At 66.2% G+C, this 111594-nt stretch carries 105 protein-coding genes (1 of these 105 only partly in view); 59 read left to right on the top strand and 46 right to left on the bottom strand.

The genetic code is table 11. From position 1 onward, the window contains the following. The first annotated feature begins 211 nt into the window (after positions 1 to 211). The 3 genes from AC1DYK_RS14285 to AC1DYK_RS14295 are packed head-to-tail and all read left to right on the top strand — an operon-like array spanning position 212 to position 4075. Positions 212 to 985, top strand: coding sequence for an ABC transporter ATP-binding protein (locus AC1DYK_RS14285; RefSeq protein WP_478166923.1), 774 nt, complete (start codon positions 212 to 214; stop codon positions 983 to 985). Beyond that, positions 982 to 2865 (top strand): AMP-dependent synthetase/ligase, encoded by a 1884-nt coding sequence (locus AC1DYK_RS14290; protein WP_478166924.1) that lies wholly within the window; start codon positions 982 to 984, stop codon positions 2863 to 2865. Before AC1DYK_RS14285 ends, AC1DYK_RS14290 begins: the two co-directional genes overlap by 4 nt. A 37-nt stretch (positions 2866 to 2902) precedes the next feature. Beyond that, on the top strand, positions 2903 to 4075 hold the full coding sequence (locus AC1DYK_RS14295; RefSeq protein WP_478166925.1) for an ABC transporter substrate-binding protein: 1173 nt from the start codon (positions 2903 to 2905) through the stop codon (positions 4073 to 4075). Between the two features lie 72 nt (positions 4076 to 4147). Here AC1DYK_RS14295 and AC1DYK_RS14300 read toward each other — a convergent pair whose 3' ends face one another. Next, positions 4148 to 4816 carry a TetR/AcrR family transcriptional regulator gene (locus AC1DYK_RS14300; RefSeq protein WP_478166926.1) on the bottom strand — a complete coding sequence of 223 codons (669 nt, stop codon included), beginning with the start codon at positions 4814 to 4816 and terminating at the stop codon, positions 4148 to 4150. Between the two features lie 164 nt (positions 4817 to 4980). On the opposite strand from AC1DYK_RS14300, the gene AC1DYK_RS14305 reads away from it, so the two are divergent. Genes AC1DYK_RS14305 through AC1DYK_RS14325 form a run of 5 tightly spaced genes read left to right on the top strand, consistent with a single transcriptional unit; the run spans position 4981 to position 10732 of the window. Continuing rightward, positions 4981 to 6225 carry a branched-chain amino acid ABC transporter substrate-binding protein gene (locus tag AC1DYK_RS14305; protein ID WP_478166927.1) on the top strand — a complete coding sequence of 415 codons (1245 nt, stop codon included), beginning with the start codon at positions 4981 to 4983 and terminating at the stop codon, positions 6223 to 6225. Between the two features lie 7 nt (positions 6226 to 6232). Beyond that, positions 6233 to 7012 (top strand): SDR family NAD(P)-dependent oxidoreductase, encoded by a 780-nt coding sequence (locus AC1DYK_RS14310; protein ID WP_478166928.1) that lies wholly within the window; start codon positions 6233 to 6235, stop codon positions 7010 to 7012. Positions 7013 to 7035: 23 nt separating this feature from the next. Beyond that, entirely contained in the window at positions 7036 to 7845 is an 810-nt protein-coding gene (locus AC1DYK_RS14315) for an SDR family NAD(P)-dependent oxidoreductase (RefSeq protein ID WP_478166929.1), read from the top strand. Beyond that, a complete protein-coding gene (locus tag AC1DYK_RS14320) occupies positions 7842 to 9497 on the top strand; it encodes a class I adenylate-forming enzyme family protein (RefSeq protein WP_478166930.1) in 1656 nt (551 codons plus the stop codon). Before AC1DYK_RS14315 ends, AC1DYK_RS14320 begins: the two co-directional genes overlap by 4 nt. Continuing rightward, positions 9494 to 10732, top strand: a complete 1239-nt coding sequence (locus AC1DYK_RS14325; protein WP_478166931.1) for an acetyl-CoA acetyltransferase — start codon at positions 9494 to 9496, stop codon at positions 10730 to 10732. Before AC1DYK_RS14320 ends, AC1DYK_RS14325 begins: the two co-directional genes overlap by 4 nt. 44 nt (positions 10733 to 10776) lie before the next feature. Here AC1DYK_RS14325 and AC1DYK_RS14330 read toward each other — a convergent pair whose 3' ends face one another. The 4 genes from AC1DYK_RS14330 to AC1DYK_RS14345 all read right to left on the bottom strand — a co-directional run bounded on the left by AC1DYK_RS14330 (position 10777) and on the right by AC1DYK_RS14345 (position 13793). Then, complete coding sequence (locus AC1DYK_RS14330) at positions 10777 to 12288, bottom strand: tripartite tricarboxylate transporter permease (RefSeq protein ID WP_478166932.1); 1512 nt, start codon at positions 12286 to 12288, stop codon at positions 10777 to 10779. 10 nt (positions 12289 to 12298) lie between these two features. Further along, positions 12299 to 12787, bottom strand: coding sequence for a tripartite tricarboxylate transporter TctB family protein (locus tag AC1DYK_RS14335; protein WP_478166933.1), 489 nt, complete (start codon positions 12785 to 12787; stop codon positions 12299 to 12301). Positions 12788 to 12938: 151 nt separating this feature from the next. Then, positions 12939 to 13349: an RNA recognition motif domain-containing protein gene (locus AC1DYK_RS14340; protein ID WP_478166934.1), complete on the bottom strand. Its 411-nt coding sequence runs from the start codon at positions 13347 to 13349 to the stop codon at positions 12939 to 12941. A gap of 222 nt (positions 13350 to 13571) precedes the next feature. Then, complete coding sequence (locus tag AC1DYK_RS14345; RefSeq protein ID WP_478090482.1) at positions 13572 to 13793, bottom strand: DUF3820 family protein; 222 nt, start codon at positions 13791 to 13793, stop codon at positions 13572 to 13574. 70 nt (positions 13794 to 13863) lie between these two features. Between AC1DYK_RS14345 and AC1DYK_RS14350 the strand changes: the two genes are divergently transcribed. Next, a complete protein-coding gene (locus tag AC1DYK_RS14350; RefSeq protein WP_478166935.1) occupies positions 13864 to 15117 on the top strand; it encodes a DEAD/DEAH box helicase in 1254 nt (417 codons plus the stop codon). Positions 15118 to 15135: 18 nt separating this feature from the next. Here AC1DYK_RS14350 and AC1DYK_RS14355 read toward each other — a convergent pair whose 3' ends face one another. Both AC1DYK_RS14355 and AC1DYK_RS14360 read right to left on the bottom strand, forming a co-directional pair. Beyond that, on the bottom strand, positions 15136 to 16296 hold the full coding sequence (locus AC1DYK_RS14355; protein WP_478166936.1) for an acyl-CoA dehydrogenase family protein: 1161 nt from the start codon (positions 16294 to 16296) through the stop codon (positions 15136 to 15138). Positions 16297 to 16335: 39 nt separating this feature from the next. After that, entirely contained in the window at positions 16336 to 17361 is a 1026-nt protein-coding gene (locus tag AC1DYK_RS14360) for an NAD-dependent epimerase/dehydratase family protein (RefSeq protein ID WP_478166937.1), read from the bottom strand. 90 nt (positions 17362 to 17451) lie between these two features. Between AC1DYK_RS14360 and AC1DYK_RS14365 the strand changes: the two genes are divergently transcribed. After that, the gene (locus AC1DYK_RS14365) at positions 17452 to 18345 is read left to right on the top strand and encodes a LysR family transcriptional regulator (protein WP_478166938.1); all 894 of its coding nucleotides are present in this window, start codon (positions 17452 to 17454) and stop codon (positions 18343 to 18345) included. 7 nt (positions 18346 to 18352) lie between these two features. Here AC1DYK_RS14365 and AC1DYK_RS14370 read toward each other — a convergent pair whose 3' ends face one another. The 4 genes from AC1DYK_RS14370 to AC1DYK_RS14385 all read right to left on the bottom strand — a co-directional run bounded on the left by AC1DYK_RS14370 (position 18353) and on the right by AC1DYK_RS14385 (position 22771). After that, the gene (locus AC1DYK_RS14370) at positions 18353 to 19987 is read right to left on the bottom strand and encodes a Vgb family protein (RefSeq protein WP_478166939.1); all 1635 of its coding nucleotides are present in this window, start codon (positions 19985 to 19987) and stop codon (positions 18353 to 18355) included. Positions 19988 to 20065: 78 nt separating this feature from the next. After that, on the bottom strand, positions 20066 to 20911 hold the full coding sequence (locus AC1DYK_RS14375) for an ABC transporter permease (RefSeq protein WP_478166940.1): 846 nt from the start codon (positions 20909 to 20911) through the stop codon (positions 20066 to 20068). 5 nt (positions 20912 to 20916) lie between these two features. Further along, positions 20917 to 21843, bottom strand: coding sequence for an ATP-binding cassette domain-containing protein (locus tag AC1DYK_RS14380; protein ID WP_442282107.1), 927 nt, complete (start codon positions 21841 to 21843; stop codon positions 20917 to 20919). A gap of 37 nt (positions 21844 to 21880) precedes the next feature. Next, complete coding sequence (locus AC1DYK_RS14385) at positions 21881 to 22771, bottom strand: LysR family transcriptional regulator (RefSeq protein WP_478166941.1); 891 nt, start codon at positions 22769 to 22771, stop codon at positions 21881 to 21883. Between the two features lie 109 nt (positions 22772 to 22880). On the opposite strand from AC1DYK_RS14385, the gene AC1DYK_RS14390 reads away from it, so the two are divergent. Together AC1DYK_RS14390 and AC1DYK_RS14395 are read left to right on the top strand one after the other, a co-directional pair. After that, entirely contained in the window at positions 22881 to 23525 is a 645-nt protein-coding gene (locus AC1DYK_RS14390; RefSeq protein ID WP_478166942.1) for a glutathione S-transferase family protein, read from the top strand. Beyond that, positions 23453 to 24487 carry a flavin-nucleotide-binding protein gene (locus AC1DYK_RS14395; protein WP_478166943.1) on the top strand — a complete coding sequence of 345 codons (1035 nt, stop codon included), beginning with the start codon at positions 23453 to 23455 and terminating at the stop codon, positions 24485 to 24487. Before AC1DYK_RS14390 ends, AC1DYK_RS14395 begins: the two co-directional genes overlap by 73 nt. A gap of 9 nt (positions 24488 to 24496) precedes the next feature. Here AC1DYK_RS14395 and AC1DYK_RS14400 read toward each other — a convergent pair whose 3' ends face one another. Then, complete coding sequence (locus tag AC1DYK_RS14400; protein ID WP_478166944.1) at positions 24497 to 25648, bottom strand: cytochrome P450; 1152 nt, start codon at positions 25646 to 25648, stop codon at positions 24497 to 24499. 50 nt (positions 25649 to 25698) lie between these two features. Between AC1DYK_RS14400 and AC1DYK_RS14405 the strand changes: the two genes are divergently transcribed. Then, a complete protein-coding gene (locus AC1DYK_RS14405; RefSeq protein WP_478166945.1) occupies positions 25699 to 26391 on the top strand; it encodes an ArsR/SmtB family transcription factor in 693 nt (230 codons plus the stop codon). A 6-nt stretch (positions 26392 to 26397) separates the two neighbouring features. Here AC1DYK_RS14405 and AC1DYK_RS14410 read toward each other — a convergent pair whose 3' ends face one another. The 8 genes from AC1DYK_RS14410 to AC1DYK_RS14445 form a co-directional block, all read right to left on the bottom strand. After that, the gene (locus AC1DYK_RS14410) at positions 26398 to 27915 is read right to left on the bottom strand and encodes an AMP nucleosidase (protein ID WP_478166946.1); all 1518 of its coding nucleotides are present in this window, start codon (positions 27913 to 27915) and stop codon (positions 26398 to 26400) included. A 48-nt stretch (positions 27916 to 27963) separates the two neighbouring features. Beyond that, positions 27964 to 29319, bottom strand: coding sequence for a glutathione-disulfide reductase (gorA, locus tag AC1DYK_RS14415; protein ID WP_478166947.1), 1356 nt, complete (start codon positions 29317 to 29319; stop codon positions 27964 to 27966). A gap of 56 nt (positions 29320 to 29375) precedes the next feature. Beyond that, entirely contained in the window at positions 29376 to 31205 is a 1830-nt protein-coding gene (locus AC1DYK_RS14420; protein ID WP_478166948.1) for a DUF6600 domain-containing protein, read from the bottom strand. 147 nt (positions 31206 to 31352) lie between these two features. Then, complete coding sequence (locus tag AC1DYK_RS14425) at positions 31353 to 32456, bottom strand: extracellular catalytic domain type 1 short-chain-length polyhydroxyalkanoate depolymerase (protein ID WP_478166949.1); 1104 nt, start codon at positions 32454 to 32456, stop codon at positions 31353 to 31355. 32 nt (positions 32457 to 32488) lie between these two features. Continuing rightward, positions 32489 to 32914 (bottom strand): CopG family transcriptional regulator, encoded by a 426-nt coding sequence (locus AC1DYK_RS14430; protein ID WP_478088351.1) that lies wholly within the window; start codon positions 32912 to 32914, stop codon positions 32489 to 32491. 56 nt (positions 32915 to 32970) lie between these two features. Further along, complete coding sequence (locus AC1DYK_RS14435; RefSeq protein ID WP_478166950.1) at positions 32971 to 34848, bottom strand: TRAP transporter large permease; 1878 nt, start codon at positions 34846 to 34848, stop codon at positions 32971 to 32973. 10 nt (positions 34849 to 34858) lie between these two features. Then, the gene (locus AC1DYK_RS14440; protein ID WP_478166951.1) at positions 34859 to 35515 is read right to left on the bottom strand and encodes a TRAP transporter small permease subunit; all 657 of its coding nucleotides are present in this window, start codon (positions 35513 to 35515) and stop codon (positions 34859 to 34861) included. Positions 35516 to 35606: 91 nt separating this feature from the next. After that, entirely contained in the window at positions 35607 to 36722 is a 1116-nt protein-coding gene (locus AC1DYK_RS14445) for a TRAP transporter substrate-binding protein (protein ID WP_478166952.1), read from the bottom strand. Between the two features lie 172 nt (positions 36723 to 36894). Between AC1DYK_RS14445 and AC1DYK_RS14450 the strand changes: the two genes are divergently transcribed. Then, a complete protein-coding gene (locus AC1DYK_RS14450; RefSeq protein ID WP_478166953.1) occupies positions 36895 to 37347 on the top strand; it encodes a rhodanese-like domain-containing protein in 453 nt (150 codons plus the stop codon). A gap of 377 nt (positions 37348 to 37724) precedes the next feature. Here the strand turns inward: AC1DYK_RS14450 and lysM are convergent, their stop codons facing one another. Beyond that, positions 37725 to 38186 carry a peptidoglycan-binding protein LysM gene (lysM, locus tag AC1DYK_RS14455; protein ID WP_478166954.1) on the bottom strand — a complete coding sequence of 154 codons (462 nt, stop codon included), beginning with the start codon at positions 38184 to 38186 and terminating at the stop codon, positions 37725 to 37727. 122 nt (positions 38187 to 38308) lie between these two features. Between lysM and AC1DYK_RS14460 the strand changes: the two genes are divergently transcribed. Continuing rightward, positions 38309 to 39082, top strand: a complete 774-nt coding sequence (locus tag AC1DYK_RS14460) for a type III pantothenate kinase (RefSeq protein WP_478166955.1) — start codon at positions 38309 to 38311, stop codon at positions 39080 to 39082. Positions 39083 to 39223: 141 nt separating this feature from the next. On the opposite strand, the gene AC1DYK_RS14465 is transcribed toward AC1DYK_RS14460, so the two are convergent. Further along, entirely contained in the window at positions 39224 to 40354 is a 1131-nt protein-coding gene (locus AC1DYK_RS14465; RefSeq protein ID WP_478166956.1) for a DUF445 domain-containing protein, read from the bottom strand. An 89-nt stretch (positions 40355 to 40443) separates the two neighbouring features. Next, a complete protein-coding gene (gene argE, locus AC1DYK_RS14470) occupies positions 40444 to 41652 on the bottom strand; it encodes an acetylornithine deacetylase (RefSeq protein ID WP_478166957.1) in 1209 nt (402 codons plus the stop codon). A gap of 85 nt (positions 41653 to 41737) precedes the next feature. Between argE and AC1DYK_RS14475 the strand changes: the two genes are divergently transcribed. Together AC1DYK_RS14475 and AC1DYK_RS14480 are read left to right on the top strand one after the other, a co-directional pair. Next, positions 41738 to 42952: a M20 aminoacylase family protein gene (locus AC1DYK_RS14475; RefSeq protein WP_478166958.1), complete on the top strand. Its 1215-nt coding sequence runs from the start codon at positions 41738 to 41740 to the stop codon at positions 42950 to 42952. Further along, positions 42949 to 44061: a M14 family metallopeptidase gene (locus AC1DYK_RS14480; protein ID WP_478166959.1), complete on the top strand. Its 1113-nt coding sequence runs from the start codon at positions 42949 to 42951 to the stop codon at positions 44059 to 44061. The genes AC1DYK_RS14475 and AC1DYK_RS14480 overlap by 4 nt, the downstream gene beginning before the upstream one ends. A gap of 332 nt (positions 44062 to 44393) precedes the next feature. Here AC1DYK_RS14480 and AC1DYK_RS14485 read toward each other — a convergent pair whose 3' ends face one another. Beyond that, positions 44394 to 45518, bottom strand: a complete 1125-nt coding sequence (locus AC1DYK_RS14485) for an ABC transporter substrate-binding protein (RefSeq protein ID WP_478166960.1) — start codon at positions 45516 to 45518, stop codon at positions 44394 to 44396. 73 nt (positions 45519 to 45591) lie between these two features. On the opposite strand from AC1DYK_RS14485, the gene AC1DYK_RS14490 reads away from it, so the two are divergent. Both AC1DYK_RS14490 and AC1DYK_RS14495 read left to right on the top strand, forming a co-directional pair. Next, positions 45592 to 47652: a molybdopterin-containing oxidoreductase family protein gene (locus AC1DYK_RS14490; RefSeq protein ID WP_478166961.1), complete on the top strand. Its 2061-nt coding sequence runs from the start codon at positions 45592 to 45594 to the stop codon at positions 47650 to 47652. After that, positions 47649 to 48752, top strand: coding sequence for an aminopeptidase (locus AC1DYK_RS14495; RefSeq protein WP_478166962.1), 1104 nt, complete (start codon positions 47649 to 47651; stop codon positions 48750 to 48752). Before AC1DYK_RS14490 ends, AC1DYK_RS14495 begins: the two co-directional genes overlap by 4 nt. Positions 48753 to 48886: 134 nt before the next feature. Here the strand turns inward: AC1DYK_RS14495 and AC1DYK_RS14500 are convergent, their stop codons facing one another. The 4 genes from AC1DYK_RS14500 to AC1DYK_RS14515 all read right to left on the bottom strand — a co-directional run bounded on the left by AC1DYK_RS14500 (position 48887) and on the right by AC1DYK_RS14515 (position 51298). Continuing rightward, on the bottom strand, positions 48887 to 49141 hold the full coding sequence (locus AC1DYK_RS14500; RefSeq protein ID WP_478166963.1) for an acyl-CoA-binding protein: 255 nt from the start codon (positions 49139 to 49141) through the stop codon (positions 48887 to 48889). Between the two features lie 69 nt (positions 49142 to 49210). Continuing rightward, positions 49211 to 50047 (bottom strand): hypothetical protein, encoded by an 837-nt coding sequence (locus AC1DYK_RS14505; protein ID WP_478166964.1) that lies wholly within the window; start codon positions 50045 to 50047, stop codon positions 49211 to 49213. Positions 50048 to 50063: 16 nt separating this feature from the next. Next, positions 50064 to 50738, bottom strand: coding sequence for a TetR/AcrR family transcriptional regulator (locus tag AC1DYK_RS14510; RefSeq protein WP_478166965.1), 675 nt, complete (start codon positions 50736 to 50738; stop codon positions 50064 to 50066). A 104-nt stretch (positions 50739 to 50842) separates the two neighbouring features. Beyond that, positions 50843 to 51298, bottom strand: a complete 456-nt coding sequence (locus AC1DYK_RS14515; protein WP_478090783.1) for a phasin family protein — start codon at positions 51296 to 51298, stop codon at positions 50843 to 50845. 159 nt (positions 51299 to 51457) lie between these two features. Between AC1DYK_RS14515 and rfbB the strand changes: the two genes are divergently transcribed. The 21 genes from rfbB (at position 51458) to AC1DYK_RS14620 (ending at position 71809) form a co-directional block, all read left to right on the top strand. Then, positions 51458 to 52537, top strand: a complete 1080-nt coding sequence (gene rfbB / locus AC1DYK_RS14520; protein WP_478166966.1) for a dTDP-glucose 4,6-dehydratase — start codon at positions 51458 to 51460, stop codon at positions 52535 to 52537. Further along, the gene (gene rfbD / locus AC1DYK_RS14525; RefSeq protein WP_478166967.1) at positions 52534 to 53424 is read left to right on the top strand and encodes a dTDP-4-dehydrorhamnose reductase; all 891 of its coding nucleotides are present in this window, start codon (positions 52534 to 52536) and stop codon (positions 53422 to 53424) included. Before rfbB ends, rfbD begins: the two co-directional genes overlap by 4 nt. Before the next feature lie 21 nt (positions 53425 to 53445). Further along, the gene (gene rfbA, locus AC1DYK_RS14530) at positions 53446 to 54333 is read left to right on the top strand and encodes a glucose-1-phosphate thymidylyltransferase RfbA (protein WP_478166968.1); all 888 of its coding nucleotides are present in this window, start codon (positions 53446 to 53448) and stop codon (positions 54331 to 54333) included. Next, positions 54330 to 54878 carry a dTDP-4-dehydrorhamnose 3,5-epimerase gene (gene rfbC / locus AC1DYK_RS14535; RefSeq protein ID WP_478166969.1) on the top strand — a complete coding sequence of 183 codons (549 nt, stop codon included), beginning with the start codon at positions 54330 to 54332 and terminating at the stop codon, positions 54876 to 54878. The genes rfbA and rfbC overlap by 4 nt, the downstream gene beginning before the upstream one ends. Positions 54879 to 55009: 131 nt before the next feature. Further along, the gene (locus AC1DYK_RS14540; RefSeq protein WP_478166970.1) at positions 55010 to 55732 is read left to right on the top strand and encodes a DapH/DapD/GlmU-related protein; all 723 of its coding nucleotides are present in this window, start codon (positions 55010 to 55012) and stop codon (positions 55730 to 55732) included. Between the two features lie 108 nt (positions 55733 to 55840). Further along, positions 55841 to 58102 carry a glycosyltransferase family 61 protein gene (locus AC1DYK_RS14545; RefSeq protein ID WP_478166971.1) on the top strand — a complete coding sequence of 754 codons (2262 nt, stop codon included), beginning with the start codon at positions 55841 to 55843 and terminating at the stop codon, positions 58100 to 58102. Beyond that, on the top strand, positions 58102 to 58560 hold the full coding sequence (locus AC1DYK_RS14550; protein ID WP_478166972.1) for a sugar 3,4-ketoisomerase: 459 nt from the start codon (positions 58102 to 58104) through the stop codon (positions 58558 to 58560). The genes AC1DYK_RS14545 and AC1DYK_RS14550 overlap by 1 nt, the downstream gene beginning before the upstream one ends. Then, positions 58557 to 59657, top strand: a complete 1101-nt coding sequence (locus AC1DYK_RS14555) for a DegT/DnrJ/EryC1/StrS family aminotransferase (protein WP_478166973.1) — start codon at positions 58557 to 58559, stop codon at positions 59655 to 59657. The genes AC1DYK_RS14550 and AC1DYK_RS14555 overlap by 4 nt, the downstream gene beginning before the upstream one ends. A 15-nt stretch (positions 59658 to 59672) precedes the next feature. Further along, entirely contained in the window at positions 59673 to 60638 is a 966-nt protein-coding gene (locus AC1DYK_RS14560) for a glycosyltransferase (protein WP_478166974.1), read from the top strand. A gap of 65 nt (positions 60639 to 60703) precedes the next feature. After that, positions 60704 to 62104, top strand: a complete 1401-nt coding sequence (locus tag AC1DYK_RS14565; protein ID WP_478166975.1) for a hypothetical protein — start codon at positions 60704 to 60706, stop codon at positions 62102 to 62104. Continuing rightward, a complete protein-coding gene (gene rfbF, locus AC1DYK_RS14570; RefSeq protein ID WP_478166976.1) occupies positions 62101 to 62874 on the top strand; it encodes a glucose-1-phosphate cytidylyltransferase in 774 nt (257 codons plus the stop codon). The genes AC1DYK_RS14565 and rfbF overlap by 4 nt, the downstream gene beginning before the upstream one ends. Continuing rightward, entirely contained in the window at positions 62871 to 63956 is a 1086-nt protein-coding gene (gene rfbG, locus AC1DYK_RS14575; protein ID WP_478166977.1) for a CDP-glucose 4,6-dehydratase, read from the top strand. Before rfbF ends, rfbG begins: the two co-directional genes overlap by 4 nt. Continuing rightward, positions 63949 to 65280, top strand: a complete 1332-nt coding sequence (gene rfbH, locus AC1DYK_RS14580; protein WP_478166978.1) for a lipopolysaccharide biosynthesis protein RfbH — start codon at positions 63949 to 63951, stop codon at positions 65278 to 65280. Before rfbG ends, rfbH begins: the two co-directional genes overlap by 8 nt. Continuing rightward, positions 65273 to 66316 (top strand): NAD-dependent epimerase/dehydratase family protein, encoded by a 1044-nt coding sequence (locus AC1DYK_RS14585; RefSeq protein ID WP_478166979.1) that lies wholly within the window; start codon positions 65273 to 65275, stop codon positions 66314 to 66316. The genes rfbH and AC1DYK_RS14585 overlap by 8 nt, the downstream gene beginning before the upstream one ends. Positions 66317 to 66329: 13 nt before the next feature. After that, entirely contained in the window at positions 66330 to 67142 is an 813-nt protein-coding gene (locus AC1DYK_RS14590) for a transketolase (protein WP_478166980.1), read from the top strand. Continuing rightward, positions 67139 to 68056 (top strand): transketolase family protein, encoded by a 918-nt coding sequence (locus AC1DYK_RS14595; protein WP_478166981.1) that lies wholly within the window; start codon positions 67139 to 67141, stop codon positions 68054 to 68056. Before AC1DYK_RS14590 ends, AC1DYK_RS14595 begins: the two co-directional genes overlap by 4 nt. A gap of 1 nt (position 68057) precedes the next feature. Continuing rightward, on the top strand, positions 68058 to 68423 hold the full coding sequence (locus AC1DYK_RS14600; protein ID WP_478166982.1) for a GtrA family protein: 366 nt from the start codon (positions 68058 to 68060) through the stop codon (positions 68421 to 68423). Continuing rightward, positions 68420 to 69355: a glycosyltransferase family 2 protein gene (locus tag AC1DYK_RS14605; protein ID WP_478166983.1), complete on the top strand. Its 936-nt coding sequence runs from the start codon at positions 68420 to 68422 to the stop codon at positions 69353 to 69355. Before AC1DYK_RS14600 ends, AC1DYK_RS14605 begins: the two co-directional genes overlap by 4 nt. Continuing rightward, positions 69355 to 70308, top strand: coding sequence for a class I SAM-dependent methyltransferase (locus AC1DYK_RS14610; protein ID WP_478166984.1), 954 nt, complete (start codon positions 69355 to 69357; stop codon positions 70306 to 70308). Before AC1DYK_RS14605 ends, AC1DYK_RS14610 begins: the two co-directional genes overlap by 1 nt. Positions 70309 to 70407: 99 nt before the next feature. Next, positions 70408 to 71049: an adenylyl-sulfate kinase gene (cysC, locus tag AC1DYK_RS14615; protein ID WP_478166985.1), complete on the top strand. Its 642-nt coding sequence runs from the start codon at positions 70408 to 70410 to the stop codon at positions 71047 to 71049. Further along, the gene (locus tag AC1DYK_RS14620; protein ID WP_478166986.1) at positions 71033 to 71809 is read left to right on the top strand and encodes a sulfotransferase family protein; all 777 of its coding nucleotides are present in this window, start codon (positions 71033 to 71035) and stop codon (positions 71807 to 71809) included. Before cysC ends, AC1DYK_RS14620 begins: the two co-directional genes overlap by 17 nt. Positions 71810 to 71846: 37 nt before the next feature. Here the strand turns inward: AC1DYK_RS14620 and gmd are convergent, their stop codons facing one another. The 7 genes from gmd to AC1DYK_RS14655 form a co-directional block, all read right to left on the bottom strand. Then, positions 71847 to 72884, bottom strand: coding sequence for a GDP-mannose 4,6-dehydratase (gmd, locus tag AC1DYK_RS14625; RefSeq protein ID WP_478166987.1), 1038 nt, complete (start codon positions 72882 to 72884; stop codon positions 71847 to 71849). A gap of 70 nt (positions 72885 to 72954) precedes the next feature. Further along, positions 72955 to 74436: a glycosyltransferase family 2 protein gene (locus AC1DYK_RS14630; RefSeq protein ID WP_478166988.1), complete on the bottom strand. Its 1482-nt coding sequence runs from the start codon at positions 74434 to 74436 to the stop codon at positions 72955 to 72957. Further along, positions 74433 to 75158, bottom strand: a complete 726-nt coding sequence (locus AC1DYK_RS14635; protein WP_478166989.1) for a glycosyltransferase — start codon at positions 75156 to 75158, stop codon at positions 74433 to 74435. The genes AC1DYK_RS14630 and AC1DYK_RS14635 overlap by 4 nt, the downstream gene beginning before the upstream one ends. After that, positions 75145 to 78135, bottom strand: a complete 2991-nt coding sequence (locus AC1DYK_RS14640) for a rhamnan synthesis F family protein (protein WP_478166990.1) — start codon at positions 78133 to 78135, stop codon at positions 75145 to 75147. The genes AC1DYK_RS14635 and AC1DYK_RS14640 overlap by 14 nt, the downstream gene beginning before the upstream one ends. A gap of 134 nt (positions 78136 to 78269) precedes the next feature. Next, on the bottom strand, positions 78270 to 78968 hold the full coding sequence (locus AC1DYK_RS14645) for an ABC transporter ATP-binding protein (RefSeq protein ID WP_478166991.1): 699 nt from the start codon (positions 78966 to 78968) through the stop codon (positions 78270 to 78272). A gap of 6 nt (positions 78969 to 78974) precedes the next feature. Continuing rightward, complete coding sequence (locus AC1DYK_RS14650) at positions 78975 to 79778, bottom strand: ABC transporter permease (RefSeq protein ID WP_478166992.1); 804 nt, start codon at positions 79776 to 79778, stop codon at positions 78975 to 78977. Next, on the bottom strand, positions 79775 to 81193 hold the full coding sequence (locus AC1DYK_RS14655; protein ID WP_478166993.1) for a mannose-1-phosphate guanylyltransferase/mannose-6-phosphate isomerase: 1419 nt from the start codon (positions 81191 to 81193) through the stop codon (positions 79775 to 79777). The genes AC1DYK_RS14650 and AC1DYK_RS14655 overlap by 4 nt, the downstream gene beginning before the upstream one ends. Before the next feature lie 270 nt (positions 81194 to 81463). Here AC1DYK_RS14655 and AC1DYK_RS14660 point away from each other — a divergent pair, with 270 nt between their 5' ends. Continuing rightward, a complete protein-coding gene (locus AC1DYK_RS14660; protein WP_478166994.1) occupies positions 81464 to 82456 on the top strand; it encodes a glycosyltransferase family 2 protein in 993 nt (330 codons plus the stop codon). 30 nt (positions 82457 to 82486) lie between these two features. Then, positions 82487 to 83539 (top strand): glycosyltransferase family 2 protein, encoded by a 1053-nt coding sequence (locus AC1DYK_RS14665; protein ID WP_478166995.1) that lies wholly within the window; start codon positions 82487 to 82489, stop codon positions 83537 to 83539. Here the strand turns inward: AC1DYK_RS14665 and AC1DYK_RS14670 are convergent. Then, positions 83521 to 84288, bottom strand: a complete 768-nt coding sequence (locus AC1DYK_RS14670; protein ID WP_478166996.1) for a glycosyltransferase family 2 protein — start codon at positions 84286 to 84288, stop codon at positions 83521 to 83523. The genes AC1DYK_RS14665 and AC1DYK_RS14670 overlap by 19 nt on opposite strands. Positions 84289 to 84332: 44 nt before the next feature. On the opposite strand from AC1DYK_RS14670, the gene AC1DYK_RS14675 reads away from it, so the two are divergent. Then, on the top strand, positions 84333 to 85427 hold the full coding sequence (locus AC1DYK_RS14675) for a glycosyltransferase family 4 protein (protein WP_478166997.1): 1095 nt from the start codon (positions 84333 to 84335) through the stop codon (positions 85425 to 85427). 188 nt (positions 85428 to 85615) lie between these two features. Continuing rightward, entirely contained in the window at positions 85616 to 86509 is an 894-nt protein-coding gene (gene argB, locus AC1DYK_RS14680; protein WP_478158100.1) for an acetylglutamate kinase, read from the top strand. A 147-nt stretch (positions 86510 to 86656) separates the two neighbouring features. Here the strand turns inward: argB and galE are convergent, their stop codons facing one another. After that, positions 86657 to 87676 (bottom strand): UDP-glucose 4-epimerase GalE, encoded by a 1020-nt coding sequence (gene galE, locus AC1DYK_RS14685; RefSeq protein ID WP_478166998.1) that lies wholly within the window; start codon positions 87674 to 87676, stop codon positions 86657 to 86659. Between the two features lie 121 nt (positions 87677 to 87797). Here galE and slmA point away from each other — a divergent pair, with 121 nt between their 5' ends. Continuing rightward, positions 87798 to 88442 (top strand): nucleoid occlusion factor SlmA, encoded by a 645-nt coding sequence (slmA, locus tag AC1DYK_RS14690; protein WP_478166999.1) that lies wholly within the window; start codon positions 87798 to 87800, stop codon positions 88440 to 88442. Between the two features lie 141 nt (positions 88443 to 88583). Then, the gene (gene katG, locus AC1DYK_RS14695; protein ID WP_478167000.1) at positions 88584 to 90836 is read left to right on the top strand and encodes a catalase/peroxidase HPI; all 2253 of its coding nucleotides are present in this window, start codon (positions 88584 to 88586) and stop codon (positions 90834 to 90836) included. 7 nt (positions 90837 to 90843) lie between these two features. Here katG and AC1DYK_RS14700 read toward each other — a convergent pair whose 3' ends face one another. From AC1DYK_RS14700 to AC1DYK_RS14735, 8 genes are all read right to left on the bottom strand, one after another. Next, positions 90844 to 91248 (bottom strand): YjjA family protein, encoded by a 405-nt coding sequence (locus tag AC1DYK_RS14700; protein ID WP_478167001.1) that lies wholly within the window; start codon positions 91246 to 91248, stop codon positions 90844 to 90846. 97 nt (positions 91249 to 91345) lie between these two features. Continuing rightward, positions 91346 to 92404: a malate/lactate/ureidoglycolate dehydrogenase gene (locus tag AC1DYK_RS14705; RefSeq protein WP_478167002.1), complete on the bottom strand. Its 1059-nt coding sequence runs from the start codon at positions 92402 to 92404 to the stop codon at positions 91346 to 91348. 5 nt (positions 92405 to 92409) lie between these two features. Beyond that, positions 92410 to 93339 carry an SMP-30/gluconolactonase/LRE family protein gene (locus tag AC1DYK_RS14710; protein WP_478167003.1) on the bottom strand — a complete coding sequence of 310 codons (930 nt, stop codon included), beginning with the start codon at positions 93337 to 93339 and terminating at the stop codon, positions 92410 to 92412. 16 nt (positions 93340 to 93355) lie between these two features. Next, complete coding sequence (locus AC1DYK_RS14715; RefSeq protein ID WP_478167004.1) at positions 93356 to 94882, bottom strand: UxaA family hydrolase; 1527 nt, start codon at positions 94880 to 94882, stop codon at positions 93356 to 93358. Positions 94883 to 94916: 34 nt separating this feature from the next. After that, on the bottom strand, positions 94917 to 96311 hold the full coding sequence (locus AC1DYK_RS14720; protein ID WP_478167005.1) for a TRAP transporter large permease: 1395 nt from the start codon (positions 96309 to 96311) through the stop codon (positions 94917 to 94919). 68 nt (positions 96312 to 96379) lie between these two features. After that, positions 96380 to 96940: a TRAP transporter small permease gene (locus tag AC1DYK_RS14725; RefSeq protein WP_478167006.1), complete on the bottom strand. Its 561-nt coding sequence runs from the start codon at positions 96938 to 96940 to the stop codon at positions 96380 to 96382. A 10-nt stretch (positions 96941 to 96950) separates the two neighbouring features. After that, complete coding sequence (locus AC1DYK_RS14730) at positions 96951 to 97946, bottom strand: sialic acid TRAP transporter substrate-binding protein SiaP (RefSeq protein ID WP_478167007.1); 996 nt, start codon at positions 97944 to 97946, stop codon at positions 96951 to 96953. Positions 97947 to 97991: 45 nt separating this feature from the next. Continuing rightward, positions 97992 to 98699 carry a FadR/GntR family transcriptional regulator gene (locus AC1DYK_RS14735; RefSeq protein WP_478167008.1) on the bottom strand — a complete coding sequence of 236 codons (708 nt, stop codon included), beginning with the start codon at positions 98697 to 98699 and terminating at the stop codon, positions 97992 to 97994. Positions 98700 to 98867: 168 nt separating this feature from the next. On the opposite strand from AC1DYK_RS14735, the gene AC1DYK_RS14740 reads away from it, so the two are divergent. From AC1DYK_RS14740 to AC1DYK_RS14750, 3 genes are read left to right on the top strand one after another with little or no spacing between them, the layout of a single operon-like run. Continuing rightward, positions 98868 to 99602 (top strand): SDR family oxidoreductase, encoded by a 735-nt coding sequence (locus tag AC1DYK_RS14740; RefSeq protein WP_478167009.1) that lies wholly within the window; start codon positions 98868 to 98870, stop codon positions 99600 to 99602. Then, entirely contained in the window at positions 99599 to 100345 is a 747-nt protein-coding gene (locus tag AC1DYK_RS14745; RefSeq protein ID WP_478167010.1) for an SDR family NAD(P)-dependent oxidoreductase, read from the top strand. Before AC1DYK_RS14740 ends, AC1DYK_RS14745 begins: the two co-directional genes overlap by 4 nt. 20 nt (positions 100346 to 100365) lie before the next feature. Next, positions 100366 to 101217, top strand: a complete 852-nt coding sequence (locus AC1DYK_RS14750) for a fumarylacetoacetate hydrolase family protein (protein WP_478167011.1) — start codon at positions 100366 to 100368, stop codon at positions 101215 to 101217. Here AC1DYK_RS14750 and AC1DYK_RS14755 read toward each other — a convergent pair. Further along, positions 101207 to 102013, bottom strand: a complete 807-nt coding sequence (locus AC1DYK_RS14755) for a PaaX family transcriptional regulator (protein ID WP_478167012.1) — start codon at positions 102011 to 102013, stop codon at positions 101207 to 101209. The genes AC1DYK_RS14750 and AC1DYK_RS14755 overlap by 11 nt on opposite strands. Positions 102014 to 102087: 74 nt before the next feature. On the opposite strand from AC1DYK_RS14755, the gene AC1DYK_RS14760 reads away from it, so the two are divergent. From AC1DYK_RS14760 to AC1DYK_RS14805, 10 genes are all read left to right on the top strand, one after another. Next, a complete protein-coding gene (locus tag AC1DYK_RS14760; RefSeq protein WP_478167013.1) occupies positions 102088 to 102870 on the top strand; it encodes a crotonase/enoyl-CoA hydratase family protein in 783 nt (260 codons plus the stop codon). 10 nt (positions 102871 to 102880) lie between these two features. Then, complete coding sequence (locus tag AC1DYK_RS14765) at positions 102881 to 104431, top strand: AMP-binding protein (RefSeq protein WP_478167014.1); 1551 nt, start codon at positions 102881 to 102883, stop codon at positions 104429 to 104431. Positions 104432 to 104515: 84 nt separating this feature from the next. After that, the gene (locus AC1DYK_RS14770; RefSeq protein ID WP_478167015.1) at positions 104516 to 105724 is read left to right on the top strand and encodes an ABC transporter substrate-binding protein; all 1209 of its coding nucleotides are present in this window, start codon (positions 104516 to 104518) and stop codon (positions 105722 to 105724) included. Continuing rightward, positions 105721 to 106518: an ABC transporter ATP-binding protein gene (locus AC1DYK_RS14775; protein WP_478167016.1), complete on the top strand. Its 798-nt coding sequence runs from the start codon at positions 105721 to 105723 to the stop codon at positions 106516 to 106518. The genes AC1DYK_RS14770 and AC1DYK_RS14775 overlap by 4 nt, the downstream gene beginning before the upstream one ends. After that, on the top strand, positions 106502 to 107218 hold the full coding sequence (locus AC1DYK_RS14780) for an ABC transporter ATP-binding protein (protein WP_478167017.1): 717 nt from the start codon (positions 106502 to 106504) through the stop codon (positions 107216 to 107218). Before AC1DYK_RS14775 ends, AC1DYK_RS14780 begins: the two co-directional genes overlap by 17 nt. Before the next feature lie 107 nt (positions 107219 to 107325). Next, the gene (locus tag AC1DYK_RS14785) at positions 107326 to 108198 is read left to right on the top strand and encodes a branched-chain amino acid ABC transporter permease (RefSeq protein WP_478167018.1); all 873 of its coding nucleotides are present in this window, start codon (positions 107326 to 107328) and stop codon (positions 108196 to 108198) included. A 2-nt stretch (positions 108199 to 108200) separates the two neighbouring features. After that, positions 108201 to 109130, top strand: coding sequence for a branched-chain amino acid ABC transporter permease (locus tag AC1DYK_RS14790; RefSeq protein ID WP_478167019.1), 930 nt, complete (start codon positions 108201 to 108203; stop codon positions 109128 to 109130). A gap of 142 nt (positions 109131 to 109272) precedes the next feature. Next, the gene (locus AC1DYK_RS14795) at positions 109273 to 110055 is read left to right on the top strand and encodes a GntR family transcriptional regulator (protein ID WP_478158130.1); all 783 of its coding nucleotides are present in this window, start codon (positions 109273 to 109275) and stop codon (positions 110053 to 110055) included. Positions 110056 to 110074: 19 nt separating this feature from the next. After that, a complete protein-coding gene (locus AC1DYK_RS14800; protein WP_478167020.1) occupies positions 110075 to 111295 on the top strand; it encodes an ABC transporter substrate-binding protein in 1221 nt (406 codons plus the stop codon). 64 nt (positions 111296 to 111359) lie between these two features. After that, a protein-coding gene (locus tag AC1DYK_RS14805) for a branched-chain amino acid ABC transporter permease (RefSeq protein WP_478167021.1) crosses the window boundary here: on the top strand, positions 111360 to 111594 show its 5' end (the start). It continues 638 nt past the right edge of the window; only the first 235 of its 873 coding nucleotides appear in the window; its start codon is at positions 111360 to 111362; its stop codon lies off the right edge, out of view.

Genomic DNA, 111594 nt, shown 5'->3' on the forward strand with positions numbered 1-111594 from the left:
GGTATGCCCCGGGCCGGCCGTTGAGGCACCGCCGAGCAGCGCAGCGGCAGGCGGAAAAAGGGCCGCGCGTGTTTGAGCGCAACGCAGTGGAGCGAGTTTGCGCGGACCCCGCCTGTCGCGAGCAGCGCAGGGCAGCCGCGAAGCGGCTGGTGACGTCGGCCGGCCCGGGGCATACCGCCCGCCGCCGCCACCCCGAAGGTGAGGGCCGTCCATGACCGACGTAGTCCTCCAGCTCCTCAACGTGGAAAGCGCCTACGGCCCCATCAAGGCCATCCGAGGCGTCAGCCTCAAGGTGCGCGCCGGCGAGATCGCCACCGTGCTGGGCTCCAACGGCGCCGGCAAGACCACCATCTTGAAGACCATCTCCGGCATCATCGATCCGCGCAAGGGCAGCATCGAGTTCAAGGGCAGCAACATCACGGCCCGGGACCCGGCGCACATCGTCCAGCAGGGCCTGAGCCACGTGCCCGAAGGCCGCGAGGTCTTCCCGCTGTTGTCCGTCAAGGACAACCTCCTGATGGGCGCCTACACCCGTCATGACCGCGACGGCGTCGCGCACGACATCGAGACCGTGTTCGGCTACTTCCCGATCCTGAAGGAGCGCGCCGCGCAGGACGCCGGCCTGCTCTCGGGCGGCCAGCAGCAGATGCTGGCCATCTCGCGCGCGATCATGGCCGCGCCGCACCTGATCCTGCTCGACGAGCCCAGCCTGGGCCTGTCGCCCAAGCTCACCAAGGAGATCTTCGAGATCGTGGTGCGCATCAACCGCGAGCGCGGCACCACGATCCTCTTGGTCGAGCAGAACGCCAACATGGCGCTCAACGCCTCCGACTACGGCTACGTGCTCGAGAACGGCCGCATCGTGATGGAAGACACCTGCGAGCGGCTGCGCGAGAAGGAGGACATCAAGGAGTTCTACCTCGGCCTCAAGGACGACGGCGTGCGCGGCGAGCGGCGCTGGAAGAAGAAGAAGACCTGGAGATGAGCCAATCCATGCACGCCAAGGCACCTGCCGGCCTTTGGGACCTGGGCCGGATCGGGGCCCGCACCGACATCGTGGTCCCGGGGGAGACCATGCCCGCGATGTTCTGGAACGCGGCCCGCCTGCGCGGCGACACCGTCTGGATGCGGCAGAAGAAGCTCGGCATTTGGCGCAGCTGGACCTGGAAGCAGACCGCCGACGCGGTGGCCGAGATCGCCGGTGGCCTGATGGCGATCGGCTTCGCGCCGCACGAATGCGCCTCGATCCTGTCGAATACGGTCATCGAATGGGTGCTGTGCGATCTCGCGGTGCTCAGTTGCGGCGGCGTGGCCAACGGCATCTACCCGACCGATGCCGCCTCGCAGGTGCACTACCTCTGCGAGGACTCACGCACCACGGTGCTGTTCGTCGAGGACGACGAGCAGCTCGACAAGGCGCTCGAGGTGCGTGCGGGCCTGCCGCTGCTGCGCAAGATCGTGGTCTTCGACATGGAAGGCCTGCGCGACCTCCGTGATGCCGACGTCATCAGTCTTGACGCCCTGCGCGCGCTCGGCCGCGACTACCTCGCGGCCCATCCGCAGGAGCTCGAGCAGCGTGTGGCCGCCTGCCGCCCCGAGGACCTGGCGATCCTGGTCTACACCTCGGGCACCACCGGCAAGCCCAAGGGCGCGATGCACAGCCACCGCGGGCTGGTCTACACCACGCGCGGCTACAACACGCTGGTGGCGCAGGATGAGCACGACGAGCGCATGTGCTTCCTGCCCCTGTGCCACATCGCCGAGCGCATGGGCGGAGAGTACTTCGCGATGTACACCGGTTCGATCCTCAACTTTGTCGAGAATCCCGAGACCGTGCCCGAGAACGTGCGCGAGATTGCGCCCACCGTGTTCACCGCGGTGCCGCGCGTGTGGGAGAAGTTCTATTCGGGCGTGATGATCGCGCTCAAGGAAGCCAGCCGCGTGCAGCAGGCGGCCTACGGCTGGAGCATCGGCGTCGGCGCCGACATCGCCGGCCGCGTGCTGGCCGGCCAGCCCGTCGGGGGCCTGCTGCGCTTCAAGTTCCTGCTTGCGCGCAAGCTGGCGCTGGACAACGTGCGCAAGCTGATCGGCATCCACCGCGCGCGCTTCCTGGTGACCGGTGCGGCGCCGATCTCGCCCGAACTCGTGAAGTGGTACCTGGCGCTCGGCGTGCCGATGCTCGAAGTCTGGGGCATGACGGAGTCCTGCGGCGCCGCCACCGGCGTGCCGGCCGGACGCATCAAGCCCGGCGCCATCGGCCCGGCCGCCGGCTACAACGAAGTGCGCATCGACTCCGCCACCGGCGAGATCCTGGTGCGCGGCACCAACGTCTTCATGGGCTACCTGAACCTGCCGGAGAAGACGGCCGAGACCATCGATGCCGAGGGCTGGCTGCACACCGGCGACGTCGGCACGGTCGACGAGGACGGGTATTTCCGCATCACCGACCGCATGAAGGACATCATCATCACGGCAGGCGGCAAGAACGTCACGCCGAGCGAACTCGAGAACGAGCTCAAGTTCAGCCCCTACATCACCGACGCGGTGGTGATCGGCGACGCCAGGCCCTACCTCACCGTGATCGTCATGATCGACCAGGAGAACGTCGAGAAATTCGCCCAGGACCATGACGTGCCGTTCAGCAACTACCAGAGCCTCACGCGCACGCAGGAGGTGCAGGACCTGATCCAGGCCGAGCTCGATCGCGTCAACGCGAAGTTCGCGCGGGTCGAGCAGATCAAGAAGTTCTTCCTTCTCGAAACGCAACTCAGCGCCGAGGACGAGGAGCTCACGCCGACCATGAAGCTCAAGCGCAAGCTGGTCCAGACCAAGTACGCCGAGCGCATCGACGCCATGTACGCGTAGCCGCCATTCTTCCGCCAACCTAGAGGAGACACTCCGTATGAAGACCCAGACTCTGATCCCCCTGGCCGCCGCGGCCGGTCTCGCGCTGGGCGCCGGCCTGGCCAGCGCGCAGCAGCAGGGCGTGAGCAAGGACGAGATCCGCATCGGCACGATCCAGGACCTCTCCGGCCCGCTGGCCGGCTTCGGCAAGCAGTCGCGCAACGGCATGCAGCTCGCGGTGGACGAGCTCAACGAGCAGGGCAGCGTGCATGGCCGCAAGCTCAAGCTGTTCGTCGAGGACTCGGGCTACGACCCCAAGAAGGCCGTGCTGGCGGCGCAGAAGCTGGTCAACCAGGAAAAGATCTTCATCATGGCGGGCCACATCGGCACCGCGCAGAACATGGCGGCGATGCCGGTGCAGTTCGAGAAGAACATCGTGAACTTCTTCCCGATCACGGCGGCGCGCGAGATGTACGAGCCGCTCAACCGGCTCAAGTATTCCTTTGCCGCGACCTACTACGACCAGATCCGCATGGCGCTGCCCAAGATGATCAAGGACAAGGGCGCCAAGAAGGTCTGCACCATCTACCAGGACGACGAATTCGGCCTCGAGGTGCAGCGCGGCGCCGAGGCCGGCCTCAAGGCCGCGGGCATGGAACTGGCGGAGAAGACCTCCTTCAAACGCGGGGCGACCGACTTCTCCTCCCAGGTCGCCAAGATGAAGGCTGCCAACTGCGACCTGGTGGTGCTCGGCACCATCATCCGCGAGACCATCGGCACCGTGGGCGAGGCGCGCAAGACCGGCTTCAACCCGACCTTCCTGGGGTCGAGCGCGGCCTATACCGACCTGATCCACAAGCTGGGCGGCAAGCCGATGGACGGCATTTACGCCACCATGACGGTGCAGAACCCCTACACCGACGAGCAGTCGCAGCCGCTGCGCTTCTGGGCCAACAAGTACAAGACCAAGTTCAACGAGGACCCGACCGTGTTCTCGGTCTATGGCTATTCGATCATCCAGGACTTCATCCAGGCCGCGAACAAGGCCGGGCCGAACCTGACCACCGACAGCTTCATCAAGGCCATGGACGGCAGCACCTTCGAGCCCGACATGTTCGGCAGCCCGAAGATGACTTTCAGCGCCACCAAGCGGCTGGGCAATGACCAGTCGCGGCTGTCGCAGATCGTCGACGGCAAGTGGAAGGTGGTGTCGGACTACCTGGCGCCTTGAACGTCCGGCGACCCGCGCGAGGACGCCGCGAAGCCGCCTGAGGGCGGCTTCCTTTCTTGCGCGAGCGAAGCCTCAGCGGGTGCTTCGCCTCGATGCCTTCAGTGGACGCAGGCCGTGGATCACGTGGTCCGCGAAGGCTTCGGCGATCGCATCGCCCTGTGTTTCGCCCTTGTCGGTGAACCAGCGGTTGATGTTGTTGATCGCCCCCATGAAGAAGAACACCGCGAGCTTGGGGTCGCACGGCGCGATCGCGCCCTCGTCGACGCATCGCCTCACCAGTGCGCGCAGCTGCGTGTCGACCACCCGTCGCCGCTGCTGGATCAGGGCGTTGTGCTGCGCGGTCATCGAGTAGTACTCCGTCAGCACCACGCAGGTGCCCAGCTCGCTGGTCATCTTGCGGATGTAGAGACTGACGAAGAGGCGCAGCGCGTCCAGCGCGGTGGCGCCTTCGGACTCCGCCGTTTCAAGAGCCTCCTCGGCCATGCCGATGGCCAGGCGATGGCATTCATACAGGATCTCGTGCTTGTTCTTGACATAGCGGTACAGCGCCGGCTTGGTCACCGACAGTGCGCTCGCGATGTCGTCGAGCGTGGTGTTGTGGAAGCCCTTCACCCCGAAGGTGCGGCCGGCGGCGGCGATCAGCGCGCGCTTGCGGATCTCGCGCGGGTCGGGCGTTCCGGCCAGCGCGTTGTTCCAGCGGGCGGCCTTCGGAGTCGGTTTGGATCTGGGCGTTGTGACCATGGCTTGGGTGCGATTGTCGGTCACCCGCATGCGGGGTCTGCCCGCTTGACGGCGCTGGTGAGGCTCTCTATATTAACGCGGAGTTACTGCAAAGTAACTTGTATTGACTCAACAGAAAAATCACGGGATCGCAGCCCGCGCGCCGGCATCCCTCGGAGACCACCATGGCATTTCCTCGCTCCCTGGGCGTTGCGGCGGCATTGGCCGTTTGCGCGCTCGCCGCCGCGGCGCAGTCGCAGCCGCCGATCCGCATCTCGCACATCGATACCTTCTCGGGGCCGACCGCCTCGACGGGGGTGACGGTGTCGAAGACGCTGCTCTACGCGGTGAACCTGATCAACGAGCGCGGCGGCGTGCTCGGCCGCAAGCTCGAAGTGGTGCCGATGGACAACGGCGGGGATCCGGCGAAGGCGATCGCGATGCTCAACAGCACGGTCGACCAGAAGATCAGCTTCATGGTGCAGGCCGGCAACTCCGGCATCGCCGGCGCCCTGGAGGGCGCGGTCGACAAGCACAACGATCGAAATCCGCAGTCGCGGGTGCTCTACCTCAACTATGGCTCGGCGCTGCCCGAACTCACGGGGGAGAAGTGCAGCTTCTGGATGTTCCGCTTCGAGGCGCACCAATTGATGAAGATGTATGCCATCGCCGACTACGTGAAGCAGAACCCGAAGATCAAGAAGATCTACCTCATCAACCAGGACTATGCCTTCGGCCGCTCGGTCAGCGCCGACGCGCGCGAGATCATCGGCAAGGCCCGGCCGGACGTGCAGTTCGTCGGCGACGATTTCCATCCCTTCGGCAAGGTGAAGGACTTCTCGCCCTACGTGCTGAAGATCAAGCAGTCCGGGGCCGATACGGTGCTCACCGGCAACTGGGGCAACGACCTCTCGCTGCTGGTGCGGGCCAGCAAGGAGTCGGGCCTGAACGCGCGCTACCTGACCTACTACGGCGGCCTGTTCGGCGTGCCGACGTCGATCGGAGCGGCCGGCGAGGACACCGTGTTCCAGATCGCTTCGTGGCATCCGAACGTGCCGGTCGAGGACAAGCAGCCCGCGCTCGAGAAATACCAGAAGGACTTCAAGGCCAAGTTCGGCGAGGACCTCTACTACACCTCCATCCTCGTGCAGATGGACATGCTGGCGCGCGCCATCGAGAAGGTGGGCAACGCCACCGACCTCGTGAAGATCGCGCAGGCGCTCGAAGGCATGGACTACGACTCGCCCTTCGGCAAGATCCAGATGCGCAAGGCCGACCACCAGGCCACGCACCCGCTCTACATCACTCAGCTCGTGAAGGGCGTGAAGTACGACGCCGAAGGACTGGGGATGGGCTGGAAGACGGTGGCCAAGGTGCCGGGTCCGGTCACCGAGCTGCCCGTCAACTGCAAGATGAACCGTCCGGACTGAGGTTCGCGTGCAGGACATCGGCGCCGGGGAGCAGGGCAGGGTCGCGGTGGTCACCGGCGGCGCGTCGGGCCTCGGCGCAGCCACCGCGAAGGCGCTGCGCGCGGCGGGCGCGTCCGTCGCGCTCATCGACCGCGATGCAGCGGCCGTCGAGGCGGCCGCCGCGGCGCTGGGTGCCATCGGCTTCGCGGCCGACGTGGCCGATGCCGACCGCATCGAGTCCGTGTTCGGCCAGGTCGCCGAGCGGCTGGGGCGAACCGGCATCCTGGTCAACTGCGCCGGCATTGCCGACCCGGGGAGCGTGGTGCGCCGCGGCGTCGCCATGCCGCTGGCCGAGTTCCGGCGCGTGATCGAGGTCAATCTGCTGGGCGCCATCAATTGCATCCGCTGCGCCGTGCCGCAGATGATCGAAGGGCGCGTGGGCGAGGCCGAGGCCGGCGTGATCGTCAACACCGCCTCGATCGCCGCCTTCGACGGCCAGATCGGGCAGGCCGCCTATGCCGCGTCCAAGGGCGGCGTGGCCGGCATGGTGCTGCCCCTGGCACGCGAGCTCGGCGAGCACGGCATCCGCGTCATGGGCATCGCGCCTGGCGTGTTCGAGACGCCGATGACGATGAGCCTCGCGCCGCGATCGCGCGAGGTGGTGTTCGCCGCCGTGCCGCCGTTCCCGAAGCGGCCCGGCCAGGCCGGCGAGTTCGCGGCGCTGGTGCTTGCCATCGTCGGCAACCCGATGCTCAACGGCGAAGTGATCCGCCTCGACGGCGCGCTGCGCATGCCGGCGCGCGTCTGAACGCCGCCCACCAAGGAGAAACGATGCAGATCGAAGGAACGGTGGCCGTCGTCACCGGCGCGGCCTCGGGGCTGGGACGGGCCACGGTGCGGCGCCTCGTGGCGCAGGGCGCCCGCGTGGCGGCGCTGGACCTGGCCGGCGCGCCGCTCGATGCGCTCGCCGCCGCGCAGCCGGTGCTGGCCATCGGCGGCGACGTGAGCGCAGCCAGCGACATGGAAGCGGCCTTCGCGCAGGTGCGCGCAGCGCTCGGCCTGCCGCGCATCCTGGTCAACTGCGCCGGCGTGCTGGGGCCCGCGCGCGTGTTTCGCACCGACAAGGCGACCGGCCGCCTGGTGCCGCGGGAGCTCGAAGTCTTCCGCCGCGTCATCGACATCAACCTGGTCGGCACCTTCAACACCATTCGACTGTTCGCCGAGGGCCTGAGCGACGACCACGCCGCCGACGGCGAGGACCGCGGCGTGGTCGTCAACACCGCCTCGGTCGCGGCCTACGAGGCGCTCTCGGCGCAGGCGGCCTACGGCTCGTCGAAGGCCGGCGTGGCCAGCATGACGCTGCCGCTGGCGCGCGAGCKCGCGCGCTTCGGCATCCGCGTGGTGGCGCTCGCGCCGGGCACCTTCGAGACCGGGATGTACGAGGTCGTGCCCACGCACACGCGGCGCACGCTGATCGACGACGTGCCCTTTCCGCCGCGTCCCGGCCGGCCGGAGGAGTTCGCCCACATGGTGCAGGCGCTGACCGAGAACGGGATGATGAACGGCTCGGTGGTGCGCATCGACGGCGCCGTGCGCATGCGCGAGCCGACCACGGCGCGCGAAGGGAGGCCGGCGGCATGAGCGGTCCGACTTTCACCGACGCGCTGCGCCTGGAGGCGCTCTACGGCGATCGGCTGGTGCCGTGCTACGCCGAGCGGCCGCGCAACCTCGACGCGATGCTGCGCGCGTCGGTGGCCCTGCGCGGCGACGCGCCGGCGGTCGAGGACGGCGCCGTGACGTTGAGCTACCGCATGCTCGACCGCCTGGCCGACCGGGTCGCGAGCGGACTCGCCGCGCGCGGCGTGACGAGCGGCGACCGGGTCGCGCTGTTCGTCGGCAATCGGTCCGAGTTCATCGTGCTGCTGGCCGGCATCTGGCGGCTCGGCGCGATCGCGGTGCCGATCGGCACCCGGCAGAGCGCGGCGGAGCTCGGCTACATGCTCAACCAGTGCGGTGCTGCGGCGCTGGTGTTCGACGCCTCCCTGGCCGACCGGCTGCCGCCGCCGGCCGACATGGCCGGCGTGCATTGCACCGTGTGCATCGAGGAGCGCGGGCTCGATGCGGCGCTGCGGCCGGGCGCGCTTTCGTATGCGGCACTGCTGGCCGCCGGCGACGATGCGCCGGTCGGCGCGGACTTCGAAGACACCCGGCCCGCCTGCATCATGTACACCTCGGGCACCACGGGGCACCCGAAGGGTGCGGTGCTGTCCCACCTGGGCTTCTTTCATACCGCGCGCCACTACGTGCGCCGCTTCGGCTACACCGCCGACGACCGCATGCTGCTCGCGATCCCGGCTTCGCACATCTCGGGCCTGCTGGCGGTGGTGGTCGTCGCGCTGCAGGTGGGCGGCTGCCTGGTGTGCCTGCGGCAGTTCGGCGCGGGCGAGGCGTTGGCCGAAATCGAGGCGCGGCGCGTCACGGCCGCGGTCATGGTCCCGGCCATGTACAACCTCTGCCTGCTGCATCCCTCGCTGCCCGGGCGCGACCTGTCGTGCTGGCGCATCGGCCATTTCGGCGGCGCAGCGATGCCCGAGATCACCATCGCGCGACTGGCAGAGGCATTGCCCGGCCTCGCGCTCTACAACGGCTTCGGTGCCACCGAGACGACCTCGGCGGTCACGCTCACCGAGCGCGGCGACGCGGCGCGCAAGCCCGACACCGTCGGCACCGTGGTGCCATGCGTCGATATCCGCGTGCTCGACACCGCCGGTCGAGAAGTGGCCAGCGGCGAATCGGGCGAACTGTGGATCCGAAGCCCCGGCAACGCCATCGGCTACTGGGCCAACCCCGAGGCCACGCGGGACGCGTTCGTGGCCGGCTACTGGCGCTCGGGCGACATCGGCAGCATCGATGCCGAAGGCTTCGTGCGCGTGTTCGACCGCATCAAGGACATGATCAACCGCGGCGGTTTCAAGGTGTACTGCGTGGAGCTCGAAAACGTGATCCAGCGCCACCCGGGCGTGATCGAGGTGGCCGCGGTCGCGAGCCCCTGTCTGGTGCTGGGCGAGCGCGTGCACGTGTTCGTGCATGCCACCGAGCCCGTGGATGCCGAGGCCGTGCGTGCGCTGTGCCGTCGCACGCTGGCCGACTACAAGACACCCGATTTCGTCACCGTCAGCGCGACGCCGCTGCCGCGGAACCTCAACGGCAAGCTCGTCAAGGCACCGCTGCGCGAGCAGGCGCGCGACGCCGCCCGGCAGCTTGCCGCCATCAACTCAGAAAGAAGTGCATGACTCCCACCCCGGTCTACATCCTCGGCGGTCACCAGACCGATTTCGCACGCCACGCGTCGCGCGCCGGCGATGGCCTGTTCGAGCTGATGCGCGACGCGGTGCAGGGCGCGCTCGCCGATGCCGCGCTGGAGGCGCGCGAGATCGAATCCGGCCATGTCGGCAATTTCGTCGGCGAGCTCTTCGCCGGGCAGGGTCAGCTGGGCGGCATGCTCGCGGCGATCGACCCCGGCTTCTACGGCACGCCCGCGGGGCGGCACGAGGCGGCCTGCGCGTCGGGCAGCATCGCGATGCTGGCCGCCACGGCCGAGATCGAGTGCGGCCGCTACGATTGCGTGCTGGTCACCGGCGTGGAGCTGGAGCGCAACGTGCCCGGCGCCGTGGCCGCACAGCACCTGGGTGCCGCGACCTGGGTGGGCGAGGAAGGCGCCGGGGCGACCTACGTGTGGCCGCACATGTTCCATCGGGTCGGGCAGGAGTATGAGCGGCGCTATGGACTGAAGTACGAGCATCTGGCGCGCATCGCCGAGATCAACATCTCGAACGCGCGCCGCAACCCGTTCGCGCAGACGCGAGCGTGGGACTACACCGAGGCCAGCTTCACCGCCGACGATGCAGCCAATCCCGTGATCGAGGGCATGATCCGGCGCCAGGATTGCGGCCAGGTCACCGACGGCGCCGCAGCCGTGGTTCTCGCGTCGCCGCGCTTCGCCGAGGCATGGGCCAGGCGGCGGGGCCAGTCGCTGGACGCGCTGCCGCGCATCGCCGGCTGGGGTCACCGTACGGCGCACCTGAAGCTCGATCCCAAGCTGCAGGCCAGTGCCGGCCAGGCCTACGTGTTCCCGCATGTGCGCGAGGCGGTCCAGGGGGCATTCCGCCGCGCCGGTATCGCGGACGTGTGGCAGCTCGACGGCATCGAGACGCACGATTGCTTCACCACCACCGAGTACATGGCGATCGACCACTTCGGCATCACCGCGCCAGGCGAGAGCTGGCGCGCGATCGAGGCCGGCACCATCGAACGGGGCGGCCGCCTGCCGGTCAATCCGAGCGGCGGGCTGATCGGCCTGGGCCACCCGGTGGGCGCCACCGGCGTGCGCATGGTGCTCGACGCCGCGCGCCAGGTGGCGGGGCGGGCCGGCGATTGCCAGGTCGAGGGCGCCCGGCGCTTTGCGACGCTCAACATCGGCGGCAGCGCCACCACCGTGGTGAGCTTCATCGTCGAGCGCAACGCCTGAGAACACAGCCTCCGGGGGCACGGCACCCCCGGGGCGGGGCCGGCTTATTCTTCGACGAAGGCCTCTTCCCGCTTGGCCTTGATCGACGGCAGGAGCACGATCCCGAGCAGCAGGCAGGCCGCCACCAGCAGCCCGGCCGACAGCGGCCGCGTCACGAACACGCTCCAGGTGCCGCGCGACAGCAGCAGCGCACGGCGCAGGTTCTCTTCCATCATCGGCCCCAGGATGAAGCCCAGCAGCAGCGGCGCCGGCTCGGTCCGCAGCTTGATGAACAGATAGCCGATGAAGCCGAAGGCCGCCACCATCCAGATGTCGAAGGTGTTGTTGTTGGTCGAGTACACGCCGATGGCGCAGAACAGCACGATGGCCGGGAACAGGAACTTGTAGGGCACCGTCAGCAGCTTGATCCACATGCCGATCAGCGGCAGGTTCAGGATGATCAGCATCGCGTTGCCGATCCACATCGAGGCGATCAGGCCCCAGAACAGCTCGGGGTTGCTGGTCATCACCTGCGGACCGGGCTGGATGTTGTGGATCGTCATCGCGCCGACCATCAGCGCCATCACCGCGTTGGGCGGGATGCCCAGCGTCAGCAGCGGGATGAAGGAGGTCTGCGCGCCGGCGTTGTTGGCCGACTCGGGCGATGCCACGCCGCGGATGTTGCCCTTGCCGAACGGCACTTCGCCGGGCCGCATGCGGATCTTCTTCTCGAGCGCATAGGCCGCGAACGAAGCCAGCAGTGCGCCGCCGCCGGGCAGGATGCCGAGCGCCGAGCCCAGCGTGGTGCCGCGCAGCACCGCGGGTGCCATGTTCTTGAAGTCGTCCTTGGTCGGCCACAGGCCCTTGACCTCGGAGGTGAACACCTCGCGCTCCTCGTCGGGCTGCGAGAGGTTGCCGATGATTTCGCCGTAGCCGAACACGCCCATCGCGATCACGACGAAGCCGATGCCGTCGGTGAGTTCAGGAATGTCGAAGCTGAAGCGCGCCACGCCCGAATTGACGTCGGTGCCGACGATGCCGAGCAGCAGGCCCAGCACGATCATCGCGACCGCCTTGAGCAGCGAGCCCGAGGCCAGCACCACGGCGCCGATCAGGCCCAGCACCATCAGCGAGAAGTACTCGGCCGGGCCGAACTTGAAGGCCAGTTCGGTCAGCGGCGGCGCGAAGGCCGCCAGGATCAGCGTGCCGACGCAGCCGGCGAAGAACGAACCCAGGCCGGCCGCGGCCAGCGCAGGCCCCGCTCGCCCCTGTCGCGCCATCTGGTAGCCGTCGATGCAGGTCACGACCGAGGACGATTCGCCCGGCAGGTTGACCAGGATGGCGGTGGTGGAGCCGCCGTACTGGGCGCCGTAGTAGATGCCGGCCAGCATGATGAGGGCCGACACCGGCGGCAGCGCATAGGTCGCGGGCAGCAGCATCGCGATGGTGGCGACCGGGCCGATGCCCGGCAGCACGCCGATCAGCGTGCCGAGAATACAGCCGACCAGGCAGTACAGCAGGTTGGTGAAGGTGAAGGCGACGCCGAAGCCGATCGCGAGGTTGTGAAACAGTTCCATGGCGGTGTCCTCAGCCCGAAATGAAGGTGGGCCAGACCTGGATCTGCAACTTGAGCGCCCAGATGAACGCCACGTAGCTGCCTGCCGCCAGGATGGTCGAGAGAACCAGCACGTCGCGCAGCTTGAAGTGCTCGCCCGCGAGGCTGGAGATGATGGTGAGCGCGTAGATCGCGATGATCATGCCCATGGCCGGCACGCCGATGCTCGGCAGGCCGCCCAGCAACACGCCGAAGGCGAGGTTGGCCGCGATGACGAAGAACAGCGGTTTCCAGGCCCATTTGCCGATCGGGTCGCCGTCGACCGTCTCGACCACCAGCGACTGGAACATCACCAGGGCGCCAAGCACGGCCAGCAGAATGCCCAGCATGAGCGGAAAGTAGCCGGGCCCCATGCGGGCCCCATCGCCGATGTTGTAGGTGGTGGCGCCGATGGCAAACGCCGCCCCCACCGCTGTGAACATGACTCCTGAAAAGAAGTCGGCCTGACTCTTGATGCGCATTGTCTCGATCCTCGTTGAAGTGCCTCGAGGGTCGTCGCCAGCGCCTGACGGTGGACTGACCAGCACTGTACGGACTTCCACGTACCGAGCGCTGGCGCGCCAACGAAAAAGGCTCCCGAAGGAGCCTTTTTTGCTTGAAGCTGGGGAGGGCTTAGTAGCCGCCGCGGCCACCGCCGCCGCCGCCGTAGCCGCCACCGCCGCTGCGGTTGCCGCCGCCGCCACCACCGTAGCCGCCACCACCGCCGCCGCCGCCGTAGCCGCCGCCACCGCTGCGACCACCACCGCCGCCGCCGAAGCCGCCGGGCGAACGGGGCTCCATCGGACGGGCTTCATTGACGGTCAGGCTGCGGCCGTCGAGTGCTTGGCCGTTCAGGCCTTCGATGGCAGCCAGCGCTTCCGCGTCGGTGCCCATTTCGACAAAGCCGAAGCCCTTGGAGCGACCGCTGTCGCGTTCCATCATGACCTTGGCGCTGGCGACCGAGCCGTACTGGCTGAAAGCCTGTTCGAGGTCGTTGTCGCGGATGGAGTAAGCGAGGTTGCCTACGTAAAGTTTCTTGCCCATGGAGGGACTCCTAATCAAACCAAAAAAACAAAGCGATGGAGTCCCAGTATCACAACAAACATAAGTGGCGCTGTGGCGCGAAACTGACCGATCACCGGTTCACGAAACTGGCAGTGACTGCCAGAAACGCTCCAGCATTGTCGTGCACTATCAGACTTTTGTGTGAACTTCCGCTTGAAATTCGGGTGATTATTTGTTCCGGGGCTAAAAAAAGAGACGAAATCAGCCCGGCGGCCGCCTGCGCAGCGGGTTCAGCAGCCCTTTGAGCCCGTTGTGGTCGATTTCATGCATCAGCGACAGCAGGCGGCCGATTTCCCCGGGCGGGAAGCCTTCGCGGGCGAACCAGGTCAGGTAGTTGCCGGGCAGGTCGGCAATCAGCCGGCCCTTGTATTTGCCGAACGGCATCTCGCGGCTGACGAGTTTGTCGAGGTCCTCGGAATTCATGGTTGCTGTGTCGCCTGGTGGATGGTAGCTATGCTCCGTCATTCTCAACGCCCTATCCGTGCCTCCATCCATGCCATTTCAATCGCTCGGACTCGATCCCGCCCTGGTGCGCGCCGCCACCGACAAGGGCTACGTCGCGCCCACCGCGATCCAGCTCGAAGCCATCCCGGCGATCCTGCAGGGACGTGACCTGCTGGGCGCGGCCCGGACCGGCTCCGGCAAGACTGCGGCATTCTCGCTGCCGCTGCTGCAGGCGCTCGCCGGCCAGCCCCGCCAGTCGCCCCGCCGCCTGCAGGCGCTGGTGCTGGTTCCCACGCGCGAACTCGCCGCGCAGGTCGGCGAGTCGATGCGCAGCCTGGCGCAGCACCTGCCGGCGCCGGTGAAGATCGCGGTGGCCTTCGGCGGCGTCTCGATCAACCCGCAGATGATGGCGCTGCGCGGCGGCGCCGACATCATGGTCGCGACGCCGGGCCGCCTGCTCGACCTGATCGACCATCGCGCGCTCAGGCTGTCGTCGGTGGCGACGCTGGTGCTCGACGAGGCCGACCGCCTGTTCGATCTCGGCTTCGCCGAGGAACTGGGCCGCATCCTGGCGCTGTTGCCGGCGCGGCGCCAGAACCTGCTGTTCTCGGCCACCTTCCCGCAGGCGATCCAGTCGCTGGCCGACAGCCTGTTGAAGGAGCCGGTGCGCGTCGAGGTGGAGGCCGAGCCGGCCGGGGAGCCGGCGGCCATCCAGCAGCGTGCGATCGAGGTCGACGCCAGCCGGCGCACCCAGTTGCTGCGCCAGCTGATCAAGGACAGCGGCTGGACCCGCGTGCTGGTCTTCGTCGCCACCAAGCATGGCGCCGAGATCGTGGCCGACAAGCTGCGCCGCGCCGGTGTCGAGGCCGAACCCTTCCATGGCGTGCTGAGCCAGGGCAAGCGCACGCAGGTGCTGGCCGACTTCAAGGCTTCCCGGGTGCAGGTGGTGGTGGCCACCGACCTGGCGGCCCGCGGCATCGACGTCGCGCAGTTGCCGGTGGTGGTGAATTTCGACCTGCCGCGCTCGTCGGTCGACTACGTGCACCGGATCGGCCGCACCGGCCGGGCCGGCGAAAGCGGCGTCGCGGTGAGCTTCGTCAGCGCCGCGACCGAGGCGCATTTCAGGCTGATCGAGAAGCGCCAGGGCCTCAACGTGCCGCGCGAGCGGGTGGCAGGATTCGAGCCGGTCGAGGTGCCGCCGCCCGCGCCCGCGGGCGACCCGGGCACCGGCGGTGTCAAGGGCAAGCGGCCGAGCAAGAAGGACAAGTTGCGCGCGCTTCAGGCCGCGGCGCGCGATCGGTAGGGGCCCGGGCGGCTGTCGTCATTCCCGCGGCGGCCGCTTCGCGATGCCCATGGTCTTGGCAAGGATGCCGAGCATCACCTCGTCGGCGCCGCCGCCGATCGAGGCCAGGCGGCCGTCGCGGAAGAGCCGCGAGACCCGGTTCTCCCAGGTGAAGCCCATGCCGCCCCAGAACTGCAGGCAGGTGTCGGACACCTCGCGCGTGAGCCGGCCGGTCTTGAGTTTGGCCATCGACGCCAGCTCGGTCACGTCCTGGCCCTGCACGTGCAGGTCGCAGGCGCGGTAGGTCAGCGCGCGCAGCGCTTCCACCTCGGTCTTGAGTTCGGCCAGCTTGAACTGCACCCACTGCTGGTCGGCCAGCGTGCCGCCGAACAGCTTGCGCTGCTGCGCCCATTCGATGGTGTCGGCGATGCACTCGTCCAGCGGCGCCAGCGAACTGGCCGCGCACCACAGGCGCTCTTCCTGGAACTGCTGCATCTGGTAGACGAAGCCCTGGCCTTCCCCGCCGATGCGATAGCGCTGCGGCACCCGGACCTCGTCGAAGTAGATCAGGCCGGTGTCGCTCGAGTGCATGCCGATCTTGCGGATCTTCTTCGCCTTTTCGATGCCGGGGCTGTCCATCGGCACCATGATCAGCGACTTGTTGCGATGCGCGGGGCCGTCGCTGGTGTTGACCAGCATGCACATCCAGTCGGCCTGCAGGCTGTTGGTGATCCACATCTTCTGGCCGCTGATCAGGTAGTCGCCGCCGTCTTTTCGCGCATGGCTCTTGAGGCCGGCGACATCGCTGCCGGCGCCGGGTTCGCTGACGCCGATGCAGCCCACGGTCTGGCCCGCGATCGCGGGCGCCAGGAACTCGCGGCGCAGTTCGTCGCTGCCGAAGCGGGCCAGCGCCGGGGTGCACATGTCGGTCTGCACGCCGATGGCCATCGGCACGCCGCCGCAGCTCACGTGGCCCAGCGCCTCGGCCATCGCCATCGCGTAGGAGTAGTCGAGGCCGGCGCCGCCGTATTCCTCCGGCTTGTTGAGCCCGAGCAGGCCCAGCGCGCCGAGCTTGGCGAACACCTCGTGGGCCGGGAAGTTCTCGGCCGCCTCCCATTCGTCGACGTGGGGATTGATCTCCTCGTCGATGAAGCGGCGCATCGTCTTCTGGATCTCGAGGTGTTCGTGCGTGTAGTTCATGCCTGGTTCCGGTCGGTCCTGCTGTGATCGTGGACCACTCTAGGCCGGGCCGGCCGGGCGCGCTTGCGGGAAGTGGCTAGCGCCCGCGGCCGGTGTCGACCGCAGGCAGCCCAGGCCCTCGAGCGTGGCCCCGACAGCGAGGTCGATCGGCGTGTGCGGCTCGCTGCCGAGCAGCGCCAGCAGCCGCGCGTTGTCGAGGCGCACCGGCTGCTGCCAGAGGTAGCGCATCTCGCGCAGCTCGCGAATCACGGGCACCAACGGTGAGGCCAGTGTGACCAGCCACCAGGGGAAGCGTCGGACGGGCAATTCGGGCTGGCCGCTGGCGCGCCGGATCGCCGCCTGCATCCGGGTGCCGTCGGCGTCCCAGTGGCCGCCCATGTGGAAGCTGTCGAAGGCTTGCAGCGCAGCCTCGCGCTCGACCAGTTGCGCGATGGTCTCGGCCACGTCCGGCAGGTAGGCCCATTGGTGGCCGATGCCCGGCCGCGCCGGGTCGGTGATCGCGGCCAGCGGCTGGCCGGGCTTGACGAGGCCCTGCGAGAACCAGTTGTTGCCGGCGTGCGGGCCGAAGAAGTCGCCGGCTCGCACGATCAGCGTGCGCACGCCGCGCTCGGCCGCCGCGCGCAGGCGCTGCTCCATCTGCACGCGGATCGCGCCCTTGCGCGTCTGCGGGTGCTGCGGCGCGCTTTCGGCGATGTCGGGAAAGGCATCGGGCCCGTAGTTGTAGACCGTGCCGGGCAGCACGATGCGGGCGCCCGAGCCTTCGGCTGCGCGGATCGTGCTCTCGAGCATCGGCAGCACCAGCGTATTCCAGTGGCGATAGCCCGGCGGGTTGACCGCGTGCACGATCAGCGAGGCGCCGCGGGCGGCGGCGACCACACGGTCGGCGTCCATCGCGTCGCCCGCCAGCCATTGCGGCTGCGTCGTGCCGGCCGGCCACTGTGCCGCCGCCTTGGCCGGGTCGCGCGCCAGGGCTCGCACCTGCCAGCCGCGCCGCAGCAGCGCCGCCGTGGTTTCACCGCCGATGCCGCCCGTTGCACCCAGCACCAATGCCGTTCCTCGTTCCATGACCGGTTCCTTTCGTTGAGGAACCCATTCTTGAAGCGGGCGAGGATAAACGCAATTGTCATAACGCTGCTATCGGCTAGTATGAAATGTATGAGCAAAAATCCCTTGGACTGGGAAAACCAGCGCGCCTTTCTCGCGGTGCTGCGCGAGGGCAGCCTGTCGGCCGCGGCGCGGGCGCTGGGCGTCGCGCAGCCGACGGTGCGGCGCCGGCTCGAAGCGCTGGAGCGCTCGATCGGCGTCGCCCTCTTCACGCGCTCGCCCAGCGGCCTGTCGCCGACGGAGGCCGCGCGCGAACTCGGCGGCCATGCCGAGGTGATGGCCGCCGCGGCCGAAGCCTTCGCACGGACGGCTTCGGCGGACACCGACGCCGCCCACGGCACGGTGCGCATCACCGCCAGCGACGTGGTCGGCGCGGAGGTGCTGCCGTCGGTCCTGGCCGGGTTGCGGGAGACCCAGCCGGGCCTGGCGTTCGAACTCAGCCTGACCAACCGCAACGAGGACCTGCTGCGGCACGAGGCCGACATCGCGGTGCGGATGGTGCGGCCCACGCAGGCCGCGATGGTCGCCACACGGGTCGGCGTGGTCGAGCTGGGGTTGTTCGCCAAGGCGGGCTATCTGGAGCGCCATGGCACGCCGGCCGGCCTCGAAGACCTCGATCGCTTCGCGCTGATCGGGCCGGACCGCGAGACCGCCGACCTGCGCGCCTTGAGCGCGCTCGGCCTGCGCCTGGCGCGCCCGAACTTCAGTTGCCGCACCGACAACCAGCTCGCGCAGCTGGGCGCGATCCGCGCCGGCCTCGGGATCGGCATCTGCCAGAAGGCGATCGCGCGGCGCGATCCGACGCTGGTGGCGGTGCTGCCGGAGGCCTTCGGCTACGGCCTGGACACCTGGGTCACGATGCACGAGGACCTGCGCCGCGTGCGCCGGGTGCGCGCGACCTTCGAGCACCTGGTCGGCGCCCTGTCGGCCTACTGCGCCACCTGACGACGCCTCAGCGCTGCGGCCGGATCCGGTACAGCGCGTTGTTGCGGTCCGCCGTCATGTAGATCGTGCCGTCGCTGCCGACCGCCACGCCGGTCGGCACATAGGGGGGCGGCATGCCGGGGCCGGCCTCGAGGCCGATCGGCAGGTTCTCGGCCACGGTGCGGCGGCTGCCGCTCACGGGGTCGATTTCGACCAGCCGCCGGGCCGCGCTTTCGGCCACGATGAAGGTGCCCCACGGCGTCTGCGCCACGCCTTCGGGCATCGCCAGCCCTTCGGCCACCGGGCGCAGCGGCGCGCTGGCGTCGAGCGGGATGCGCGTGAGCTTGCCCGCGGCCTCGGTGACATAGAGCGCGCCGTCGCGGCCGACGATCATCTGCACCGGCCCGCCGAGCCCGCTGGCCAGCACCTCCCGGTCCTCGAACTTGGGACCCTTGGCGCGCGTCACGCTGCCGGTCGCGATCTCGGCGTAGATCACGCTGCCGTCGGCCATCGGGATCGCATCGACCGGCCCCTTCAGGCCATGCAGCGTGCCGGTGGTCTTGAGCGTCTTGCGGTCGACCAGCTGCACCGTGCCGGTGAACCACGACGTGAGCGCGAAATGCGTGGGTGACAGGCCGACTGCGAACGGGTATTCGAGCTCCGGGTCGCGCTGCATCCGGAAGATGTCGCGGACCGCACCGGTCGTGGCATCGACCTGCCGGAAGCCGAACACGTCGGCCACCCAGAGCTCGTTGCCGTCGATCTTGAGGCCGGCCGGCACCGCCAGCTTGCCGCCGGTGAGCAGGCGCAGCGCGCCGGTCGCCGGATTGAAGGCCTCGACCGAGTTGTCGGCCATGTTCGAGACGTAGACGGTGCCTTCGGGCGCGATCGCCAGGTTGTCGAGCGAGGGCTTGAGTTGCTTGACCACGGTCTTGCGGCCGGTCGCCAGATCGACCCGGACCAGCTCGCCGCTGCGCGCATCCACCACCCACAGGTTGCCCTTGCCGTCGAGATTGGCGGCGGCCGGAATCTTGAAGCCCTCTGCGATCACGGTCATGGCGCCGTTCGAGGGGTCGATCTTCACCACCTGGCCTTTGAACCACAGCGGGCCGTAGAGCAGGCCGTCGGGCCCGACCTCGAAGCCGTTGAAGCCGCCCATGTCCTTCTTGATCAGCCGCGGCGGCTTCTGGCCGGCGGGGTCGATCTCCCACAGCGCATCGCCCAGGAACACCTGCGACGCATAGAGCTTGCCGTTGCGGCGATCGAAATCGAGCGAGTTGAGGCCCGGCAGCTCCTTGGCGACCACGCGCATCGGCGCGCCATCGTTGTCGCGCAGGCGCAGCATGCCCATCAGGTAGTTGGTCCACGCGAGTTCGCCCTTGGGACCGACCGCGATGTCGTCGGCCTGGCCTTCGGGACCTTTGACCAGCACGCGGGCGGCGCCGGTCTGGCGATCGACCTCCCACAGCGTATTGCCGACCACCGAGCCGGCGAGCAGCCGTCCCTGGCGGTCGATCGCCAGGCCGTGCACGCCCGAGAAGGCAGAAGGGGCAACGATCGCCTCGGGCGGGGCCCAGGCGGCGGGGCGCGTGGGCGCGGTCGTCGTGCAGGCGCCGAGGACGAGCGTCGACGCCATCAGGAAGCCGCTCAGGATACGGTTCATGTTGTCTCCTCGTTGTGTCCGGACCCTAACAGCGGCGCGCCGCATTGCAGTCACGAACGAGACAAGCGTGGGGGCCCATCAAGCTCTGAAGCGCTTGCGCGTGAGGGCCAGCGCGATCCAGAACGCGACCACCGTGTAGGCGACCAGCACCAGCGCGTGCCGCCACCAGTCGGCCGGCCACTGGTCCATGAAGAGCGGCCGCACCAGCGCCACGGCGCTGGAAAGCGGCAGCCATCCTGCGATCGTTCGCACCACGCCCGGCAACTGCTCGAGCGGGAAGAACACGCCCGACAGGAACATCATCGGCGTCATGAACAGCGTGAAGTAGTAGGTGAAGAAATCGTAGCCCTTGGCCAGCGCATTGAAGATCAGCGCGATGCACGAGAAGGTGATGCCGACGCCGACCAGCACGAACCAGGCGACGATGAGCTTCGGGCTGTGGCTGATGCCCAGCGCCAGCATCACGAACAGGATCGCGGTGGTGGTGAAGATGGCCTTGAAACCGGCCCACAGCATCTCGGCCAGCACCACGTCGTCGAGGCCCACCGGCGCGTTCATGATGCCGTCCCAGGTCTTCTGCACGTGCATGCGCGAGAAGGCCGAATAGAGCGCCTCGAACGAGGCCGCGTTCATCGCGCTCATGCAGATCGAGCCGCTGGCGAGGAACAGGATGTAGGGCACCGCGGTGCCGTCCACCTGCACCTGCCCGACCAGTGCGCCCATGCCATAGCCGAAGGCCACCAGCCAGATCAGGGGCTCGGCGATGTTGCCGATCAGGCTCGGGATCGCGAGCTTGCGCCAGACCAGGAGATTGCGCAGGAACACCGGCCACCAGCGCATCGAAAGCTCGGGCGCGCGCCAGACCGAGGGCGCCGGTGGCGTGGGCGGGAGATCCGCCAGCGAGGAAGTCGTCGAGTTCGCCATGTCGGTCAACCATCCTCCCGGATCTGTCGGCCGGTCAGCTTGAGGAACAGATCCTCGAGATTGGCCGGCCGGTGGAAGGTGCGCAGGCCGCTGCGGTCGCCCAGCGCCGCCATCAGGCCGCGCGCGTCCTGGGTGTAGAAGAATACCGTCTCGCCGCTGACCTCGACGCGGGCCGCGAAGTCCTTCAGCGGCGAATGCGCCAGTTCGAGCGCGCCGTCGCCGTAGAGCTCGACCACGTCGGGCTCGAGGTGCTCGGCGATCAGGTCGCGCGGCCGGCCCTCTGCGATCTTGCGGCCATGGTCGAGCACCAGGAGCCGCGAGCACAGCCGCTCGGCCTCGTCCATGAAGTGGGTCGTGAGCAGGATCGACTTGCCTTGCTGCAGCAGCACCTGCAGCCGCTCCCACATCAGGTGCCGCGCCTGCGGATCCAGCCCGGTGGTCGGTTCGTCGAGCATCAGCAGCTTCGGGTCGTTGACCAGCGCGCGTGCCAGCGAGAGCCGCCGCCGCATGCCGCCCGACAGCTCGCCGGGCTTCGCGTGGGCCTTGTGCGACAGCGCCGCGAATTCGAGCAGCTGCGGAATGCGCGGCGCGATCTCGCTGCGGCGCATGCCGAAGTAGCGCGCGTAGACCATCAGGTTCTCGGCGCAGCTGAAGTCGGGGTCGAGCGTGTCGAACTGGCTCACCACGCCGAGCTGCGCCTTGATGGCGCGCGCGTCGCGCGGCATCGAGAGGCCGCCGAGCGCCTCGATCGTGCCGCCGTCGGCCGCGGTGAGGCCCAGGCACATGCGGATGGTGGTGGTCTTGCCGGCGCCGTTCGGGCCGATCACGCCGAGGCATTCGCCCGGCGCGATCTCGAAGGACAGGTCGTCGACGACCGTGGTGTCGCCGTAGCGCTTGCGCAGGTGGCTGGCGTGGAAGAGGGGAGTCGGCACCGGCGCATTGTGGCGCAAGCGCGAGCGACGCCTGGCCTCAGAGCCGCAGGCCGCTGAACTCGGATTTCATCCAGTCGATGAAGACGCGGGTGCGCGTGGGCAGCAGCCGCGCATGCGGGTAGATCACGCTCACCGGGCGAGGCGGCGCCTCGAAGTCCTCGAGCAGGATCTCGAGCCGCCCCTCGGCCACCAGCGGCAGCACCTGGTAGGACAGGAACATGCCGCAGCCCATGCCGGCCGCGCAGGTCTCGATCGCCGGCGCGATGTGATTGAACTCGATGTTGCCCTTGACCGCGACCGCCAGCGGCCGGCCGTGGTCGCGAAACATCCATGGCCCCGTCGTGTTCGGCTGGACACAGACGCAGTTCGCGCGCGACAACTCGCGCGGATGGCTCGGCCGGCCATGCGCGCGCAGCCAGGCCGGGCTCGCGACCACCACGCGGCGGATGCTGCCGAGTTGCTGCGCCACCAGCGAGGAGTCGTCCAGTGCGCTGATGCGGATGCCGACGTCGACGCCTTCCTCCAGCAGGTTCACGGACCGGTCGTGCAGCAGCACGCTGCAGCGCATCCGCTCGTAGCGCTGCAGGAAGCGAACGATCGCCGGCGCCACGTACATGTGGCCGAACAGCACCGGCGCCGTGACCGTGAGCTGACCCGCGGGCTCGGCCGCGTCGGCCGTGAGCGCCCGGTCGGCGGCGTCGGCGGCGGCGAGCACCTCGCGTGCGCTCTGCAGGTAGTGGCGGCCCTCCTCGGTCAGCGAGATGCGCCGCGTCGTGCGGTGGAACAGGCGCACGCCCAGGTGCGATTCGAGCGCCGCCAGCGACCGCACCACGGCCGGCAGAGAGGCGTCGAGCGCGTCCGCGGCCCGGGTGAGGCTGCCCTGGTCGGCGATCTGAACGAAGGTCTGCATGGCTTTCAGGCGGTCCATGAAGCGATTAGACCGGAAATCGGAGCAGTCAAATGCAATCGGAGTCATTACTCCGGAGTGAGGAACAAACAAGAATCGGCACACCCCCAACGCCTCAGGAGAAAACGCCATGACAACCCCCCGTCCCGCCGCGCCGATCAAGGTCTACAGTTCGACCGTCTCGGGCCATTCCCACCGTGTCCGGCTGTTCCTCTCGCTGCTCGGCCTGCCGTTCGAGACCCTCGAGGTGGACTTGCGCGCGGGCGAGCACAAGCGTCCCGACTTCCTGAGCCGCAACGCCTTCGGCCAGGTGCCCGTGATCGAGGACGGCGACGTCACCGTGGCGGATTCGAATGCGATCCTGGTCTACCTCAACGAGCGCTACGCCGCCGATCCTGCGCGCTGGTACCCGCGCGATCCGCTCGCCGCGGCCCAGGTCCAGCGCTGGCTGTCGGTGGCCGCCGGCCCGCTGGCGGCCGGCCCGTCGGTGGCCCGCGTGATCGTGCTGTTGGGGCTGGCCCGAGACCCGGCCGAAGTGATTGCGCGTTCGCACGACTTGCTGCGCGTGATGGAGGGCGAACTCGCGGCGCGGCCGTTCCTGGCGGGCGCGTTCGCCACCCTGGCCGACATCGCCAACTACAGCTACGTGGCGCACGCGCCGGAGGGCAACGTGTCGCTCGAGGCTTATCCCCATGTGCGCGAATGGCTGGCGCGCGTCGAGGCGCTGCCGGGCTTCGTGCCGATGGCGCGGTCGCGCATCGGGTTGCTCGCATGAACGCCGATTCGACGCCGTCGCCCTGGCACGAGGGCGAGCGCGCCATGCAGGCGCGCGCCGGGGTGCGCGAACGGATGGCGGCCCTCGGGCCACGGGTGATCAGGGATCACATGCCCGACCAGCATCGGGACTTTTTTGCCCAGCTTCCGTTCCTGGTCGCGGGCAGCCTCGATGCCGCCTCGCAACCGTGGGCCGGCGTGCTGGCGGCGCCGCCGGGCTTCGCGCGGTCGCCCGACCCGCAACGCCTGTGCATCGACGCGTTGCCGCTGGCCGGGGATCCCCTCGCGGCGGCGTTGGTGCCCGGCGCGCCGATCGGCCTGCTCGGGATCGAGCCGCACACCCGGCGGCGCAACCGCATGAACGGCGTGGTGGAGGGGGTCGACGCCGCCGGCTTCTCGGTCGCGGTGCTGCAGAGCTTCGGCAATTGCCCGAAGTACATCCAGGCCCGCGAACCGCTCTTCGTGGGCGGCGCGCCGGCGCGGGCGCTGGCGCCACGCGTCGATCGACTGGATGCCGCGGCGCGGCGGCTGGTCGGCCAGGCCGACACCTTCTTCATCGCCACGGCGCATCCGTCGGCCGGGCATGCCGGCGCGGCGCAAGGCGTCGATGTCTCGCACCGTGGCGGCCGTGCGGGCTTCGTGCGCCTGAGCGGCGAGGGCACGCTGACCGTGCCCGACTTCGTCGGCAACAGCTTCTTCAACACGCTGGGCAACATCGCGGTGAATCCGCGGGCCGGGCTGCTGTTCGTCGATTTCGAGCGCGGCGACCTGCTGCAACTCGCGGTCAGCGCGCAAGTGCTCTGGGAGGGACCGGAGCTGGCCGCCTACGAGGGCGCCGAGCGGCTGCTGCGCATGCAGGTGATCTCGGCGTTGTACCGGCCCGCGGCACTGCCGCTGCGCTGGGGCAGCGCGGAGCCGTCGCCTTACCTCGATGCGACCGGGCGCTGGCCGGAGGCCGCCTGACCCGACGCCTCAGCGGAAGACCGGGATCCGCGCGTTGACCGACGGCCGGTAGCGCCAGCCGCGCCGCAGTAGCCGATCGGTGTCGAGGCCGTCGGCCAGCAGCGCCTGGAGCCCGGCCGCCGCGATGGTGCAGGCCAGCGCCTGGCCGGGACAGGCGTGGCGGCCATGGCCGAAGCCCAGGCAGCGCCGCTCGGCCCGCATCGGCTCGAAGGTCGCGGGCGCCGGGTTCAGGGCCGGATCGCGATTCGCGGCAGCGAGCACCAGCAGCACCGCATCGCCCGGCGCCAGCGGGTGGCCGGCGACCGTGGTCGTCTCGGCGACGAAGCGGCGCGTGTTGTGCACCGCGGGATCGTGGCGGGCGACTTCAGCCACCAGCGCGGGCAGAAGCTCCATGCGGTCGTCGATCTTCCGGCGCAGGCCCGGCTCGCGCGCGAGGGCCACCAGGCTGTTGCCCAGCAGGCCGGCCGTGGCTTCGCAGGTCTGGGACAGCAGGCCGACCAGGTTGGCCCGCAGCGCGCGCGATGCGGGCGCCGGCGCGTCGGTCTGCACCGCGGCAACCAGGCTGCCGCGCGGCGCGGGCTGCGCGGCGACCAGGCTCTCGAAGCGGTCCATGAGTCCGGCGGCGGCGACGCTCGCGGTCGCCAGTTGCGCGGCGGTCGACAGCGGCGACAGGCAGGCGACGAAGTCGCGGGTCCATTGCGCGACCTGCGGCAGTTCGGCGTCGGCGAAGCCGAGCAGGTGTGCCACCGCGCTGACCGGCAGCGCGAAGGCGGTCTCTGTGAGGTCCGCAGGGGGCAATCCCGCGGCGACCCGAAGCGTCGCCGCATGTGCCGCGGCGAGATCGAGGCCGGCCAGCGCACGCTGCAGCACCGGCTTGTGCGCCGCATGCGGTGCGCCGTCGTTCATGCGCACCAGCAGGCCGAACAGCTCGCCGGCCGGTGTGCTCGCGAACGCGCGCGGCACTGCCTCGGCGGGCGGCCGCACGCGCAGGGCGTCGTTGGCGAGGATCTCCCGCACCACCTCGGCGCGGCTGGCGATCCACAGGCGCAGCGCGGGGTCGAAGACCAGCGCCGGCCCGCTGCGCAGGCTGGCGTACCAGGGATAGGGGTTGGCATGGGTGACGGCGGCGATCGCGTCGGCGGGCGGGGCGGTGGTGTTCATGCCCGCAGTCTGGTCTTTTCTTGCGATCACGCTTCGCTTACGATCGAAATATGGATGAAGCTTCTGCCGACACCCAGCTGGCCCGCCTGGCGGGCGCCATCGCCGAGCCCGCGCGCTCGCGCATGCTGTGCTGCCTGATGGATGGCCACGCCCGCACCGCGACCGAGCTCGCCGCCGTGGCCGAGGTCGCCGCCTCGACCGCCAGTGCACACCTGGCGCGCCTGAAGGAACAGCGCCTGGTCGATGCGCTCGCCCAGGGCAAGCACCGCTATTTCCGGCTCGCGGGCCCGGAGGTGGCCGCCGCGCTCGAAAGCTTGCTGGTGCTTGCCGGCGCGCCGCGCGGCGAGTTCCGTCCGACCACGCCCAGCCGCCTGCGAGCGGCGCGCACCTGCTACGACCACCTGGCCGGCACGGCCGGCGTCGCGCTGCACGACAGCCTGCATGCGCAGGGTTGGCTGCATGCGACGGCGGAAGGCGGCGACTACGAACTCACGCCCGAGGGTGCCGTGGCGCTCGAGAGCCTGGGGCTCGACGTGGAGACGGCGCGCGGCGCCCGCCGGCGCTTTGCCTGCGCCTGCCTCGACTGGAGCGAGCGGCGGCCGCACCTGGGCGGAGCGCTGGGCGCGGCCTGCCTGCAGCTGTCGCTGCGGCGCGGCTGGGTGCGCCAGGAACTCGACGGCCGGGCGCTCACGCTCACCCCCAAGGCCGAGCGCGAGATGCCGGAGCTTTTCGGCCTGGCCTGAGCGTGGTTACTGGAAAGCCACTTCCGCGAAGCTTCGCAGCTTGCGGCTGTGCAGCCGGCTCGAACCTTCCTGGCGCAGGATGTCGATGGCGGCCATGCCGATGCGCAGGTGCTGCTCCACGCGCTCGCGGTAGAACTGGTTGGCCATGCCCGGCAGCTTGATCTCGCCGTGCAGCGGCTTGTCGCTGACGCACAGCAGGGTTCCGTAGGGCACCCGGAAACGGAAGCCGTTGGCTGCGATGGTGGCACTCTCCATGTCGAGCGCGACCGCCCGGCTCTGGCTGAAGCGCCGCTGCGGCTGGTTGCCGGGCAGCAGTTCCCAGTTGCGGTTGTCGGTGCTCGCCACGGTGCCGGTGCGCATGATCTTCTTGAGCTCGGTGCCTTGCGTGCCGGTGACCTCGGCCACCGCCTTCTCGAGCGCGAGCTGGATCTCCGACAGCGCCGGGATCGGCACCCACAGCGGCAACTCCTCGTCGAGCACGTGGTCCTCGCGCACATAGGCATGCGCCAGCACGTAGTCGCCGAGCCGCTGCCCCTGGCGCAGCCCGGCGCAGTGGCCGAGCATCACCCAGGCGTGCGGCCGCAGCACCGCCACGTGGTCGGTGATGGTCTTGGCGTTGGCCGGGCCGACGCCGATGTTGACCATGCTGATGCCGGTGCAGTCCTCGCGCACCAGGTGGTAGCCCGGCATCTGCGGCAGCCGCGGCGGCGGTGTGCCCTGCGAGCCGTCGAGCAGCTCGCCGTACATCGAGCTCGAAGCCGGGGCCAGGCCGCGGCGCCGCGTGATCACGTTGCCGGGTTCGATGAAGGCGATGTATTCGCTGTTCTCGTCGGTCATGGCCTCGTGGCCCAATCGCACGAATTCGTCGATGTAGAACTGGTAGTTGGTGAACAGCACGAAATTCTGGAACCACTCGGGCGCGGTGCCGCTGTAGTGGCGCAGCCGGTGCAGCGAATAGTCGACGCGCGCGGCGGTGAAGAGCGACAGCGGCTGCGCCTCGCCGGCCCTGGCTTCGTAGGTGCCGTTGGCGATGCCGTCGTCCATCGCGCCGAGGTCCGGCAGGTCGAAGACGTCGCGCATCAGCGCGCGGCGCTCGGCGCTCATCGTGCCCTCGATGTGGTCGTTCTCGGCGAACGAGAAGTGGATCGGGATCGGCTGCGTGCTGGTGCCGATCTCGAGCTCGACCTGGTGGTTCTCGAGCAGCAGCCGGAACTGCTCGCGGTAATAGCGCAGGAACAGGTCGGGCCGCGTCAGCGTGGTTTCGTAGCGCCCGGGCCCGGACACGAAGCCGTAGCTCAGGCCGGCATTGGCCGGCGGCGTGCTGCGCGACACGGTGTGGGTGTGGATCCGGACAAAGGGATAGCAGGCCCGCACGCGGCCCGGCAGGCTCTCGCCGGCAACGAAGCGCTGCATGGCGTCGCGCAGGTGCTGCAGGCCGCCGTTGTAGATCAGGCGGACCTGTTCGAGGGCGGCGTCGGGATCGGTGAACCGGGCTGGAGCGATGAAGGCAGGCATGTACGGCATAGAGGCATTGTGGCTCACCCCCAGGTTGGGCTGCGCCGGGCCGGGGAGTCAGCCCGGCATGGGTTCGCGCATCGTCACGAACTCCTCGGCGACCGTGGGGTGGATGCCGATCGTGCGGTCGAACATCGCCTTGGTGGCGCCGGCGCGCATCGCGACCGCGAAGCCCTGGACGATCTCGCCGGCGTCGGGGCCGACCATGTGCAGGCCGACCACGCGGTCGCTGGCCGTGTCGACCACCAGCTTCATGAAGGTGCGCTCCTTGCTCTCCGACAAGGTGTGGCGCAGCGCGCGGAATTCGCTCGAGAACAGCGTGACGGCGCCGAACTTCATGCGCGCGGCGGCCTCGGTGTAGCCGCAGGTTCCGATGTTCGGGTGCGTGAAGACCGCCGTGGGCGTGAATTCGTAGTCGAGCCGCCGCTCGCCCTTGCCGAACAGCGTGTCCACCACCGCCATCGCCTCGGCCAGCGCCACCGGCGTGAGCTGCTGGCGGGTCGAGACGTCGCCCACCGCGTAGACCGAAGGCACCGAGCTGCGGTAGTTGGCATCGACCGCCACGCGGCCGTGCTCGTCGAGCGCGATGCCGGCGGCCTCGAGCCCCATGTCCTGGGTGTTCGGCACGCGCCCGGTCGCGAACAGGATGGCGTCGGCCTCGACCCGCTGGCCGCGCGAAAGCACGGCGCACAGGCCGCTGTCCAGGCGGCGGATCGACGTGATCTCGGTGTTGAAGCGGATGTCGACGCCGGCGCGCCGCATTTCCTTGGCCAGGAACTCGCGGATGTCCTCATCGAAGTCGGACAGAAGATGTGCGCGCCGCTGCAACTGGACGACCTCGGCGCCGAGGCCGTTGAAGATCGAGGCGAACTCGCAGGCGATGTAGCCGCCGCCCACCACCAGCAGGCGTTTCGGGAAAGGGTCGAGATCGAACATCGCGTCGGAGACGATGACATGTTCGCGTCCCGGCAGATCGGGCACGAAAGGCATGCCGCCGGTGGCGAGCAGCACGTGCTGGGCCGTATACGAGCGGTCGCCGACCTGCACCGTGTGGGGATCGGCCAGCTGCGCCCAGCCCTGGATCAAGGTCACGTCGACGCCTTCGAGGAGGCTGCGGTAGACCTCGTTGAGGCGCTTGATCTCGCGCGCGCGGTTGGCCTTCAGCCGGCCCCAGTCGAAGCGCCGTTCGCCGAGGTCCCAGCCGAAGCCGGCCGCCTCCTCGAAGGCTTCGGCATAGCCTGCGGCATAGCTGTAGAGCTTCTTGGGGATGCAGCCCACGTTGACGCAGGTGCCGCCCAGCTCGGCACTTTCGGCCAGCGCGACGCGGGCGCCGCGCTGCGCGGCCATTCGCGCGGCGCGCACGCCGCCGCTGCCGCCGCCGATGACGAAAAGGTCGAAGTCGTAGGTGCGCATGGGAACTCCTTCGCGCCGACTGTAGCCGGCGCGAGGCGTTGTCGCTGGGCCTTGACCTATGGACGATCCGGCTGCTGCTGATGGGCAGGCTGGCCCGGTGCCGGCACGCCAGTGCGCTGCGGCCCGCGCGGATCGACGGGCACCCGCGCCTGCTGCTGCATCTGCAGGACGCGCTGCTGAACCTCCTGCGCCTGGCGGATGGCGTTGGCCTGCTGCGCCTGCTGGGCCTGCAGCAACTGGTGTTGCGCCTGCAGTTGCTGGGCCTGTGCCTGGGCAGCGCGCTGCTGCATCTCCTGCTGCTGGCGCAAGGCCTGCTGCTGCCATTGCAGCTGCTGCTGGGCCTGCGCCTGCGCGGCACGCTGCTGGGCCTCGAACTGCTGGCGTTGAGCCTGCTGGAGTTGCTGGGCTTGTTGCAGCTGCTGGGCCTGCTGCAGCTGCTGTGCTTGCTGAAGCTGTCGCGCCTGCTGCAGCCGTTGCGCCTGCTGCAGTTGCTGAAGTTGCTGCACCTGCTCGAACTGTCGCAGCTGTATCGCGGCCTGCGGCGGCGGCGGCGCGGCGGCGCGGCCGAAGCTGCCGGGGCCGTGATCGCGGCCGTGCGGAATCGGCGCACCCATGCCGACCGGCACGCCGGTCAGGCGGTCGGCCGGCAGGCGGACCACGTCGCGCCGGCCGATCGGACGGCGGCCGAAGACATCGGTGGGCACCACCGTGACCGCGCCGGGCAGGTGCTGGTTCGCGAAGCCGGCGTCGCGCGCCGTGATCTGCCGCTGGAAGGCCGCCCGATTGGCCGCATCCACGTAGCGCTGGCTGGTGCGGTAGCCCGGCCGCCAGGGTTCGCCCGGCGCCAGCGGGAACCAGCCCACGCCGTTGCGGCCGCCGCCGATCGCCAGGTTCGCATGGCCGCCGGCCGTGCCGCCGACGAAGCCCACCAGCGCCGGCGCATACACCGGCCGTGCCTGCCGCCGCCCTGGGACCCAGCCCCAGCGCGGGCCGATGCGTGCCCAGCGGCCATAGTGGGCCGGCGCGAAACCCCAGGGCGCGGCGTCGATCCATGTCCAGCCCCAGGGCGCGACGTCGATCCACTGGCCGTCGCGGTAGGGCGCCCATGCGGCGTCGACGTTGCGCGGATACCAGACGTCGCCGTAGTCCGGGTCGTTCTGCCAGTCGCCATAGGCATCGAGCTGCTGGTAGCCGACCACTTCGCGCGATACGTAGCGCGCCGAGACCGATTGCTCCTCGAGGCGATCGCGTTCGGCCAGCCAGCGATCGAACCCGGTGTCGACGCGAACCGCCGCTGCGCCCACCGCTGCGAGGTTGCGACCGGAGGTGGTGAGCTGCTGCTGCGCGCCCAGGGCGAGCGATTCGCCGCCCTCGCCGAACAGCGTGACATGGCCGGCCGCCACCGCGACGCGGGTGGTGCCGGCGGCCGGATCGGTCTCGAGCCGGTAGTCGCCCGGCGCGTCGACCACCAGCGCGAGGTTCGCGGTATCGATCTCGAGGCGCCGGCCGGCCAGTTCCTCGCGCACCCGCAGCTGCAGGCGGCCCTGCGAGGCCGTGATGCGGGCGGTGTCGTCGTCGAGTTCGGACACGGTGATGCCGGTCTGCTGGTCGAGGCGCAGCGCGATGGCGCCCAGGTAGAGTTCGGCGCGGGCGTCGCGGTCGGTCCAGACCCGGTCGCCCGTGGTGATCGGGCGGTTCGGGCCGAGCTGGAACCAGTCGTTGTCGCCGGCGGGCGAAAAGCTCACCGCGCCCTGCTGGTAGTTCAGGTGGCCGACCCGGCCGGGAGGGTCTTGCTGGGCGGACACGGGCAGGCCCGCCAGCAGCAATGCCAGGCCGAGCAGCCAGCGCGCGGCGCGTGCGGAAAAGAGGGCGGTGCGGTGCTTCATCCGATCCTACTTTCGTCTCTTCGCACTCAACGCACGAAGGCAGGTCCGCGCTGGCATCCGCGGTGCAAAGCACCGCAATATTTCCCCCCAGCAGGCAACCGCATGTAAGCCTGGCTTGCCACCGTCCGGCGGCCGAGGTCGCGGATTTCAGGGCGTGGCTGGGGTCATCGCTTTGCGGTGGCTCAGGAAGAAACGCAGCATCTCGGCGCTGGCGTCCGGGCCCGAAGGGTCGGTGTAGGAGCCGCGCGCGTTGCCGCCGGACCAGGCGTGGCCGGCGCCGTGCAGCAGCCAGTGCTCGACGGCCGGCAGGCCCCGGGCATCCGTGTGCACGCGGCGGGTGAAGGCGCGGCCCTGCGTCGAGCGGCCGTCCGATGCCTGCGCCGACGCTGCGGCCTCTTCCTGGCCCGCGAGTGCCGCGGCGACCAGCGCCTCGCCATTGCGGACATTCACGGTGCCATCGGCGTCGCCATGGAAGACGATGGTCGGCACCGTCCGTCCGCCCGAACCGGCGGCGGCAGGCCCGCTCTTCATCGCGGAGAGCGCCGACATCAGGTCGCTGGCCGCGCCGCTCGGCAGACCGGAGTGCACGCCCACCGCGGCGAACAGGTCGGGGTAACTGCGCCCGAGGATGTCGGCCATCGCGCCACCGGCAGACAGACCCGCGACATAGACCCGCTCGGGGTCGACGCCGTGGGCGTCGATGACCGACTGCGCGAGGGTGGCCAGCAGGGCCGGTTCGCCGCGCCCGCGCTGCTGGTGCTGCGGCTTGAACCAGTTCCAGCACTTCGACGAATTGGCGTGCTGGGTCTGCGCCGGGTAGAGCACCAGAAAACCGTGCTCGCGCGCCAGCTGGTTCATCTGCGTGCCGGCGGCGAAGTCCTCCGGGTTCTGGGTGCAGCCGTGCAGCATGAGCACCAGCGGGCGCGGGCTGCCGGCACCCGTTTCGGGCACGAACAGCTTGTAGGCGATCGGCCGGTGCTGGTGGGCGAACAGGCCGTCGGTCCATTGCTCGGTGCCGCTTTCGCGCCTGGGGAGGTGTGCCGGGGCGGGTCCGACGACGCGAGCCTCGACGTCCACGACCTGCGCTTCGTCATCGTTGGCCGCAGGCGCGGCGGTGATCGTCCGCTCGGCCCGGGGCGTCGCATCGGCGCCGCCCAGCGCGCGCTGGATCGCCCGGGTCGCCTCCTGCAGGTGGCCCCCCCGGGTGAGAAGGGTGGCCTTGCGCATCAGGCGTTCGAACAGGGGATTCATGGGGTGCCTCGAAGGAAAGGAAAGCGGGGGAATCAATGCAGCCGGTCGGCCAGCGCGGCCTTGACCGCGGCACTCGCGTGCAGGGCGCCGAGCACCGTGACCGAAGCGATCGTTTCGAGCGCCAGTTCGGGCGTCACGTCAGCGGAAATGCTCGCCAGGCCGAGCACCCGGATCTCGAGCTTCTCGCCGGCGCCGCGGACCGCCTCGAGGTCGGCGGCGCTGAATTGCTGCAGGCCGAGCACCAGCATCTTGCGCGCGACCACCTGCTTCAGTGCCTCGCCATGGACCGCCAGCTGGTTGCGGATGGCGGTCCGGATGAAGTCGGTGCGGTTCGAGTAGAAGCCCTCGGCCACCAGCAGGTCGACGTGGCCCAGGTCGACATAGCCGAGGTTGATCGTGATCTTCTCGGCCTCAGGCGGCCTGGCGCGCAGCGCGGCGGGGACGGGATGACTTTGCATCTCGCCATCCTACCACCATCCGATAGCCATCCACATGGATGGTTTTTGATGTCTGGCTAGCCTCCGTACAGATACTTCGGCAGCCACAGCGTCAGGCCGGGCCAGATATACATGAACACCATGCACAGGATCACGATGAACATGTAGGGCATCATCCCCGCGAAGATCTGGTTGAGCGTCACGTGCGAAGGCGACACCCCTTTCAGATAGAAGGCCGACATCGCCACCGGCGGCGACAGGAAGGCGGCCTGCAGGTTCACGAAGACCAGCACGCCGAAGAGCAGCGGGTCGATCTGGAAATGCGCCAGCAGCGGCAGGAAGATCGGGATGAAGATCACGATGATCTCGGTCCATTCGAGCGGCCAGCCGAGCACGAAGATGATCGCCTGCGACAGGAGCAGGAACTGCAGCGGCGTCAGGTTCATCCCCATCACCCACTCTTCGATGACGCGCTGGCCGCCGAGCAGCGCGAAGACCGCCGAGAACAGCGCGGAGCCCACGAACAGCCAGCAGACCATCGCCGTGGTCTTCGCGGTCAGGAACACGGCCTCCTTGATGCGCTGGAAGTTCAGCGTCTTTGCCTGCCAGGCCATCAGGAAGGCGCCCGCCGCGCCGACGGCCGCCGATTCGGTCGCTGTGGTGATGCCGAACAGGATCACGCCCAGCACGATCAGCGTCAGGATGCCCAGCGGCATGACCGACGACACCAGCATGCGCAGGATCTCGAACTGCTCGGCGTCCAGCTTCGCGTAGTACCAGCCGAGCAGCACCAGCACGAAGGCGCAGGTCGACCAGAAGCCCGTGTAGAAGGCGACGGGGATCGTCTGCGCGTGCGGCGCGGCGACCGGCTCGCCAAGCGCCTGCAGGCCTTCCGAGGCGCCGCCAGGGGAATGGCTCTCAGCGCCGGGCGGCTCCTGGACACCTTCGGACGAAGGCGGCTCCTGCAAGCCCTCGGCCGGCGGTTCCGGCAGTGCGCTGCCGCCCCGCGGCGCCTGCCGGGACTGCTCTGCCACCGGGGGCGGCGTGTCGGTGTCCGCCTGCGAGTAGATCGTCACATACCACCAGACGGAGCCCAGCGTGACGACCGCAAGAAGAATCGGCACGAGCGCCTGCGCCAGATAGCCCAGCAGCGTCCACCACGTGATTCGCAGGCCGGCGGCTGCCGCGCCCAACGCACGTCCGGGCAGAAGCACCGCGGTCGCGAGCGCCGGCAGCATGCGCGGCGAGTAGCTGGCAGCGAGGTGCGCCACCGCGGGCGTGACGGGGGCGCGCTGTGCCTCGGGCGGCAGCTTCGGCGCCACCTTGGGCTGGATCAGCGCCCAGGCAATGACGTAGATCAGATAGAGGAACGCGAGGAAGAAGCCCGGAAACATCGCCGCCGCGTAGAGCTTGACGACCGACTGCCCGGCCACCGCGGCGTAGACGATGATCATCACCGACGGGGGGATCAGAATCCCCAGCGTGCCGCCCGCGGTGATCACGCCGGCGGCGAGCCGCGTGTCGTAGCCTGCGGCGAGCATCGGCCGCATCGCGATCACGCCCATCAGCACCACCACCGCGCCGACCAGGCCGCTCGCGATGCCCCAGAAGGTGCAGATGATCAGGGTCGCGACCGCCAGCGATCCCGGCACGCGCCGGAACGCGAGCTGCACGCTGTAGAACATCTTGTCGACCAGCGCGCCGCGTTCCATCACGTAGCCCATCAGCACGAACAGCGGGATCGACAGCAGCGTCTCGTTGGTCATCGCGCCGAAGGTGCGCTGCACCATCAGGTCGAAGACGTGGTTGTCGAACCACGGCGCGGCGGGATCGTAGAACGCCACAAAGCCGAACAGCATGCCCAGCCCCATCAGGGTGAAGGCGGTGGGGAAGCCCAGCATGATGACGACCACGATGAGGCCGAGCATCGTGAGCCCGAGTACGGCCTGAGTCATTCGAAGCGCCTCATGTCGCCTCCCTGCCGCGCTGGCGCGCCGCTTCGTCCAGGTCCTTGGCGCGCTCGATGGCGTCGCGCCGCGCCTCCTCGTCCACGAAGGTGCTGTTGGCGAGCTGCTGCTCGACCACGTCCATTTCGCCGGCGTCCTTCAGTCGCGGCGTCCAGGCGCCGGTGCGCAGGCACACCACGCAGCGCAGGATCTCGGCGAGCCCCTGCAGCATCACGATGGCGCCGGCCAGGGGGATCACGAACTTGAACGGATACACCGGCAGCGGCGTGGCATTGAAGGTCTGCTCGTTCATGGCCAGGGAGTCCTGGAAGTAGCTCCAGCCGGCCCAGGTCAAGGCGCCGATGCCGGGGAGGAAGAAGGCGATGTAGAGCACCAGGTCCAGCGTGGCTTGGGTGCGCGGCTTCATGCTGGCGTAGAGGAAGTCGCCGCGCACATGGCCGTCCTGCGACAGCGCGTAGGCGCCGCACATCATGAAGAGCGTGCCGTAGAGCATGTTGTTCACGTCGTAGATCCACGCCGTGGGTGCGTTGAGCGCATAGCGCTTGAACACCTCGGCGCACACCACCAGCATGAGCGCCACGATGAGCCACGCGAAAGCCTTGCCGGTCCAGGTGCTCAGGCGGTCGGCGGCATACAGCAGTTGTTGGGTGTTCATCGGCGTCGCGGCGTGCAGCTACCTGGGCAGGAAGGCGCCTTCCGGGGTCAACCGGAAAGCTGGCGCCGCGATGGCGGGAGGCGCATGGCCGTCAGGCCTTCTTCGCCGAGGAGGAGAAGTAGTGGTTGTAGGCCATCTTGAAATCGACCATGTAGTCGTTCTGCCATTGGCCGGCGGCCTGTGCAAAGGCCTTCTGCGAATCGAGCACCTTCTGGAACAGCGGGTTTTCCTTCGCCTTCTGGGCGATGGTCTTGTCCCAGGCGGCGAGCTGGGCGCGCAGGATGGCGTCGGGCGTCTTGTAGAACTTGACGCCGGCCTTCTTCATCTCCTGGTAGTCCTTGGTGTTGCGGTCCACGGCCTTCCAGCTCATGTCGGCGCTGGCGGCCTGCACCGCGTAGTCGATGATGGACCGAAGCTCCTGCGGCAACGCGTTGTACTTGCCCTTGTTGAACAGGATCTCGAACTGCTCGCCGCTCTGGTGAAAGCTCTGCAGCATGCAGTTTTTCGCCACATCGGGAAAACCCAGCACGCGATCGCTCGACGCATTGTTGAACTCGGCGGCGTCGATCAGGCCGCGGTCGAGCGCAGGCACGATCTCGCCGCCGGACAGCGGGTTCACCGCCGCGCCCAGCTCGGTGAAGATGTCGACCGCGAGACCCACCGTGCGGTACTTCAGGCCCTTGAGGTCCTCGACGCGCGCAATCGGCTTCTTGAACCAGCCCAGCGGCTGCGTCGGCATCGGGCCATAGAGGTACGACACCACGTCCATGTGGATCGACTTGTAGATTTCCTCGAGCAGCGCCTTGCCGCCGCCGTAGTAGTGCCAGGCCAGGACCATGTTCGCATCCATGCCGTAGGCCGGGCCCGAGCCCCACAGCGCGAGCGCCGAATTCTTGCCGTAGTGGTAGGCCACCACGCCATGGCCGCCGTCCAGCGTGCCCTTGTTCACCGCTTCGAGGAGCTGGAACGCCGGCACCACGGCGCCCGAGGGCAGCACTTCGATCTTGAGGCGGCCGCCCGCCATGTCGTTGACCTTCTTGGCGAAGTCGTGGGCGTATTCATGGAAGATGTCTTTCGCCGGCCAGGTGCTCTGGAATCGCATCGAAGTGGTCTGGGCCATGCTGATCATGGGCGCGGACAGGGCGCCCGCCGCGACGGCGGCCCCCTTCAACACACTGCGTCGACGGCTCATTGAGTTTTCGGTCATCGCGTGCCTCCGTGGGTATGCTTGGAAGACATAGACATTTTCTTTGATAGGTGAACTTTTGCGATAGAGAGGGTTTTCTCGAACTGAGCAGAATCCGATCTGTGGCGGGCCGTTTTCCCGAGTGATGAAGGATTCGGTCCGGCTCTTTCCCTCCATGTTTCAAGGACAAGAAATGACTCCCATCGACGCGACAACGTCTTCCCCGGCTGCCGATCGGGCCGGTGTGAGGCCGGCTGCGGGCTATGCCGGCGACGTCACGCCGGAACAGGCGGCGCAGTGGATTGACCGCGGCGAGGGTGTGCTGGTCGACATTCGCAGCGACGCCGAACGCGAATGGGTGGGCTATGTGCCGGGCGCGCTGGGCCTGGCCTGGAAGCAGTGGCCCGGCATGGCGCTCAATCCGGCCTTCGACGAAGTCTTGCGGACCGCCGTGCCGGCGGACGCCAAGGTCTTGATGCTGTGCCGCAGCGGCGTGCGATCGATCGCGGCCGCCAGGCGCGCGACCGAACTCGGCCTCGAGGCCTACAACATCCTCGAAGGCTTCGAGGGCGATGCCGACGAAGAGGGCCATCGCGGCCGCAAGGGCGGCTGGCGCTTCCGCGGCCTACCCTGGAAACAGATGTAGCTGTAGCTCCCCCCCAGGTCGGGCTCACTGCGTGTAGCCCTCCCACCCCCTACCGGGGGCAACACCAGCGGCCCGGCGAAGCCGGTTCCGCGGTGGCACTGTTGCTCGCCCCCAGGTCGGGCTCACTTCGTGTAGCCCTCCCACCCCCTACCGGGGGCAACACCAGCGGCCCGGCAGAGCCGGTTCCGCGGTGTTTCACCAACGGGCCTGGCTGCGCCGGCCGGGGAAAGAGGGGGGGCGGTGCCTTTTTTCTTCGGCTGCGCGCAGCGCGCCTGTTCGTGGGCAGCCGCGGAACCGGCTTCGCCGGGCCGCTGGCTGCGCCCCCCGGTAGGGGGTGGGCGCCCCGACACGAAGTGCGGGGCAACCTGGGGGGCGAGCTAGATTTTCGGTATGCGAAGCTTCTGGCCCGGATAGATCTTGTCCGGATGGCTCAGCATCGGCTTGTTGGCCTCGAAGATCGCGTTGTACTTGTTGGCGTCGCCGTAGAACTTCTTCGAGATCGCCGAGAGCGTGTCGCCGCGGACCACGTCGTGGTATTGCGCCGGGTCGGCGGCCGGTGCCACCAGGTTGTTGTCGACCTGGGTCACGTTGGCCACGTTGCCCGCCGCCAGCGAGGCCTTCTCGCTGGCTTCCTGCGAGGGCGCGCTGCCCGACAGCGTCACGATGCCGGTGACGGCGACGTAGCCGACTTCCAGCCCTGTCAGGCCCAGGTTCTGGGTCTCGATGTAGGTCTTGATCGCCGCTGCCGCCGCCTGGTCCTTGTCCGGCTCCGCCGCGTGCGCCGCCGAACCGCCGAAGAGCTTCTCTCCGGCCTCCTTGATGAAACTCAGCAAACCCATGGCTTTCTCCTTGTGACGTGTGGATGGGACAGGCGACTTTAACGGCGGAAGATGGCACCTTCACGTAGGCTGTGGCCGCATCTACAAGCGCCCGTAAGCACAAACTCGCAATAATGCCGCGCATGGCATTCCTCGCGATCGACATCGGCAACACCCGCCTCAAGTGGTCCCTCTACGATGCGGCCCGGCCCGGCGCCGTGCTGCTCGCGCATGGCGCCGAGTTCCTCGACCATATCGAGCGGCTGGCCGAAGGCCCCTGGGCCGAACTGCCTGCGCCCGATTCGATGCTGGGCTGCGTAGTGGCCGGCGATGCGGTGCGGCGCCGCGCCGAGGAGCAGTTGGTGGAGCATTTCGAGTGCTCGCCGCGCTGGGTGGTTTCCAGTGTGGCCGAGGCCGGCATCGTGAACGGCTACGACCACCCGACGCGCCTGGGCGCCGACCGCTGGGTCGCGATGATCGGCGCGCGCCATCGCATGATGTCGCAAGGCGCTGCGCGGCCGATGGTGGTGGTGATGATCGGCACCGCGGTCACGGTCGAGGCGGTCGACACCCATGGCCGCTTTCTCGGCGGCCTGATCCTGCCGGGCCACGGCATCATGCTGCGCGCGCTCGAGTCCGGCACGGCCGGCCTCCATGTGCCGACCGGCGAGGTGCGCGAGTTCCCGACCAACACCAGCGACGCCCTGACCAGCGGCGGCACCTATGCGATCGCGGGCGCGGTCGACCGCATGGTGCAGCATGTGAGGGCGCACTGCGGCGCCGAGCCGGCCTGCTACATGACCGGCGGCGCGGGCTGGAAGATGGCGCCCAGCATGAACGGTGACTTCGAGCTGGTCGACAGCCTGATCATGGACGGGCTGCTGGTGATCGCCCAGGAGCGGCTGCTCCCGGGGTAAACACCCCCCCGAAGCGCCTTCGGCGCTGCCCCCCAGGGGGCGATACCAGCGGCCCGGCGAAGCCGGTTCCGCGGTATCCCTGGATCTGGGCGCGCCGGTTTCATGCGTCGCGGAGGGGGCATGGCGCAGGCCCCCGCTTGATCAGCCCTTCCAGAGCTGCGTGGCGGTGTGGATCGCCAGGCCGACCAGGCCGCCGACCAGGGTGCCGTTGACCCGGATGAATTGCAGGTCGCGGCCGATGTGGCGCTCGAGTTCGTTCGTCATCTCGTCGGCGTTCCAGTCGGCCACGCGTTCCACGATGTAGCGCCGGATGTCCTCGCGGTAGCGCTCGATCGTGCGCGGTGCCGCATCCAGGATCTGCTCGTTGATCCAGCGGCACATCGCCGCGTCGGCCGAAAGCCGAGCGCCCAGGGTGCCCGCCATGGCGACCAGGCGCCGGTGGATGGTCGAGTCGCTTTTCGCCAGGTCGTCGTGCAGCCAGGCCAGCAGTTCGCTCCACAGGCCGTGCAGGTAGTCGCCCAGCGCAGGATGCGCCTGCAGTTCGGCCCGGATCGCTTCGCCGCGGCGGTGGAATTCGGGGTCGGTCTTCAGCCGTTCGACGAAGCCGGCCATGTAGGCATCGAAGCGCAGCCGCAGCGGGTGCTCCGGCTCGGTGGCGATCTCGCCGAGGGTGTGGACCGCCGCGGCCACGATCTTGCGCGTGGCGAGCCTGGCCGCCATCTGGTCCAGCCCGACATAGCGCAGCGCCTTGATCTCGCGCGCGATCGCCTCGGTGACCCGCTCCTGCACATCCTCGCCCTCGACCGCGTCCGCCACCTGCCGCAGCACGTCGTCCAGCAGCGCGTGATGGCGGCCATCGGCGGTCAGCGCATCGAGCGCCTGGCCGGCCAGCCTGGCGAGGTCCACCTGGGCGAGCCCGGCGGCCGCCATGCGGCCGAGGAAATCGCGCACCCGTGCGTCGTCGAAGGCCGCGAGACCGTAGCGCGTCGCGGCCACCAGGTGGCCGCCGAGCTTCTCGGCGCTCTCGGGCCGCGAGAGCCAGTCGGCGAGCCGCGCGGCCGGATCGAACTGCGCCAGCTTGGCCAGCACCTGCGGCGTGCTCAGGAAGTTGTTGCAGATGAAGCCGGCGAGCTTGGCGCCGATGCGGTCCTTGTTGGCCGGGATGATCGCGGTATGCGGGATCGGCAGGCCGAGCGGGTGCCGGAACAGCGCCACCACCGCGAACCAGTCGGCGATCGCGCCGACCATGGCGGCTTCGGCGAAGGCCGCCACGTAGCCCCAGGCCGGGTGCCTGGCCTCGAGCGCGGTCGCCAGCGCGTAGAGCAGCGCGGCGGCGCCCAGCAGGGCGAGCGCGACGCGTTTCAGCGAATTTCCTCGATGTTCGCCAGCCCCCGCAGGAATTGCTCGCAGCGGGCCAGTTGCTCCAGCGTCACGAACTCGTCGGGCTGGTGCGCCTGCGTGATGCTGCCGGGGCCGCAGACCACGGTCGGGATGCCGGCGTTGCGGAAGATGCCGGCCTCGGTGCCGAAGGCCACCAGCGTGGTGCCCGGCTCCTTCGCCAGCCGCTGGGCGAGGCGGGTCACGGGTTCGTCGGCGGAGCTCAGGAAGCTCGGGATCTCGCAGATGGTCTCGAAGCGGAAGCCGGCATCGGGCGCGATCTTCTTCATGGCCACCTCGGCGCGGCCGGCGTAGGCCAGGATCTCCTCCTGCATCTGCTGCGCATCGGCGGTCGGCAGGTTGCGGAATTCATAGCGGAACTCGGCGTCGCGCGGCACCACGTTGTCGGCGATGCCGCCGTGGAACTGGCCGACGCTGGCGGTGCTGAAGGGCACGTCGAAACCGGCGTAGCGCGGCTCCTTGCGCTCGAAGTCCTCGGCCATGTCGCGCAGCTTGCCGACCACGCGTGCCGCCATCTCGATCGCATTGACCGACTGCGGCGTGAGCGACGAATGCGCCTCCTTGCCGCGCACGCAGCACTTGTAGCGGTAGACGCCCTTGTGGGCGATGGCCGGCACCATCAGCGTCGGCTCGCCGACGATGCAGGCCAGCGGCCTGATGCCCTGGTCCTTCATGTCGGCGATCAGCTCGCGCACGCCGAAGCAGCCGACCTCCTCGTCGTAGCTGAAGGCGAAATGCACCGCGAAGGGCGAGTCGCTCTCGATGAAGCGCTCGGCATTGGCCAGCGCGATCGCGATGAAGCTCTTCATGTCGGCCGCGCCACGGCCGTAGAGGCGCGGCTCGACGCGCGCGGCGTCGGCATCGGCGTCGTCCCTCGGCCAGTCCTGCACGATGGCCGAAAGCGGGTCGACGCTCCAGTCCTGGCCGTCCCACGGCACGGTGTCGGTGTGGCCCGAGACGATCACGCCGGCCTTCTTGCCGGCGCCGAGCGTGGCGAACAGGTTGGCCTTGGTCTTGTCGGCGTTGTAGGTCAACCGGCTGCGGATGCCCAGCCCCGCCAGGTGGTCGCGTGCGAAGTCGATCAGCTCGAGATTGCTGTTGGCGCTGACCGTATTCATGCGCACCAGCGTCTGCGCGAGTTCGAGGCTGCGGGGGGAGAGCACAAGGGACATGCGGGGCATTGTCCCGGAAGTCGCGCGGTCGGGCCACGAGGCACGTTCTTTGCGGCGTCCTGCCGCAAAGTCTAGACTCCTGCCCATGAAGCTCATCGATTCCCTCGTCACCCAGGCGGCCGGCATCGCCGCGGTCCGGCGCGACCTCCATGCCCATCCCGAACTCTGCTTCGAAGAAGTCCGCACCGCCGACGTGGTGGCGGCCAAGCTGACCGAGTGGGGCATCCCGATCCACCGCGGGCTCGGCACCACCGGCGTGGTGGGCATCGTCAAGAACGGCACCAGCGAGCGCGCCATCGGCCTGCGCGCCGACATGGACGCGCTGCCCGTCACCGAACTGAACACCTTCGCGCACGCGAGCAAGCACCACGGCAAGATGCACGCCTGCGGCCACGACGGCCACACCGCGATGCTGCTGGCGGCGGCGCAGCACCTGGCGAAGCAACGCAACTTCGACGGCACCGTCTACCTGATCTTCCAGCCGGCCGAGGAGGGCGGCGGCGGCGCGCGCGAGATGGTCAAGGAAGGATTGTTCGAGCAATTCCCGATGGAAGCGGTGTTCGGCATGCACAACTGGCCCGGCATGAAGGCCGGCCAGTTCGCGGTCAGTCCGGGTCCGGCCATGGCCTCGAGCAACGAGTTCGTGGTCACGGTCCGCGGCAAGGGCGGCCACGCCGCGCTGCCGCACACGGGCATCGATCCGGTGCTGGTGGCGTGCGAGATGGTGCAGGCCTTCCAGAGCATCCTCACGCGCAACAAGAAGCCGACCGATGCCGGCGTGATCTCGGTCACGATGATCCACGGCGGCGAGGCCAGCAACGTGATTCCCGACACCTGCGAGCTCAAGGGCACGGTGCGCACCTTCTCGCTGGAGGTGCTCGACCTGATCGAGGCCCGCATGAAGACCGTCGCCGAGCATATCTGCGCGGCCCACGAGGCGCAGTGCGACTTCCACTTCCACCGCAACTACCCGCCGACCATCAATTCGGCCGCCGAGGCCAATTTCGCGCGCCGCGTGATGGCCGGCATCGTCGGCGAGGAGAACGTGCTGGTGCAGGAGGCCGCCATGACGGCCGAGGACTTCGCCTTCATGCTGCTGGCCAAGCCGGGCGCCTATGCCTTCATCGGCAACGGCGACGGCAGCCACCGCGCCATGCAGCACGGCGGCGGCCCGTGCCTGCTGCACAACGCGAGCTATGACTTCAACGACGACCTGATCCCGCTGGGTGCCACCTGCTGGGTGCAGCTCGCCGAGCAGTTCCTGAACGGACCCCGGCTCTCCAAAGGGGGCGCGGCATGATCGGCGTCGGTGAGGCTTTCTCGCCGCGCTATGCCCAGGCGCGGCAGAAATTCCTCCAGGGTTGTGCCGAAGCCGGGCTCGCGGTGCGCTCCCACGTCCACCCCTTGAAGGGACGCGATGGCGAAGAGCTCGCGATGGACGTGGCGCTCGACGGCGATCCGCAGGCCGAGCGTCTGCTGATCCTGACCAGCGCCTGCCACGGGGTCGAGGGCCACTGCGGCAGCGGTGTGCAGGTGTTCGCGCTGCACGATGCCGAATGGCGCGAGAAGGCGAAGGCGCAGGGTGTGGCCGTGCTGTACGTGCATGCGCTCAATCCGCATGGTTTCTCGCATGGCCGCCGCGTGACGAACGAGGGCTGCGACCTGAACCGCAACTTCTTCGATTTCGCTCAACCGCTGCCGGTGAACGAGGCGTACGCCGAACTGCATGCGCTGCTGCTGCCCGAACAGTGGCCGCCCTCCGCCGCCAACGAGGCCGCGATCACGGCCTGGATCGAAAAGAACGGCGCGACCGCCTACCAGGCGGCCGTGACCCGCGGCCAGTACCAGTTCGAGGATGGCCTGTTCTTCGGCGGCAAGGCCCCGACCTGGAGCAACAACACCCTGCGCGAGGTGTTGCGCACCCAGGTGCAGGCGGCGCGCCAGCTGGCCTGGATCGACCTTCACACGGGGCTGGGGCCCAACGGCCTCGGCGAACGCATCTTTTCCTGCCGGGACGACAAGGCCGCCTATGCGCGCGCCAACGCGTGGTGGGGCACGCCGGCCGCACCCGTGACCTCGATCTACGACGGCTCGTCGACCTCGGCCTTCCTGACGGGGCTGATGTGGGGCTCGGTCTACGAGGAATGCCCGCAGGCCGAGTACACCGGCATTGCGCTCGAATACGGCACCGTGTCCGTGATGGAGGTGGTGGGTGCGCTCCGGGCCGACCATTGGCTGCACAAGCATCCGCAAACCCCGGCCGATCTGGCGGCGTCGATCCGCTCGAAGATGCTGGAGGCCTTCTACACCGACACCGATGCCTGGCGCGGCCAGATCATCAGCCAGGCCCGCCAGGCCATGTTCCAAGCGATTGATGGGCTCTCCCCCAGGTTGGCTCACTTCGTGTAGCCGCCCACCCCCTCACCGGGGGCGCAGCCAGCGGCCCGGCGAAGCCGGTTCCGCGGCTGCCCACGAACAGGCGCGCTGCGCGCAGCCGTAGAACGGCCACTGCGCCTCTTCACTCGGCCGGCGCAGCCAGGCCCGTTGGTGAAACACCGCGGAACCGGCTCTGCCGGGCCGCTGGTGTTGCCCCCGGTAGGGGGTGGGAGGGCTACACGAAGTGAGCCCGACCTGGGGGCGAGCAACAGTGTCACCGCGGAACCGGCTTCGCCGGGCCGCTGGTGTTGCCCCCGGTTGGGGGTGGGAGGGCTACACGAAGTGAGCCCGACCTGGGGGCGAGCTCAAGTCCTTATTCGGCCGTCGCCGGTGATCATCGACAGCTCGACGAACCTCGACGCCACGTGGTTGCGTGGCGAGAAAGAGACCTCGAAGCCGCCGAACTGCTGCCGGTCGATGCTCTCGAGACCGGCGATCAGCCCCTCGCGCGTGGCCTTGCCCGGTGCCCGGCGCAGGCCTTCGACCAGCACCTTGGCCGCCAGATAGCCCTCCAGGCTGGAGAAATTGGCCTTGGTGGCGCTGCCGCCCTTGCGCAGCGCCTCGTTGAATTCGCGCGTGATGCCGTTGGCCGCGTTGTAGGGCGAAGGGACGACCTGCGTCACGACCACGCCGGCCCCATCCTTGCCGAGCTCGTCGGCCAGCGCCTGCGTGCCGACGAAGGAGACGTTGAAGAAGGTCCCGCCATAGCCCGCCCTGCGCGCCTCGCGGATGAAGGCGGCGCAGGACTTGTAGGCACTGACCTGGACCACTGCATCCGGCTTCGCGGCAGCGATGGTCCTGGCCGCGGCGGCGACGTCGACCGAGTTGCGCTCGACCGTGGCCAGCGCGGCCGGCTTCAGGTCCAGCTGCGCCAGCGCCAGCGTCACGCCGTCGAGGCCCGCCTTGCCGTAGGCGTCGTTCTGGTAGAAGACCGCGATCTTCTTCAGCCCCAGGTGGGTGAGCTGCCTGACGATCAGCGCGGTCTCGTCGTTGTACGAGGCGCGCAGGTGGAACACGTTGCGCTGGAACGGCTCGCGCAGCGCCATGGCGCCGGTGAAGGGGGCAACGAACGGGATCTTCGCGTTCACCGCCAGCGGCAGCGCCGCCAGGCTGGTCGGCGTGCCGATGTAGCCGAACAGCGCGAAGGCCTCGTCGTCGATCAGCTTCTTCGTGTTGGCGGCGCAGCGATCGGGCTCGTAGCCGTCGTCCAGGAACCTGATCTGCACCTCGCGGTGGCCCGGCTGCGCGTTGTACTGGTCGAGGAAGAGCTTGGCGCCCTCGTAGAACTGGATGCCGAGCTGCGCCGCCGGTCCGCTGAAAGGCGCCGACTGGCCCAGCACGATCGGGCTGTCGCTCTGCGCTCGCGCGAACCGGAAGCCGCCGAGCGCCGCGGCGCCGGTGGCGATCGAAAAGTGCCTGCGATGGATCATCCTGAAAACCCCTTCGCCCGCGTTCGCGGCGTACAAACTAGACTCGCCCGATGGTCCTCGCCCCGGTCGAATCATGACTTTCCACACTCCTGCAAATCCCGTGACCCAGGTGCTCGGCGCCTGCCCGCACGACTGCCCCGACACCTGCGCCCTCGTCACCACCGTGCAGGACGGCGTGGCCATCAAGCTGCAAGGCAATCCCGAGCATCGACACACCGCCGGCGTGCTCTGCACCAAGGTCTCGCGCTACATCGAACGCAACGACCATGCCGACCGCCTCGTGCAACCTCTGAAGCGGTCGGGCCCGAAAGGCAGCGGCCGCTTCGAGCCGGTGAGCTGGGACGCGGCGCTCGACGACATCGCCGCCCGTCTCCAGGTGCTCAAAAGTAACAATCCCGAAACGATTGTGCCCTACAGCTATGCCGGAACCATGGGTCTGGTGCAGGGCGAATCGATGGACCGTCGTTTTTTCCACAAGCTCGGCGCGTCCCTGCTGGACCGCACGATCTGCTCGACCGCGGGGGGTGAAGCCTTAAGCTTTACGTTGGGCGGCAAGGTGGGCATGCGGGTCGAGTTCTTCGCCGAAGCGAAGCTGATCCTGATCTGGGGCAGCAATTCGATCGCGAGCAACCTGCACTTCTGGCGCCATGCCCAGGCCGCCAGGCGCGCCGGCGCGCGGCTGGTGTGCATCGACCCGCGCAAGACCGAGACCGCCGACAAGTGCGACGAGCACGTGGCGCTGCTGCCCGGCACCGACGCGGCGCTGGCGCTGGCCCTGATGCACGAGCTGATCGTGAACGACTGGCTCGACCCCGACTACATCGAGCGCCACACCGTGGGCTGGGACCGGCTGCGCGAGCGCGCGCTGCAATGGCCACCGGCCCGGGCGGCCGCGGTCTGCGGGGTGCCCGAGGCGCAAATCGTCGCGCTGGCGCGCGCCTACGGCACCACCCAACCGGCCGCCATCCGCCTCAACTACGGCATGCAGCGCGTGCGCGGCGGCGGCAACGCGGCACGCGCCGTGGCCTGCCTGCCGGCACTGGTCGGTGCCTGGCGCGACCGGGCAGGCGGCCTGCTGCTGAGCAGCTCGGGCCTGTACCCGGTGAACCGGGCGGCCTTGCAGCGGCCCGACCTGCTGGCCGGCCGGCGGCCGCGCACCGTCAACATGAGCACGATCGGCGACGCGCTCGCCGACACCGCGAATCCGATCGAGGCCCTGATCGTCTACAACAGCAACCCGGTCGCGGTCGCACCCGACTCGGGCAAGGTGGTGGCGGGCTTTGCCCGCGAGGATCTCTTCACCGTGGTGCTGGAGCAGTTCCAGACCGACACCGCCGACTACGCCGACTACGTGCTGCCGGCCACCACGCAGCTCGAGCACTGGGACATCCACACCAGCTATGGCCACACCGACGTGCTGCTGAACCGGCCGGCGATCGCGCCGCGCGGCCAGGCCCGAAGCAATGCCTGGGTGTTCCGCGAGCTGGCCCGCCGCATGGGCTTCGACGAACCTTGCTTCTCGGACGACGACGAGGCGATCTGCCGCAGCGCCTTCGCCGCCGACGTGGTCGATTTCGGGCAGTTGCAGGCGCAGGGCTTCACGAGCCTCAAGCTGGCCGATGCGCCCTACGCCGAAGGCAATTTTCCAACGCCATCGGGGCGCTGCGAATTCTTCAGCGAGCGGCTGGCGGCGACGGGCCAGGATGGACTGCCCGACCATGTGCCCAACTACGAGCCGGCAGGCAGCTCGAAGGCGTTCCCGCTCGCGATGATCTCGCCGCCCGCGCGCAACTTCCTCAACTCGAGCTTCGTCAACGTGCGCAGCCTGCGCGCGATCGAGGGCGAGCCCCTGCTCGAGATCCATGAAGCCGACGCGGCGGCGCGCGGCATCTCCGACGGCGCCACGGTGCGCGTCTTCAACCAGCGCGGCGAGCACCGCTGCCGCGCCGAGGTCTCGCGCCGCGCCCGCCCGGGCGTGGTGCACGGCCTGGGCATCTGGTGGCGCAAGCTCGGGTTGGACGGCACCAACGTCAACCAGCTCACCAGCCAGCGGCTGACCGACATCGGGCGCGGGCCCACCTTCTACGACTGCCTGGTCGAGGTCGAGGCCGTCGCCGAAGCGGTCGCGCCATGAGGCCCGGCCGGCGCGGCGCGGCGGCGCTGGCGGTGCTCGCCGCTGCGGCGCTGCTGGCGGGTTGTGCCGACTTCGGCTACTACTGGCAATCGGCCAGCGGCCACCTGGGGCTCATGCGGGCCGCCCGTCCGGTGCCGCAGTGGCTCGAAGACCCGGCCACCTCCGAGGCGCTCAAGACCAAGCTGGCGCTCACGCAGCGCATCCGCCAATTCGGGGTGGCCGAGCTCGGCCTGCCCGACAACGCCAGCTACAAGTCCTATGCCGACCTGCACCGCAACGCCGCGCTCTGGAACGTGGTGGCCGCGCCGCCGCATTCGCTGACGCTCAAGACCTGGTGCTTCCCGGTCGCCGGCTGCGTCGGCTATCGCGGCTACTACGACGAGGCGGCCGCGAAGGTCGAGGCCGCTGCCCAGGAGGCGCGAGGCCTGGAAACCGCGGTCTACCCGGTGCCGGCGTACTCGACCCTCGGCTGGATGAACTGGGCCGGCGGCGACCCGCTCCTGTCGACCTTCATCGGCTATCCAGAAGGCGAACTGGCGCGCCTGGTGTTCCACGAACTCGCGCACCAGGTGCTGTACGTGCCCGACGACACCATGTTCAACGAATCCTTCGCCACCGCGGTGGAGCGTATCGGCGGCGCGCGCTGGCTCAAGACCCAGGCCACCGAAGCCGCGCGCCTGGAGTACGCGCAGTTCGACGCCCGGCGCCAGCAGTTCCGGGCGCTGACGGCCGAAACGCGGCGTGCCCTGGAAACGGTCTATGCCTCCCGGGAAGCCAAGGCGCAGGACTGGCCGGCGGTCGACGCCATGAAAAAGTCCGTGATGGAGGATTTCCGCCAGCGTTACGCGGTGTTGCGTGCCGGCTGGAGCGGCCCGCGCCGGGGCGCCTACGACGGCTGGGTGGCGCGGGCCAACAACGCGACCTTCGGCGCCCAGGCCGCCTACGACGAGCTGGTGCCCGGATTCGAGGCGCTGTTCGAGCGCGAAGGCGAGGACTGGCCGCGCTTCTATGCGGCCGCCAGGCGGCTGGCCGAGCTACCCCAGGCCGAGCGCCGACAGGCGATCAGCGCGCCCGCGCAACCCGTAGCGATCCTTCGTTGAGCGCAAGCCGCCGTCGGCCGGCGCAGCCAGGCCCGTTGGTGAAACACTGCGGAACCGGCTTTGCCGGGCCGCAGGTGTTGCCCCCGGTAGGGGGTGGGAGGGCTACACGAAGTGAGCCCGACCTGGGGGCGAGCCTATCTCAGTGATTCGATCAGGTCGATGTACTGTTGCTTCGCCTCGTCGGGGCTGAGGCCCTTGCGCGCGGTCCAGGCATCCCACTTGGCACGCGCCACGATGTCGCTGAAGCTGGGCTTCTTCTCGCTGTTGTCGCCTGTCGTGGCCTGCTTGAAGAGGCCGTAGATCTTCAGCAGGGTGGGATTGTCCGGGCGCTCTGCGAGCAGCTTGGAGTTGGCTTGGGCGGTTTCGAACAGGGTGTTCAGGTCGGACATGAAGACGGGGGCTTGGAAAGGGAACGAAGCGCGATCTTAAGTGACGGCGCCGTTTAGAAACCCGGAGGTTCAGTCGATCAACCCCGCGCGCGCCAGTTCGACGTCGAGCTTCTCGCGTGCGTCGGCCGGTTCGAGTCGGGCCGCCTTCTCGTAGAGCCGGGTTGCGTCGCCCATGCGCGAGTCGCCATGCAGCATCAGCAGGCCGCGGGCGTATTCCATCAGCGCGCTGGCCGAATGGGGGTTGAGCTGGAGCCCGCGCTCGAACAGCGCGATCGCGGTGTCGGCGCGCACGCCGTAGGTCATGCGCCCGACCAGCGAGCCGACCTTGTCGATCACCTCGGCATGGAAGGCGGCCAATGCCACATGGGCGTCGGCATGCTGCGGCCGCAGCTCGATCACGTGCTCCAGCGCGCCCTTGACCTTGGTCCCCAGGCCCTGCGCCAGCGCCCGTGCGACGCTGATGCCCTGGCTGTAGCGTCCCAGCGCATAAGCCTGCCAATAGAGCGCCTGGCAGTTGTCGGGATCGGAGGCGATTTGCGCGGTGGCGCGCTCGGCGACCTGCTTGAACAACGCCAGCCGCATGGATTCGCGGGGCTCGAGGTAGTTGGCGTAGATGGCTGTCGCCTGGTTGGCGAGCGCCAGGCCCTCGTGGCCGTGCGCCAGGCCGAGGGCGGCGGCGCGCTCGAACTCGCCGCTGTGGTAGGCCGCCCAGCCGTCCGCCAGCGGGCCTTGCTCGGGCGGCGAGACGCCCTGGCCCGCATGCAGCCGGGGCCAGTGCAAGTGCAGGTCGGCGGCACTGAAACGGGGCGCATCGGGGTAAGGCAGCCGGGTCCAGGCCCACGGTCCGGCCGCGTCGGGGTCCGCGGGCGACAGCAGCGAGAGCGGTTCGAGGTGCGGTGGGTTCATTCGAAAAAATGAGAAGTCAGACCGTCGCAGGTTGATCTTCGCCGGCATAGGCGCTGCTGAGTGTCAGCAGATGCCGCCGTTGTTCCGCCGCCAGGTAGGGCGCGAGCAGGTGCAGCGTGTGATGCGCGCCGCGCAGCAGGGCGCCCTGAGCATGGGCCGGCTCCAGCGCCTCGCGCGGGTTGCGAACGTATTCGTAGCTGAGCCAGTAGGTCAGCACCACCACCATGCTCTGCGCCAGCGTGTCGACCTCGCGCGCATCGATGTCCAGGTGCCCGGCGCGGCCCAGGCCGGCGAGCAGGACGCGAATGGCGCGCACCTTGTGCTTGAGCACCAGCTGGAACTGGGTTTCGAGATGCCGGTTCTTGCTGAGAAGATCGTTCAGGTCCCGGTAGAGGAAGCGGTAGCGCCAGATCAGCTCGAACAGGCTGTGCATGAAGAACCAGGCGTCCTCCACGTCGTGCACGCCTTCGCTCGCGTGCAGGAGTTCCAGCAACTCGGTCTCGTAGCCTTCGTAGAGCCGGTTGATCAGCTCGTCCTTGGCGGGGTAGTGGTAGTAGAGATTGCCGGGGCTGATGTTGAGTTCGCCGGCCACCAGGGTGGTCGAGACGTTCGGCTCCCCGAACCGGTTGAACAGGTCAAGTGCGGCTTCGAGGATGCGTTGCGCAGTTCGGCGTGGCGCTTTCTTGGCCATGTCGTAGCCCCGGTTTGTCTCGTTGGAACACTCTAGCGCAAGTCCAAGGGGCGCGGGGAGGGGGGCGGCACCTGCTGGGTGCCTTCCAGGGAATCAGCTCGGGGTCAGCTGGCGTCGCCGGGCTTGTGTCGTTGGGAGGGTTTGCGGGGAATGGCTGCGCGTGCCGTGGCGCCAGCGCCGCCCTGACGTTTCAGCTGCGCCTCGAGCGCCTCCACCCGGGTCCGCAGCGCCTCGACTTCCTGCGCCGACGGCACGCCGAGCTTCTCGAGGGCCCGTGCGACCCGGTCCTCGAAGATGTTCTCGAGCTTGCCCCAACTGCCCGCGGCCTTGGTTCCGAACTCGCTCGCGAACCCGGCCATCCGCGCCTGGGCCTGTGCCAGCGTCTCTTCCGCGGCCTGCTGGGTCTTCTTCTGCACGCCCGCGCCGTCCTTCACGAGCGCTTCGAAGGCCTTGCTGCCTTCCTGCTGCATCTTGGCGAAGGCGCCGAGCCCGGCCAGCCAGATCTGCTGGGCGGAGTCCTTGATGCGGTCGGTGGGCTTTTCGTCGTCTGGGGTCGGCATGGGTGATCCTTGGTGTGGTCTCGCGACTCTAGCCGCGGTGCCGGGACGGTTGTAGAGGCTAAGTTCTAGCTTCGAAGGGAAACTTTCACAGATGGGATAATCCCCGGTTCGCGCGCCAGTAGGCGACATTCGTACATCTGACAATAACGAGGGACCCCCATGATCCTGGTAACCGGGGGCGCCGGCTTCATCGGCGCCAATTTCGTTCTCGACTGGATTGCGCAAGGCAACGAGGCGGTCGTCAATCTGGACAAGCTGACCTACGCCGGCAACCTCGAGACGCTGGCGTCCCTCAAGGGCAATGCCAGGCACGTCTTCGTTCAGGGCGATATCGGCGACAGCGCCCTGGTCGACCGGTTGCTGGCCGAGCACAAGCCTCGGGCCGTCGTCAACTTCGCCGCCGAGTCGCATGTCGACCGTTCGATCCATGGCCCGGAAGACTTCGTCCAGACCAACGTGCTCGGCAGCTTCCGGCTGCTCGAGTCGGTCCGGGGCTACTGGGGCACCCTGCCTGCGGAGCAGAAATCGGCTTTCCGCTTCCTTCACGTCTCGACCGACGAGGTCTACGGCTCGCTCTCGGCCACCGATCCGGCCTTCACTGAAGAGAACAAGTACGAGCCCAACAGCCCCTACTCGGCCAGCAAGGCGGCCAGCGACCATCTGGTGCGCGCCTGGCACCACACCTACGGCCTGCCCGTTCTCACGACCAACTGTTCGAACAACTACGGGCCCTTCCATTTCCCCGAAAAGCTCATCCCGCTGATGATCGTCAACGCGCTCGCCGGCAAAGCGCTGCCGGTGTACGGCGACGGGATGCAGGTGCGCGACTGGCTCTATGTCAAGGACCATTGCAGCGCGATCCGCCGCGTGCTGGAGGCCGGCCGGCTCGGCGAAACCTACAACGTCGGCGGCTGGAACGAGAAACCCAACATCGAGATCGTCAACACGGTCTGCGCGCTGCTGGATGAACTGCGTCCGCGTGCCGATGGCAAGAGCTATCGCGAGCAGATCACCTACGTGACCGACCGCCCCGGGCACGACCGCCGCTACGCCATCGATGCGCGCAAGCTCGAACGCGAACTGGGCTGGAAGCCGGCCGAGACTTTCGATACCGGCATCCGCAAGACGGTCGAGTGGTATCTGGCCAACGGCGAGTGGGTGGGCAACGTCCAGAGCGGCGCTTACCGTGAATGGGTGCAGAAGCAGTACGACGCTGCGCCCGCGAAGGCGGCGGCATGAAGCTCCTGCTGCTCGGCAAGAGCGGGCAGGTGGGCTGGGAGCTGCAGCGCAGCCTGGCGCCGCTGGGCGACCTGGTGGCGCTCGACCGTGACAGCACCGATCTGCATGCCGACTTCAGTCGGCCGGAACAGCTGGCCGAGACCGTGCTGTCGGTTCGACCCGACGTGATCGTCAATGCTGCGGCGCACACGGCCGTCGACAAGGCCGAAAGCGAGCCCGAGCTGGCGCGCAAGCTCAACGCGACGGCGCCGGGCGTGGTGGCGCAGGCGGCGCAGCAGGTCGGGGCGTTGATGGTTCACTACTCGACCGACTATGTCTTCCATGGCGGCGGCAGCAAGCCCTGGAAAGAGGACGATGACACCGGACCGCTCAGCGTCTACGGCAGCACCAAGCTCGAGGGCGAGCAACTGGTCGCGAAGAACTGCGCGCGCCACCTGATCTTCCGCACCAGCTGGGTCTATGCGGCGCGCGGCGGCAATTTCGCCAAGACCATGCTGCGGCTGGCGAAGGAGCGCGATCGGCTCACGGTGATCGACGACCAGTTCGGCGCGCCGACCGGGGCGGAGCTGCTGGCCGATGTCACGGCCCATGCCATCCGGGCCACGCTGGGCGATCCGGGCAAGGTCGGGCTGTACCACCTGGTGGCCGGGGGCGAAACGACCTGGCATGGCTATGCACGCTTCGTGCTGGCGCAGGCGCAGGCCGCCGGGGTCGAACTCAAGGCTTCGGCCGACGCCGTCGATGCGGTTGCGACCAGCGCCTTCCCCACGCCCGCCACGCGCCCACACAATTCCCGGCTGAATACCGACAAGCTGCAGCACACCTTCGGCCTCAAACTGCCGCACTGGCAGCTTGGCGTTGCGCGCATGCTGGCCGAAACCCTCTAACCCCTCGACTTTCTCAAAAGAATGACCCAACGCAAAGGCATCATCCTCGCCGGCGGCTCCGGCACGCGGCTGCACCCGGCCACGCTGGCCATGAGCAAGCAACTGCTGCCGGTGTACGACAAGCCGATGATCTACTACCCGCTGAGCACGCTGATGCTCGGAGGCATGCGCGACATCCTGATCATCAGCACGCCGCAGGACACGCCGCGCTTCCAGCAATTGCTGGGGGATGGCAGCCAATGGGGCATCAACCTGCAGTACGCGGTGCAGCCGAGCCCGGACGGGCTGGCGCAGGCGTTCATCATCGGGGAAAAGTTCATCGGCGATGCGCCGAGTGCGCTGGTGCTTGGCGACAACATCTTCTATGGCCACGACTTCGTGCATCTGCTTGCCGCAGCCGATACCAAGACTTCCGGCGCCACGGTATTTGCCTACCACGTCCTTGATCCGGAGCGCTACGGCGTCGTGGACTTCGACGCCAATGGAAGAGCCAGCAGCATTGAGGAAAAGCCCGTCAAGCCCAAGAGCAGCTATGCGGTGACGGGGCTCTACTTCTATGACAACCAGGTCGTCGACATTGCCAAGGCGGTGAAGCCGAGCGCGCGGGGCGAACTCGAAATCACTGCGGTCAATCAAGCCTATCTGTACCTGGGCCAACTCAACGTCCAGATCATGCAGCGCGGATACGCGTGGCTGGATACCGGTACGCACGAGAGCTTGCTGGAGGCGGGGCAATTCATCGCAACTCTCGAGCATCGGCAGGGGCTCAAGATCGCGTGCCCCGAGGAGATCGCGTGGCGCCATGGCTTCATCGATCGTGAGCAACTGGCCAGGCTGGCCGTTCCGTTGCAAAAAAACGGCTATGGCAAGTATCTCAGCCATCTCCTTGCCGAGGAGGTTCGCTCGTGAATGTAATACCCACCGCGATCCCGGATGTTCTGGTGATCGAGCCCAAAGTCTTTGGCGACGCGCGTGGCTTCTTTTACGAGAGCTTCAATCAAAAGGCTTTCGATGACGCAGTAGGTAGCCACGTCGAATTTGTCCAGGACAACCACTCGCGCTCGGCAAAGGGCGTGCTGCGGGGCCTTCACTACCAGATCCAGCAACCGCAGGGGAAACTCGTCCGCGTCGTGCGCGGCAGCGTCTATGACGTCGCGGTGGACATCCGTCGCTCCTCGCCGACTTTTGGCCAATGGGTGGGACTGGAACTTTCCGAAACCAACCATAAGCAACTCTGGGTCCCGGCTGGTTTCGCCCACGGCTTCCTGGTTCTCAGCGAGGGCACGGAGTTTCTGTACAAGACCACCGACTACTACGCGCCGGCGTATGAGCGATGCATTGCATGGGATGACGCGAGATTAGGAATCGACTGGCCTCGCAGCGCCGATGCTCCGAAGTTGTCCGCCAAGGACGCTGCCGGCGACGATTTCGATCGGGCCGAAACTTTTTCTTGAGCGCTAGTCCCACACCGAATTCTCCGGTGATCGGGTACACCCGCCCTGACTCCCGCCGCACCGGCGATTTCGACGGTGCGGTGCGCCGTTGCGTCTAGCCTGATGGCCTTATCTTTTTAGCAGGAATAGCAATGATTCACCCTACAGCTTTGATTTCGCCAGATGCTGAGATCTCTTCCAACGTCAGCATAGGGCCGTACTCCGTGATAGGCAAAGTCAAAATTGGTTCTGGCTCTGTCATTCACCCGCATGTCGTCGTGGCGGACGGCGTTAGCATCGGCGAAAACGTGGAAATATTTCCCGGAGCCTTTCTAGGCAAGGAACCCAAGGGTGCGGGCGCGCTGGCGCGCAAACCAGTCTTCGAAAAGAACGTCGTCATCGGAAATGGATGTTCGATCGGACCCAATGCCGTAGTTTTCTATGACGTTGAGATCGGAGAGAGTACGCTTTTGGGCGACGGCGCTTCCGTGCGTGAAAAATGCAAAATAGGTTCGAAATGCATTTTGAGTCGATATGTTACGGTCAATTACAACACTACGATCGGCAATGACACCAAAATCATGGACAACACGCACATCACTGGAAATTGCCGCATCGGTGATCGCGTTTTCGTGAGCGTTCTGGTTGGCACGGCAAATGACAATCTCATCCGGGCCGGGTTTGCCGATCACATCAATGGCCCGACCCTCGAGGACGACTCGGTGATTGGGGTCGGGGCGACTCTTTTGCCATCGGTTGTCGTCGGGCAAGGTGCGACAGTTGCCGCCGGCTCGGTCGTTACGAAGAACGTCACGGCAAGAACGCTGGTCGCGGGCGTACCCGCACGTTTCGTGCGCCAGATTCAGGACAATTGATGGGAGCACTCCAGAGCGCTAGGCAGTGTGGGTTAAATGATGCAGGTTAAAAGGCGAATCTTCAATCGGCTGCGCAGCGCACTGCGTAGCAGACAGGCTATGCTTGCCATGCTATTCGACGCACAGTGGTATCTCAGGACGCTGCGGCCCGGCGTGGAAATCGGGGGCGGGGATGCTCTGAATCATTATCTCAACGCCGAGGGATTCATGGATGGGGATCCCAACCCGATGTTTGATCGAGAATGGTATTTCGCACAACATCCCGCGTTGCAGGCGGAGCGAAGAAATCCACTGCTGCATTACATTGAAGTTGGGGAACGTTTGGGAAGCACGCCGAGCCGCGATTTTGACCCGACCTGGTATTCCACTCAATATCCGGATGTGAAACGCGGCGACGGCCGGCTACTGGCGCATTTTCTGAGGTTTGGGCTACACGAAGGACGACGGCCAAAGCCTTTGCACCCGCATCTATCGGCGGTTTTCGACGCCGACTACTATGTGGCGCAATTTGGGGTAGAGCACCCCGCAGGCGATCCGTTGAACCATTACCTCTACGCGGGTGGCCACTTAGATCGCAACCCGAATAACCTGTTTGACACCGCCTGGTACATGCAGCGTCATGGGGAAATAGAAAGCGAACACCTCCAGCCTTTGATACATTATTTGGAGGTCGGCGAGCCTGCCGGTTGTGCTCCTGGCCCGGACTTCGACCCGAAGTGGTACGCCGAGAACTATCCGCAAGTCCCTGCGGCAGGATTGAGTCTTCTGGGACATTACATCCGGTACGGCCGCAACGAGGGTTATCTGCCACGGCGCCCGCTACCGAACGTCGGCACTGTTTTCGACCCCGACTGGTACTTGGCAGGGCTGCATGGGATCAAACCCCAAGGCACGCCTCTTGAGCATTACATGGCGGAGGGGTATCTCGAACATGATCCCAATCCGTTGTTCGATACTGCTTGGTACGTCGAACAGCATCCCGGACTCGCTGAATCCGGCGAGAACCCATTGCTTCACTATCTGCAGGTAGGGGAGCCTCAGGGAGATCCGCCGAGCCTCAGGTTCGATCCCCGCTGGTATGTAGAGAATTACCCAGATGTCGCGGCCGCTGGAATTAGCGCGTTGGCGCACTATCTCGAGCATGGTACGAAAGAGGGGCGAATGCCGAAGAGGCCGCGACATTTCGAGGAAGCGCAGGAACTGATGGCGTTTCTGTCGGGGTTGGCTCCTAGTGTCGAGCCCGTGCGCTGCTCCATGACCCTTGCGCTTCACTCGCTGGCCCAGATGGCGCGCACGAATGGCGGGCGCCTCGGGGTTCAGTCGGTCTATTTCGGCGCAGAGCACTTACGCGAAGGCGTGGTCGATGACCTTCAGTATCCCGGGCCCGCCCAAGTGCTTCGCTGCGAGCACATGTTTGCGCTTGCGGGCACACGTTATCTGGTCAGCCCGTTAGGAGCCATTGCGCACGACGAAGACGCCCATTTTCATGATCAACCGGGCTCGTCCATTAAGTACCACGGCGCTCGCCGCTTGCCCAAGGGCAAAGGTCTGCAGCTTCACTTTGGATTGCGACAAGGGGCGTGGATCGAGCGTGGCATCAACGTCATGCATGAGTATGAGAACAACTATTTTCACTTCATAGCGGAATCGATTCCTCGGATGATGCTCGCCGAGGAGGCGGGCATACCGCCAGAGGTGCCATTGCTCTGCGCTGATGATCTTCATCCGAACATAGCCGTGCTTTTCGAGCGTGCCAATTTTGGCGGGCGTCCAGTCCTCAAGATCGAGCGCGGAACGATGTACCGCGTCGAGGAAATGTATTACCCCTCCGATCTGACGACCATCGTGGACGCCTACGAAGGAGGCGGCGTGGCACGGCAGTCCTGCTTGGATGTCCAGAGAATCCGACGTGGAATAAGTCATTGCCGGACGGGAATCGTCGCGCCTACAGGACGCCGGCGGCGAATTTTTGCAAGTCGTGCCGGAGCCGCTCGCAAACTCCTCAATCAGATTGAAATTGAAGAGCGTCTGGTAGCCGTCGGGTTCGAAGTAGTCCGCTCGGACGAACTCAGCCTCGAAGAGCAGATTGCGATATTTCAAGAGGCGGAGATGATCGTGGGCCCCACCGGGGCTCAGATCTCCAATATCGTCTGGTGCCCACCCGCGACCGAACTGGTCGTCCTTGCCTCCGATCATCCGAGTCACCAACTCTACCTGTGGGAATTGCTGGGGCGCGTATCGAACGCGAAAGTTAGCTTTATGCAAGGGCCAAGGGCATATTCCCGCAATGACTGCTATAGCTTGCACGACGACTACAGCATCGATGTGGATGCCCTCGTGGAACTCTTGAAGGTGAGGGGGAATATTTGATGAATGGCGTGAAAAATAAAAATTCCGGCATCCCGCCAGCACTCAGTGACGCGGTCGAGTTTGTTGATCTGACGAGGCTGACTGACCCGCGCGGGAATTTAACGTTCATTGAAGGAATGCGCCATGTTCCGTTCGATATCCAGCGAGTCTATTATCTGTATGACGTTCCCGCTGGCGAAGAGCGAGGAGGGCATGCGCATCACGATTTGCAGCAGCTAATTATTGCGGTTTCGGGAAGCTTCGACGTCATTTTGGACAATGGAGAAGAGCGATGCACCGTGACATGCAATCGACCCTTCAAAGGGCTTTTGATGAAATCGCTGGTATGGCGCGAACTGGAAAATTTCTCTTCTGGAGCCGTTTGCCTGGTCCTTGCTTCCATGAGGTATGAGGAGGCGGACTACATCAGGGACTATGAAGAATTCGTATCAATCGCTGGGACAAGAGGACAAAAATGATTCCATTCTTTGACATCCACGCCGGACATTCCGCACTCGCTGCAGAGTTGCAGGCGGCCTACCAACGCGTGGTCCAAAGCGGCCACTTGATCATGGGGCCGGAAACAACCGCATTTGAAGAAGAGTTTGCGGCTTATTGCGGCGCGAAGTACTGCATCGGAGTCGGCAACGGACTTGACGCGCTGGCGCTGACCTTGCGCGCAAAGGGGATCGGTCCTGGCGACGAAGTGCTGGTCCCTTCCCAGACCTTTATCGCCACCTGGCTCGGCGTCTCGATGGTTGGGGCAACGCCTATTCCGGTGGAAATCGACCCGGTTACCTACAACCTCGATGCGCGAATCATCAAGAGCAAGGTGAGCGGCAAGACCAAGGCCATCGTTCCGGTCCACCTGTATGGTCTGCCGGCGGCGATGGAAGAGATCAATGCGCTGGCCCAGGACCTGGGCCTATTCGTTTTGGAGGATGCGGCGCAAGCGCATGGCGCGTCTCAAGGCGCGCTGCGCACCGGCGCGCTCGGGCATGCGGCGGCTTTCAGTTTTTATCCGACGAAGAACCTCGGCGGCATGGGCGACGGTGGCGCGGTCGTGACTAGCGACGAAGTCTTGGCGGACAAGGTGCGGATGCTTCGAAACTACGGCTCCACCCAGAAGTATGTGCACGAGGTCGCGGGTGTGAACTCCAGGCTGGACGAACTCCAGGCGGCGTTCCTGCGAGTCAAGCTGAGCCGGTTGGACGATTGGAACCGCCAGCGCCAGGCGCTCGCGTCCAGATACTCCGCAGGTCTCGAGGGGGTTGGTGACCTGCGCGTTCCGCACGTCCCTGCTGGGCGTTCGCACGTCTTCCATCTCTATGTCGTTGCGTCGGCGCGACGCGCCGAGCTCTCTTCGCACCTGCAGGCGCGTGGCATCCAGACGCTTGTGCACTATCCGATCCCTCCGCACGCGCAAGGCGCTTATCGCGAACTCGGTTATTCGTCTTCCGATCTGCCGCTCGCATGTGCGGCGGCGGAGCAGACGCTTTCGCTTCCCATCTGGCCGCAAATGAAGACTGATCAGGTCGACCGCGTCATCGATGAAATCCGAGCTTTCTTCTCGTAGAAGGCGTATTTCCCCATGCGTTCCCCCTTGGTTTCAGTCGTTATTCCGATCTTCAATCAGGTCCGCTTCGTGGTTGAGACGGTGGGCAGTGCGGTGCGCCAAACCTATCCGAACCTCCAAGTCATCGTAATTGATGACGGCTCTACGGACGGAAGTTCGGAGCTTCTGGAGCGGGAGTTCGGCGATCGCATTGCCTTGATCAGGCAGCCGAATTCTGGCCCCTCGTTGGCGGTGAACAGAGGTCTTGCCAGCGCGCGCGGAGACTTCATCGCGCTACTGGGCGGCGACGATGTGTGCGTGGAGGACCGCATCTCCATCCAGCTTGACTTGATCGAGAAAACGGCCCACGACATCATCTTTTCCAAGCCAGTGCTAATCGACGATTCCAGCACGCCTCTCGAGGACGACGCCTTTCCGGTGTTCTATCGCACGATGCCGGAAGACTCCTTGCTTCGTACTCTGGCAATGGAAGGAAATTTTCTGTGTGCTTCCAGCGCCTTCATGCGCAGAGAAGTCGTGGAAAAGATTGGAGCTTTTCATCCCGGGTTGATCCAACTTCAGGACTACGAATACTGGCTGCGTGCGCTGGCGATGGGCTTGCGCTTGGCGCAGTTCGAACCCCGCGTGGTTCGATATCGCCGACACGCTGAAAATCTGTCGTCTCGTAGAGGCAACTTCGCATCGTCGGCAGAGATGATGCCAGTCCTCAGGTCAGTGTTGGAGGGTGGCCATCCGACTCTCTTGCGGGATGCTTTTGGCCCTCTGTTCGCGCCTGTCGAGGATCGGAGCAAGCCATTGAGTCCTTTTGACAAGAGTCTGCTGCTTCTCGCTCATCCGCGGAGCGAAATACGGATGATGGGACTCGAGTACGCGACGACGCTGTTCAGCGACGAAGAGTTCATGGCCACAGCCCGGAAGTTTGGTCTCAATCTCGTACAGTTTGTGCGCAATGCTGCGTGGGACACTGCTCGCGCCAACTGACCTACCTTCCTGTTTCCGATGGCGTAAGGAATGGAAGAATCTGCACCGATGAATCGGTTTCAATAATGCAATGCGAACGAATTGACTCGAGCCAGCGAGGGGCGCGCGACGAGTCGCTTCCGATCGTCTGGCTTTTCTGCTCCTATTTTGTCTGCCTGCTCCTCATCGCGCTGGTGCGGGATCTTGCGGGCCAGCCCCCGCTTTCGGCACCGATTGAAGGCATCGCTTTCCGAACAATGAACGATCCGCACTCCTTCGCCACGGCGGCTTTGGAGATTCATCGACACGGCTGGGTAACGCCCGGTTCGATGTGGATACTGCACCTCTGGCCGCCTGGATTCGTGGTGCTCGAAGCGGTCGTACTGAATCTGTTCGGCGAATCCGCTCCTTTTGTTGGGATCCTGATGGCGCTGAGTGCTCTCGCAGGGGCATGCATGCTCACCGCTGGTCAGCGATGTCTCGCGCTATATGTGCCGTCGAGGTGGTCAGTCCTGCTTCCACTGCTCCCTTTCTTGTTCCCCGTCACCCGGTTGTTCCTGCTACAGCCAGTTGGATTGATATTGGGAGAAGGCTTCTCAGTAATGTTCTTCTTGACGGCGGTATTTCTGCTGGTTCAGGCGCTTTCGAAGCGCTCAGTGTGGGGCGTGGTCGGCTCGGGCGCTTTCATGGCGGCATCCGCGTACTTCCGGTCGCAGTATGAGCTTATCGTTTCTGCAATGAGTATTTTTTCGATCCTCATTGTGGGAATCTGGCTTTCCCGTCGGCGATCGCGGGCCGGGACGGCGGCGAGGGATGCGGTTCAGTTGAAATTTACAGTGCTTGGCATTGCCGCTTCAATGCTCGTGGCAAATGCGCTGATGGTGCCTTGGCGCATTCACAACTACCTCGACATCAAGCGTTTCGGCTGGGTTCAGACCCAGGAACTTGTAATTCGCAATTCATTAACGCCTGTTCCCAAGCTGCTCGAGGCTGGGGGGCGATTCGTTGTAGACGGAGGTGGACATCTTGCGTGCAGCTTCGAGCCTTCGTATTGCGACAGCCCTGATGCGCGGCTGTTCTATAAGGCTTTCGCAAAGCATGCTGCTTCCTGGTTTCTCTATAAGGTCCGAATTCTCCCGGTGTTCTGGTTTTCCTCGATGGAAGGATTTCCAGACCCAAATACAGTAAAGGTGCCATGGGATGTGGTTTCAAATTTATTTATCCTTGCCTGTATGATTGCTACCGTGCCGCTCCTGTGGCTCACCCGGCGGCGGAAAGTTTTCATTCCAATGGCCTGGATAAGTCTTTCCTTTTATTCTTGTTTCTTTGTTATCTTTACGCTTGTCCAATTCGAGATGAGGTATTTTTTTCTAATGAAGATATTCTCTCTTTATTCTGCTCTTCTGCTAGGCTGCGCCTTGCTACGTGAGCAACGCGACTCTGTCAATCCGCAAAAGACTGTTGCGCGCGAGGGAGGATTGTCATGAAAGCAGTCATTCTTGCCGGCGGCCTCGGAACCCGGATTTCCGAAGAAACCGGCCTCAAGCCCAAGCCGATGATCGAGATCGGTGGCAAGCCGATCCTCTGGCACATCATGAAAATCTACGCCGCTCACGGCGTCAATGACTTCGTCATCTGCTGTGGCTACAAGGGCTATGTCATCAAGGAGTACTTTGCGAATTACTTCCTTCACATGTCTGACGTCACCTTTGACATGACGCGCAACGAGATGGAGGTTCATCAGCGCAAGGCCGAACCGTGGCGAATCACGCTCATCGATACAGGCGAAGACACGATGACCGGGGGCCGCCTCAAACGTGTCGCGCCTTACGTGCGGCATGAGCAGGATTTCTGTTTTACCTACGGCGACGGAGTCAGCGACCTGGACATCACGGCACTGATCGCGTTTCATCGTGCCCAGAACGTCAAGGCCACGCTCACCGCCACTCTGCCTCCCGGGCGATTTGGCGCGCTCGATTTCCAGGGCGACAAGGTTCGCAGCTTCAAGGAAAAGCCGAAAGGTGATGGCGCCATGATCAATGGCGGTTTCTTCGTTTTGTCTCCGGCCGTGCTGGACTACATCGACGACGACGCGACGGTGTGGGAGCGCGAGCCGCTCGAGCGGCTGGCGTCCGAAGGGCAGTTGGCCGCCTTCAAGCACCCCGGCTTCTGGCAACCGATGGACACCTTGCGTGACAAGACCCATCTCGAGGAGCTATGGGGTAGCGCTCAAGCGCCCTGGAAGGTCTGGGAATGACAGGGCCGCAATTCTGGTCCGGCAAGCGGGCCTTCCTGACAGGGCACACCGGTTTCAAGGGCAGCTGGCTCGCGCTATGGCTGGAGAAGCAGGGGGCGTTGGTCACCGGATATGCACTCGAGCCTTCAACGCAGCCGAGTCTCCATGCGATGGCGCGGTTCCAGCCGGCAACGCGGTCGATCATCGCCGACATCCGCGATCTCGATCGTCTGCGTGCTGCAGTCAAGGCCTGCAAGCCGGACGTCGTATTTCATCTCGCGGCTCAGCCCCTAGTGCGTCGTTCCTATGTCGATCCGGTGGAAACCTACTCCACCAATGTGATGGGCACGGTCCATTTGCTGGAGGCCGTCCGTGCCTGCGAGACGGTGCGCTCGGTCGTCGTCGTCACGAGCGACAAATGCTACGAGAACCGAGAGTGGCCGTGGGGGTACCGCGAGAACGAACCAATGGGTGGCTACGATCCGTACAGTAACAGCAAAGGCTGTGCGGAACTCGTAGCGGCCTCGTTCCGTTCTTCATTCTTCAATCCGGCTCGCCATAGTGAGCACGGCGTGGCGTTGGCGACAGCTCGGGCGGGCAACGTCATCGGCGGCGGCGACTGGTCCGGCGACAGGCTGGTCCCGGATCTCCTGCGCGCGTTCGAGCATGGTCAAACGGCAGATATCCGCAATCCGCACGCAATCCGACCCTGGCAACACGTACTGGAACCCTTGCGCGGCTACATGATGCTGGCAGAGCGGTTGTTCGTCGATGGCCCGAACTGGGCGCAGCCCTGGAATTTCGGACCCGATGAAGCGGACGCTCGTCCGGTATCCTGGATTGCCGACCAACTGGTAGGCCTTTGGGGTGGCACTGCCCAGTGGCGCACTGACGCCGAGGCGGAGCACCCTCACGAAGCCTCTTGGCTCAAACTCGATTGTTCCAAGGCCCGACAGACCCTTGGCTGGCATCCCTGCTGGAACCTGCGCCGCAGCCTTGCGGCCATCGTCGATTGGCAGCGCGCCTGGCTCGATCGGCGCGACATGACTGCATACACGCTCGAGCAGATCGAGCAATACGAAAGCACCTCGAATCATGGCTGAAGTCTCTTTCCAGAAAAACGAACTGCGCAAGAAGATCTTTGCGCTCGTGGCCGAATACGGCGAGCTGGCCGGCAAGACGCCGGCCTTTGTGCCTGGCGAAACCCTCGTTCCTCCATCAGGCAAGGTGGTGGGAACGCCGGAGATGCAACTGATGGTCGATGCCTCGCTCGATGCCTGGCTGACCACCGGACGCTTCAACACCCTGTTCGAGAGCCGTCTCGCGGCCTACCTGGGCGTCAAGCATCTGATGACCGTTAACTCAGGTTCCTCGGCCAACCTGGTCGCTTTCTCGACTTTGACTTCGCCAAAGCTCGGGGATCGCGCCATCCGACCGGGCGATGAGGTGATCGGCGTGGCCGCGGGATTTCCCACCACCGTGAATCCGATCCTTCAGTGCGGCGCAGTACCGGTGTTCGTCGATGTCGATATCCCGACCTACAACATTGACGCCAGCCAGCTCGAGGCCGCCATCGGCCCCCGCACCAAGGCGATCATGCTGGCTCATACACTGGGCAATCCGTACAACCTCGACGTCGTCAAGGCTGCTTGCGAGAAGCACGGGCTCTGGCTGGTGGAAGACTGCTGCGATGCCTTGGGTTCGCGCTACAACGGCAAGTTGGTCGGTACCTTCGGCGACATCGGCACCCTGAGCTTCTATCCGGCCCACCACATCACGATGGGCGAGGGCGGCGCGGTGTTCACCAACAATGACGAACTCCGACTCATCGCCGAGTCGATCCGGGACTGGGGTCGAGACTGCTACTGCCCACCCGGCAAGGACAACACCTGCGGCAAGCGTTTCTGCTGGAAGTTGGGTGATCTTCCGGAGGGCTACGACCACAAGTACACGTATTCGCACCTGGGCTACAACCTCAAGATCACGGACATGCAGGCGGCGTGCGCGCTGGCGCAGCTCGATCGGCTGGACGGCTTCGTCGAGGCACGCAAGAAGAACTTCGCCTATCTGAAGGATCGGCTGCGAAGCTGCGAGGAGTTCCTCGAGCTGCCCGAAGCCACGCCGGGTTCGGAGCCATCCTGGTTCGGCTTTCCCGTCACTCTTCGGGAGGCAGCCAATACGCGGCGGGTTGACCTGCTTACCTATCTGGACCAGCAGAAAGTCGGGACTCGACTGCTGTTCGCCGGCAACCTCTTGCGTCAGCCCTACATGATCGGGCGCAACTATCGGGTGGTTGGAGAGCTCGTCAACACGGAGCGAATCATGAACGACACGTTCTGGGTCGGCGTCTACCCAGGGTTGACCGAACCGATGCTCGACCACATGGTCGAGAGCATCGAAACCTACCTCGGATTGCGGTTTGACTGATCAAGGTCGGCCCGTATCGATTTCGGACCTGGACGAGATCCTGCGCTTGACTGCGCCCTCGGTCTGGGACGGGCTTCGGGCGCAGTCCCTGTTCATTACAGGCGGAACCGGCTTCGTCGGCAAGTGGTTGCTGGAATGCTTGCTGCACGCCGATCGCGAACTGGAGCTCGGCCTCGCGCTCACTGTCTTGACGCGGGAGCCCGACCGGTTCGCAAGAGACAGCGCACACCTCGCGAAGGCGCCGGCACTCCAATTGCTGAAAGGGGACGTCGCCAGCTTCGAGTTTCCGCAGACGACCTTTACGACCGCGATCCATGCCGCACTGCCAGTGGCTTCGGCGCGGGCGGGCCTTGGCGACTTGCCGCGTCTGGCACAGGCCGGTGCGCAGCGTGTCTGCGAGTTCGCCGCTGCCCGTGGCGTCCGCCGCCTCCTGCACATCAGCTCAGGCGCGGTGTACGGCGCTCACTCTGCTGCAGCGACCCTGTCGGAGGATCTATCCTGGAGCGGCGCGGCGACTGCGAACCACTACACCTGCGCCAAGCGCCTTGCAGAAGGGGTAGTGGGGCTCGACTGGCCGTTCGAGGTCGTGGTGGCCCGTTGTTTCGCTTTCATCGGCCCCTACCTCTCGGGCGACAGCGGAGCCGCCGCGGCCGAGTTCGTGGAACAGGTTGCAAACGGAAGAGGCATCGTCGTCGAAGGCTCCGGCGATGCCATTCGCGCCTATCAATATGCCGGGGACATGGCGCGCTGGTTGCTCAGTTCGCTGGTACTCGGGGCGCCCGGTCGTATCTACAACATCGGCGGCGACTCGGAGGTCACGATTGCCCAGCTGGCCGATGAGGTGACGCGAATCGCAGGCTTGTCCGAGTCGGTGCGGATGGCTGGTCGAGCCGTCGAGGGCCTTGCCGGTCAACGCTATGTGCCGGACATTCGCAGGGCCGCTAACGAGCTTGGGCTCTTCAACGCCGTGGGCCTCGATGAGGCCATCCGGCGAACCCTCTCCTGGCGGGCAGGCGCTCGGAATTCTGTCAATTGACACCGACTTCATCATGAAACCTCACTTCGATCCCATGCGCTTGCGCAGGACCGTGGTCGAAATGGCCTACGCTGGCAATGCGGTCCATCTCGGTTGCGCCTTCTCCATCATCGAATTGCTGTCCTGCCTTTATGGCAGACATATGCGTTACGACGCGAACGACGTTCGCGATCCTTCGCGCGACTACCTGGTTTTGAGCAAGGGCCACGGCGTAATGGCGCAGTATGCGTGCCTGTATGAACTGGGTTGGCTGGAGCGGGCCGATATCGATCGATACTTTCATGACGGATCTCGCCTCAAGGGACTCTCGGATGCGCATGTCCCGGGCTGCGAGGTGACGTCGGGAACCCTGGGGCACGGCCTTTCGGTGGGCGTGGGGCTGGCGCTGGCGGCGTCGCGCCGCAAGACAGGCCAGAGATGCTATGCAGTGATTGGGGATGGCGAGATCAACGAGGGCGCGATCTGGGAAGCCATGCTGTTCGCCGCCCACGCCAAGCTGGACAACCTGATGGTGATAGTCGACGCCAACGGGTTCCAGGCGATGGGTCCCACCGACGAGGTCATGCAGCTTGGCGACCTGAGGGCCAAGTTCGCGGCCTTCGACTTCGACGTCCTGGCAGTAGACGGCCACGACGTGACCGCGATCTCGGCGGCCATCGAGGAGCTCCAAAGCCGCCGGAACGGACGCCCTAAGGCATTGGTCGCGAAGACCGTGAAGGGCAAAGGCGTCTCTTACATGGAGAACGTCAATGCCTGGCACTACTCGCGTCTGACGCCGGAGCTGCATGCGCAGGCCCTGCGCGAACTTGAAGGAGCATCGGTATGAGGACGGCGTTCTCGAATGCTCTGGTCGAGGCTGCGATGGCCGACGAGCGGGTCGTTCTGCTGACCGGGGATCACGGCTACGCGCTATTCGATGAATTCCGCAAGCGCTGTGGCGGCCAGTACATCAATGCCGGAATCGCGGAACAGAACATGGTGGGAGTGGCGGCAGGACTTGCAAAGGCGGGCTTCAGGCCGATCGTCTACGGACTTAGTGCCTTCGTGCCGGTGCGCGTGCTCGAACAGATCAAGATCGATGTCTGCTACGAGAAGCTACCGGTGATTTTCGCCGGCGACGGCGCCGGCCTCGTCTACAGCACGCTGGGCACGAGCCATCAGAGTTTCGAGGACATCGCCTGTCTTCGCGCCGTGCCCCACATCGAGATCATGTCTCCCTGCGACGCGCTCGAATTGACTGCTTGCATGTCGATGGCTCGGCAACACGCAGGTCCGGTGTACTTGCGAATGGGCAAGGCGGACCTGGGAGAAGTACATTCGTCGCCCCCTGAACTGCGACGCGGCGCTCTGGTCCGCGTGCGGGCGGGGCGTCATCCCGTAGCCCTGATCGCCACGGGATCGATGGTCAAGACGGCATGTGCCATTGGGGACGAACTCGACGCTTCAGTCTGGAGTGCGCCCTGGATCAAGCCGATCGATACGGCGCAACTCTGTTCGATCGCTTCCGAAGCCAAAGCCTTCGTCACACTCGAGGAGCACTCTGCCGCGGGTGGATTGGGTGGGGCTGTCCTCGAGGCAATCTCGGAAATCGCTCCGATCCCGGTGCTGCGCATCGGCATCGGAGAACGCTTCTCGGAGACTTGCGGAAGCCATGCTCACGCGATGCGAGAGCATGGTCTGGATCTGGATGCCGTGCGTGCGCGCATCGCGCCTTTTGCGTACAAATGGAGGGCCTCCTGAGGTGCTTGACTCGCAGCTGTGGCGTTTCCTTCTGGTAGGTGGATTGAACACCGTCGTCGGTTATGCGTTGTTCGCCGTGCTGGTCTGGGCGGGCTTGCCTTTTCCACTGGCGATCGGCCTGGCGACGGTGCTCGGCGTGGCTTTCAATTTCCAGAGCACTGGGCGCTTGGTATTCGGCGGTGCGCGACTGTCGAAACTCGGCCGCTTCGTGGCGGTGTATGCCGCCGTCTATGCGTTCAACGTCGGAGCGGTTGCCTTGCTGCTTGCTGCCGGTCTCAACGTGTACGTCGCGAACGCCCTGGTCTTGCTGCCGTTGGCCCTGATCGCCTTCCTGCTTCAACGCAGGTTTGTTTTTGTCACCCCATGAAACACATTACCGTCGTCACGCCCTGCTACAACGAGGAAGAGAATGTCGAAGAGGTCTATCGTCAGACGCGGGAGGTGCTCTCGACGATCCCCGACGTCAGCTACGAACACCTGTTCATCGACAACTTCTCGTCGGATCGAACGCCGGAGCTACTGCGGCAACTGGCCGCTTCGGATCACAACGTCAAGGTGATCTTCAACGCACGAAACTTCGGTCATATTCGTTCGCCGTACCACGGTTTGCTGGAGGCCAGAGGGGACGCCGCGATTCTGCTTGTTGCTGACTTGCAGGATCCTCCCGAGTTGATGCGGGAGTTCATCGCTAGATGGATGAATGGCGCCAAACTGGTCGTTGGCGTCAAGCCAAGCGCCGACGAATCCAGCCTGATGTTCACGGTACGCCGCGCCTATTACCGGATGGTCACGCGCATTGCCGATGTCAAGCTGATTCAGAACTTCACCGGATTCGGACTGTACGACCGCAAGGTGCTGGAGGAGTTGCGGCGCATCGATGATCCCTACCCGTACCTGCGTGGCTTGGTCTCAGAGGTGGGATTCGAAGCGGTGCAGGTGCCTTACAACCAGCCGCGCCGCAAGCGCGGCATCACGAAGAACAACTTCTATACGCTCTACGACATCGCGATGCTGGGGATCACCTCGCATTCGCGTGTGCCGCTGCGTATCGCCACCATGGCGGGTTTTGCGCTGTCGGGTCTCAGCCTCTGCATTTCGCTCCTCTACCTGTTGCTCAAGGTGCTGTTCTGGAGCGAGTTCAGCATGGGCACGGCGCCAATCCTCATCGGCATGTTCTTCTTTGCCTCGGTTCAGCTGTTCTTCATCGGTTTGTTGGGCGAGTACGTGGGGGCCATCTTGACCCATGTGATGAAGCGGCCCCTAGTGGTCGAGCGAGAACGCTTGAATTTCGACAGTTGATGGATGCTGCCGATGGCCGAACAATTCCTTTTGAAAGCCCTCATATGAGTAGAAACTGCGATGTCTCGGCAGGCATGGAGTTCGATCCGGCGCACTACCGAGCAACGTATGCCGATCTCGCTGGCATGGATGATGCGCAGGCCTACGAACACTTCCTGACCTACGGTTTCGACGAGGGGCGGACTCCCAGCGCGGGCGCCGCCAAGGAGTCGTTCATTCGGCAGATTCCCAGAGACGGCCTCACGCTTGAGATCGGGCCGTTCGCCAATCCTGCGCTGGTCTGGAGCCAAGTTCGCTATGCCGACATGCTCTCGACCGAGGAACTGAGGGAAAGGGCGCTCGTGCACCAGCTCGACCCCGAGAAGTGCCCGAAGATCGACTACGTGCTCTCCAGATTGCCGCTGGAACAAATCCCTGACCGTTTTCGCAGTGTTTTCAGTAGCCACTGCATCGAGCATCAGCCGGATCTCGTGGCGCATCTGCAAGGGGTGAGTCGGCTTCTCGAAGGCGGAGGTTCGTACTTTCTTGTTTGCCCCGACAAGCGCTATTGCTTCGACCACTTTCTGCCGGAGACAACCATCGCGGATGTACTCGTGGCCTACGCGGAGCGAAGGACGCGGCACTCGCTGAGATCCTGGATCGCCTACGCCGCGTTGACGACGCACAACGACATGAGTCGTCATTGGCGCGGCGATCATGGGGTCAGAGTCTGCGAGACCCACGGCGACACCGTTCTCCAGGGCGCCATGCAGGCCTATTCGGAAGCCGAGGAGAAGGGCGAGTACCTCGACTGCCACGCTTGGCAGTTCACGCCGGCCACCTTTGAGGTGATTTTCGAGCAACTGTTTCGTTTGGGCCTGACTGACCTGGCACCGTCCAAGGTTTACCGGACTCTGAGGAACCGCAACGAGTTCTGCGTGGTACTCCGAAAACGGGGCGCGACCCCTGCTTGACGAATTTCTCGTTTTAATACAAATAAGCAATACTTTTGTAATACTTTGACGATGTGACAAACGTTTAGAATTGATGACTCTTGTGAATTAAAGAGCATCATGGTTGAAGACGAAGACAGTGAGAAATCGATGCCAGTCATTTGGATGACTGGTCTGCCCGGGTCGGGAAAGACCACCGTTGGGTTGAGGTTAGTTGGTGAACTGTCGCGCTTGAAAATCAAAGCCACCTTGCTGGACGGCGACGTCCTTCGCAAAAATCTTTGCGCTGACCTCGGGTTTTCGGATGAGGATCGTCTTGAAAACATTCGACGGATTGCGTGGACAGCGAAGCTGCTTCAAGGGGAGGGGTACATCGTTGTGGTGGCGACGATTTCACCGCTTGCCTGTCACCGAGCATTAGCTCATTCGATCATCGGCGATGGTTTTTGTGAAACATTCGTATCTGCATCTGTCGAAATCTGCTCGCAGCGTGATCCAAAAGGAATGTACGCCGATGCGATCAATGGGAAAATTCCCGGGTTCACCGGAATTTCGGGAGCTTACGAAGCTCCAGTTGATCCAGATTTGATGTTGGATACAACTTCAGAATCGGTAGAGGAATCTATTTGGACTGTATTGGATTTAATCCATCGTCTGACTGATGTCGACTGTCGACCTCAGTGCTGCCGGCAGCACAAGAAAAAACCAGTTGCGGCGGCACGACGCAAATTCGTTGGCGATTTAAATGGCCAGGCGCATTAATATCACTTTTTGTGTTGGCGCGCCTCGGAGCGGAACGACATTGATGGGAAGCCTTCTATCCGAGGAAATTTCCGCGTTCCCGATGCTTCCAGAGTGCACGTTCATCACCCGGCTAATTCGTCAGTTCCATGACATCATTGAGTACGCCGACCGTCCTCGCTTCCAGGCTTACGCGAAGACGAAGCAAGACTTGGTCAACGTGTTCGCTCCGGCGATCCATGGTTTTGTCGGTAACGCCCTCAGCCATTTTCCGCATCTCGACGCCGAACAGCTTGTGCTCAAGGATCCGGAACTGACGCTCTATCTGGATTGCCTGCCCGATTTCTTTGAAGATTTCAAGGCCGTCTGTGTAGTCCGAGATCCCAGAAAGGTCATCGCCTCGATGAGGACTGTTTTCGAGAAGCAGGGTCGCCAGCTGAAGTTCGAAGACTTGGTCGGCCTCATGTTCAACTACTACTGGCGTGCGTCGGAGTCACGTCTTGCCAAATCGGGCGCGGTTCATTTCGTCCATTTCGACAAGATACTGAACAACGACCCGGTTGAGTTCAATGCGCTGGAGAGTTTCCTTGGGTATCGGGTCGGGAGGCGCGGGTTCGGCAAGACCTTCTTTGGCCTCGATCAAAACGACGCCACCTATTCCGACAACTATGGGCGCCCAATGGAAGCTCGCACGGAGTCCTCGTACGCATTGAGTTCGCAGGAGTCCTTAAGGGTGCAAGAGGTTTTTTCGGGCTACAACGGCACTTTCCGTTGGTGGTAGCCGTGAGCAGGGGCGGCCGAACGGCGGCCCCTCCGCGTCAGAACGAATGGCCCGTGGCGTTGCGTCGCAGGTCCGCCTCGACCATCATGGTGCACAGTTCCTCCAGTGTCGTCGTCGGTGCCCAGCCCAGCTTCTCCTTGGCACGCGCAGGATTGCCGATCAGCAACTCGACCTCTGCAGGCCGATAGAACTTGGGGTTGACGCTAACCAGCGTCTTGCCAGTCTTGATGTCGATGCCGACCTCGGCTTGCTCTTCGCCCTCGAAGCGGAGCTCGTAGCCTGCGGCCTTGAACGCCATGTCGACGAAATCGCGGACGGTTTCGGTACGGTTGGTTGCCAGAACGAACGTGTCGGCCTCTTTCGCCTGAAGCATGAGCCACATGCCCTCGACATACTCCTTGGCGAAGCCCCAATCGCGCTTGGCGCCAAGGTTGCCGAGTTCCAGGACACCAAGCTTGCCCAACTTGATCTTGGCCACCGAATCGGTGATTTTCCGGGTGACGAACTCACGTCCGCGCAATGGGCTTTCGTGATTGAAGAGGATGCCGCTGCAACCGAAGATGTCGTAGCTCTCGCGGTAGTTGATCGTCATCCAATGCGCGAACAGTTTCGCGACGCCGTAGGGGCTGCGCGGGTAGAAAGGCGTGTCCTCGGCTTGCGGAATCGCCTGCACCTTCCCGAACATCTCTGAAGTCGAGGCTTGATAGAAGCGGATGTTCCGATTGGTGAGGCGGATCGCTTCGAGTAGATGAAGCGCTCCCATGCCGGTGATCTGCGCTGTGGCGTCCGGCTGGTTGAAGCTTACGCCGACGAAGCTTTGTGCGGCAAGGTTGTAGACCTCATCGGGTGCAGCGTCCTTGATCAGGGTGAGTGAGCTGCCCAGATCCGTCAGATCGTACTCGACCAGATGCAGATCGGGATTGTCCTGAATGCCCAACTCCTCGATCCGCCAGAAGTTGACCGAACTGGTGCGGCGGTAAGTTCCAAAGACCACATAGCCCTTGGCGAGCAGCAACTCGGCCAAGTAGGCTCCGTCCTGTCCGGTGATGCCTGTAACAACGGCGCGCCTTTTCATGGGTGACTTTCTAAATGAACAATAACGATGTGAGGAGCTCGGCGCGTAGGTGCATGCAAGCAAGCGTAAGTCAACATGCCGGTTGCCACCATTCTCCGTGCAGCTCGATGGGTTGGAGTATGTGGTGTCCCTTGGAGAGCTTTGGATGGAAGGCGGGATCATTGTCCAGAAACTGCCCCCATCTGCTCAAGAACAACGCGAGTTCGCTCGCGGGCCACGAGGCGTCTCCGCGGGATCCCTTTTCATGATGGACCAGTTCGGCGTGCGGCGTATAGACGATGCGATAGCCAAGCATCTTCAGCTTGAGGCACAGATCGACATCGTTGAAGTCCAAGCGAAAGCGTTCGTCGAAGCCGTCGACCTCATCGAGCAGGCTTTTGCGCGTCGCGAATACGGCGCCGGTCACGATGGACCACTCGCGATGAACCGAGGCCCAGTCCTGGTAGGTGGGAGCGGTAGCGGGCTCGCCGATCCAGGCGTGCGTGCAGAGGCCGTAGACGCCGCCGGGCATCCCGGCGTGCTGGATCCTGCCCGTTGGGTAGAGCAGCCTGGCACCGGCGCCGCCCACATCCGTCTGTGTGGAGAAGCTCAGTAGCGCCTGGATCCAGTCCGTTGAACGGATCGTGATGTCGTCGTTCATCAGGATCACGTGCTCGGTTGAGGACTCGCGCCAGAGCCGATTCATCTTCGCCGCATAGTTGAAGCTCTCGCCTTCTGCTCTGCGCGTCTGAATCCGGCGTAGTCGGAATGGCCACTGGCGTCCGGCGTAGACCGCATCGCTGTCGACGTCGTCGCCGAGCAGCACATGAAGCTTGTCCATCGGGTAGTCCGATTCGGCGATGCTTTCGAGAAACTGCACGACATAGGGGGTGCCGCTGCCATCGGACGAGCGTTCCCCGATCGTTTGTCGCGTCGGGACGACGAGGGTGACCTCCGGTGGGTCGCTGAATCGCTTGTCGATTCGCAGGCTGGCTTCCGCCAGACCGGGCGAGACATCGATCAATGCGTCGGCACTCTTCGGCCACCAGCGCCTTATCGCCGCTGCACGGTCGTCGACGGCTGCGCGAAAGCGGCGATCACGGTACTTGGCCAGCACCTCGGGTATCCGGCCGATGACGACGCCGGCGGAATGGGCCCTCAGGATCAGGTCGAACGATGCCGCGGTACCGGCTTCGACATCGATGTTGCCGATCTGCTTGGCGGCCGACGATCGAACGAACAGCGGGAGCCCGATGTAGTCGTACGCCAGTTCGAGCGAAAGGTCCCAGTCGGGCTTCAGTGCCAAGTCCCGTGCATCACTCGCGCCGGTCACGGCGACGTCGTCACCGTAGAAGAGCCCGATGTCGGGACGCTGGTGCCAGGCATTCGCTAGCAAGTCCCAGACACTCGGGTGAATCTCCAGATCGCCCGGGCCAATGATGAACCACTCGCCGGCAGGAATGCCGGCGCTGAACTTGGCGGCCTCCGTGCCGGGAATGGTTCCGTCGGCGTCGCACCGGATCGAATGCAGGCCCTCGTGCTGCAACATAGAAAGCAAGATCCCTTGGCTCACGACGAGAGCCTCCGGGCAGCAATGCCGGTCATCAGCTCGCCAGGGAGTAGTTGCCCCAGGCTTTCGATCATGCGTGCAGCGACAGCCTCTTGCGACAGCTTCTCGCGGATTCGTCGTTTGGCCATGTCTCCCTTCGATCCGTCGTTCTTGGACGCCGCCTCGGCAGCGGCCAAGAGTGCTTCGGTCAGCTTGGACTCGTCTATCGATGCCCAGGTGTTGCCGCTACCGTAGGCTCCATGGTTGTCGTCGAGCGTACGAAGCTTGTAGTCGACCGGGAAGCCGCTGGCGACGTCGAGGAAGTCGCGGGTGCCACTGTAGTCCGTGGCGACGACGAGCTTGCCCATGCCCATGGCCTCGGCCACGGTGAGGCCGAAGCCCTCGGCGCAATGGGGCGAGGCATAGATGCTGGATGCGGCCATCAAGGCTTCCATGGCGTCCTTGTCGAGCGAGCGATTGAGCATTACGACCCCTGGCGTTGCTGCCACGAGTTCGGCCAGCGCATTGCCTTGCTCCGGGGAGTCGAAGACATGTTTGGTCTTCAGCACGAGGGTCCATCCTTGATCGTTCAAATGGCTCTTCCCGAAGGCCCTGACGAGCGCAAATGGGTTCTTCCGTACCAGATAGCTGCTGCCGTCGAAGGCGTAGAGGATGATCCGCTCGGTACTGGCGCTGCCGATCGTCTCCTTGGCCGTGCGCAGCGCCGCGCCCCTAGGCGTCTGCACAGTATTGGCTCGGCGCCCATATGGCATCGACCTCGTTCATGACTTTCAGCCATGATGCAGGCACCGTCGGCGTTTCCCATACCCACAGTCCGATGCGCAGGCGCGCCTTGCGGATGACTTCCAGCTGCGCCTCGGTGAACATCGAGTCCCAGCCATCGGGGTTCAGCTGAACCAAGGCTACGTCCGTGTCGCCGGCGAAGTCGCAGATGTCGAACGGCGGTGCGATCTGACGATGGACGTGGAACGGCCGCTTGATCGGATGAAGGTTGAGAAGAACGCCGGTGCGCCGCAGTGCGGAAATGTAGGACCTGCTCGCGACGCCCAACCCGTTGTCGAAGTTCCACGGAGCGATCAAGGACACGCGCGGCAGCAAAGGCGGCAACTCGAAATGCGTTGTCGGCGCGTCTGAAAGCGGAAGATCGTCGAGGTCGGCAGGCATTACGCGTCGCGCCTCATCCAGCGTGCGAGCGGCCAGTGCGGGTTCGAAGCCGCGAGAGCGCAGCACATCCTGCCACCCTTCGATGTCGACCCCCTCGAAGCGATCGCGCAAGACCATGACCTTGACGAACGGAAAACCCCTCTCTATCAGGCCGCGCCAGTCATAGATGGTGGGATTACTCGGCCCGTCCGACGGGAACAGCTCGACGCACTCCAGGCCAGCTGATCGCAGCGTCGGGGCAAAGCGCAATTCATACTGGTTGATGACGTCGTCCTTGTCGTCCAGTGTCGTCACCTGGTTGAAGAACCGCTGCAAAGCCACCGAGGCCAAGGCCTTTTTCTTGAGCGCAAGGAAATAGCTTTGCAGATGCCAGCCGGTGCGCTCGTGGTTGGCCGTCATGCCGACCAGATCTCCGGAGCTATTGCGCACCCGCGAGAGCACCTTGTCCAGATCTTTCTGATTGAAGGGGCCGATCAGGCTGTCGTTCAAGAGGTAGAGGATGTCCGAATCGAGGAGGTCCGGGCGCAGCCTGAGAACGTGCGCCCAGGCGGCAAAATCATATCCCTTGTTCCTACGAACGAAAAGCCCCGACACCAGCGTGAGCAATTCCGGCGTGGCCCTGAATGGCGCGTCCGCGGCCACTAGAAGGATGATGGAAATACCGCCATCCTTCAGGCACTTCAGATAGTGTTGAACATGCGGCTTCAGCCTTCCGTCGGGCGAGTGAGCGACGAACAGTCCCGTTTCGGCCGCTTTCCCGGGCACCTTCAGACAATGGATCTCGGCTTGTGTGACCGGGGTGCCCAGACGCTCGACATGAGCTCCGGGAGAGGGGCGGCGACCTTCCGCCTGGCCGTGCCGCAGGAAATGCTCGAGCGGGTTCAGGCTGGTCAGCGTCAGGTCGGGGTTCTGCTCGACGTACCAGCGGGTCGAGAAATTCGGTCCCGGATCCCGCCCTTCCGCAGCACCGAATTCATAGTAGTGGGCGAGCGGATTGAGGCCTGAATCCCGAAGGTCTGCATAGGTGTCCAGATACCACTGGCCGTCGAAGAACGGATTGGGGCTGAGGTGGCTGTTGCGCAAGTAGTGGATCAGTGGATTGGCGTCCTTGGCCAGCACGGAAGGGTTGCGCGACAGGTACCAGCGAGTGTCGAAAAGCGGGTGCGGATCGCGACCCTCCTTACCGCCGAGCAAGAGATAGTGTTGCAGTGGACTACCTACGAAAGAGCCCACGTCCGGGTACTTCCGAAGGTAGAAGCCGGAGTCGAACAAGCCGGACCCCGCCAGTGCCGCACGGGCGTCTCGGGTCCGATAGTGGAGTTCGATCGTCTTGTAGAGACGTTTGAACTGAAAACCGCCCAACAACTTCGCCACCTTTGCCGAGCTGAACGCCCAGCGGCTGAACCGGGGAAATCGGGCGGCGACGCTGCGCAGGCTGGTGACCAAGCGCCAGGAGCGGGAGGCCAGCATGGCGGCGCGTTGCTCGCGTTCGGCCTTGAGTTCGTTCGAGACCTGCAGGTAACGCGTCTGCAGCGCGGCGAGTTCCCGCTGCCGCCTGCGTGCGGCCACTTCGACTTGCCGGAGGCTGAAGGCTTGGTCTTCCTGTTCGCGCGCGTGACTTTCCGCGAGTCGAGTCAGCTCCTGGGCATGGCGGGACTCGATGCTGTCCGCCTTCGATCGAACTTCGGCGAACTGAGCGCGCAGTCGAGGCAATTCGACCTCGGGCGGGGACTCAAGATCGCTCCATTCGTTGCCGGACTCGTCGATTGTCCGGAGTTGACTCATGAGAAGGCCGTTGAGCGGCAACTCCAATGCGGACACCTGCTGGGATTTGCCCACCACGATCCTGCGCCCGAGGCTCGCCTCGGCCGCGGTCTTCTTCCGCACGAAGCACAAGGAGTTCCTGAACTCGACCGAGTAGATGCTCTCGAGCGCAACCTCGGTCAAGGTGGCTGCGCCCATCTGCGAGAACCCGCGCAGGACATCGACGCGGCGCCCGGCCACGCCCCAGTGCTCGAAGTTGACCACATCAGCCAGACGCTTGAAAAAGCTGATGGAAGACTGGGGGGCATAAAGGCCGCCCTGGAAGTCTCTCCAATAGCTGCAATGAAGATCCTCTGCGACGTAGACCCCCCCCTCCTTCAGCAAGGGGAAGTAGCGAGAAAAGCTCTTGACGATATCAATCGACCGGTGCGAGCCATCGTCAAGGATGATGTCGAATTCAGATGAATGGCTAAGGATTTCCGCTTCGGCAGCATTCGAATTTGCATCGCCGATCACAACTCGAATCCGAGGATTCTGGTAGCTCAGCGCCCTGCAAGCCTCATTGATTTCGCAGCCGATGATCCGGTCCGCATTTTGAAAGTACGTCGACCAGATTTCCAGCGAGCCGCCATTCTGAATGCCAATCTCAAGGAGACGCACGGGTTGGTTGCGGAACGGTGCGAGGATCTCGTCGTAAGCTTCCAGATAGCTCGCCCATTTATCGGTCACCTTCCCCTCGTGGGCGCTATAGATTTGTTTTAGCGTGGAAGTCATGTGGAGTTTCGTAGTAGAGCGCCGGTGTAATCTCTCCCTTCGGCGAAGACGGATTTTAGGCGGGGCCCCGGAGATGGCTTGTGGGTCGACGACTACAAGCATATCCGTTCGCACCGCCATGGCGGGAGGAGGCTCTACCCCACGATTCGCCCGTGTTCCAGGTGGATGACCCGGTTGCACTCCTTGGCGATCAGGTCGGGCGAATGCGATGCGAGCACAAGAATCCCGGATTTGGCGACAACGTCCTTCATCCGCTTTTCGGCCTTTTCGGTAAATTCGGCGTCACCGACCGACAGCCATTCATCCATCAGCAGAATGTCCGCCTCGACGCTGGTCGAGATCGAGAAGGCCAGTCGCATCATCATGCCGGTCGAATAGGTCCTCACGGGCATGTTGACGTACTCACCGAGCCCGCTGAACTCGCAGATTTCGGGCGTAAGTGCGTCGATCTGCTTCTTGCTCATGCCCATCACCAAGCCTCTCAGCATGATGTTCTCGATGCCTGTCGCATCTGCCTCGATGCCCAGCGATGGGTCGATCAGGCTGGACACCGTGCCCTCCCGCAAGAATTCGCCCGATGAGGGCTCATAGACGCCGGCGAGGGCGCGAAGGAGTGTCGACTTTCCCGCACCGTTGTGGCCGACGAGGCCCAGCCGGTCGCCGCTCTTGAGTTCCAGAGTGATATCGCTCAGCGCTTGAACGACGTTGACCCCGGTTTCCTTGCCGAACCGGCCGCCGGTCACTGATGCTGCAAGCGTCTTTTTGAATGACGCGGCACCTGCCCCGTAGATGGGGAAATTGACCGAGACGTTTTTGAGAGAAATGAAAGCCATGATTGTTCAGAGCCAATAGACGACGCGACGACGGTACTTTGCAAACAGCAGGCCCGACACGGTCACCGTCGCCGTCGTCCAGCCTAGAATCCCCCACCAGTTGTGGCCTTCAGCCACGCCGCCCATCAATGGGGTGCGCAGAAGATCGAGCATCTGCGCGAACGGGTTCCAGAGGATGTACTTCGCCCGTCCCGGCAGGCTCGAGGGCAGCCAGAAGACGGGCGTCAGGAACATCAGCATCTGCATCACGCTGGTAACAATCTGCGTCACGTCGCGAAAGCGTGTGCACACCAGGCCCAGCGCGAGACCCAAGGCTTGTGCGTTCACAAGCACGAGGAGGAAGGCCGGGATGAACAGCAATGCTGACCAGGAAAGCGAAACCCCGGCCCAGATGGCGACCGGTACGTAGAGCACAATCTGGTGCGCGAATTGGATCAGGTTGCGCGCCATGCTTCGCCAGACGAAGAGGCTGATCGGAAAATAGCCCTGCTTGAGGTAGTTTGCGGACCCGATGAACGCATTGCACGAATCCGTCACCATGCTGGAAAAGAAACCCCAGAAGATGATGCCCAGTGCCAGATGTGGAAAGAACGTCGAGAGCTCGGTGCCGAAGAGCGAACTGTAGAGCGGCCCCATGCCGCCGATCATGGCCCCCATGCTGAGGGTCAGCCAAACGGGCCCCAGCATCGAGCGGCGGTATCGCAGCACGATGTCGAACCAGGCCAGCGTCCACCAGATGTCGGTGCGGCGTGTTCCTTCCCACCAATCGGCCCAGGCGCTGCGATGCAAGTTGGATTGCGCCTGACTCATATGCGCCCGTACGTATCCGCGAGTCTGACGATGTCGTCTTCGCCGAGGTAGGCGCCGCATTGCACTTCGATGAGCACGAGTTCTTCCTTGCCTATATTTGTCAAACGATGTCTTTCTTTGAGAGGGATGTATCGGTATTCGCCGGGGAGTGTCTTGTATTCAACGTCCCCGACCTGCACCAGGGCGATGCCGCGCACCACCACCCAATGCTCTGCGCGCTGGTGGTGATATTGAAGTGAAAGAGATTCGCCGGGTTTGACCGTGATGCGCTTGACCTTATAGCCGTCCTCTTCCTTGAGCGAGGCATAGGTGCCCCAAGGCCTATGAATCACAGCCGGCAGATGTACGGCATCGTGTCGCCGCGCCTTCAAGGAGTTGACGATTTCCCTGACGCCCTCGGCGCTGTTCTTGTGGGCCACCAGGAGTGCGTCCGGAGTGTCGACGATCACAAGGTCGTGCACGCCCAGCGTCGCCACCACCTTGGGATTATGGCTTTCGACGTGCACGTGCGTGCCCGTGGTGTCGATCGCCACGACATCCAGCGGAAGGGTGTTCCCGCTTGCATCGGGTGTATGCGACCTCGCGACCGAAGGCCACGAGCCCACGTCGCTCCAGCTGAATTTGGCCGGCACCACTTGGACGTTGTCGGCGTGCTCCATGACGGCATAGTCGATGCTGATGTTTGGCAAGAGTCCGAACGCGTGGAGGTCGAACTGGATAGCGTTGTCGTTCGATTGCGACGTTTCCAGAACGCGCCGCGCAGAAGTCAGCACGTCCGGCGCGTGCCGTTCTAAGGCCGAGACGATGGCGTCTGCGGTGAAGCAGAACATGCCGCTGTTCCAGTAGTAGCGTCCAGTCGCAAGATATTCCTGGGCCGTGTGGACGTCCGGTTTCTCCACGAAGCGCTTGGCCGGCTGGCTCTCGCGCGACACGTGCTCCACCTCGACGTAGCCGAAGCCCGTGTCGGGACTTGTGGGGCTCACACCAAAAATCACCAGGGCGCCTTGCGCCGCCAGCCTGAAGGCCCGGCTCGCGCTGGCGACAAAAGCCTCGACGTCGGGAACCAGATGATCGGCCGAAAGGACCAACATCACCGTTTCGCCGCCAAACCGCTCGATGCACTGAAGCGCAGCCAAGGCGATGGCCGGCGCCGTATTGCGACCGCTGGGTTCCAGCAGCAGCGTTGCTTCCGGCGGATCTGCCATTTGATTCAGCACGTCCTTGGTCAGGAACTGATGGTCCTTGTTGGTGACGATCATCAGGTCGCCGATGCCGCATGCTTGGCCGCGTTCGATCGTTTGCTGGAGCAGCGTTGAGCCCCCGAGCTTCATGAAGGGCTTTGGAAAAGCCTGCCTGGAAAGTGGCCAGAGCCTGGAGCCGGAACCTCCTGAAAGCACCACTGAAAGCAGTCGCATCTTTAGTCTTTCTCTATGTGCAGGCAATTTTACTGGTCGATCTGGCGTCGGTTCCCGGCCTGGGGCGCATCGCTTGGGGACTGGGTCGCCGCTCTTGCGAAGATAATCACCGGCTCCACGATGGCCAAGCCGGCCCGAAGACGCGCGGCCGCGGATGGTTGCTGCCGGCATTCCGCGACAGCGGATCGATTACCTGTAACGGGCACGCATGAACGCTGTATTTCCATTTGTCGGATTCGATCCGCATTGTCTGGCGCGGCTGGCAACGCCATGAGCCTCGCCATCTCCGTCGCCCTCTGCACCCACAACGGCGCCCGCTACATCGCCGAGCAGGTCCGCAGCATCTGCCTGCAGACCTTGCCGCCGACCGAGATCGTGCTGTCCGACGACGCCTCGACCGACGACGGTGTCGAAGTGGCCCGCGTCACGCTCGAAGCCTGCCTGCGCGAGCGCCCGGGCCTGGCGATAGGTCTGCGCGTGCAGCGCAACGATCCCGCCCTGCGCGTCACCAAGAATTTCGAGCAGGCCGTGCGTGCCTGCAGCGGCGACCTGATCGCCCTCAGCGACCAGGACGATGTCTGGCATCCGGGGCGGCTGGCGCGGATGGTGGCCGAGTTCGAACGGCGCCCCGACCTGCTGCTGCTGCATACCGACGCCCGGCTGGTCGATGGCGCCCTCGCGGATCTGGGCAACTCGCTTTTTCATGCGCTGGAGGTCCAGCCCTTCGAGCGGGCCTGGATCCACGAGGGCCGCGCCTTCGACGTCTTCCTGCGCCGCAATCTCGTGACCGGCGCGACGACGCTGTTCCGGCGCTCTTTGCTCGAACAGGCGTTGGACTTCCCCAAGGAATGGCTGCACGACGAATGGCTCGGCATCGTCGCTTCCGCGGTCGGCGGGGTCGACATGCTCGAAGACGCCTTGATCGACTACCGCCAGCACGACAGCAACCAGATCGGCGCGCGCCGGGATTCCTTCATGGGCAAGGTCAGAAAGGCACTGGCTTCGCGCGGCACCACCCACCAGGAGCGAGCCTTGAAGGCCGAGCTTCTGCTCGAACGGCTGCTGTCCCTGGGCGACCAGGTGGCTCCGGATACCATCCAGAAGCTGCGCGAGAAGCTGGAACACCAGCGCTTCCGGGCCGCGCTGCCGGCGTCGCGCGTCGCGCGCTGCCTGCCGGTGCTGCGCGAGGCCATGACCGGCCGCTACGAAAAGTTCGGCCGCGGCACGCGCGGCGTCGTCCGCGACCTGTTCGAATCCGTCTGAGACTGCCCGAGAATCACCCCGCCACGCCGAATGCCCGACAAGAACGATTCCACTCTCGCTGCCCGGCCCTCGGTCGTCGTCGTCATCCCGTTCTATAACGGCGCCGACTTCATCGAGCGCTCGGTCAAGAGCGTCTTCAACCAGACCGTGCCGGCTGACGAGGTCATCGTCGTCAACGACGGTTCGCGCCCCGAGGAGCGCGAGGCGCTAGGCGTGCTGGCCGGGCGCTATCCGTTCCGGATCGTCGACAAGGAAAACGGTGGCCAGGGTTCGGCGCGCAACGCCGGCGTCGCGGCCTCGACCTCGGCCTACATCTGCTTTCTGGACCAGGACGATTTCTATCTCCCGAACCACATCGAGATCCTGACCGGTGCGATTCCGGCGGGCGACGCGCGCTTCGGCTTCGTCTACGCCGACCTGTACGAGGCCGACGTCGATGGCAACGTGGTGCGCACCGAGCTCATCAAGCAGCACTCGAAGGACCACCCCAAGACCAGCATCTTCGACCTCCTGCGCTACGACATGTTCGTCCTGCCCTCGGCGACCCTGGTGAGCCGCGTGGCCTTCGATGCGGTGCAGGGCTTCGACGCGCAGTTCATGGGATTCGAGGACGACGACCTGTTCCTGCGCATCTTCCGCAGGGGCTACAGCAATCACTTCGTCGATCGCGCCGTGACGGTCTGGTGCATCCACACCGAAAGCACCTCGTTCGGGATCCGGATGATCCGCAGCCGGTACCGCTTCTTCAAGAAGCTGGCCGCGACCTTCCCCGACGAGCCGAAGCGAGGCCGTTTCTACCTGCGCGACTACCTGATGCCGCGCTTCGGCAAGCTGTTCGTCGATCATGCGATCGAGGCCATCAAGCTGGACAACGAATACCGCGAGGAGATGTTCGCCCATCTGGACGACTACGCCCACATGGTCCTGACCAACCCCTATGTGGGCTTCCGGGCCAAGGCCAAGCTGCGGCTGACCCGGTTCCTGCTTTCCCACAGCTCCCCCGGCATGGTCCGGGCGATCGGCGCCGCCACCAAGCTGCCGCTGATCCGCGGCTTCCGCCGGCTCTACCGGACCGGGGCCTGAGCGTTGCGCAGCGCGCTGCGGAAGCGCCAGAAGGCTGGCGAGCTCCACACCTTGAGCAGGCTGGTCAGGTGCCAGTAGAGGTGCCTGTGGCTCGTCCGGCTGGCCCGCCGCGCATCGTGCAGGACCAGCAGGTCTTCGGCCACCTGCAGCTTCCAGCCGGCGAGTTGCGTGCGGGCGCAGATGTCGAAATCCTCGCCGTACATGAAGAAGCGCTCGTCGAAGCCGCCGATCTCGCGGTAGGCGTCGCTGCGGAACAGCATGAAAAGCCCCGGAATCCAGTGCGGCACCGCGGGGCGGGCGTAGTCCGGGCGGCGGCGCACCAGGATCTCGCGCGGCGTGATCAGGGCCCGGTGCTGCTCGGGCTCGGCCTTGCCGGGCTCGAGGATGCGCGGTGTCAGCAGGCCGCTGTCCGGGCGCGCCTGCGCGACCAGCGGCGCCAGGATGTCGCGGTCGAAGCGGATGTCCGGGTTAAGCACCAGGAACCAGGGTGTCGTGCAGCGCCGGAAAGCCTGGTTGTGGTTGGCGCCGAAGCCCTTGGGGGCTTGGTTCTCGATCCGTTCCACCTCGAAGCCCCATTTCAGGCCGGCCAGCGCGTCGGCCTCGGGGATGTTGATCGTGAGCACGACCTTGGCGACCATGCCGCGGCTGAAGCGGTCGAGTTCCTCGATCAGCGGGCGCACCAGGTCGAGCTGGCCGTGGCTCACGATCGACACCGTGAGGGAGGGAGGGGGAAGGGGGGGCATCGGCATGGTCTAATTTCGCTCGGGAATTCTAGGGTTCCCGCCAATACCCCATGATTGCCCTGATCGTCATCAGCTTCCTTGTCTCCGTCTTCGCCGTGCAGGTGTTCATGCGCCGCGCCCGTCGGCATGCGCGGCGCTACGGCGCCGACATGCCGCAGCGCTTCCACAAGGGGCATGTGCCCCGGCTGGGAGGGGCCGGCATCTTCATCGGCACCGGGGTCGCGTGGCTGGTCGCGGGCGTCGGGCCGGATCCGTTCAATGTGTCCTGGCCGCTCAAGGCCTCGGCGCTGACGCTGCTGTGCATCGCCCCGGCCGTGATCGGCGGCATCATCGAGGATGTGACCCAGCGGGTCTCGGTCCGTTACCGGCTCGGGCTCACGATCGGCTCTGCGCTGCTGCTGTGCTGGGTGCTGAACCTCGGCCTGTCGCGGGTCGGCATACCGGTCGTCGACGGCTGGCTGCAGACCATGCCCTATGCGGCGATGCTGTTCGCGGCGCTCGCGATCGGCGGCCTGCCGCATGCCTTCAACATCATCGACGGCTACAACGGCCTGGCTGGCACGGTGGCGGTGCTGGTCTGCCTGGCGATCACGCACGTCGCGCTGCAGGTCGGCGACCGCCAACTGGCGGCCATGATGATCTGCCTGGTCGGCGCCACGCTGGGCTTCCTGATCTGGAACTACCCGCGCGGCAAGATCTTCGCCGGCGACGGCGGCGCCTACGTCTGGGGCATGGTGATCGCGGTGGCCGCGGTCACGCTGGTGCAAAGGCACCGGGTGGTGTCGCCGTGGTTCCCGATGCTGCTGCTGATCTATCCCGTGTGGGAGACCGTGTTCTCGATCTACCGCAAGGTGGCGCGCGGCCAGTCGCCCGGCGATGCCGACGCTCTGCATTTCCATCAGCTGATCTTCCGCCGCATCGTGCGCGTGGCCTTTGCAGACGACGAGGCGCGGCAGCTGCTGGCGCGCAACAACCGTACCTCGCCCTACCTCTGGATCTTCGCCGCGCTGACCGTGGTGCCGGCGGTGCTGTTCTGGAACAACACGCCGGTGCTGATGGCTTTTTGCGCGCTGTTCGTCGCCACCTACGTGGCGGCCTACCTGATGATCGTGCGGTTCAAGGTGCCGCGCTGGCTGCGGCCGTGAATGTTGCTCGCCCCCAGGTTGGGCTCACTGCGTGTAGCCCGCCCACCCCCTGACCGGGGGCAACACCGGCGGCCTGGCAGAGCCCGTTCCGCGGTGTTTCACCAATGGGCCTGGCTGCGCCGGCCGACTCCGGTGCTTCGCGCCGAGTTCCGCCACAATCCAGGCTCTCATCTTTCCATCGCTCGAAAATGACCGATCCTGTCCTGAACATCCCCCCGCGCGACAAGGCCGAGATCCTGGCCCAGGCGCTGCCCTACATCCGCAAGTTCCACGGCAAGACCATCGTTATCAAGTACGGCGGCAATGCCATGACCGACCCCGAGTTGCAGGCCGATTTCGCCGAGGACGTGGTGCTGCTCAAGCTGGTCGGCATGAATCCGGTGGTGGTGCACGGCGGCGGCCCGCAGATCGAGGCGGCGCTGAAACGGCTCGGCAAGACCGGCCATTTCGTCCAGGGCATGCGCGTGACCGACTCCGAAACCATGGAAGTGGTCGAGTGGGTGCTGGCCGGCGAGGTGCAGCAGGACATCGTGGGCCTGATCAACCAGGCCGGCGGCAAGGCGGTGGGCCTGACCGGGCGCGACGGCGGCCTGATCCGGGCCCAGAAGCTCAAGATGGCCGACCGCAACGACCCCAACCTGCACCACGACGTCGGGCAGGTCGGCGACATCGTCTCGATCGACCCGAGCGTGGTCAAGGCGCTGCAGGACGACGCCTTCATCCCGGTGGTGAGCCCGATCGGCTTCGGCGAGGAGAACGAGAGCTACAACATCAACGCCGACGTCGTCGCCGGCAAGCTGGCGATCGTGCTCAAGGCCGAGAAGCTCATGATGCTCACCAACACGCCCGGCGTGCTCGACAAGAACGGCAACCTTCTGACCAACCTCAGTGCCCGCGAGATCGATGAGCTGTTTGCCGACGGCACCATCTCCGGCGGCATGCTGCCGAAGATCGAAGGCGCGCTCGATGCCGCCAAGAGCGGCGTCAACGCGGTCCACATCATCGACGGCCGGGTGCCGCACTCCATGCTGCTCGAAATCCTCACCGACCAAGCCTACGGCACGATGATCCGGGCACGGTAGGCTCGCCCCAGTTTTCCCGCCCGCACTTCGCCGGCCGCGCGGTGCGCGCCTGTTCGGGAGTTGCCGCGGAACCGGCTTCGCCGGGCCGCCGGCAACGCCCCCTGAAAGGGGGTGGGCGGGCTACACGCAGTGAGCCCAACCTGGGGGTCAGCCTTGATACCCGTTGGGGTTGGCTTGCTGCCAGCGCCAGCTGTCGGCGCACATCTGGTCCAGACCGCGCCGGGCCTTCCAGCCGAGTGTGGCCTGCGCCAGCGCCGGGTCGCCCCAGTAGGCCGGAACGTCGCCCGGGCGCCGCGGGCCGATCTCGTAGGCGATGCGCCGGCCGCTGGCCCGCTCGAAGGCCTTGACCACCTCGAGCACCGAGGCGCCCTGGCCGGTGCCCAGGTTCAGCGTGACGAGCCCCGGCTGCTGCTCGGCATGGCGCAGCGCCGCCACATGCCCCTCGGCCAGGTCCATCACGTGCACGTAGTCGCGCACGCCGGTGCCGTCGGGTGTCGGGTAGTCGCCGCCGTGCACCGCGAGCCTGTCGCGCAGGCCCACCGCGACCTGGCAGACGAAGGGCATCAGGTTGTTCGGCTTGCCTTGGGGGTGCTCGCCGATCAGGCCGCTCTCATGCGCGCCCACCGGATTGAAATAGCGCAGCAGCGCGATGCGCCAACTCGGGTCCGAGCGCTGCAGGTCGCCCAGCGCCTCCTCGACCATCAGCTTCGAGCGGCCGTAGGGACTGGCCGGACGCGTGGGGGCGTCTTCCGGGATCGGCGACCGGTCGGGCTCGCCGTAGACGGTGGCCGAGGACGAGAAGATCAGCGTCCGCACGCCGGCCGCCTGCATCGCGGCGGCGAGTACGAAGCTGCCGTGCACGTTGTTGTCGTAATAGCCGATCGGGTCGGCCACCGAATCGCCCACGGCCTTGAGGCCGGCGAAATGGATCACGCCGGCGATCGGCTGTTCGGCAAAGAGCCGGTCGAGCAGCGCCCGGTCGCGCACGTCGCCTTCGATGAAGCGCGGCGCGCTGCCACTGATGCGCGCCAGCCTGTCGAGCACCCGCAGGTCGCTGTTGCCGAGGTTGTCCAGCACCAGCGGCGCGTAGCCCGCTTCGGCCAGCGCCACGCAGGTGTGGCTGCCGATGAATCCGGCGCCGCCGGTCACGAGGATGGTCTTGTTCATCGTCTCTTTCGCCATTCGGTCGAAAATGTCTGTCGATTCTGCGCGACAAGCAGGGCTTGCCCGGTTGGCGCCCGCTCACGTCCGTGTGCGAGAATCATTTTTTTACATTTTGCACGCGCCCATGCAGAACGATGAGCCGAGCGCCTCCGGCGCCACAAGCACTTCAGAACCGGTGGCCGCACCGACCCGTAAGCGCCCCAAGCCGGGCGAACGGCGCGTGCAGATCCTCCAGGCCCTGGCGGCCATGCTGGAGCAGCCGGGCGCCGAGCGCGTGACCACGGCGGCACTCGCTGCCAGGCTCGACGTCAGCGAGGCCGCCCTGTACCGCCATTTCGCCAGCAAGGCGCAGATGTTCGAGGGGTTGATCGACTTCATCGAGCAGAGCGTCTTCACGCTGGTCAACCAGATCGTCGAGCGCGACGCCCCGGGCCACGAGCAGGCTGCGCACGTCGTCACGATGCTGGTGCAGTTCGCCGAGAAGAACCCCGGCATGACCCGCGTGATGGTGGGTGATGCGCTGGTGTTCGAGAACGAGCGCCTGCAGAACCGCATGAACCAGTTCTTCGACAAGATCGAGGCGACGCTGCGCCAGGCCCTGCGCGGCGCGGCGGCGGTCGATGGATCGGCCACGCCGAGTGTCGATGCACAGGTGCGCGCCTCTGCGCTCACGGCCTTCGTGGTCGGGCGGCTGCAGCGTTTTGCGCGCTCCGGCTTCCGGCGTGCGCCCTCCGAATATCTGGACGCCTCGGTCGCGCTGATGCTTTGAGGCGGTGAGCCGATTCCGGCGCCCAGGGGGGGCGCCGGCGCGCGGCTATGGCCGAGATCGGCAATCCCTATTCGAGCCATGCCGGTTCTGCCACAGAATCCAACTCCTTCCACACTTGAAAAAGAACAGAGGAGTTCGAGGATGAGCAATGAAAAGACAGAGGCGAAGTGCCCCTTCAGCCAGGCGGCAGGAACCGGCACGACCAACCGTGACTGGTGGCCCGGACAGTTGCGCGTGGATCTGCTTCACCAGCACTCGTCGAAGTCCGACCCCATGGGCGAGGCCTTCGACTACGCGGCGGAATTCAAGAGCCTCGACCTGGCCGCCGTGAAGAAGGACCTCGCCGCCCTGATGACCGACTCGCAGGATTGGTGGCCGGCCGACTTCGGTCACTACGGTCCCTTCTTCATCCGCATGGCGTGGCACAGCGCCGGCACCTACCGCATCGGCGATGGGCGCGGGGGCGCCGGCCGCGGCCAGCAGCGTTTCGCGCCGCTGAACAGCTGGCCGGACAACGTGAGCCTCGACAAGGCGCGCCGCCTGATCTGGCCGATCAAGCAGAAGTACGGGAGGAAGATCTCCTGGGCCGATCTGATCATCCTCACGGGCAACGTCGCGCTCGAAACCATGGGCTTCAAGACCTTCGGCTTTGCCGGCGGACGCCCCGACGTGTGGGAGCCTGACCAGGACGTGTACTGGGGTCGCGAGTCGAAGTGGCTCGGTGGCGACCTTCGCTACTCGAAAGGGTCGCCCGGCGTCGACGAGGGCCACGCCGTGCTCCCGAAGGACGACGACAGCCAGGTGGCGCATGCGCGCGACCTCGAGAACCCGCTCGCTGCGGTGCAGATGGGCCTGATCTATGTCAACCCCGAAGGACCGGACGGCAAGCCCGATCCGGTGGCCGCGGCGCACGACATCCGCGACACCTTCGCCCGCATGGCGATGGACGACGAGGAAACCGTGGCGCTGATCGCCGGCGGCCACACGTTCGGCAAGACGCACGGCGCGGCCGAGGCGAGCCATGTCGGGCAGGAGCCCGAAGCCGCCGGCATCGAGGACCAGGGCCTCGGGTGGAAGAGCAGTTTCGGCACCGGTCGCGGCGCCGATACGATCAGCAGTGGCCTGGAAGTCACCTGGACCACCACGCCGACGAAGTGGAGCAGCAACTTCTTCTGGAACCTGTTCGGCTACGAGTGGGAGTTGACGAAGAGCCCGGCCGGCGCGCACCAGTGGGTGGCCAAGGGCGCCGGCGCGACGATCCCGCATGCCTTCGATCCGTCGAAGAAGCTCGTGCCGACCATGCTGACGACCGACCTGTCGCTGCGCTTCGACCCGGCCTACGAAAAGATCTCGCGGCGCTTCATGGAGAACCCCGACCAGTTCGCCGACGCCTTCGCCCGCGCCTGGTTCAAGCTCACCCATCGCGACATGGGGCCGCGCGCGCGCTACCTCGGGCCGGAGGTACCCGCCGAAGAACTGATCTGGCAGGACCCGATCCCCGCAGTCGACCATCCCCTGGTCGATGCGCAGGATGTCGAGGCCCTCAAGAAGACGGTGCTGGCCTCGGGCCTGACCCCGGCGCAGCTCGTCTCGACGGCCTGGGCGTCGGCATCCACCTTCCGCGGTTCCGACATGCGCGGCGGTGCGAACGGCGCACGGGTTCGCCTGGCACCGCAGAAGGATTGGGCCGTCAACGAGCCCGAGCAACTGGCCAAGGTGCTCCAGGTGTTCGAGGGCATCCGCAGCGAGTTCAACGCAGCCCAGAGCGGCGGCAAGAAGATCTCTCTGGCCGACCTGATTGTCCTGGCTGGTGGCGCGGGCGTGGAGCAGGCTGCCCGCGACGGCGGCCGGGAGATCCGCGTGACCTTCACGCCGGGGCGCACGGATGCCTCGCAAGCGCAGACCGACGTGCCCTCGTTCGCGCCGCTGGAGCCGTACGCGGATGGTTTCCGCAACTTCGCGAGGGGCCGCTACAGCGTTCCCGCGGAAGTGCTGCTGCTCGACAAGGCGCAACTGCTGACCTTGACCGCGCCGGAGACGGCGGTGCTCGTCGGTGGCCTGCGCGTGCTCGGTGCCAATGTCGGGCAGTCCCAGCAAGGAGTCTTCACCACCAGGCCGGGCAGCTTGAGCAACGACTTCTTCGTCAACCTGCTCGACATGGGCACGGAGTGGAAGCCGGTCGAGGGGCGCAGCGAGGCGTTCGAAGGGCGCGACCGCAAGTCGGGCAAGCTCAAGTGGACCGGGACCCGCGCCGATCTGGTGTTCGGGTCGAACGCGCAACTGCGCGCCGTCGCCGAGGTCTACGCCAGCGCGGACGCAGGGGCGAAGTTCGTCGATGACTTCGTGGCGGCATGGACCAAGGTGATGAACCTCGACCGGTTCGACGTCGCTTGAGTCGGTGCTAGAACATCCCCTTGGCCTGCTTGAGCACGAAGTCGCAGGCCTTGCGCGTGACTTCCTGCTTCAGGCCGCCGCCGGTCAGGTCCATCTTCTTGCCGTCGCTGGTGGTCAGGATGCCCTGGGAGCCGTCGACGTAACCGGGGTCGGAGGCCGGCTTGCCGCCCGGGATCTTGCCCATCAGCTGGTCCTTGATGCCCGAGGCGCCATCGACGCTCAGGTAGTTGTTCTTGAGGCAGTACTCGATCACGCCGGCCGCGTTGCCGAGACTGCCAGAGGCCATCGAGCCGGACGCGCCGCCGGCCAGCCCCTTGAGCATGTCCAGTGACTGGGCCTGCGCCAAGCCCGCGCTGCCGAGCAGCAGGGCGATGGCGCTGACGCGCATGAAGCGTTGACGGACAGTGTTCATGGTCGATTCCTTGAAGCGTTGAGGCGCGTTGGGGAAACCATAACGCAAGCCCGAGGCCCGGCTGCGACGACATTGAAACAGTTGGTGGTCGGCGCGTTCAACCGACCGTGACACCGACCTTGCGTCCCGCCTCCACGATCTCGCCCCAGGTCGCGTCGTCGAGCCAGATGCCCTCGCGTTCGCGCGTCGCGCGCGCCTTTCGCTCGGGCTCGCCCGCGATCTGCACCGCATCGAATCCAGCCCCCGCCGGGCTCTGGCGCAGCCAGTCGATGAAGGCCTTCGCCTCCTGCTCGAAACTGGCCTGGGTGCCGAGCTTGGCGGGGTCGATCAGCACCACCAGCATGCCGTTCAGCACGGTGCGCGCGGAGTCGGCCGGGCGATGCCAGGTGCCGCCACCGGTCAGCGCGCCGCCGAGCAGTTCGCAGGCCACGGCCATGCCATAGCCCTTGTGCTCGCCGAAGGTCATCAACGCGCCGAACAGGCCGTTGCTCTGCGGCACCACGACCACGCCGGGATCGTCGGTCGGCGCGCCGTGCTCGTCGATCAGGTGTCCGGGCGGCACGCGCTCGCCCTTGTTGTAGGCCACGCGCATCTTGCCCTGCGCCACCCGGCTGGTCGCGAAGTCGAGGATGAAGGGCTCGGCCCCCGCGAGCGGCACGCCGATGCAGCAGGGATTGGTACCGAAGCGGCCGTCGCCACCACCCCAGGGCGCGACCACCGGCCGCGACAGCACGTTGACGAAGTGCATCGCCACCAGGCCCTGGGCCACCGCCATCTCCGCGAAGTGGCCGATGCGGCCCAGGTGATGCGCGCTGGCGAGCGACAGGATGCAGCTGCCGAGCTGCTTCGCACGCGCGATGCCGAGTTCCATCGCCTGCACGCCGACGATCTGCCCGTAGCCGTGCTGGCCATCGAGCGCGAGCATCGCGCCGGCATCGAGATTGATCTTCACCGAGGCATTGGGAACGAGTCCGCCTTCGGCCACCGCGTCGACATAGCGCGGCAGCATGCCGACGCCATGCGAATCGTGGCCGCTGAGGTTGGCCAGCACCAGGTTGGCGGCGACCTGCTCGGCCTCGGGCGGCGCGCTGCCCGCCGCCGCCAGGATGCGGGCGACCTGTGTTCGAAGGGTGCCGGGGTCCAGTGTGGTCGACATGTGATTCAAGCTCCCTTGGCGTTGAGGGTGATGGCGTAGAGCGAACGGGTGGCGCAGATGAAGAGCCGGTTACGCTTGGGGCCGCCGAAGCAGACGTTGGCGGCCCGCTCCGGCAGCAGGATCTTGCCGATCAGGCTGCCATCGGGATCGTAGGCGTGGACGCCGTCGGCGGCGCTGGTCCAGATGCGGCCTTGGGTGTCGAGCCGGAAGCCGTCGAACAAGCCGTTGGTGCATTCCGCGAACAGGCTGCCCGCGCCGAGGCGTCGGCCATCGCTCGCGAGCGCGAAGCGGCGGATGTGGCGCGGCCCGTCGGCGGCGTGGCTGGCGCCGGTGTCGGCGATGTAGAGCATCGACTCGTCGGGCGAGAAAGCGAGTCCGTTGGGCTTGACGAAATCGTCGGCGACGAGCTCGACCGCGCCGCTTGCGGGATCGATGCGGTAGACGTTGCAGGCGCCGATCTCGCTCTCGGCGCTCGATCCTTCATAGTCGCTCAGGATGCCGTAGCTCGGGTCGGTGAACCAGATGCCGCCGTCGGAGTGCACCACGACGTCGTTGGGCGAATTCAGGCGCAAGCCCCGCCAGTGCGAGGCCAGCACCGTGAGGCTGCCGTCGTGCTCGGTGCGCGTCACGCGCCGCGTCAGGTGCTCGCAGCTGACCAGCCGCCCTTGGCGGTCGACCGTATTGCCGTTGGAATGGTTGGCCGGCTCGCGGAACACCGCGACCGTGCCGTTGCGCTCGTCGAGCCGCAGCATGCGGTTGTTGGGGATGTCGGACCAGACGAGGGTGCGATGGGCGCCGAACCAGGCCGGGCCCTCGCACCAACGTGCGCCGGTCCAGAGCCGTTCGACCTGCTCGGGCCCGGGCACCAGGCGGTTGAAGCGCGGATCGCGCTTTTCGAAGCCCGTGCCGTCGAGCGCGCCGAAGGGTGCTTGCATCGCTGGCGCCATGGCCCTACATCACCGCGCCGACCTGCCAGGGCACGAACTCGTTCTGCCCGTAGCCGTGCCGCTCGCTCTTCGACGGTTCGCCCGATGCGGTCGCCAGCACCAGCTCGAAGATCCGCTGGCCCATCTCCTGGATCGACACCGTGCCTTCGACGATCTCGCCGCAGTTGATGTCCATGTCTTCTTCCTGCCGCTGCCACAGTGCCGAGTTGGTCGCCAGCTTGAGCGAGGGCGAGGGCGCGCAGCCGTAGGCCGAGCCGCGGCCGGTGGTGAAGCAGATCATGTTGGCGCCGCCCGCCACCTGGCCGGTCGCGCTCACCGGGTCGTAGCCGGGCGTGTCCATGTAGACGAAGCCGTGCGCGGTCACGGGCTCGGCGTATTCGTACACCGCCTCGAGGTTGCTGGTGCCGCCCTTGGCCACCGCGCCCAGCGATTTCTCGAGGATGGTCGTGAGCCCGCCCGCCTTGTTGCCGGGCGAGGGGTTGTTGTTCATCTCGCCTTCGTTGATGGCGGTGTAGTGCTCCCACCAGCGGATGCGCTCGACCAGCTTCTCGCCCACTTCGCGCCGGACCGCGCGGCGCGTCAGCAGGTGCTCGGCGCCGTAGACCTCGGGCGTCTCCGACAGGATCGCGGTCCCGCCGTGCGCGACCAGCAGGTCGACCGCCGCGCCCAGCGCCGGGTTGGCGCTGATGCCCGAGTAGCCGTCGGAGCCGCCGCACTGCAGTCCGATCGTGATGTGGGCCGCGCTCAGCGGCTCCCGCTTCACCGCGTTGGCGCGCGGCAGCATCTCGTGGATGAGCGCCACGCCTTTCTCGACCGTCTTGCGCGTGCCGCCGGTGTCCTGGATGTTGAAGACGCGGAAGTTCTCGCCCTCGCTGAGGTTGCCGGTCGCCAGCCAGGCGTTGATCTGGTTGGCCTCGCAGCCCAGCCCGACCACCAGCACCGCCGCGAAGTTGGCGTGCGTCGCATAGCCCGTGAGCGTGCGCTCGAGGATCTGCATCCCCATGCCGCCGGTGTCCATGCCGCAGCCCGTGCCGTGCGTGAGCGCGACCACGCCGTCGACGTTCGGGTAGTTCGCGAGCGCGCCCGGGTTGGTCTTGCGCGAGAAATGGTCGGCGATGGCGCGCGCGGCCGTGGCCGAGCAGTTCACGCTGGTCAGCACGCCGATGTAGTTGCGGGTCGCGACCCGGCCGTCGGCGCGGCGGATGCCCATGAAGGTGGCCTCGCGCCGCGCCGGTGCGGGCTTGACGTCGGCACCGAAGGCGTAGTCGCGCTCGAAGTGGCCCTTGTCGGGGCCCATGTCGAGGTTGTGCGTGTGCACGTGCTCCCCGGGCGCGATGGCCTGGCTCGCGAAGCCGATGATCTGGTTGTAGCGGCGCACCGGCGCGCCCGGCGCGATGGCGCGCACGGCGATCTTGTGGCCGGGCGGGATCAGCCCGCGCGCCGTGACGCCTTCGACCGGCGTGCCGCCGATCAGCTGGCCGCGCGCGATCACGACGTCGTCGGCGGGATGGAGTCGAATGAAGGGATTCATCGTGGGGTCCTTGTCGGGTCGAGCCGCCGGGCGCTCAGAAGAACATTTTCGGCAGCCACAGTACCAGCGACGGCATGTAGGTGATGACCGCCAGGCTCAGCAGCAGCGGCACCAGCCACGGCAGGATCGCCATCGTGGTGCGCTCGAAGCTCAGGCCGGCCACCCGCGCGAGCACGAACAGCACCATGCCCATCGGCGGATGCAGCAGCCCGATCATGAGGTTGAGCACCATCACCAGGCCGAAGTGGATCGGGTCGATGCCCAGCTGGGTGGCGATCGGCAGCAGGATCGGCACCAGGATCGTGATCGCCGCGGTCGGCTCCAGGAAGCAGCCGACGAACAGCATCAGCAGGTTGGCCAGCAGCAGGAACACCCAGGCCTGGTCGGTGAAGCCCAGCACCCAGCTCGCGATGTCGGCCGTGACGCCGGTGGCGGTCAGCATCCAGCCGAAGATCGAGGCGGCGGCGACGATGAAGAGCACCGTCGAGGTGGTCTCGATGGTGTCGAGGCAGACCTTGATGAACATCTTCCAGGACAGCGTGCGATACCAGCCGAAGCCGAGGATCATGGCCCACACGCAGGCCGCGATCGCGCCTTCGGTCGGCGTGAAGAGCCCGGTGGTCATGCCGCCGATCAGCAGCACCGGCGTCATGATCGGCAGCAGCGCCTCGAAGCGGAAGATCCGGTCGAGCACGAACAGCGCGGCCAGCCCCGCGAACACCGTGAGCTGCGGCGGCGTGCCCAGCCAGGTGATCGCCACCCACATCAGCAGCGGCCAGCCGATCACCACCGCCAGCTCGCTGAGCGCCTTGAACAGCCGGGTGCTCGAGAACTTGACGTCGCCGCCCCACTTGTTCTTGTGGGCGAAGTAGGCGACCGTGAGCATCATCAGCAGCGCCATCATTGCGCCGGGCAGGATGCCCGCGAGGAACAGCGCGCCGACCGACACGTTGGCCATCATCCCGTAGATCACGAACGGCAGGCTGGGCGGGATGATGGGGCCGAGCGTGGCCGAGGCGGCCGTCACGCCGACCGCGAACTCGGTGTCGTAGCCGTGCTCCTTCATGGCCTTGATCTCGATCGTGCCGAGGCCGGCCGCGTCGGCGATCGCGGTGCCGCTCATGCCGGCGAAGATCACCGAACCGAGCACGTTGACGTGTCCCAGGCCGCCCTTGAGCCAGCCCACCAGCGCCAGCGCGAAGTTGTAGATGCGGGTCGTGATGCCGGCGTTGTTCATCAGGTTGCCGGCCAGGATGAAGAAGGGCACCGCGAGCAGCGGGAAGCTGTCGATGCCGCTCACCATGCGGTGGATCACGACGAAGGGCGGCAGGCCGCTCGTCATCAGGATGTAGGCCAGCGAGGCGCCGGCCATCGCGATGGCGACCGGGATGCCGCCGGCCATGAAGACCAGGAAGAAGATTTTCAGCATGGGGGTCTAATCAGTTGAGGACAGAGCAAAAACTGCTGCGCAGTTTCTTGGTCTGTCCCGCAAGGTCTTTAATGGTCGGCCAGGGTGGATTCGGGGCGTTCGAGCACGCTGTAGCCGCGCCGCCAGTGGATGCGCGCGGTCTGCACCGAGCGCCAGGCCATCGCGGCGAAGCCGAACAGGCACAGGCCGTAGACCACGTTCATCGGCAGGTCGACGATGGTCATGCGCGTGCGGCTGCCGATCTTGAGCATCATCTGCACCGTCATGACCACCGCGGCGACGAAGAAGGCGATGCGCACCAGGTCGACCGCCTTCGACATCCAGCGGCCCATGGCCGCCGGCACGTGCCGATAGAAGAAATCGACCTGGATCTGGTTGTTCTTGGCGACGCCGATGGCCGCACCGATGAAGACCACGCCGATCAGCATGTAGCGCGCCACCTCCTCGGTCCAGGCCGCGGAGTCGTTCAGCACGTAGCGCGTGACGAACTGGTAGAAGACCGTGAGGCCGAGCAGCCAGAACAGCGCCAGGGCGATCCAGCCCTCGGCGATGGTGTCCGTGAGGTCCACCGCCTCGTCCTCGGCATGGAAATGGCCTTCGTCGTCGATGATCTTCTGTTCGGTGCTCATCGGTGCCGCCTTACTTGATCGCGAGGATCCGGTCGTAGTCCTGCTGGCGGTAGCCGTGGTCGGTCGGCTTGGTGTTCTTGAGCACCGCTTCACGGAAGGCGTTCTTGTCGACCGTGATCACGTTGTTGCCCTTCTTCTTGAACTCTTCGGTCAGGCGGGCCTCGGACGCGATGATCTCGCGGCCGGTCTTCTCGGCGGCTTCCTGCATCACCGCGGCGAAGATCTTCTTGTCTTCGGCCGAGAGCTTCTCCCAGGTCTGGCCCGAGACCACCGTGAGCAGCGAGTCGATGATGTGGCCGGTCAGCGAGATGTTCTTCTGCACCTCGAAGAATTTCTTGGCCTCGATCGTGGGCAGCGGGTTTTCCTGCGCATCGACCGTGCCGTTCTGCAGCGCCAGGTAGACCTCGGCGAAGGCGATCGGGGTCGCGTTGGCGCCCAGCGACTTGGGGAAGGCCAGGTAGGCCGGCGCGTCGGGCACGCGGATCTTCAGGCCCTTCATGTCGTCCGGCTTCGAGACCGGCTTGGCGGCGGCCGAAGTCACGTGGCGCGCGCCGTAGTAGTTGAGCGCGGTGATGTGGTTGCCGCTCTTGTCGTCGTAGCCCTTGGCGAGTTCCTTGAAGACATCGCTCTGCGCATATTTCAGCAGGTGCTCGGAGTCGCGGAAGATGAACGGGAAGTAGGTCACCGCCAGCGGCTTGTAGGTATTGCCCGCGAAGCTCGCGCCGCTCAGGATGATGTCGACCGTGCCCAGCGTCAGGCCCTGGTTGATGTCCGATTCCTTGCCGAGGCTGGAGGCCGGGAAGACCTGGATCTCGTACCTGCCGCCGGTGCGCTTCTTGATTTCCTCGGCGGCCCACACGGAGTACTTGTGGAAGGGCTCGGAGGTCTCGTAGACGTGCGCCCACTTGAGCTTGGTCTGCGCCTGGGCGAGGCCGACGGCGCCGAGCGCGCCGGCCGCGATGGCGCAGGCGGCGAGGGTCTTGAGGGCGAAGCGTTTGCTGGTCATCTGGTGGGTCTCCGTGGTTGTTGGATGGGCGGCATTGCTGGCGGATCAGGAAGCCTTCGCGCGGCGCCAGCTCGCGCTGAATCTCTGGTGCGACTTGTCCATGTGTTCGTGCATGGCGCGGCGCGCGGCGTCGGGGTCGCGCGCGGCGATCGCATCGCGGATGGCCTCGTGCTCGGCGATCGCGCTGCGCCACGACTTCACGGTCTCGAAGTAGCCGCCGAGCCGCGTGAAGATCGGCCCATTGCGCGAATCCCAGAAGCCCTGCACCGTCTCCGACAGCACCACGTTGCCGCAAGCGTCGACGATCGCCAGGTGGAAGGCCCGGTCACCCTCGAGCGGCATCACGTGGCGATCGGCCATTTCGCGCATGCTCTCGATCGCGCGCGTCAGCAGGTCGACGTCGCGGCGCTTGGCCGACGTGGCCGCCAGCGCCGCGGTCTCGCCCTCGACCACGCGGCGTGCGCGGATCAGCTCGAGCGGGCCCCATTCGGTGGCCGCCACCGGTGCCGCGGCGCGATGCGAACGGTCGAGCACGTAGACGCCCGAGCCGGTGCGCACCTCGACCCAGCCCTCGACCTCGAGCGCGATCAGCGCCTCGCGCACCGAAGGCCGGCTGACGCCGAGCTGCTTGCAGAGATCGCGCTCGGCCGGCAGCCGCGCGCCGACCGCGAACTCGCCCTTGGCGATCAGCGCGCGCAACTGGTCGGCGATCTGGCGGTAGAGGCGTTGGGGTTCGACGGTTTGCAGCGGCACGGGGAGGATCGGTCGCGGTGGACGGGGTTAAGGGTTGTCCTGAATTGGACAAGTGGTAAGGCCAATTCAGAATACGATCCGCACCGGAGCCGGGCCATCGGGCGAAACCCTGAATGCGGCACGGCCTCGGCGGCATCACCATCGCTACCAGCTTCGAGAGGACATCCCATGAGACTTCAGGGCAAGACCGCGCTCGTCACCGCGGCCGGACAGGGCATCGGCCATGCAAGCGTGCTCGCACTCGCGGCCGAGGGCGCGCAGGTGTGGGCCACCGACGTCAACGAGAAGCTGCTCGAGCGATTTGCCGGCGTCGCCAACGTGAAGACGGCGAAGCTCGACGTGCTCGACAAGGCCGCCATCGCATCGCTCGTGAAGACGCTGCCGGCGCTCGACGTGCTCTTCAACTGCGCCGGCGTGGTGCACAACGGCACGGTGCTCGATGCCGGCGACGCCGATCTCGAGTTCGCCTTCAACCTCAACGTGCGGGCGCAGTTCTGGACCATCCAGGCCGTGCTGCCGGGCATGCTCGCGGCCGGCCGCGGCAGCATCATCAACATGGCGAGCGTGTGCTCGAGCATGAAGGGCCTGCCGAACCGTTTCGTCTACGGCACTACCAAGGCGGCGGTGCTCGGGCTCACCAAGAGCGTCGCGGCCGACTACGTCACCAAGGGCATCCGCTGCAACGCGGTGTGCCCCGGCACCGTCGATACGCCCTCGCTCGGCGATCGCATCAACGCCAATGCCGACCCCGACGAGGCGCGCCGCGCCTTCATCGCGCGGCAGCCCATGGGCCGGCTCGCGCGGGCCGAGGAGATCGCGCCCGTGGTGGTGTTCCTGGCCAGCGACGAATCCGTCTTCGCGACCGGCCAGGCGTTCACGGTCGACGGCGGCATCATGATATGAACCAGCTTGATTTCAACGGCCGCCATGCGGTGGTTACCGGCGGCGCCACCGGCCTGGGCTTCGGCATCGCGAAGCGGCTGCTGGCCTCGGGCGGCAGCGTGACGGTCTGGGACCGCGACGGCGAGGCCGCCACCAAGGCCGCCTGGGCGCTGGGTGCCAGGGCCTACGCGCTGACGGTCGATGTCACGCAGCAGCCCTCGGTGGCCAAGGCCGTGGCGGCCACGCTGGCGCAGGCCGGGCGCATCGATGCGCTGGTCAACAGCGCCGGCATCACCGGGCCCAACACGCGCCTGTGGGACTACCCGGTCGACGCCTGGCGCCAGGTCATGGAGGTCAACCTGACCGGCCTCTTCATCTGCTGCCGCGAAGTGGTCGGCCAGATGCGCACGCAGGGCTACGGCCGCATCGTCAACATCGCCTCGGTCGCGGGCAAGGACGGCAACCCCAACGCCAGCGCCTACAGCGCGAGCAAGGCGGGCGTGATCGCACTGACCAAGTCGCTCGGCAAGGAACTCGCCGACACCGGCATCCGCGTCAACTGCGTGACCCCGGCCGCGGTCAAGACCGCGATCTTCGACCAGATGACGCCCGACCACATCGCCTTCATGCTGTCGAAGATACCGATGGGCCGCTTCGGCACGGTGGAGGAGGTGGCCGCGATGGTCGGATGGCTTTGCACCGAAGATTGCTCTTTCTCCACCGGCGCGACCTTCGATCTTTCGGGCGGTCGCTCCACTTACTGAATCAACAAGAAAGGACATTCATGAAACTCGTTCGCTACGGCCAGCCGGGCAAGGAAAAGCCCGGGCTCATCGATGCCGAGGGCAAGCTGCGCGACCTGAGCGCGGTGGTCGGCGACATCGGCCCCGAGCAGCTCGGCGATGCCGCGCTGGCCAAGCTGCGCAAGCTCAAGGTCGACAAGCTGCCGCTGGTGCGGGGCACGCCGCGCTACGGCTGCCCGGTGGCCAGGGTCGGCAAGTTCATCGCCATCGGCCTCAACTACGCCGACCATGCGGCCGAGTCCGGCATGCCGATTCCGAAGGAGCCGGTGGTGTTCACCAAGGCGATCAGCTGCATCCAGGGGCCGAACGATCCCGTGATGCTGCCGAAGAATTCGGTCAAGGGCGACTGGGAGGTCGAGCTCGGCGTGGTGATCGGCACCCGCGCGCGCTACGTCTCGCAGAAGGATGCGCTCGATTTCGTGGCGGGCTTCTGCGTCATCAACGACGTCAGCGAACGCGAATGGCAGCTCGAGCGCGGCCTGACCTGGGACAAGGGCAAGGGCTTCGACACCTTCGGCCCGATCGGCCCCTGGCTGGTCACGCGCGACGAGGTGCCCAACCCGCAGAAGCTCGCGATGTGGCTCGACCTCAACGGCAAGCGGGTGCAGACCGGCAACACCAAGACGATGATCTTCAACGTCGCCAAGCTGGTGAGCTACGTGAGCCAGCTCAACACGCTGGAGCCGGGCGACATCATCACCACCGGCACCCCTCCGGGTGTCGGCATGGGCATGAAGCCGCAGCCGGTGTTCCTGAAGAAGGGCGACGTGATGACCCTGGGCATCGAGGGCCTGGGCGAACAGCGCCAGGAAGTGGTGTCGTTCAAGCGCTGAGCACGTCGCGCCAGATCCTGCGAGCCTGCGCCTGGTAGGCGCGGGTCGCCTCGATCAGCGCGCGACGCGGCTGTGCCGGCTGGATCGCCTCCGGCAGCAGCGGGTCGAGAACGATGCTTCGAATCACCGCGCGTCCCACCAGCAGCGTTTCACGCGCTGCGGCCTCGGGGGTCATGCCCGCCAGGCGCGCGCTGCTGCTGTCGATCAGCTTCAGTGCGCTGCCGTAAGCGGCCGACAGCGCGGGCACATCCCAGAGGCCCATCATCCGCGCGGCGGCATCGGTGTCGAAATCGCGGCCGGTGAAAACCAGACTGCCGGGCGCCATGCCAAGCCGGGCCAGCGCCGTCCGCATCGCGTCCGCACTGCCGTCGAGGTTGTCGGGGCGCACCGAGATGCCCGCTGCCAGCGTGCGGAAGCCGTTCAGGTCCAGGGCGCGCAGATGGTGTCGCCAGGCGGTCTTGTCGCTGCGCACGACCGCGCCGTCGTGCACCACCAGCCATCCGCCCGACCAGGGCCCCAGGCGGCTTTCCTTCTCGAACCAGTGCTGCACCTCGTAGTGCACCAAGTTGCCTTGCAACTGCACGGCATAGCAGCCGCGCCCGGTCTTGACGATCCGGTCCTGGCCCAGCAGGCGCGTCAGCGCCACCCGCACGCTGGGCGTGCTGATCCCCATGATCTCGCCGGCGCGGGCCAGCGCCTGCACGGTCATGTGCGGCTCGGGATGGGTGATCAGCAGGTCGAGCACCAGATCCGCAGCCGAAGGTTCGCCTTCCTCAATGTTATGAAGTATGTCCATCTAGGTGAAAACGAGTAATCTTTCTTGTTTCTGTGCGAATATCATTTTCGATGAAATATCAAGGGAGCAACCGAGTGGCGAGTTCATTCATCCGGACCGAAGTCGACGGTCCAGTGTGCACGATCATCCTGGACCGTCCTGCCGTTCGCAACGCGGTCGACGGCCCGATGGCGGCCGAACTGCGCCAGGCCTTCGAAGCCTTCGAAGCCGACGACGCGCTGCGGGTGGCGGTGCTGTGGGGCGCCGGCGGCCACTTCTGCGCCGGGGCCGATCTCAGCGCCATCGGCGACCCGGTACGTCGCCATGAACTCGATCGCCAGGGCGGTGGCAGCGGCCCGATGGGGCCGAGCCGCATGGCGCTCGCCAAGCCCCTGATCGCCGCAGTCAGCGGCTATGCCGTGGCCGGCGGGCTCGAGCTCGCGTTGCTGGCCGACCTGCGGGTGATGGAGCGCGACGCGGTCTTCGGCGTTTTCTGCCGCCGCTGGGGCGTGCCGCTGATCGACGGCGGCACGGTGCGGCTGCCGCGCGCGGTCGGCATGGGCCGGGCGCTCGACATGATCCTCACCGGCCGGCCGGTCGGCGCCGAAGAGGCGCTGGCGATGGGCCTGGCCAGCCGCCTGGTCGAGCCGGGTGCCGCCCGCGAGGCCGCCGAGGCCCTGGCACGCGAGATCGCCGCCTTCCCGCAGCGCTGCATGCTGGCCGATCGCGCCTCGGCCTATGGGCAATGGGACCTGCCGCTGGCGCAGGCGCTGCGCGCCGAAGGCGCCCAGGGGGTGCCGGTGGTGTTCGAGGAAGCCGTGGCAGGTGCGGCGCGCTTCGTCGACGGCGCCGGCCGCCACGGCAGTTTCATCAAGTAGGGCAGCGCGCATGGCCCCCACCACTCTGGACCTGATCCGCCGCGGCGCCGCCCAGCACGGACCCCGCACCGCCGTCAGCTTCGGCGACCGCAGCCTGAGCTTCACCGAGGTCGATGCGCTCAGCGCACGCCTGGCCCATGCGCTGCGCGCCCGCGGCGCCGTGCCGGGCACGCGCGTCGCGCTGCTGGTCAACAACAGCCTCTACAGCGTGCCGCTGGACTTTGCCTGCGTGAAGGCGGCGCTCAATCGCGTGCCGCTCAACGCCCGGCTCTCGCTGCCCGAGCATGTGCGCATGCTGCAGGACACCGGCTGCCGCCTGCTGGTGTTCGGCGCCGACCTGGCCGAGCGCGCCGCCGCCCTGCGCGAGGCCCTGCCCGGCCTCGACTGCCACGGCCTCGATGCCAGCCTGCCCGACGGTGCCGACCTGATCGCCGCGGCCGCCCAGCAGCCCAGCCGCGACCCCGCGGTGCAGGTGGCGGAGAGCGACGTCATCCTGACCCTCTTCACCTCCGGCACCACCGGCACGCTCAAGGCCGCCCAGCACACGCAGGGCTCCTATGCCGCGATCTGCCGCAACGTGCTGCTCAACCTGCTGCCCGCGACGCCCGACGACGTGATGCTGCATGCCGCGTCGCTGATCCACGCGAGCGGCGTCTTCGTGCTGCCCTTCTGGCTGCGCGGCGGCCGCACCGTGATCCTGCCGGGCTTCGAGCCCGAAGCCTTCCTGGCCGCGATCGAACGCGAGCGGGCCACCGCGATCAACCTGGTGCCGACCATGCTGCAGATGCTGGTCGAGACGCCGGCGATGGCCAGCTGCAAGGTCGATGCGCTGCGCTACGTGATCTACGGCGCATCGCCGATGCCGCGCACCGTGATCGAACGCGCGATGGCCGTCTGGGGCCAGCACCGCTTCTGGCAGTACTACGGCCAGACCGAGGTGCCGCTGTGCCTGGCGGTGCTGCGGCCGGAAGATCATCACGGCGATCGGCTGGGCGCCTGCGGCCAGCCCGCGCTCGAGGTCGAACTGCGCCTGCTCGACGAGTCCGGGCAGGACGCGCCGCCCGGCCAGCCCGGCGAGATCGCGGTGCGCGCGCCCTCCGCGGTGGCCGGCTACCACGCGGCGCCGGAACTCACGGCGCAGACCTTCCGCGCCGACGGCTGGGTGCTCACGCGCGATGTCGGCGTGTTCGACGCGCACGGCTTCCTGTTTCTCAAGGACCGCACCTCCGACATGATCGTCAGCGGCGGCTACAACGTCTATCCGCGCGAGGTCGAGGAGGCGCTGCTGGCGCACCCCGCGGTGCGCGAATGCGCGGTGGTCGGTCTGCCCGACGAGAAGTGGGTCGAGGCGGTCGCCGCCGTGGTGGTGCTCGCGCCCGGCCACGCCGGCAGCGATGCGCTGGCCGCGGAACTGGTCGCGCACGTGGCGGCCCGGCTGGCGTCGTACAAGAAGCCGCGGCACGTGCGTTTCGCCGAGCAGATTCCGAAGACGACGGTGGGCAAGCTCAACCGCCGCGCCCTGCGCGATCGCCTTCGCGCCGCATCCGATCCGCCGGCCTGACGCGCCGGCCGGTCAGCGCGGAACAAGAGACGGCAGAAGCCGTCCGCCGCGAACAGGTCTGTCACACCACCAGGGAGAGAAGCAATGGAGATTCGCAACATCCGAAGGGCCGGCCGCTGGCTGGCCGTGGCCGCACTCGCAGCCGGCGCCCTCGGAGCGCAGGCCCAGAAGCGCTATGACGCCGGCGCCAGCGACACCACGATCCGGATCGGCAACACCACGCCGTATTCCGGGCCGGCGTCGGTCTACGGCACGGTGGGCAAGACGGCAGCCGCCTACTTCCGCAAGATCAACGCCGAAGGCGGCATCCATGGCCGCAAGATCGAGTTCATCTCGCTCGACGATGCCTACAGCCCGCCGGTGGCCGTGGAGCAGACGCGCAAGCTGGTCGAGCAGGAGAAAGTGCTGCTGATCTTCGGCCCGCTCGGCACGCCCAACAATGCCGCGACCCAGAAGTACCTCAACCTCAGGAAGGTGCCGCAGCTCTTCGTGAGCTCGGGTGCCCAGCGCTGGGGCGACCATCGCCTGTATCCGTGGAGCATGGGCTGGAACCCCACCTACGTCACCGAAGGCCGTATCTATGCCAGGCAGATCCTGGCCAGCCAGCCCGGGGCCAGGGTGGCCGTGCTCTACCAGAACGACGAGTTCGGCAAGGACAGCCTGCGCGGCTTCCTCGAGGGGCTGGGCGACAAGGCGAAATCGGTGGTGGTGGCCCAGGCCAGCTACGAGGCCAGCGACCCCACGGTGGACAGCCAGATCATCAGCCTCAAGAGCTCGGGCGCCGACACGCTGCTGAACTTCTCCCAATCCAAAGTCGCCGCGCAGGCCATCCGCAAGATGGCCGCGATCGGCTGGCAGCCCGCGCACTACCTGTCCAACGTGTCGAACTCGGTGGCCGCGGTGCTCAGGCCGGCCGGCCCCGAGCATGCGAAGGGCATCGTGTCCGCCACCTTCCTGCGTGACCCGAGCGATGGCCGCGACAGCCCGGAGGTGCGCGACTTCGCCGCCTTCATGAAGCAGTACTACCCCGAGGGCGACGCGAGCGACATCCTCAACGTCACCGGCTACTCGATGGCGCAGACGCTGGTCCAGGTGCTGACCCAGGCCGGCGACGACCTGACCCGCGCCAACCTCATGAAGCAGGCCGCGAGCCTCGACATGGCGCTGCCGATGCTCTACCCGGGCATCCGCCTGAAGACCGGCCCCGGCAACTTCTATCCGATCACGCAGATGCAGTTGGTGCGCTTCGACGGCACCCGCTTCGAGAAATTCGGCGACGTGCTCGGGCAGTGAACACGACGTCGACCCGCGCGCCGTTGCTGCGCGTGGAAGGGGTGTCGGTGCGCTTCGGCGGCATCCTGGCACTCGATGACGTGTCCTTCAGCGTCCAGGCGGGGCAGATCTGCGGCCTGATCGGCCCCAACGGCGCCGGCAAGAGCACCGTCTTCAACTGCCTCTCGCGCATCTACGACTGCGGCGCGGGGTGCATCGAGTTCGACGGCCGGCGCATCTCGGCGCTGCCGCGCCACCGGATGGCCGCCGAGGGCATCGGCCGGACCTTCCAGAACCTGGCGCTGTTCCGCAGCATGACCGTGCGCGAGAACCTGCTGGTCGGCTGCCACGGCCGGCACCCCGCGGGCTTCGCGGGCACCCTGCTGCGGCTGCCCGGCGAGCGGCGCATGGAGCGCGAGGCGCAGGGCAGGGCGGACGGCATGCTGCGCTTCCTGGCGCTCGAGGAGGTCGCCGGCCGCGTCGTGGCCGACCTGCCCTTCGGCACCCAGAAGCGCGTCGAGCTCGGCCGCGCGCTCTGCGGCCGGCCGCGCTTGCTGCTGCTCGACGAGCCGGCCTGCGGGCTCAACCACCAGGAGCTCGAAGGCCTGGCCGCGCTGATCCGCGAGATCCGCGACCGGCTGGGCGTCACGGTGCTGCTGGTCGAGCACCACATGGGCCTGGTGATGGCGATCTCCGACCGGGTGGTGGTGCTGAACTTCGGCCGCAAGATCGCCGAGGGCACGCCGGCGGCCGTGCGGCAGCACCCGGAGGTGATCCAGGCCTACCTGGGAGGCGGACATGCCGATGCTGCTTGAGGTCGAAGGGCTGCATGCGGCCTATGGCGCGAGCCGGGTGCTGCATGGCATCGACCTGGCGATGCGGGCCGGCTCGGTCACCGCGCTGCTGGGCGCCAACGGCGCCGGCAAGACCACGACCTTGCGCGCGCTGTGCCAGATGGCGGTGCGCACCACGGGCGCGATCCGCATTGGCGGGGAGCGCGCCGATGGCCGGCCGACCGAGCGGATCGTGCGGCTCGGGGTCGCCCACGTGCCGGATGGCCGCGGCACCTTCCTGGCGCTGAGCACCGAGGAGAACCTGCGCCTGGGCGCCTACCTGCGGCGCGACCGGGCGGGCATCGCGGAAGACTTCGAGCGGGTCTACAGCTACTTCCCCCGGCTCAGGGAGCGCCGCGGCCAGCAGGCCGGCACCCTGTCCGGCGGCGAGCAGCAGATGCTGGCCATCGGCCGGGCGCTGATGTCGCGGCCGAGCCTGCTGCTGCTCGACGAGCCGTCCTTCGGCCTCGCGCCGCTGATCGTGCGCGACATCTTCGAGATCATGCGGCGCATCAATGCGGAGCAGGGCGTCTCGATCCTGCTGGTCGAGCAGAACGCGGCGCTGGCGCTGGACATCGCCGACTCGGTCTACCTGATGGAAACCGGCCGCATCGTGCTGCACGGCACGCCGCAAGAGGTCCGTGCCGACGACGCGGTGCGCCGCGTCTACCTCGGCGTCTGAGTATGGCCCCCACGCTTGCCACTTCGTGTGCTGCGCTGCCCCCCGAGGGGGCCGCAGCCGCCTTGGGGCGGCCCGGCGGCGTCTGATCTGGAACAACGGGAGAGAACATGGAAGCATTCCTGCATCAGTTGCTGGCCGGCCTGGCCACCGGCGGCATCTACGCCAGCGTCGCGCTGGCGCTGGTGATGATCTATCAGTCGACCCACCATGTGAACTTCGCGCAGGGCGAGATGGCGATGTTCTCCACCTGCCTCGGCTGGGCGCTGCTGCAGGCCGGCTTGCCCTACTGGGCGATGTTCGCGCTGACCGTGGGCCTGTCCTTCGTGCTGGGCGCACTGGTCGAGCGGATCGTCATCCGGCCGCTGCGCGACGCGCCGGTGCTCTCGGTGGTGGTCGTCTTCATCGGCCTCTTGATGATCTTCCACAGCCTGGCCGGCTGGTGGTTCGGCTTCACGATCAAGCGCTTCCCGAGCCCCTTTCCGGAGCGGGCCTGGTATGGCTCGGCCCTGATGTCCGCGCATGAAGTCGGGGCCATCGCCATCACGCTGGCGGTGATGGCGCTGCTCTTCGGGTTCTTCCGCTTCACCTCGCTCGGCCTCGCGATGCGGGCGGCGGCGCAGAACCCGGCGTCGTCGCGGCTGGTGGGCATCGACGTCGGGCGCATGCTGATGCTCGGCTGGGGCCTGGCCGGCGCGGTCGGCGCCGTGGCCGGCATGCTGGTGGCGCCGGTGGTCTTCCTCGATCCGGGCATGATGGGCGGCGTGCTGATCTACGCCTTCGCCGGCGCGCTGGTCGGCGGCATCGACAGCCCGGCCGGCGCGGTGCTCGGCGGCTTCATCGTCGGCGTGCTTGAGAACCTGATCGGCAGCTACGTGGTGGGCACCGAGCTCAAGCTCACGGTCGCGCTGGTGCTGATCGTCGGCGTGCTGATCGTGCGGCCGAGCGGACTGTTCGGCAAGACCATTGTGGTGAAGGTCTAGCCATGAGCCTTTTTGAACGCACCGCTGCCGCGCTCTTGCTGGCGCTGGCCATCGCCTTCCCCTTCCTGGCCGAGGGCTACGCCGTGTTCCAGGCCACCATGGTGCTGTCGTACGCGGTGGCGCTGCTGGGGCTCAACATCGTGACCGGCTACAACGGGCAGGTCTCGCTCGGACACGGCGCCTTCTATGCCCTCGGGGCCTACGCGGCGGCGATCCTGATGGACCGCTACGGCCTGCCGTACTGGGCGACTGTCCCCGCCGCGGGGGCGGTCTGCCTCGTGGCCGGCATCCTGTTCGGCCTGCCGGCACTGAAGCTCGAAGGCCTGTACCTGGCGCTGGCCACCTTCGCGCTCGGGGTGGCGATGCCGCAGCTGCTGAAGTACAGGCACCTGGAGCCGTGGACCGGTGGCGTGCAGGGCCTGGTGCTGGCCAAGCCGGACGCGCCCTTCGGCCTGCCGCTCACGCAGGACCAGTGGCTCTACCTGTTCGCGCTGGCCGTGACGGTGGCGCTGTTCGCGCTGGCGCGCAACCTGCTGCACAGCGGCGCCGGCCGGGCGATCGTCGCGATCCGCGACCACCCCCTGGCGGCGCAGAGCATGGGCATCGACAACCGCCGCTACAAGGCCGGCGCCTTCGGCATCTCGGCGATGTACACCGGCATCGGCGGCGCCTTGTCGGCCATCGCGGTGCAGTTCGTCGCGCCCGATTCGTTCACGATGTTCCTGTCGATCTCGCTGCTGGTCGGCGTGGTGGTCGGCGGCGTGGGAACGATCTCGGGGGCGCTGTACGGCGCCCTGTTCATCATGTTCGTGCCGACCGCGGCCGAGAAGATCTCGAAGGCCGCGCCATGGGCCGTCTACGGGATGGTCCTGATCCTGTTCGTGTTCCTGCTGCCCGGCGGGGTGGCGAAGCTGCTGCGCAAGCGCTCCTGATTCGCGTACAGGCGCCGCCGGGCGGGCGGGCTCTGCACCATGCCGGTGCCCTTCCGAAGGACGGCCATTGATCTGTGGTTTGTCCTCAAATGTCCCATTGACAGAACATTGGAAGTGCTCAACCATCGCGGGCATGTCGCAGATGCCCTTGCCGAAGTACCACCAGATCTATCTGGTGCTGCGCGAGCAACTCGACGAGGGTCGTTTTGCCGAAGGCCTGCCGGGCGAACTGGCGCTGATGGAGCAGTTCGGCGTGGCCCGCGTCACGGTGCGGCGAGCGCTCGGCCAGCTGTCCTCCGAAGGCCTGATCTCGCGCAACCCTGGCCGGCGCACACGCCCCGTTCCGCCGGCATCGGGTGCCGAGCCCCGCGCGGGTGACGGCATGGCGCGCGCCAACCTGCGCGGCCTGCTCGAGAACCTGGTGACCATGGGCCTGCACACTTCGGTCAAGGTGATCGACGTGGCGACGATTTCGGCCTCGGCCCAGGTCGCCGAAGCGCTGCAGCTGAAAGCCGGCGACGCGGTGCAGAAAGCGGTCCGCGTGCGCTCGACGCGCGAAGGGCCGCTGTCGCACATCACGACCTACGTGCCGAACGACATCGCGCGCAAGTTCGGCCGCCGCGAACTCGCGAAGAAGCCGATCCTGGTGCTGCTCGAGGAGTCGGGCGTCAAGGTCGGCCGCGCGCACCAGACGATCTCGGCACGCCTGGCCGACAACGTGCTCGCGGAGCACCTCGAAGTCTCGGTCGGCTCGGCCCTGCTGGCCGTGCGCCGCCTGATCTACGACGAAGCCGAACGCCCGGTGCAGTGGCTGCACGGCTTCTACCGGCCCGACCGCTACACCTACGAGATGCAACTGTCGCGCGTCGGCAGCATCGACGCCAAGGTGTGGGTCAGCAAAGACGTGTCAGCCCAGTTCAACTGAAGAAAAAGGAAAAAGCCCCATGCCCAATCGCCTCGATCGCCAGGACCGCCGCCGCTTCATGTCGCAATCCGCCGCCATGGCCTCGGCCCTTGCATTTCCGCTGGTGGCCGGCGCCCAGCCCAAGCCGATCAAGGTCGGCGTCCTGCATCCCGTGACCGGTGCGCTGGCCTATTCGGGCCAGCAATGCCGGCTCGGGGCGCTGATGGCGATCGAGGACATCAACAAGGCCGGCGGCATCAAGTCGCTGGGCGGCGCCAGGATCGAGGCGCTGCTCGGCGACGCGCAATCGCAGCCGCAGGCCGGCGCGGCCGAGGTCGAGAAGATGAACGAGGCCGGCGTCTCGGCCATCGTCGGTGCCTTCGCCTCGGCGATCTGCCTGGCCACCACGCAGGCGGCGGCCAAGTACAACCTGCCGCACGTGGTCGACGTCGGCGTGGCCGACCAGATCGTGGAGCGCGGCCTGAAGAACACCTTCCGCTTCGGTCCCGGCTACAAGAAGTCGACCGAGGTCGCGATGGCCAACCTGCTGGTGCTCAACAAGGCGGCGGGCAATCCGGCCAAGACCGTGATGATCATCCACGAGGACTCGCTGTTCGGCTCCGGCACCGCGGCGCTGCTGGCGCGCGAACTGCCGGGCTACGGCTTCGACGTCAAGGAGGTCGTGAAGCACGCCAACCCGACACGCGACTTCAACAACATCGTGCTGCGCATGAAGTCGATCAACCCCGACATCGTGATTCCGGCCAACTACTACAACGAGTACGCGCTGCTGGTGCGCACCATGCAGCAGCAGAAGGTCAAGCCCAAGGCGATCTTCTCGGTGCTGGGCGGGGCGGCATCGAGCTACAAGTTCGTCAAGGAGTTTCCGGACGCGGCCAACGGCATCATCGACTGCAACCACTGGTTCAACCCGAAGGACAAGCGCTCGGCCGAGCTGCGAAAGCGGGTCGAGGCGCAGGGCCAGTTCTTCAGCTACGAGGTCTTCATGACCTATACCGCGATGGGCCTGCTGGCCGACGCCCTGGAGCGCGCCGGGTCGAGCGAGCGCGCCGCCATCATCGATGCGCTGGAGAAGAGCACTTTCTCGAGTCACATCATGCCGTACGGCCCGACGAAGTTCGCCAATGGCCAGAACGAGGGCGCGCAGCCGCTGATGACGCAGGTCGTGAAGAACGACATCAAGGTGATCATCCCGCGCGAGTTCCGCGAGGTCGAGCCGCTCTTCCCGCTCAACGCCTGAACCAGCAAGCAAGACGCCCTGCCGCGCGCCGCGGTGCGGGCGGGTCTCACGCCGACACCGCACCATGTTCGACCCCAGCATCCTCTTCTCGTCGGTCCTGAACGGCCTGACGACCGGCGCGGTCTATGCCCTGATCGCACTCGGCCTCACGCTGATCTACGGCGTGCTGCACATCATCAACTTCGCGCACGGCGCCGCGCTGATGCTGGCTCTGTATGCGGTGTACTTCCTCAAGGAGCGCTGGGGCATCGATCCCTACCTGGCGCTGCCGATCGTGATCCCGGGCATGTTCGCGCTCG

It is taken from the genome of Variovorax sp. P2_H12 (assembly GCF_056403395.1).

Bases quoted from the DNA above. Each gene is read 5' to 3' on its own strand.
- AC1DYK_RS14785 (WP_478167018.1), top strand. From the start codon at position 107,326: ATGGAAGCATTCCTGCATCAGTTGCTGGCCGGCCTGGCCACCGGCGGC.
- AC1DYK_RS14710 (WP_478167003.1), bottom strand. From the start codon at position 93,339: ATGCAAGCACCCTTCGGCGCGCTCGACGGCACGGGCTTCGAAAAGCGC.
- AC1DYK_RS14400 (WP_478166944.1), bottom strand. From the start codon at position 25,648: ATGAACACCACCGCCCCGCCCGCCGACGCGATCGCCGCCGTCACCCAT.
- gmd (WP_478166987.1), bottom strand. From the start codon at position 72,884: ATGAAAAGGCGCGCCGTTGTTACAGGCATCACCGGACAGGACGGAGCC.
- AC1DYK_RS14645 (WP_478166991.1), bottom strand. From the start codon at position 78,968: ATGGCTTTCATTTCTCTCAAAAACGTCTCGGTCAATTTCCCCATCTAC.
- AC1DYK_RS14485 (WP_478166960.1), bottom strand. From the start codon at position 45,518: ATGATCCATCGCAGGCACTTTTCGATCGCCACCGGCGCCGCGGCGCTC.
- AC1DYK_RS14655 (WP_478166993.1), bottom strand. From the start codon at position 81,193: ATGCGACTGCTTTCAGTGGTGCTTTCAGGAGGTTCCGGCTCCAGGCTC.
- AC1DYK_RS14700 (WP_478167001.1), bottom strand. From the start codon at position 91,248: ATGAACACTGTCCGTCAACGCTTCATGCGCGTCAGCGCCATCGCCCTG.
- AC1DYK_RS14420 (WP_478166948.1), bottom strand. From the start codon at position 31,205: ATGAAGCACCGCACCGCCCTCTTTTCCGCACGCGCCGCGCGCTGGCTG.
- AC1DYK_RS14370 (WP_478166939.1), bottom strand. From the start codon at position 19,987: ATGAACCGTATCCTGAGCGGCTTCCTGATGGCGTCGACGCTCGTCCTC.
- AC1DYK_RS14650 (WP_478166992.1), bottom strand. From the start codon at position 79,778: ATGAGTCAGGCGCAATCCAACTTGCATCGCAGCGCCTGGGCCGATTGG.
- AC1DYK_RS14755 (WP_478167012.1), bottom strand. From the start codon at position 102,013: ATGGACATACTTCATAACATTGAGGAAGGCGAACCTTCGGCTGCGGAT.
- AC1DYK_RS14765 (WP_478167014.1), top strand. From the start codon at position 102,881: ATGGCCCCCACCACTCTGGACCTGATCCGCCGCGGCGCCGCCCAGCAC.
- AC1DYK_RS14605 (WP_478166983.1), top strand. From the start codon at position 68,420: ATGAAACACATTACCGTCGTCACGCCCTGCTACAACGAGGAAGAGAAT.
- AC1DYK_RS14595 (WP_478166981.1), top strand. From the start codon at position 67,139: ATGAGGACGGCGTTCTCGAATGCTCTGGTCGAGGCTGCGATGGCCGAC.
- AC1DYK_RS14440 (WP_478166951.1), bottom strand. From the start codon at position 35,515: ATGAACACCCAACAACTGCTGTATGCCGCCGACCGCCTGAGCACCTGG.
- AC1DYK_RS14745 (WP_478167010.1), top strand. From the start codon at position 99,599: ATGAACCAGCTTGATTTCAACGGCCGCCATGCGGTGGTTACCGGCGGC.
- AC1DYK_RS14395 (WP_478166943.1), top strand. From the start codon at position 23,453: ATGGCTGGCGCGCGTCGAGGCGCTGCCGGGCTTCGTGCCGATGGCGCG.
- AC1DYK_RS14780 (WP_478167017.1), top strand. From the start codon at position 106,502: ATGCCGATGCTGCTTGAGGTCGAAGGGCTGCATGCGGCCTATGGCGCG.
- gorA (WP_478166947.1), bottom strand. From the start codon at position 29,319: ATGCGCACCTACGACTTCGACCTTTTCGTCATCGGCGGCGGCAGCGGC.
- AC1DYK_RS14405 (WP_478166945.1), top strand. From the start codon at position 25,699: ATGGATGAAGCTTCTGCCGACACCCAGCTGGCCCGCCTGGCGGGCGCC.
- AC1DYK_RS14460 (WP_478166955.1), top strand. From the start codon at position 38,309: ATGGCATTCCTCGCGATCGACATCGGCAACACCCGCCTCAAGTGGTCC.
- AC1DYK_RS14320 (WP_478166930.1), top strand. From the start codon at position 7,842: ATGAGCGGTCCGACTTTCACCGACGCGCTGCGCCTGGAGGCGCTCTAC.
- lysM (WP_478166954.1), bottom strand. From the start codon at position 38,186: ATGGGTTTGCTGAGTTTCATCAAGGAGGCCGGAGAGAAGCTCTTCGGC.
- AC1DYK_RS14590 (WP_478166980.1), top strand. From the start codon at position 66,330: ATGAAACCTCACTTCGATCCCATGCGCTTGCGCAGGACCGTGGTCGAA.
- AC1DYK_RS14375 (WP_478166940.1), bottom strand. From the start codon at position 20,911: ATGGCGAACTCGACGACTTCCTCGCTGGCGGATCTCCCGCCCACGCCA.
- AC1DYK_RS14445 (WP_478166952.1), bottom strand. From the start codon at position 36,722: ATGACCGAAAACTCAATGAGCCGTCGACGCAGTGTGTTGAAGGGGGCC.
- AC1DYK_RS14450 (WP_478166953.1), top strand. From the start codon at position 36,895: ATGACTCCCATCGACGCGACAACGTCTTCCCCGGCTGCCGATCGGGCC.
- AC1DYK_RS14300 (WP_478166926.1), bottom strand. From the start codon at position 4,816: ATGGTCACAACGCCCAGATCCAAACCGACTCCGAAGGCCGCCCGCTGG.
- galE (WP_478166998.1), bottom strand. From the start codon at position 87,676: ATGAACAAGACCATCCTCGTGACCGGCGGCGCCGGATTCATCGGCAGC.
- katG (WP_478167000.1), top strand. From the start codon at position 88,584: ATGAGCAATGAAAAGACAGAGGCGAAGTGCCCCTTCAGCCAGGCGGCA.
- AC1DYK_RS14715 (WP_478167004.1), bottom strand. From the start codon at position 94,882: ATGAATCCCTTCATTCGACTCCATCCCGCCGACGACGTCGTGATCGCG.
- AC1DYK_RS14385 (WP_478166941.1), bottom strand. From the start codon at position 22,771: ATGGACCGCCTGAAAGCCATGCAGACCTTCGTTCAGATCGCCGACCAG.
- argB (WP_478158100.1), top strand. From the start codon at position 85,616: ATGACCGATCCTGTCCTGAACATCCCCCCGCGCGACAAGGCCGAGATC.
- AC1DYK_RS14285 (WP_478166923.1), top strand. From the start codon at position 212: ATGACCGACGTAGTCCTCCAGCTCCTCAACGTGGAAAGCGCCTACGGC.
- AC1DYK_RS14750 (WP_478167011.1), top strand. From the start codon at position 100,366: ATGAAACTCGTTCGCTACGGCCAGCCGGGCAAGGAAAAGCCCGGGCTC.
- AC1DYK_RS14330 (WP_478166932.1), bottom strand. From the start codon at position 12,288: ATGGAACTGTTTCACAACCTCGCGATCGGCTTCGGCGTCGCCTTCACC.
- AC1DYK_RS14295 (WP_478166925.1), top strand. From the start codon at position 2,903: ATGAAGACCCAGACTCTGATCCCCCTGGCCGCCGCGGCCGGTCTCGCG.
- AC1DYK_RS14620 (WP_478166986.1), top strand. From the start codon at position 71,033: ATGGCCAGGCGCATTAATATCACTTTTTGTGTTGGCGCGCCTCGGAGC.
- AC1DYK_RS14480 (WP_478166959.1), top strand. From the start codon at position 42,949: ATGATCGGCGTCGGTGAGGCTTTCTCGCCGCGCTATGCCCAGGCGCGG.
- AC1DYK_RS14720 (WP_478167005.1), bottom strand. From the start codon at position 96,311: ATGCTGAAAATCTTCTTCCTGGTCTTCATGGCCGGCGGCATCCCGGTC.
- AC1DYK_RS14500 (WP_478166963.1), bottom strand. From the start codon at position 49,141: ATGTCCGACCTGAACACCCTGTTCGAAACCGCCCAAGCCAACTCCAAG.
- rfbH (WP_478166978.1), top strand. From the start codon at position 63,949: ATGGCTGAAGTCTCTTTCCAGAAAAACGAACTGCGCAAGAAGATCTTT.
- rfbD (WP_478166967.1), top strand. From the start codon at position 52,534: ATGAAGCTCCTGCTGCTCGGCAAGAGCGGGCAGGTGGGCTGGGAGCTG.
- AC1DYK_RS14640 (WP_478166990.1), bottom strand. From the start codon at position 78,135: ATGACTTCCACGCTAAAACAAATCTATAGCGCCCACGAGGGGAAGGTG.
- AC1DYK_RS14345 (WP_478090482.1), bottom strand. From the start codon at position 13,793: ATGAATTCCGAGGACCTCGACAAACTCGTCAGCCGCGAGATGCCGTTC.
- AC1DYK_RS14550 (WP_478166972.1), top strand. From the start codon at position 58,102: ATGAATGGCGTGAAAAATAAAAATTCCGGCATCCCGCCAGCACTCAGT.
- AC1DYK_RS14740 (WP_478167009.1), top strand. From the start codon at position 98,868: ATGAGACTTCAGGGCAAGACCGCGCTCGTCACCGCGGCCGGACAGGGC.
- AC1DYK_RS14475 (WP_478166958.1), top strand. From the start codon at position 41,738: ATGAAGCTCATCGATTCCCTCGTCACCCAGGCGGCCGGCATCGCCGCG.
- AC1DYK_RS14560 (WP_478166974.1), top strand. From the start codon at position 59,673: ATGCGTTCCCCCTTGGTTTCAGTCGTTATTCCGATCTTCAATCAGGTC.
- slmA (WP_478166999.1), top strand. From the start codon at position 87,798: ATGCAGAACGATGAGCCGAGCGCCTCCGGCGCCACAAGCACTTCAGAA.
- AC1DYK_RS14665 (WP_478166995.1), top strand. From the start codon at position 82,487: ATGCCCGACAAGAACGATTCCACTCTCGCTGCCCGGCCCTCGGTCGTC.
- AC1DYK_RS14290 (WP_478166924.1), top strand. From the start codon at position 982: ATGAGCCAATCCATGCACGCCAAGGCACCTGCCGGCCTTTGGGACCTG.
- AC1DYK_RS14505 (WP_478166964.1), bottom strand. From the start codon at position 50,047: ATGAACCCACCGCACCTCGAACCGCTCTCGCTGCTGTCGCCCGCGGAC.
- AC1DYK_RS14390 (WP_478166942.1), top strand. From the start codon at position 22,881: ATGACAACCCCCCGTCCCGCCGCGCCGATCAAGGTCTACAGTTCGACC.
- rfbF (WP_478166976.1), top strand. From the start codon at position 62,101: ATGAAAGCAGTCATTCTTGCCGGCGGCCTCGGAACCCGGATTTCCGAA.
- AC1DYK_RS14770 (WP_478167015.1), top strand. From the start codon at position 104,516: ATGGAGATTCGCAACATCCGAAGGGCCGGCCGCTGGCTGGCCGTGGCC.
- AC1DYK_RS14410 (WP_478166946.1), bottom strand. From the start codon at position 27,915: ATGCCGTACATGCCTGCCTTCATCGCTCCAGCCCGGTTCACCGATCCC.
- AC1DYK_RS14350 (WP_478166935.1), top strand. From the start codon at position 13,864: ATGCCATTTCAATCGCTCGGACTCGATCCCGCCCTGGTGCGCGCCGCC.
- rfbG (WP_478166977.1), top strand. From the start codon at position 62,871: ATGACAGGGCCGCAATTCTGGTCCGGCAAGCGGGCCTTCCTGACAGGG.
- AC1DYK_RS14800 (WP_478167020.1), top strand. From the start codon at position 110,075: ATGCCCAATCGCCTCGATCGCCAGGACCGCCGCCGCTTCATGTCGCAA.
- AC1DYK_RS14555 (WP_478166973.1), top strand. From the start codon at position 58,557: ATGATTCCATTCTTTGACATCCACGCCGGACATTCCGCACTCGCTGCA.
- AC1DYK_RS14545 (WP_478166971.1), top strand. From the start codon at position 55,841: ATGCTATTCGACGCACAGTGGTATCTCAGGACGCTGCGGCCCGGCGTG.
- AC1DYK_RS14510 (WP_478166965.1), bottom strand. From the start codon at position 50,738: ATGGCCAAGAAAGCGCCACGCCGAACTGCGCAACGCATCCTCGAAGCC.
- AC1DYK_RS14670 (WP_478166996.1), bottom strand. From the start codon at position 84,288: ATGCCGATGCCCCCCCTTCCCCCTCCCTCCCTCACGGTGTCGATCGTG.
- AC1DYK_RS14365 (WP_478166938.1), top strand. From the start codon at position 17,452: ATGAGCAAAAATCCCTTGGACTGGGAAAACCAGCGCGCCTTTCTCGCG.
- AC1DYK_RS14515 (WP_478090783.1), bottom strand. From the start codon at position 51,298: ATGCCGACCCCAGACGACGAAAAGCCCACCGACCGCATCAAGGACTCC.
- AC1DYK_RS14435 (WP_478166950.1), bottom strand. From the start codon at position 34,848: ATGACTCAGGCCGTACTCGGGCTCACGATGCTCGGCCTCATCGTGGTC.
- AC1DYK_RS14305 (WP_478166927.1), top strand. From the start codon at position 4,981: ATGGCATTTCCTCGCTCCCTGGGCGTTGCGGCGGCATTGGCCGTTTGC.
- AC1DYK_RS14795 (WP_478158130.1), top strand. From the start codon at position 109,273: ATGCCCTTGCCGAAGTACCACCAGATCTATCTGGTGCTGCGCGAGCAA.
- AC1DYK_RS14355 (WP_478166936.1), bottom strand. From the start codon at position 16,296: ATGAACTACACGCACGAACACCTCGAGATCCAGAAGACGATGCGCCGC.
- rfbA (WP_478166968.1), top strand. From the start codon at position 53,446: ATGACCCAACGCAAAGGCATCATCCTCGCCGGCGGCTCCGGCACGCGG.
- AC1DYK_RS14495 (WP_478166962.1), top strand. From the start codon at position 47,649: ATGAGGCCCGGCCGGCGCGGCGCGGCGGCGCTGGCGGTGCTCGCCGCT.
- AC1DYK_RS14425 (WP_478166949.1), bottom strand. From the start codon at position 32,456: ATGAATCCCCTGTTCGAACGCCTGATGCGCAAGGCCACCCTTCTCACC.
- AC1DYK_RS14335 (WP_478166933.1), bottom strand. From the start codon at position 12,787: ATGCGCATCAAGAGTCAGGCCGACTTCTTTTCAGGAGTCATGTTCACA.
- AC1DYK_RS14340 (WP_478166934.1), bottom strand. From the start codon at position 13,349: ATGGGCAAGAAACTTTACGTAGGCAACCTCGCTTACTCCATCCGCGAC.
- argE (WP_478166957.1), bottom strand. From the start codon at position 41,652: ATGTCCCTTGTGCTCTCCCCCCGCAGCCTCGAACTCGCGCAGACGCTG.
- rfbB (WP_478166966.1), top strand. From the start codon at position 51,458: ATGATCCTGGTAACCGGGGGCGCCGGCTTCATCGGCGCCAATTTCGTT.
- AC1DYK_RS14790 (WP_478167019.1), top strand. From the start codon at position 108,201: ATGAGCCTTTTTGAACGCACCGCTGCCGCGCTCTTGCTGGCGCTGGCC.
- AC1DYK_RS14430 (WP_478088351.1), bottom strand. From the start codon at position 32,914: ATGCAAAGTCATCCCGTCCCCGCCGCGCTGCGCGCCAGGCCGCCTGAG.
- AC1DYK_RS14490 (WP_478166961.1), top strand. From the start codon at position 45,592: ATGACTTTCCACACTCCTGCAAATCCCGTGACCCAGGTGCTCGGCGCC.
- cysC (WP_478166985.1), top strand. From the start codon at position 70,408: ATGGTTGAAGACGAAGACAGTGAGAAATCGATGCCAGTCATTTGGATG.
- AC1DYK_RS14610 (WP_478166984.1), top strand. From the start codon at position 69,355: ATGGATGCTGCCGATGGCCGAACAATTCCTTTTGAAAGCCCTCATATG.
- AC1DYK_RS14360 (WP_478166937.1), bottom strand. From the start codon at position 17,361: ATGGAACGAGGAACGGCATTGGTGCTGGGTGCAACGGGCGGCATCGGC.
- AC1DYK_RS14675 (WP_478166997.1), top strand. From the start codon at position 84,333: ATGATTGCCCTGATCGTCATCAGCTTCCTTGTCTCCGTCTTCGCCGTG.
- AC1DYK_RS14705 (WP_478167002.1), bottom strand. From the start codon at position 92,404: ATGTCGACCACACTGGACCCCGGCACCCTTCGAACACAGGTCGCCCGC.
- AC1DYK_RS14540 (WP_478166970.1), top strand. From the start codon at position 55,010: ATGATTCACCCTACAGCTTTGATTTCGCCAGATGCTGAGATCTCTTCC.
- AC1DYK_RS14325 (WP_478166931.1), top strand. From the start codon at position 9,494: ATGACTCCCACCCCGGTCTACATCCTCGGCGGTCACCAGACCGATTTC.
- AC1DYK_RS14725 (WP_478167006.1), bottom strand. From the start codon at position 96,940: ATGAGCACCGAACAGAAGATCATCGACGACGAAGGCCATTTCCATGCC.
- AC1DYK_RS14660 (WP_478166994.1), top strand. From the start codon at position 81,464: ATGAGCCTCGCCATCTCCGTCGCCCTCTGCACCCACAACGGCGCCCGC.
- AC1DYK_RS14565 (WP_478166975.1), top strand. From the start codon at position 60,704: ATGCAATGCGAACGAATTGACTCGAGCCAGCGAGGGGCGCGCGACGAG.
- AC1DYK_RS14730 (WP_478167007.1), bottom strand. From the start codon at position 97,946: ATGACCAGCAAACGCTTCGCCCTCAAGACCCTCGCCGCCTGCGCCATC.